Here is a 113,444-nt window from a genome sequence, read left to right on the forward strand (position 1 = left end):
AGGTATTCGAGGGCCACTTGACCCCGGTCACGTCGTCGGCGGCACGGCATCTCAGTGCTTCACCTCCTCGACGGCACCGGCGTGACCGGTCACCGTGGCCGGGAAGTCGATCAGACCGGGGAAGAGGACGGGGACGTGCAGTTCGACCTTGGCCGTCACGTATCCGATGCCGGTGCAGCTCACGTCGGCACCCTTCTTCCACGCGTCCGACAGGTTCTTCATCCCCGCCGCCGAGCAGGCCGCCGCCCGTGCGCCGCCCGGCGGCGCGGCCGTCCCCGCCCGCACCGCCTCGTCCGCGGCATTCCCGGCGAGCGTGAAGGTGTATCCCACGAGCACGGCCTGCCACATCAGCACCAGCGTCAGCACGATCAGGGGAGTCATCCCCAGGAACTCGATGCTGACCTGTCCTCGGTCCCCACCGCGTCTCACGGGCCGCTCACTCCTTCCGCCGTCGGAAGCCGGTCGCCCCGCGGCCCGTGCCGCGGTGCGCGCCCTCGCCGCCGGTCTTCACCAGCCCCAGTTCGCCCGCGAGCGCCCACAACGCCTGCTTCACGGTGCTCTTGGCGTCGAGTTCGTGCACCCGGCCCGCGTCCACCACCGCCTGGAGCTCCTTGAAGTTGGCGGGGACGGCCGTGCGCGCCAGTGCGGTGCCGGTGATGCGCTGCACGAGGGCCGGCTGGATCTCCGTGTTCCGTGTGTGCCGGTTGACGACCACGGTCGTCTCCTCCGCCTTGCGGATCTGGAGCCGGTCCCACATCCGTACCGTCCGCTTGGCGGCGCGTACGGCGACGACGTCGGGGGTGGTGACCAGCAGGGCGGTGTCGGCCATCTCGACGGCCGCCGCGCCGGCCCCGCCGAGCTGGGAGCCGCAGTCGATGACGACGATCTCGTAGCGGGAGCGCAGGGCGCTGACGATCTGCCGGGCCGCGCGGTCGGTGACCTCCTCGCCGCGTTCGCCCTCGCCGGGCGCGAGGAGCAGGGCGAGGCCGGTGTCGTGCCGGAAGACGGCGTCGGCGAGGACGCGCGGGGAGATGTCGGTGATGGTGGCGAGGTCGACCACCGAGCGGCGGAACTGGATGTCCAGGTAGGAGGCGATGTCGCCGGTCTGGAGGTCGAGGTCGACGAGTGCGGTGGCGCGGCCGGAGGCCTGGGCGGCGAGGGCCAGCTGGATGGCGGTCAGGGTGGTGCCGGTGCCGCCCTTGGCCCCGCTGACCGTGACGACCGTACCGCCGGCTCCGCCGATCACGTCGGCGCCGTGGCCGAGGTGGCGCCGTACGCCCGTCGACCACTGGGCGACGGCCTGGACGCGGCCGGCGAGTTCCTCGTACGACAGCGGGAGCGCGACCAGGCCGCGGGCGCCGGAGTCCATGGCGGCGGCGAACAGGCCGGGGCTCGCGTCGGTGGTGACGAGGACGACGCCGACGGCCGGGAAGCGCAGCGCGACCTCGCGGATCAGTTCCAGCGCCGGTACGGGGCCGATGCGCTCATGGACGACGACGACTTCCGGGAGTTCGTCGACGGACTCGGCGGCGAGCCGGGCGAGGGTGTCGACCAGATGGGTGGAGTCGGCCGCGGGCGGCTGGGGTTCGGCGTCGGGGAGCTGGCTGAGCAGGGTGGTGAGGGAGCGGACGGCGTCCGGGTCCGAACCGGCCGGGAGGATCCTGGTGGGCATGGCCGCCTCTCACTTGTCCGTCACGAGTTCGTAGGTGCGGTCCTTGTCCGGGACGCTGGTCTCGCCGCCGGGTGCCACCAGCGCGAGCCGGACGCGCTGGGCGAAGGACTCGGCGTAGGTGATGCGCTGGGCGTCGAGGGTGGACAGCGCGAAGGTGATGGGGACGGCCTCGGTGGGCTGCTGCTGGTCCTTGCTGCGGTCGGGGTCGAGGGCGGTGATGTGACCGACGTCGAGGACCCGGGCGTTGGTGACGATGATCTTCGACTGGTCGGGATCGCCCTCCTTCTTCCCCTCGAAGGTGGCGTAGACGTTGACCCGCGAGCCCGGGGTGATCTTGCCCGCGACGCCGGTGGCCGCGTCGATCATGATGGCGACCTCCTGCTGCCCGGGCTGGAGGGCGGGCTGGTCGACGATCATGTCGGTCTGAAGCAGCGAGCCCGCCTGGAGGGTGGTCACGGCGATCTTGCCCTGGATCTGGCGGAGGTCGGTGACGGCGTTGGCGGACAGCCACCTCTTCGGCATCTCGATCTTCTCGAACTGGCCGGTGCTCAGGGCGGTGTACGGCTCCACCTTGGATTTCACCCGGTAGGCGGTGACTTCGGGGCCGACCTTGGAGTTCACGTCGCGGATGACGGAGAGCACGCCGGCGAACGCGCCGAGAGCGCACAGGACCGAGAGGATCAGGAGTATCACGCCGCGGCGCTGACGGGAGTTCATGAACCGTGCAACCTCATTGGGGGAATCGGTCGAGCGGGATGTGAGTGTCGGGCCGGGCCCGCGGCCCGGGGTCGGTCCGGTCAGGCGGGCGTGCGTTGCTCCAGGGCGCGGGCGGTTCGTGGCCGGGCGGGGTGGCCGAGCAGAAGACGCAGCGGTCGCCGATGACGTCGAGGCCGCACCAGTGGCAGCTGGTCTGCCGTACGGACGTGACCAGTTGGTAGAGCACCGAGAGGTCCGCGAGGTAGCTGCAGAACTCGATCATCCGGCCGGTCCCCCACCACACGGGGGACTCGGCGGGCAGCGGCGTCTCGCGCACACCGTGCGCGTTCCACGTCGTGCCGAGGCCGGCGGCCCAGTCGCTCTGCAGCTGCCCCTTGGCGACGAGCAGCCAGGTGCTGAACTCGGGCCCCTTCAGCGTGACGTCGGGGCCGATCCGCACGAGCTGCGGTTCGGGGTGGGCGAGCACCGCGAACTGGCTCCCGGGCACCCAGGACTTGGCGTGCGCCTTCAGTCCGACGGGGACGCGGTCCAGCTTGGCGACGGAGCCGAGGACGGCGCCGGCGTGGATGTAGTGGGTGAGCAGGCGCCCGGCCGAGGCGAGCACACCCGGGCTCAGGTCGCAGGAGGCGAGCTGGCGCAGCTGCCGGGCCAGGACGGCGATGCCGAGGGGCGGCAACTCGGGCCGGAACAGGGCGATGCGGTCGCTCTCCAGCAGGGAGCGCAGGGTGTGCAGCCGTCGTACGACGGGTTTCGGGGTGGCCGGTGAGCAGACGACCACCACGTATCCGTACTGTTCGATGAGGGCGTACAGCTCGGTGAGGACGTGGTCCAGCGGACGCCGGTCGATGTCGCGCAGCACGACGGCGGGCATGGTCCGTTCGTCCTGCGCCGGCAGCGCCATGTCGGCGCTGGTCACGGCAATGGCAGTTGGCACGCGCAGCTCCCCGCTCTCACACCCGCCGCCGGCCCACCGGTGTAACTCCCAGGCGCCGGAACGACTTCATTGCGTGACTACCTGAGCACTGTATCCACGGCCGTGAGACCGGAGAACAGCGTTTGTGAAGCTCGCGTGGAACTCTCTTGACGCAAGTCCCGCCAAAACCGGACAGGTTGCGCCGGTGGAAGGAAACGGTTTTGGTCTGGACCTCTTGACACCCGGATTGGTCTGGACCAACTTGTACGCCAGCGGTGGCCACCGTTCCTCACCTCTCCCCGCCGAACTCCCCCACCGGAGGCCCCAGTGGACCGCGCACCAGGCATACCCAGACCCCGCAGCGGGCGGCTCGCGGCGTGGTCCGCCGCCACCGCCCTCGCCCTCTCGGTCGCCGGCCTCGCCGCCGCCTCCCCCGCGTCCGCGGCGGACGTCAACAACGTCAGGAACGCGGGCTACGAGTCGGGCCTGGCCGACTGGACGTGCACGGCCGGCAGCGGGGCGACGGTCTCCTCGCCGGTGCACGGGGGCACGGCCGCCCTGAAGGCGACGCCGGCCGGGCAGGACAACGCGAAGTGCACCCAGTCGGTGGCGGTCAAGCCCAACTCGACGTACACGCTGAGCGCCTGGGTCCAGGGCGGCTACTCCTACCTGGGCGTGACGGGCACGGGCACCACGGACGTCTCCACCTGGACCCCCGACTCCACGTCCTGGAAGCAGCTCACGACGACGTTCACCACCGGGGCGTCCACGAACTCCGTCACCGTGTACACCCACGGCTGGTACGGCCAGGCCGCCTACTTCGCGGACGACGTCTCGGTCTACGGCCCCGACGGCGGCGGAGGCGGCGACCCGGCCCCGACCGTCCCGGCCGCCCCGGGCGGTCTGACCGTCTCGGGCACGACCTCCTCGTCGGTCTCCCTGACCTGGTCGGCGGTGTCGGGCGCGACGGGCTACAACGTCTACCGCAACGGTACGAAGGTGACGGCGGTGACCGGCACCTCGGCCACGGTGACGGGCCTCGCGGCGTCGACGTCGTACCCCTTCCAGGTGACGGCGACCAACGCGGCGGGCGAGTCGGCGAAGTCGGCAACCGTGACGGGGACGACCTCCGCGACCGGCGGCGGGGGTGGCGGCTCGGTGCCCAAGCACGCCGTGACGGGCTACTGGCAGAACTTCAACAACGGCGCCAAGGTCCAGAAGATCTCCGACGTCCCGTCCGCCTACGACATCATCGCGGTGGCCTTCGCCGACGCGACCTCGACGCCGGGCGCGGTCTCCTTCAACCTGGACTCGGCGGGCCTCGGCGGCTACACGGTCGACCAGTTCAAGGCGGACATCAAGGCCAAGCAGGCGGCCGGCAGGAAGGTCGTCGTCTCGATCGGCGGCCAGAACGGCACGGTGTCGATCAACGACTCGGCGTCGGCGGCGAACTTCGCGAACTCGGTCTACTCGCTGATGCAGACGTACGGCTTCGACGGCGTCGACATCGACCTGGAGAACGGCCTCAACGCGACGTACATGTCCCAGGCCCTGCGCTCGCTGTCGTCGAAGGCGGGCGCGTCCCTGATCATCACGATGGCCCCGCAGACGATCGACATGCAGTCGACGTCGAACTCCTACTTCCAGACGGCCCTGAACATCAAGGACATCCTCACGGTCGTCAACATGCAGTACTACAACAGCGGTTCCATGCTGGGCTGCGACGGCAAGGTCTACAGCCAGGGCTCGGTCGACTTCCTCACCGCGCTCGCCTGCATCCAGCTGGAGGGCGGCCTCTCCCCGTCCCAGGTGGGCCTCGGCCTCCCGGCCTCCACCAGCGGCGCCGGCAGCGGCTACGTCTCCCCCACGGTGGTCAACAACGCCCTGGACTGCCTCTCCAAGGGCACGGGCTGCGGCTCCTTCAAGCCCTCCAGGACCTACCCCGACCTCCGAGGCGCGATGACCTGGTCCACCAACTGGGACGCGTCGTCGGGCAACGCCTGGTCCAACTCGGTGGGAGCGCACGTGCACGCGATGCCGTGAGCACGCCCTGCCCCTGACCCACAGCGCCCGGAGCCTTCACGGTTCCGGGCGCCGTGGTGTGCGTGGATGCGGTTCCGGCCACATCCGAGTGACCCGGCGTGTACTTCGTTGCAACCGGCAAAGAGTCGATGTGATGATCGGGCCATGACCGACCAGGGGGGCGAAGCCGGCTCGGCGACGCAAAGACACAGGTCAAAGCTGTACGACTACATGGACCTGCCTCGCGGTGACCAGCGGGGAACGAACCGCCCGCAGATACCCGAGGGCATCGCTTTGCCTGAGCACGCGGCAACCTCCCTCGATGTCCCGGACATGGCCGAGCGGGCTCGGCGCGAGTTCGTCGTGCTGCTGGGTGTATTCCGGCGCACGGCCGTACTGGTCCCGGTGGACGACGAAAGCGGCAGCCCGCTGACCGGGGACTACGGCGGCGTCCGCTGGATCTACGCATTCTCCAACGAGCGCACCCTGGCCCGCTTCGCTCTCGCGCGGGGCGAGGGGGACCGTGAATGGTCGTACCAGCGTTGGCTCGGGGCACGCCTGCTGGACGCAGCGGTTCCGGCGGCGGGAGTGCCGTGCGGAGTCGCTCTCGACGTCGGCGACGAAGGCGAGGGCGCGCTGTTCCCGCCGGTGCGCGGGGTCGTGCCGGAACGGGTGGCGGTCGATGTCGTGGCGGAGACGGGGGACCGGAATTGAGCGGCGACAAGGATCTGCAGACGGACGGGCTGGCTCTGATCGCCAAGGGCTTGACCGATGCGCTGGGAGAACTGAAGGAACTCGGCATGGTCGGCTCGGCCGGGGCCGGGCGCGGCTTCAGCGACATCGCGCTCTCCGGAATGGAGCTGGGTCACGAGGGGCTGACGGGCGAGTTCACGTCGTTCTGCGAGCGCTGGGAATGGGGCGTGCGGTCGCTGGTCAACGAGGGCAACGGGTTCGCACTCAAGACCGGACTGGCGGCGGGGACGTATTACGAGACCGACCAGTACGTCTCCGGGTCGGTGAAGGTGGTCGAGAACGCGGCCGTCGGCAACCCGTACGCCTCCGAGGAGGAGGTCGAGCGGATGGGCTACGGCGACATCGTCAAGTCAGGCCCGTTCGGCGGTGACGTGGACTACAGCAAGGAATCCTTCGAGGAGGCCTGGGCGAACAGCAAACAGAATTGGAAGGACACCGGGCGGGACCTCGTGACCTCTCAAGAACTCGGGCCGCTGAGTCCGAGTGCCGAGATGTTCGGCATGACGCACTCCCAATACGCGCAGTACCTGGACGACACCTTCGGCCCGTCCCCCGAGGCACGTGCCAAGGCCGCCGAACAGCAGGGCGGCGAGGGCTGATGGGCGTCTTCGGTGACATCGGTGACGGCCTCAACAGCGCCCTCGGCTATGGCGAGCACCTCTACGACGAAGGGAAGAAGAAGCTCGGTCAGGGCGTCGACTACACCACCGACAAGCTCGGCGACGGCCTGGACTACGTCGGCCTCCACAACTGGGCGGACACCGTCGAGGACTGGGGCGACGACTTCGCCTCCGGTCTCGGAGCCACTCCGGGCGAGCAACAGCTTGGCCAGACCGAGGAAGCCGACGAACTCGTTCACGGCAGCCCGGGCAAGATCCGTGAGAGCGCCAAGCACCTGCGGGACTTCCATGGCGCCTTCGACAAGGTCGGCCAGGGCTTGAAGAAGGTCGATTCCTCCGGTTGGAAGGGCGAGGGCGGCGACGCCTTCCGCGAGAAGTTCGGCGTTCACCCCACCAGGTGGGCACGCGCGGCAGAGGCCTGCAAGGACGCCGCCGGCGCCCTGGAGTCGTACGCCGACACCGTCAAGTGGGCGCAGGGTCAGGCCAAGGAGGCCGCCGCGCTCTACAAGAAGGGCGTGCAGGCGTCCAAGGACGCGGTCGACTCCTACAACAAGAAGGTCGACGCCTACAACGCCAAGATCAAGACCGACCAGGACCCCGGCCCCAAGCCGGGGCCGTTTCATGACCCGGGCAAGGCCGACATCAAGGCCGCAGTCCACAAACTCGCCGAAGCTCGCAAGCAGCGCAACACCGCCGCCTCAGACGCCCAGGGCAAGGTGAAGTCGGCACTCGCCCACGCACCCGCCGAACCCCCGCCCCTGGAACGCCTGGGCAACAACCTCAGCGACGGCCTGGAGGCCTCGAAGACCGAACTCACCCACTTCGGTGGGGGTGTCCTCAAAGGCTCGGCCGGCCTCATCAACTTCGTCCGCGGCCTCAACCCCGTCGACCCCTACAACATCACCCATCCCGCCGCCTACCTGCAGAACGTCAGCATGACGCTCTCCGGCTTGGCCTCCACCACCGCCCACCCCGAACGGGCCGCGCAGGGTATGTGGGACGAGTTCCAGAAGGACCCGTCCGAATTCGGCGGTCGACTCCTGCCTCAGTTGGTGGGCACCGATGGAATCGGCATGGAGGCGGGCCTGGCGCGCAACGCGGCAGAAGCCGGCCTTACCCGCCAGGCGGCGGAAGCCGCGATGCGCCGAGAAGCACGGGCAGGGGCGGAGGACGCGGGCAGAGCCTCGGCTCGGGGACGCGTGACCGAGGACCCTCACCTGTCGTCCCGGGAGAGCAATGCGGTCGAGAGCAAGGGCACCGACCCCATCGACCTCGCCACCGGCAAGATGTACCTGCCGCAGACGGATGTCGTCCTCCCCGGCGCCCTGCCGGTGCTCCTGACACGGCGGGTGGAGTCCGGGTACCACCTCGGCCGCTGGTTCGGCTCGTCGTGGTCCTCCACCCTGGACCAGCGCCTGGAGATAGACGCAGAGGGCGTCGTCTTCGTCACGGAGGACGGCCTGCTCCTCTCGTATCCTCACCCGGCGCCCGGCCTGCCCACCCTGGCGAGCCACGGTCCCCGTCTTCCGCTGGACCGGGTGGACGGCGGCTACACGATCACGGAGCCGCGCACCCACCGCACCTTGCACTTCGCCGACCGAGGCACCGACTTGGCGGTCCTGGAACAGATCGACGACCGTAACGGCAACTGGATCACCTTCGAATACGACGCAGAGGGCGCGCCCCTCGGCGTCTTCACCAGCAGTGGCGAGGGCGTCCGAATCACCACGGAAGCGGGCCGGGTCACGGCCTACCACCTGGCGACGACCGGCGAGGAGCTGAAGCGCTTCGGCTACACGAACGGCCGACTTACCGAGGTCGTCAACTCCTCCGGCCTTCCCCTCCGCTTCACCTACGACGAGGCCGGCCGCATCACGTCCTGGACAGACACGAACGACCACGGCTACGCGTACGAGTACGACGCACAGGACCGGTGCGTCGCCGAGGGCGGCACGTCCGGCCACATGGCGCTACGCCTGACGTACGGGGATCCGGACCCCACTACGGGCCTGCGGACCACGACGGCGACGACGGCCGAGGGCCACACGCGTCACTATCTGATCAACGACGCGTGGCAGGTGGTGGCCGAGGCCGACTCGCTGGGCGCAACCACCCGTTACGTCCGCGACCGCTACAACCGCCTGCTCTCCACCACGGATCCCCTCGGCCACACGACGACACTCCGCTACGACGACGAAGGCAACTTGACCTCTGTCGTCCGTCCGGACGGTCGCGAGTCGCAGGCCGAGTACAACGCACTCGGGCTGCCGGTGAAGGTGGTGAACCCGGACGGCACGGTGCTCCGCCATGCGTACGACGAGCGGGGCAACCGCACCTCGACGACCGACCCGGCGGGCCGGACTACTCACTTCACCTACACGGAGGCCGGGCACCTGGCGTCCGTGACCGACCCGCTGGGCAACTCCAAGCGCATGGTCTGCGATCGGGCGGGCCTGCCGGTGGAGGTGACGGACCCGCTCGGCGCGACGACACGCTACGAACGAAACTCGTTCGGCCGCCCGACCGCCATCACGGACCCAACCGGCGCGACGACGCTGCTGGAATGGTCGGTCGAGGGCCACCTGACCCGCCGCACCGCTCCCGACGGAACCACAACAGAGTCCTGGACGTACGACGGCGAAGGCAACTGCACCAGCCACACGGATCCTCTGGGTGGGATCTCCCTTTTCGAGTACACCCACTTCGACCTGCTGACTGCCCGCACGGGGCCCGACGGTGTCCGCTACGAGTTCGACCACGACACCGAGCTGCGCCTCACGAAGGTGACGAACCCGCAGGGTCTCGACTGGACATACGCGTACGACGCCGCAGGCCGGCTGCTGGCGGAGAAGGACTTCGACGACCGCACACTGACGTACGCGTACGACACGGCCGGCCGATTGGTCTCGCGGCGGAACGTGGTCGGCGAGGTCGTGTCCTTCGACCGCAATGAACTCGGCCAGGTAATCCGCAAGAACGCGGCGGGCCGGATCACCACATACGCCTACGACCTGACCGACCAGCTCGCTCAGGCCACAGGCCCGGACGGCACGACCCTGACCCTCCTGCGCGACCGCTACGGCCGCCTGCACTCGGAGACGGTTGACGGCCGTACGCTGACGTACACCTACGACGAGCTTGGGCGCCGCACCGGCCGCATCACGCCGACCGGCGCCGCGACGAGATGGTCGTACGACGCGGCGGGCCGCCGCACGGGCATGCTGGCGTCGGGCAGGGAAATCGACTTCACGTACGACGAGCTGGGCCGCGAACTGACGCGCCGTGTCGGCGACACGATCACGCTGGAGCATGCCTTCGACGCGGCCGGCCGACTGACGACCCAGGCGGTGACAGGAGCTGGAGGCCGGCAGGTCCAACACCGGACGTACAGCTATCGCGCCGACGGCAACGTCATCGGCATCGAAGACCGCCTGTCCGGTACCCGCCACTTCGACCTGGACGCGGCGGGCAGGGTGACAGCGGTTCACGCGGCCGGCTGGACGGAGCGGTATGCGTACGACGAGGCCGGCAACCAGACCCAGGCGTCCTGGCCGACCGACCACCCGGGCCACGAGGCAACGGGTCCCCGCACCTACACGGGCACCCGCATCACCCGAGCCGGCGACGTCCGCTTCGAACACGACGCCCTGGGCCGCATCACCCTGCGCCAGAAAGCCCGCCTGTCGAGGAAACCGGACACCTGGCGCTACGAATGGGACGCCGAGGACCGCTTGACCTCGACGGTGACCCCGGATGGCACGCTCTGGCGCTACACCTACGACCCCCTGGGCCGCCGCACAGCCAAACTCCGCATGGCGGAAGACGGCGTAGCGGTACAGGAGCGCGTCGACTTCACCTGGGACGGCACCACTCTCTGCGAGCAGACCACCACTTCCGCAGACCTCCCCAACCCGGTGACCCTCACATGGGATCACCAAGGACTGCGCCCGCTGTCCCAGAGGGAACGCATCACCGCCGCGGCGGCTTCACAGGAAGAGATCGACTCCCGCTTCTTCGCCATCGTCACAGACTTGGTCGGTACACCCACCGAGCTCGTCGACGGGAGCGGCGATATCGCCTGGCGGACCCGGAGCACGCTATGGGGAACGACGGCGTGGGCAGCAAACAGCACGACTTACACACCCCTCCGATTCCCGGGCCAGTACTACGACCCGGAAACGAAACTCCATTACAACTGTTTTCGCTATTACGATCCCGAGACGGCCCGCTACCTCAGCCCTGATCCCCTCGGATTGACACCAGCACCCAACCCGGCCGCCTATGTTCATAATCCGCACACCTGGTTTGACCACCTGGGGCTCGCACCGGATGCTTGTGAAAACGGGGGAACATGGGACCCCGAAGAGGAGCCATATCTATATCGCGGAATTGGATACGCTAACGAGAAAAGTCCACAAGGTTGGTTCAAGATGTACGAAGACGCAAAGCGTGGCATTGCTGAACCACGGGGCGGGCACTCGGATCCGCAGCTTCACGCCGGTGGGCGCACAGATAGCATCTTCACTTCATGGACGACATACTATGAAGAAATGGCACTTGAGGAAAGCTATCGGGGTAACGGCCCCGGAATCGTCCTCCGAATACCAAACAGCGATGGGGTAAACTATTCCAGAGTGCCCGGCATATCATTCCCCTATGATGAAGGAGAGGTCCTCATCAGGGGCACCGTCGGGGGAGCAGAGGTGAGTGTCAATGGTGGCCCATGGACAAGAATAGGTTCGTAAGAATAACTGAAGCCGCAGTCGAGTCGGGCGTTTGCGACGCGCAGGTCCTCGATCGCCTCACGGCGGTTATCTCGATCGACGTGGGGAGTGTCTCAAGAGAAGACTTGCTGCACACGTACCGACGTCGCCTCAAGAGAACGACTCCCGGTTCACAGCTTCAGATCGAAACAATCGCCCTCCTGTCATTCTTGGAAGAATATGAGCAGGATGCTCTCGCCATGGCTGGCGCCTCCTTGGAGGAAGGCGGGAGTGAGCTATTTCTCATGGATAGCGAGGGCCAACACATTCTGCACTGGATGCGAATGTTCTCACACTAGTTAAAAGTAGCTCCGATTCCACATCTATAGGGCGGCACGGCCGACCATCGCGCCCAGAAGTGCTTTCAAGCACGGAAGCATGCTCCTGCCGATGTGTGACCACTTCACGGGTGTTGAACCACAACTGTCCGTGAAGGTGACAGCCAAATCTTCCCTGAACCTGGATCCACCGCGTGATAGTCGGCCTGTGGGCGACGAATAGAGAAGAGGTGCCTGCTGACCTGGGATGATGGGAGTTCCTACGCCCTTACCAGTCCCACGAAGCAAGGCACCTCGTAAGTGAAAGTCTCCCACAGACCCGCGGAGCTCTTCGCCGCGTTCGACGACCCGGACCTGATCGCGCACGCCGGGCTGATCCCGACGATCCGGCTGGCCGAGCGGTGCGGGTTGCCCGCCTTGGTGGCCCAGAAGGTGAGGCTCACCGGTGCGAAGAACGGTGCCGGTACGGCCGCCGACGCGAAAGCCATGTCGATCGTGGGCGGCATGGTCGCCGGGGCGGACAGCATCGACGACCTGGACATACTGCGCCACGGCGGGCTGCCGCGCCTGTTCGGCGGGGTGCGGGCGCCGTCCACGCTGGGCAGTTTCCTGCGCACCTTCACCTGGGGGCATGTGCGCCAACTGGAGTCCGCCGCACGGGCGTTCACCTGCCGCCTGGCCGCGCACACCGGTCTGGTCCCCCGCCGGGACGAGGTGGTGTTCGTGGACATCGACTCCAAGGTCAAGCAGGTCTACGGCCCCGCCAAGCAGGGCGCCTCGTTCGGCTACACCAAGCAGCGCGGCCTGCACTTCCAGATCGTCACCGTGAAGACCTCCACCTGCGCACCCGTGATCGTGGCCACCAGGCTACGCAAGGGCTCGGCAGGCTCCGGCAAGGGCGCGGCCAGTCTGCTGCGCGAGGCCCTGGCCACGGTCCGGGCCATGGGCATCACCGCACACATCGTCGTCCGTGCGGACTCCGCGTACTTCTCCCACAAGGTCGTCGATGTGTGCCGCAAGGCCGGTGCCACCTTCTCCCTGGCCGTCGCGGTCAAGAAGACCATCCGCGAGGCCATCATGCAGATCCCCGAGGATGCCTGGACGCCGATCAAGTACGCCAGCGCCGTCTGGGACCCCGAGGAGGAACGCTGGATCTCCGACGCCGAGATCACCGAGATCGAGTTCACCGCGTTCACCAGCAAGAAGAAGGCATTCCACACCACCGCCCGACTGATCGTGCGCCGCGTGAAACGGCTGAACCCCAAGAGCGTCCCTGACGGCCAGGCCGAGCTGTTCGGCGTCTGGCGCCACCACGTGATCTTCACCGACAGCCCCTTCGTCCTCGCCCAGGCCGAGCCGATGCACCGCGAACACGCCGTCATCGAGCAGGTCTTCGCCGACCTGGAAGACTCCGCGCTCGCCCACCTGCCCTCGGGGAAGTTCACCGCGAACGCCGCCTGGCTGACCCTGGCCGCCACCGCCTACAACCTCACCCGCGCGAGCGGCCACCTCGCCTCCGCCTTCCACGCCAAGGCGAGGACCGGCACCATCCGCCGCCACCTGATCAACATCCCCGCCCGGATCGCCACCGGCGCCCGCCGCCTCACCCTCCACCTGCCCGAACGCTGGCGCTGGGCCGACGACTTCACCGACCTGTGGACAGCCACCGGCCAGCGCATGCTCACCTGAACCACACGCTCAACCTGACCGCCCACGACCTGGAAGAACCTCGGAGATCCCGCACCGGACGGCCACCCGGCCCATCGTGCTGCCCGCACCCCGAAAGATCATTCCGATCCCGCCCGATACCGAAGGCCAGAATTCACGCGGTGGATCCAGGCTGAAGCCTCGTCCGTGAGCACCACAGTTCACCAATCCGGCAAGAAGCTCGGGCCAGAGCGGACGGTGCCGTCGCCTGGGGTCTGGAGTTGCCCTTCGAGGCACCGAGACGTGGAGAGACCGAGCACGAGCGCGTCCGTGCGATCGGAGACGTGCACGAGATCGCACGCGCGCTTAAGGACCACCTCGACGAGGTGGAAGCCTGAAGCCGGGCGTCGACGACTCCGCCCTCGAAGATCCTCCTTCGCGGGGGCACGGGGCCGCCACGGAAGCAGGCGGCCCCATGACAACCGGCTCACTCCTCGACATACACCTCCGCGGCGTCCACCGCGTGCACCGCCCGTCTCATCCACAGCGTGAGCAAGTCCTGGCTGCCGCAGGCGGCCACACGTGACCGGACAACGCTGGTGACCGGGATACCGCGCCACTCCAGGATCCGGAGGAGCATCTCCCGTTCGGCCTGAATGCGCCGATATCTGTACCAGTACTGACGGACGTCGCCCCCGTCGGATGTTCGCACGACGTGATCAACGACCTAAGCCGCCCCGAGTTCGCACCAGACGTACTTGCCCCGGTCCCCGAACCGGGCCGACGGCTGCCAGCCCCAGTGGTCCGCGCAGGCCCGCACCAGGCCGAGTCCGCGCCCGTCCTCACGCTCCACGAGTTGGCCCAGTGGCCGTGGAGCGGGCGGAGGCCCGGGGTCCGTGTCCCATGCCCCGATCCACACCACCCCCCGCGCGGTACGGCGAACCCTCAGCGCCGCCGGCCCCTTCGTGTGCCGTACCGCGTTGGACACCAGCTCCGTCGCCAGCAGCTCCGCGGTGTCCACCAGGCCGATCAGACCGTGCAGGGTCAGGATCAGGCGCAGGGTGCGCCGGCAGACGGTCACGGCTCTGAGGTCGTTGGGGATGTAGAGGGTGTAGTCCCAGGTTTCAGACATGCGTCATCAACTCCGTCGGTGAGCAGGGTTTTTGCGCGCGGTGGCATTGCCGCGGATGTCATGACAGGACGGCGCGGTGCGCTTCCGCTGTGTGCTGGTTACGTCACCGACGGTAGGGACACAATTTGGGACCGTGCAAGTCGTTGTCATAATCTGCCCCCGAAAGAGGACAGTTGGCCGCAGGAGGAGAGCCATGGCGCGCAGGAAAGAGCCCACCGCACGCCAGGAGCGTCTGGCCGTCGAGTTGCGGAAACTGCGTGAAGCCGCAGGGCTCAAGGGCCGCGAAGCCGCTGCGCTGCTCGGCGTGGACTCGGCGCAGGTCAGTCAGATCGAGTTCGGCACGGCTGGTGTGAGCGGGGATCGCGTACGTCGCCTCGCCGCTCACTATGCCTGCTCGGACACCGAGCTGGTTGAGGCACTCGTGGCCATGGCCGGCGACCGGACGTCTGGCTGGTGGGAGGAGTACCGCGGTGCGCTGCCCAAGTCGTTCCTGGATCTCTCCGAACTGGAGCACCACGCGAGCCACCGGTGGGACGTGGACTTCCTGCATGTTCCCGGCCTTCTCCAGACGGAGGAGTACGCGCGCGCTCTCTTCTCCTACGTGAACCCCGATTTCCCGGAGAGCGAGCTGGAACGCCGGGTGGAACACCGCATGCAGCGGAGGGTGGTCATCGAACGCCCCGCCCCGGTCCCGTACGAGGCTGTGATCCATGAAGCGGCGTTGAGGATCAAGGTTGGCGACCGCGCCGAAGCCAGAGCCCAGCTGACCCGCATCCTGGAGCTGTCCGAGGCCGCTCACGTCACCGTGCGCGTCATTCCCTTCGAACTGGACGCCTTCGCGGGGGCCGGAAGCGCCATGGTGTACGCGGGAGGCCCAGTGCCCCAGTTGGACACCGTGGTGCGCGACGGCCCCCACGGCACGCTCTTCATCGACGCCGAGGCCCAACTGAACCGCTATCGAACACTTTTCCGTAGGGTAGAAGCGGTGTCACTTGAACCCGCGCGTTCGCGTGACTTCATCAACCGGCTGGCCGAGGAGCTGTGAGGCGCACCATGACCACACCCTGCGCATGGCGGAAGTCGTCCTACTCCGGCGGCGGGGAGGGCAACGCCTGCGTCGAGATAGCCGACCTGCACACCCACATAGCCGTCCGCGACTCCAAGGCTCCGGCCCGAGCCACCCTCACCTTCCCGAGCGCCGCCTTCGCACCCTTCCTCCACGCCCTGAAGAACGACCATGTGCATCTCGGCCGCTGAAGCCGCCTTCTCCGGGACCACCCTGTACTGCGGGCGGCAGCGGCATCCCGTGCATGGGCTCATCCATGTCCTGGGGTACCAGAACACGGCGCTCAACCTCGCCGCCGGGCCCAACGCCATGCTGCTCCACCTGCCCACCCGGCGGCTCGCGCCCGAGCAGTTCGTGTCCGTCGGGCGGGCCGACGACATCCTGCGCCGGATGGTGGACGCCGTCGGGATCAAGGACGTCCAGGACGACGGCATCGCCTGGATGGGCCTGAGCCGCTCCCCCGTGCGGGTCTTCGACCACGACGTGTACACCGTGCTGCTCGCCGACGACCCCCGCCTGATCCCCGCGGCCCTCCACCAGGTCCCCTGGAACAGGCGACCCGCGGTCAGCCCCGAGCTGCTGGACTTCTACGCCGGGCACTTCCCCGACCACGCCGTCGCCCTCTGCTGCTTCGACAACGCCGACGCGCGGCGGGCCAAGCCGCTGCTGGTCCGGTACGAGCCGCTCGACCCCGACCGGTTGAGCGTGCCGGCGCTGGACAGCCACACCGGTGGGCCGCCCGACCTCGACGCGGACGTACCCGTCGACCACTGGGTGGTGTTCTCCACCGACGAGGCCCCGGACGACTGGGGCGCACCCGTCACCTACCCCGAGCGGATGCGGCACAGCCTGCGGGCCTTCCTGCCCGACAGGGTCGTGGGACGGTACTACGGCGACGGCCGGGCCCTGCCCAACGGTGACTTCGGCATCGGCCACCAGGATCTGCTGACCGGTGACCTCGACCGCATCGAGCGGCACCGGCCGGCCGGCGTCCACTAGACGCCGGCCAAGCCCTCCTCAGCAGATCTGCGGCCACACCCGGCGGACCTCCTCCGCCCTGCGACAGTGGTCCTCGATCCACTCCTCCTCCGGCCGCATTCCCAGCGCCGTCGTCAGCCGGTCGGGGTCGTGGACCGTCACGGCCAGGGAGCGGTCCTCGATCATGTGGAGGACGAGGTTCAGACCCCGGTCGTGGCCGATTCTCGCGTCCCTGCCCGGCGCGAGTTCGAGCAGCGCGGCCTGCCAGAGGTCCAGGTCGCCCGGGAAGAGGTAGACGTCCAGACGGGCGTCGACCCAGCTCGCCGACACGAGCACGTCGGCCCGGAGGTTGTGGCTCCCGGGGCGCGAGGGGCCCGTCACCCGTACGACGCAGCGGTTGCCCCGCTCGTCCGCCAGGTGGACCAGGTCCACCGTGCCCGCCGGAGCCGGAGCCGGAGCCGAAACCGTCCCCGCGTCCACACCCGCATCCGCACCCGCACCACTCACCGCAGACACCCCGCACTCTCCTTCTCCATCGGCACACACTGCTCCAGCCCACCCATTTTCAGCCGAGCCGCTTACCACTTCTTGACCTGACCATGACATAGCCGGACCATGAGGCGCCCGCACCCAACGCACGTCGCACTGAAGCACCCCCACCTCCACCCCAAGGAGTTTTCATGCGACTTCGCACCCGTGGCTCCGGCGCGCGCGGCGGCAGACGTGCCGCCGGCCTCGGCGCCCTGCTGGCCCTCGCCCTCGCCGCTCCCGTGGCGGCGACCGCCCCGAGCGCCAGCGCCGACAGCACCCGCAAGGCCGCACCCGCCCGCCAGGACATCCGGCAGTACGAGATCCACCAGCGCTCGACTCCCGTCACCCGTACGGCCATTCAGGCCACCGGCGTCACCGTGGACGAGGCCGACGAGGAGACGGTCGTCGTCTCCGGGCGCGCCGACCAGATCCGGAAGCTGCGCCGACTCGGCTACGAGGTCAGCCCGTTGGGCGCCGCTCCGGCCCGGTCCGGGGCGCGACTGCACGACTTCCCCAGCGCCGACTCGAAGTACCACAACTACGCCGAGGCGAACGCGGAGATCGACCAGCGGCTGGCCGCCTACCCGGGCATCATGAGCAAGCGCGTGATCGGGAAGTCGTACCAGGGGCGGGACATCGTCGCCATCAAGGTCAGCGACAACGTCGGGACCGACGAGGACGAGCCCGAGGTGCTCTTCACCGCCCATCAGCACGCGCGTGAGCACCTGACCGTGGAGATGGCGCTGTACCTGCTGCGCGAGCTGGGCGCGGGGTACGGGAAGGACTCCCGGATCACGAACCTCGTCGACAGCCGGGAGATCTGGATCGTGCCGGATCTGAACCCGGACGGCGGGGAGTACGACATCGCCACCGGCTCGTACCGCTCATGGCGGAAGAACCGGCAGCCCAACTCCGGTTCCTCGGCGGTTGGTACGGACCTCAACCGGAACTGGGACTACAAGTGGGGCTGCTGCGGCGGGTCGTCGAGCAGCAAGTCGTCCGAGACGTACCGCGGTGCCTCCCCCGAGTCCGCGCCCGAGGTCAAGGTGGTCGCCGACTTCGTCCGCAGCCGGGTCGTCGGGGGCAAGCAGCAGATCAAGGCCGGGATCGACTTCCACACCTACAGCGAGCTGGTGCTCTGGCCGTTCGGGTGGACGTACAACGACACCGCGACCGGCATGACGGCCGACGACGCCGCCGCCTTCAAGGCCGTGGGGCAGAAGATGGCCGCGAGCAACGGGTACACCCCGGAGCAGTCGAGCGACCTGTACATCACGGACGGGTCGATCGACGACTACCTGTGGGGTACGCAGAAGATCTTCGACTACACCTTCGAGATGTATCCGACGTCCGCCTGGAACGGCGGGTTCTACCCGCCCGACGAGGTGATCGAGCGGGAGACCTCCCGTAACAAGGACGCCGTACTGCAACTGCTGGAGAACGCCGACTGCATGTACCGGGCGATCGGCAAGGCCGCCCAGTACTGCAGCTAGCTCCTCAGGCCTCCTCGAAGTAGGCGTCGAGCACCGCGTCCAGCTGCTCGTCCCACTCCTGGAAGCGCGCCCTGGCCGCCGCCTCGATCTCGATCGGGTACCAACGGCGGTCAGGGGTGTGCACGGTGATCGTGAACCGCTTGCCGAAGCGGGGCGACTCCGTCTCCACGGCGGCGATCTCGTCCCAGCGGAACTCGCAGGACTCCTCGTCCAGACGGAGGCGGACGCCCTTGCGGTCGGCCACTATCCGCGCGCGGCGGTCGGCGGCCTCGAAGACGGGGCCGTCGGCCACGTCCTCGTCGTCCGCCTTCTCCGCCTCGTCCGCCGGCGCTTCGTCCGACGACTGGTCCGGGCCTGCCGGCGCCTCGGACTCCGGTTCCCCGGCCGCCGCCGGGTCCGGCTCCGCGACCGCGTCCTGCGGCTCGGCCTCGTCCTCGCTCCCGGCCTGCGCCGGAACCGCGGCGGGAGCCGTGATGCCGGGGATGAAGGCCGGGTCGAAACCGGCACCCTTCACGGGCTCGCCCTCGAGGGGCTTGCTGCTCGATCCTATGCGCTGCTCCACGGCGGCAGTATGGACGACTTACCTGTGCCGGAACCAGTCAGCCCGCCCATCCCTTGGTTCACACGGGTCACCGATGGCCGACATGTACGGCTCGAACGGCTCGTACGGCCGCTAGACGAACACGCTGACCGATGCCGCCACCGCGAACCCCGCCACCGACAGCACCGACTCCAGGACCGTCCACGTCCTCAGCGTGTCGCGCTCGCTGATGCCGAAGTACTTGGCCACCATCCAGAAGCCGCCGTCGTTGACGTGCGAGGCGAAGATGGACCCCGCGGAGATGGCCATGATGACGAGGGCGACGAAGGCCTGGGAGTGGTGGCCCTCCGTCAGGAGCGGCGCCACGATGCCCGCCGTCGTGACGATCGCGACCGTCGCCGAGCCCTGGGCGACCCGCAGCACGAGCGAGATCAGGTACGCCAGCACGATCACCGGCAGGCCCACGCCGTTGAACGTGTCGGAGAGCGCCTGGGCGACCCCGCTGGCCTTCAGCACGGCGCCGAAGACCCCGCCCGCGCCGACCACCAGCAGGATGTTGCCGACCGGCTTGAGGGACGACGTCGACACCGACTCCAGGGACTTGCGGGACCAGCCGCGCCGGATGCCGAGCAGGTAGTAGGCGAGCAGCAGGGCGATGGTCAGGGCCACGAAGGGGTGGCCGAAGAACTCCAGCACCGAGCGGCCCGGGGAGGGGTCCAGCGCGATCGAGGAGAAGGTCGCGGCGAGGATCAGGATCAGGGGCGTACCGATGATGGCGAGGACCGTGCCGAGGGGTACCGGCTTCTCCCGCGGTTCCACGCCCTGCGCGCGCTGCTCGGCGAGGACGGCCCGCCTGGCCTCCTCGGCGGCCTCGACCATGTCCTGAGGTACGGCGACGAAGATGCGCCTGCCGACCCAGGCGGAGTAGGCCCAGGCGGCGAGGACGGCCGGGACGCCGCAGACGACGCCCATGAGGATGACCCAGCCGAGCTGGACGTGCAGCAGTCCGGCGGCGGCGACGGGGCCGGGGTGCGGCGGCAGGAAGGCGTGGGTCATGGAGAGGCCCGCGAGCAGCGGCAGGCAGTAGAGCAGGATCGACTTGCCGCCGCGCTTGGCGGCCGCGTACACGAGCGGCGCCAGGACGAAGATGCCGACGTCGAAGAAGACCGGGATGCCGAAGATCAGGCCGGTCAGGCCCATGGCGAGCGGGGCGCGCCGCTCACCGAAGAGACCGAGCAGGCGGGAGGCCAGCACCTCGGCGCCGCCGCTGACCTCGAGGATCGCGCCGAGCATGGTGCCGAGGCCGATGATGATCGCGACGTGGCCGAGGATGCCGCCCATGCCGGACTCGATGGTGGAGACGGCGTCGGAGCGCTGGACGGTGCCGAAGAGTTCGGTGACCGAGAGGCCGGCGAGCAGACCGACGGCTATGGAGACGGCGAGGAGGGCGACGAAGGGCTGGAGTCGCACCTTGATGATCAGGAAGAGGAGCAGGGCTATGCCGATGGCGGCGACGGTGAGCAGTCCGGTGGTGCCGTCGAGGAGGAGGAGCAGGCCGCCGGTGTGGGGTGGTGCGGCGGGGGCGGCCGCGGCGAGCGGAAGGGGCATCGAGGGGGTCCTCTGGGTAAGTGCATCGTGCTTTCGGGCAGGGCGGATCGCGGCACGGCGCCCGGAAGGGTGCCGTGCCGTGCGGGACGTACGGGGGGTGCGGTGCCGTCAGCCGAGTACGGCGAGCGCGTCGATCTCGATGAGGAGCCCGGCCGGCAGACCGACGTAGACCGTCGTGCGGGCCGCGGGCGGCTGGGTGAGGCCCTGCTCCTCGAAGTAGGCGTTGTAGATCTCGTTCATCTCGGCGAAGTGGTCCACGTCGGTGAGGTAGACGCGGATCATCATCGCGTCGTCCCAGCTCGCGCCGCCCTCTTCGAGGATCGCCTTGACGTTGGCGAGGGTCTGCAGGGTCTGCTCGCGCAGGGTGGGGCCGGCCGGGGTGGGGGCCTTGCCCTCCTCGGCGGGCAGGAAGCCCACCTGACCGGCGACCTGGAGGATGTTGCCCTTCCTCACGCCGTGGGAGAACTTCGCGGGCGGGGTGGTGTGGGTCTTCGGGGTGAGCGCGGTCTTTTCCGTCATGCGGGGTCCCTTACTGGTGTTCTGCCGGAGTACTCGCCGCTGATCGCGTCCGCCGTACGGCGCACCAGCGGGAGCAGGGTGAGGAGTTCCTCGGCGGTGACGACGACGTTCGGCGCGGACACCGACATCGCGGCGACCACCCGGCCGTCGGCGCCGCGGACGGGGGCCGCGACGCAGTTGATGGACTCCTCGTGGCCACCGAGGTCGGTGGCCCAGCCCTGTTCGCGCACCTGCTCCAACTCCCGCAGGAAAGCAGGTGCGTTGGGGGTGGAACGGGCCGTGTAGAGGGGGTAGTCGAGCGTGTCCGCGAGGGCGCGGCGCTCGGGTTCGGGCAGGTCGGCGAGGAGGAGCTTGGCGACGGCGGCGACGGTGATGGCCACCGGCTTCCCGATCCGCGAGTACATCCGCACGGGGTAGCGGCTCTCCACCTTGTCGATGTAGAGCACCTCGTTCTCCTCGTGGACGGCGAGGTGGACGGTGTGTCCGCACTGCTCGTTGAGGCGCACGAGGTGGGGATGGGCGATCTCGCGGATGTCGAGGTTCTCCATCGCCTCCTGGGCGAGGGCGAAGAGGCGGGCGCCGAGCCGGTATCGCTGGTCGGACTGGCGGTAGACCAGACCGTGCTCGTGCAGCGTGCGCAGCAGCCGTAGCGCCGTGGACTTGTGCACGCCGAGGCGGTCGGCGACCTGCCCGAGGTCGGCGGGGCCCTCGGCGAGCAGCGGCAGGATGCTCAGGGCGCGGTCGACGGTCTGACTCATGGGGTGATCGCCTCCTCATCGGCCTGTCCGGCGTGCGTCCAGCCGGGGCCGAGTCGAAGTCTCCCCCATGCCCCAGGGTCCACGGCCGCCAGGCGGTCGGCGTGCCTTCGGGAGGGGGGTGCGGCGAGGTCGCCGGGCGTGGTGAGGGCGGCGGCGGCGAAGAGGTGGCCGTACCTCAGGCGGGTGCGCAGGGGGAGCCCGCGGAGGGTGCCCGAGAGGAATCCGGCGGCGAAGGCGTCCCCGGCGCCGGTGGTCGCCACGACGTCGACGTGGAGGGCGGGCTCGAAGACGGGTTCCAGGCCGGGTGGGGCGGGCAGCGGGGGCCGGGGTCCGGCGTCGCGGTCCTCGCGCGCGAACCCGGACGGCGGCGGCCCTGGCTCCGCGCCCCCCTCCTCGCGGGCGAAAGCCGTCGCGCCGTGCGCCCCCTGTTTGACCACCAGCACGGCCGGTTCCGGCAGGGCCTCCCGGATCGCCTCCGGGCCGCCGGTGATCCCCCAGGCGTGCTCGGCCTCGTCGTCGCCGACGAAGACGAGGTCGGCGCCGCGCGCCAGTTCCAGCAGCACCCGCGGGCCGTCCGCGTCCGGCCACAGCGCCGGCCGGTGGTTGACGTCGAAGGAGACCAGCGGGCGGCCGGGCCGGCGTGCCGTCAGTTCCCGCGTCAGCTCCAGGCAGTCGTGGGAGAGGGCGGCGGTGATCCCGGACAGGTGCAGCACCCGTGCGGCCCGTACGGCGGCCGGGTCGACGTTGCCCACGGCCATGGCGGAGGCCGCCGAGCCGGCCCGGTAGTACGCCACCTCGTGCGCGTCGGTGGCCCGGTCGGCCGCCGTGCGGAAGTAGACGCCCGTGGGCCGGTGGGCGTCGCGGCGGACGGCGCCGACGTCGACGCCGTATCCGGCGATCCGCTCCACCAGGTGCTCTCCGAAGCCGTCGGCGCCCACGCGGCTCACCCAGCGGGCCGGGTGCCCGGCGGCGGCCAGCACGCAGGCCACGTTGGACTCGGCTCCGCCGATGCCCCGCTCGAAGGAGGCCACGTCGGCGAGGCGCCCCGGCCCGGACGGCAGGAAGGTGACCATGGACTCGCCGAGCGCCACGACATCCACCACATCGACGGCGTCGGGGGTGGCGCGGGAGGGTCCGTCGGCGGTCACGATGGTGGGGCTCCTTGTCCGTGTCCCGGGGCGGCGGTTTCGTTGACCCGGTGTTCGCGAGATGTTAGACAGCAGTGAGCGACATACGCAATGGATGTTGCATATAGTGCAACGCACCTGATCAGGAGGGGTTCATGGGCCGTCAGACCGGCACCGAAGCGCTCGCCGCCCTCGCAGAGGAACGCGTCGACCACCGCTTCAAGGGCCTCCCCCCGGACGCCGACGGCCTCACCGTCGCCGAGCTGGCCGCCCAGCGCCGCAACCTCTTCCGCGCGGCGGACGGCTTCACCACCCCCGTCCTCGCCCTGTCCGCGGAGCGCCTGGAGCACAACCTGGCGCTGATGGAGACGTACACCGTCCGGCACGGCCTCGCCTTCGCCCCGCACGGCAAGACCTCCATGGCGCCGCAGCTCTTGCAGCGCCAGATCGAGCACGGCGCGTGGGGCATCACGCTGGCCGTCCCCCACCAGGTGCGCGTCGCGCGGGCGTTCGGCGTACGGCGGATCTTCCTGGCCAACGAGCTGGTGGACGCCTCCGCCCTGCGCTGGATCGCCGCCGAACTGGCCACCGACCCGGAGTTCCGCTTCGTCTGCTACGTCGACTCGGTGCGCGGGGTGGAGCTGATGGACGCGGCCCTGCGGGGCTCCGGCCGCCCGGTGGACGTGGTCGTGGAGCTGGGCGCGGGCGACGGCGCCCGGACCGGCGTCCGCACGGAGGCGGAGTGCCTGGCCGTCGCCGCGGCCGTGGCCGGCGCACCGGCCCTGCGCCTGGTCGGGGTGGCGGGCTACGAGGGCGAGGTACCCGAGGCCGACCCGCAGCGGGTGGCGGCCTACCTGCGGCGGCTGACGGCGCTCGCCGCCGAACTCGACAAGGCGGGCCGGTTCGCGGACGCGGAGGAGATCGTGGTGAGCGCGGGCGGCAGCGCCTGGTTCGACACCGTGGCCGAGGTCTTCGGCGAGGTGCCCGCGCTCTCCCTGCCGGTACTGAAGCTGCTCCGCTCGGGCGCCTACGTCTCGCACGACGACGGGCACTACCGCAGACTCACCCCGTTCGCCCGGGTCCCGGAGGAGGGCGCCCTGGAGCCCGCCTTCCGGCTGTGGGCCGAGGTCGTCTCCCGGCCGGCCCCCGGGCAGGCCTTCGCCAACGCGGGCAAGCGGGACGCGGCCTACGACCTGGACCTGCCCACCGCGCAGGTGCTCCGCCGGGACGGCGCCGAGCGCCCGGCCACCGGTGTCACGGTGACCGGTCTGTCCGACCAGCACACCTGGCTGCGCACCGGCCCGGAGGCGGACGTCGAGGTCGGGGACTGGATCGGCTTCGGCCTCTCCCACCCGTGCACGTCCTTCGACAAGTGGCAGCTGATCCCGGTGGCGGAGGCGGACGGCACGGTCGTCGACTACATCCGCACGTTCTTCTAGGAGGCCCCATGGAGGACCTGGTCATCCGCGACGCGGACGTCGTCGACGGCAGCGGCGCTGACTCCTACCGCGCCGACGTGCTGATCGACGGCGGCCGGATCGTCTCGATCGTCAAGGAGGCGGCCGCGGCCGGCTGCCAACGCCCGCGCGCCGTGAGGGAGATGGACGCGGAGGGCCTGGTCCTCTCGCCGGGCTTCATCGACATGCACGCCCACTCCGACCTCGCCCTGCTGCGCGACCCCGACCACAGCGCCAAGGTCGCGCAGGGGGTCACGCTGGAGGTGCTCGGCCAGGACGGGCTGTCGTACGCGCCGGTGGACGACCGCACGCTGGCGGAGGTGCGGCGGGCGATCACCGGCTGGAACGGGTACGGCGACGACGTCGACTTCGACTGGCGCTCGGTCGGCGAGTACCTGGACCGGCTGGACCGCGGGTTCGACGGCCGCGGGATCGCCGTGAACGCGGCCTACCTGGTCCCCCAGGGCACGGTCCGGGCGCTCGTCGTCGGCTGGGAGGACCGCCCGGCCACACCCGGGGAGCTGGACCGGATGCGGCGGCTGGTCGCGGAGGGGCTGGAGCAGGGAGCGGTCGGCCTGTCCTCCGGGCTCACCTACACACCCGGGATGTATGCCGAGGACGCCGAACTGACCGAACTGTGCCGGGTGGTGGCCGGATACGGCGGCTACTACTGCCCGCACCACCGTTCCTACGGCGCAGGCGCCCTGGAGGCCTACGCCGAGATGGTGGCCCTGACCCGGGAGGCCGGCTGCCCGCTGCACCTGGCGCACGCGACGATGAACTTCGGCGTGAACGAGGGCCGGGCGCCCGAGCTGCTGGCGCTGCTCGACCGGGCCCTGGACACGGGCGCGGACATCACGCTGGACACCTACCCCTACACCCCCGGCTGCACCACGCTCGCCGCGCTGCTGCCCGGCTGGGTGAGCGAGGGCGGCCCGGAGGCGGTGCTGGCCCGGCTCACCGATCCGGCGACGGCCGAACGCATCCGGCACGAATTGGAGGTGACCGGCTCGGACGGCTGCCACGGTGTGCCCGTGGAGTGGGAGACGATCGAGATCGCCGGGGTGACCGATCCGGCGCTCGGCGACCATGTGGGCCGCACGGTCCGCGAGTCGGCCGAGCTGCGCGGCGAGAGCCCGTGGACCACGGCCCACCGGCTGCTGGTCGAAGACCGGCTCGGCACGACGATCCTCCAGCACGTCGGCCACGAGGAGAACGTCCGCACGATCATGCGGCACCGGACCCACACCGGCGGCTCCGACGGCATCCTCCAGGGCGCCAAGCCGCACCCGCGCGCCTACGGCACCTTCCCTCGCTACCTCGGCCACTACGTACGGGAGTTGGGGGTGCTCACGCTGGAGGAGTGCGTCGCCCGTCTCACCGGGCGGCCCGCGGCCCGGCTGCGCCTGCCGGACCGCGGTCTGGTGCGCGAGGGCTTCCGGGCCGACCTCGTGCTGTTCGACCCGGAGACGGTCGCGCCCGGTGCCACCTTCGCCGAGCCGCGGAGGCTGCCGGCCGGTGTCCCGCACGTCCTGATCGACGGCCGGTTCGCCGTCGAGGACGGCAAGCGGACGGACGTCCTGGCGGGGCGGGCGGTCCGCCGTACTCCGGCGTGACCGCCCGGCCCCGGCGGGCACGGTGCTACGGCATGGCTGTGGCCACGGCCATGCCTACGGCCATGGCTACGGCCGTGTCTACGGCTTGGGCAGGGTGCAGCCGGCGGCGCTCAGGTCCAGTTTGTTGCCGGTCGTGAAGCAGGCCGGGATCAGGTAGGTCTCCTCGGCGTAGTTGATGCCCTGGCGGACGGTGACGTTGCCGTTGGCGTCGACCTCGCACGGGTTGTTCTCCGTGCAGCGCTGGCCGTCCTCGTTGCCGGTGTTGTTGACGGCGACGACCTTGCCGGTGTTCGTGTCGATCACCGGCGAGCCCGAGGTGCCGCCGATGGTGTTGCAGGACGAGGTGTAGCGGAGCGAGTCCTTCCAGGTCCAGTCGCCTTCCTTGAGCCGGTAGACGAACCCGTCGACGTTGCAGCTGTAGATCCGCTTCCAGTAGCCGGACACCACCTTGATGGGCGTGCCGGCGGTCGGGTGCGTGTCCTGCACGGTGAGCGGGCTGATGCCGTACGAGCTCTTGATCTTCGCGTAGGTGGTGGTGGTCCGGTAGATCGTGACGTCCGTGTCCGTCATGGTCGAGTAGACGACCTGGTTGGCGCGGAGCGTGGCGACCCTGGTGCCGGAGGAGTTCAGCAGGCCGAAGGAACGGCTGGAGGACTGGCCGGTGATGACCTCGCCGGGCGCGGGGAAGCCGGTCTCCAGGCAGTGGCCGTTGGTCATGACCAGCGCCGGGTCGGTGTCCGCGGAGTTGGGGAAGCGGATGACGGAACCGGAGCAGTTGCTGAGGGAGACGGTGCCGGCGAAGTTGACCGTCACCGCGGCGGCCTTGGCGGTGGGCTTCGCCGCGGTGTGCGGCGCGGCGACCGCCGGGGTCGCGCCCAGCCCGGCTATCGCCAGGGAGGACAACGCGGCAAGGAGAGGCTTGTTCATGTGGGGGTCCCCTCTTACGACGGAGGCGGCCGGAGCTCTTCCGGCCGCCCTTACGTCTTTGTCATGCGCATTCTCAACGCATGGAGGGCCCTGGACAAGGATCCGCGTCAGGTCATAGGGGTTTCCCTGTGCGGGAGGGAGACCTCAACTCACGTTTCCCCGGGGCTTGGTGACGGCCGCGCCGTAGACCCGGCCGAGCCGCTCGTCCAACTCCGCGAGCTCCAGCCGCCCGTCCGCCACCGCCGCCCGCACCCGCTCGGCGACCCGCTCCCGCTCCTCGTCGGAGACGAGGACGCCGGCACCGGAGCCATCACGGTCAAAGCCCGCGGGCGAGGGCAGGCGCTTCACGAGCGGCTCGGGCTGCGTCGAGTCGGGCATGCACCCAACTCTCGCACGATATGCAGCGGATGCGTCGGCGCCAAGGCCAACTGGCAATGGCAAGACGGACTTTGAGGTGACCACACCGGCATCCGCCAGGGTGGCCGGGCCGGGTGACGTGAGGAGCCCGCGGGGCCGAGGCGACGGCCGGAGCACCACCCCCGGCGCCGCCCCGGGCCGCAGCCGTACCGACGGCCGGGCGGGATGGCGCGGGCCCCTGCCGGACAGGGCGGCGGCACCCACACCGCGGGCGCGAGCGCACCTGGCCGCGGTCGGCCGGGAGGCGGCGCCTCGGCACCGGCATCGCGTCCGGGCGGGAGCCATGGACACCCCGAGGCCCCCGGCCGCAGCCCGTGGTACCGGTCAGTGGGGGCCGCGGCCGTGGCCGTGACCTCTGCCCGGGGAGTCGGACCAGGACGTCGTCGGGGCCGGTGACGTGAGCGTGGGGGTGGCGGAGGCCGTGGTGGGCGGGGTCGAGGCCGTCGCCGCCGGGGCGCCGCTCGTCCCGGCGCCGGGACCAGCCGTCGACGTACCGGCGGCCGAGGAGGTCGCCGCGCGGAGCGGGGAGGCCGGGGTGGACGGGCCCACGGCGGTCGGAGCCCCCGTCGGCGTCGCGGACGGAGCGTCGCTGCCCGTGCGGGTGCTCTCGGTGGCGTCGTCGGCGACACGTCCGCCGCCCGCGGGACGGGACCCGTCCGGGGACCCCGAGCCGCCCGACAGGCCGGCGATCGCCGCCACGGTTCCGGCCACCCCGAGCACTCCGGCGACGACCGCGACCCGGCGCCGGCCACCCCTGCGCCGCTGCTGCTCGCGCCGGCGTCCGGCCCGCCCCTCGCCCGGTCCGCCCGGCTCGCGCTGCGCGGGCACGGCGGGCAGCTCGCGCGTGGCGTCGTAGGCGTTCTGCCAGCCATGGGCGGCGGCGGGATCGGCGTAGGCGTCGTACACGGGCGCGGGGGCCTCCTGAGGGAGGTACACGTTCGGCGGAACCTGTGGCTCGCCGACCGGTACCTGCCCGCCGGACGCCCCCGCCCCGTACTCGCGTTCGGTGGACATGACGCGGATTCTAGGGACGCAAGTGACCGCTGAGACAGCCGACGGCGATATCGGGGCAATTCTTCGTGTCTCACGTGGCGGATAACACCACCCATGAGCCGTTACCGGGCCGTAAGCTCACGGGCATGCAGGTGATCCAGTCGACCAAGCTCGCCAACGTCTGTTACGAGATCCGGGGCCCGGTTCTCGAGGAGGCCATGCGGCTCGAGGCGGCGGGTCACCGCATCCTCAAGCTCAACACCGGCAACCCCGCGGCGTTCGGCTTCGAGTGCCCGCCGGAGATCCTGGAGGACATCCTCCGCAACGTCTCCACCGCGCACGGCTACGGCGACGCCAAGGGCCTGCTGGCCGCCCGCCGCGCGGTCGTGATGCACAACCAGACGCTCGGCATCGAGACGGACGTCGAGCACGTCTTCATCGGCAACGGCGTCTCCGAGCTGATCGTGATGGCCATGCAGGGCCTGCTGGACGACGGCGACGAGGTCCTCGTACCCGCCCCGGACTATCCCCTGTGGACGGCGGCCGTCTCCCTCTCCGGCGGCACCGCGGTGCACTACCGCTGCGACGAGCAGTCCGACTGGATGCCCGACCTCGCCGACATCGAGCGCAAGGTCACCGACCGCACCAAGGCGATCGTCATCATCAACCCGAACAACCCCACGGGCGCGGTCTACGACGAGGCCGTGCTCAAGGGGCTGACGGACATCGCCCGCCGGCACAACCTCCTCGTCTGCTCCGACGAGATCTACGACAAGATCCTCTACGACGGCGCCACGCACACCCCGACCGCGAAGATCGCCCCGGATCTGCTCACCCTCACCTTCAACGGCATGTCGAAGGCGTACCGGGTGGCCGGCTACCGCGTCGGCTGGATGTCGATCTCCGGTCCGCGCGCGCACGCGGACTCCTACATCGAGGGTCTGACGATCCTGGCGAACATGCGGCTGTGCGCCAACATGCCGGGCCAGCACGGAGTGGTCGCCGCGCTCAGCGGACGCCAGTCGATCAACGACCTGGTGCTGCCGGGCGGCCGGCTGAAGGAGCAGGTGGACACCGCCTACGAGCTGCTGACGCAGATCCCGGGCGTGAGCTGCGTACGGCCGAAGGGCGCGCTGTACCTCTTCCCGCGCCTGGACCCGCAGGTCTTCAAGATCAAGGACGACCGCCGGATGGTCCTGGACCTGCTGCGCCAGGAGAAGATCATGGTCGTCCAGGGCACCGGCTTCAACTGGCCCGACCCGGACCACTTCCGCGTGGTGACCCTCCCGGCGGTCGGGGACCTGCGGGACGCAATGACCCGCATCGGCACCTTCCTGGACGGCTACAGCCAGCCGTAGCACACGGAGACCGACGGACCGCAATCCGTGACCCGGCTCAACTTTAGACGAAATCCAAGCTAAGATGGCTTCCTGTAAGCGCACAGGAGGCCATCACCCATGTACGAACCGATCCGCACCAAGTCGGTCCACAGCACGATGGCCGGCACCCCGTCCGACTTTCCCCACCGGTCGCGCGAGGAGGAGCTGGACATCCAGCTCGCCGGACACCTCGCCGCACTGCTCGCGGTCACCGACGAACTGCGTACCCTGACACCGTCCGCCGGCCTCGACACGGCCGCGGAGCGCCTGACCGGCGAGATCTCCCGGCTCCGGGGAGGACGCGCGCCGCTGCGCGCGACACCGGCCGCGGCCGGCGACCCCGCCGCCCTGCACCGGCGCGCACACGCCCTCGCCGGCCGCGCCCTCGTGGTCGCCGCCTCACGGGCGGACACGGCGGCGGCGATCCTCTCGGCCGAGCGGATGGACGCGCACGCGGCCGCCCTGGCCGACCCGAAGGAGCTCACCGCGGCCCACTGACCCCGCCCACGGGGTCCCACGAACGGCCCCGGTCCGCGCGCACCCGCAGCGACGCGCGGACCGGGCGCCATGAAACGCGGTTCTTTTCCCTACTCGTGCATTCGGGTGGATTGCGGGCCTGCGTGCCTGCCGCATTCCGGCATGAACGGCACCGGCTCGTAACCTCTGTGCCTGCCACCTGGGACTAGCGACACCCAGCCGAAGTCCACCATTCCACGAGATGTGACAAAGTGAAACGTAGGCGTTTGCTGGTAACACTCACTGGTGCGGCTGCCATTGCCACCGGAGTCACGATCTGGGCCGTTCAGTCCCATTCGGCGACGTCCTCGGAATCCAAGGCCCCTCCATCGAGCGGTCAGGACGCCCGATGGCTCCTAAACATGGGAATCGTGCAGGAGAACCACCACGATTCCCGAGCCGCCGCCCAGAGCTATTTCCGCGTACTGGAACTGCAACCGCGGAACAAGTTCGCCTGGTACAACCTGGGACACCTCGCGCAGCAGGAAGGCAAGACGCCCGGCGCCCGCGCGGCCTACGAACAGGCTCTGCAGATCGATCCGTCCTTCGCGCCGGCCCTGTTCAACGAGGCGCTCCTGCTGGAGGCCGGCGAGCCCGACCGGGCGGCGGAGCTTCTGCAACGCGCCATCGCCGTCAATCCGAAGGCGGGCACCGCGCATCTGCATCTCGGACGCGTCTGGGCGCGGAAGAACCGTGCCGGGAAGGCGGCGGACGAGTTCCGCCTCGCCGTCGCGGCCGATCCCTCGCTGCGCAACCAGGTACCGGAGGAGTTCCGCCACTCCACCGACCCCTCATCCCCATCGAGCGAAGCAGGGAGCGACAGTTGAGGTCGACCGCCACACCGAGGTTCTCCGTCTTCACCCCGAGCCACCAGCCCCGTTTCCTCGACGAGTGCCTGCGGACCCTCCAGGCGCAGACGTGCTCGGACTGGGAGTGGATCGTCCTGCTCAACAACGGCGCGCGGTGGCGGCCGGAGCACCCCGACGACCGGGTCCGCGTGGAGATCGCGGACAACCTCAAGGGCGTCGGAGCGGCGAAGCGCCGGGCCTGTGAACTGGCCCGCGGCGAGATCCTCGTCGAACTCGACCACGACGACCTGATGGCGAAGGCGTGCCTGGCCCAGCTGGCCAAGGCCTTCGACGCCCACCCGGAGGCCGTCTTCGTCTACAGCAACACCGCCCAGATCACCGAGGAGGGCAAGCGGGACGACAGCCGCTTCGACGAGACGTTCGGCTGGCAGTACGAGGAGGTGCGGGTCGACGGCCGCAAGCTCCTCCAGGTCGTCTCCCTGGCGCCGACGCCGCACAACGTCGCCTACATCTGGTACGCGCCCAACCACGTGCGTGCGTTCCGCAAGGACGCCTACGAAAAGGCCGGCGGGTACAACCCCGACCTCACGGTCCTGGACGACCAGGACCTGATGTGCCGTCTGTTCCACGTCGGCGACTTCCACCACATCAACCGCTGCCTGTACCTCCAGCGGGTGCACTCCGCGAACACCCAGCGGGACCCGGAGATCAACGCGCAGATCCAGCGCGAGACGGTCGCTCTGTACGACAAGTACATCGAGGCGAACGCCCTCGCCTGGAGCCACCGGCACGGGCTGCTGGCACTGGACCTCGGGGCGGGTCACCGCAAGCCGCCGGGGTACCTCGGCGTCGACCAGCGTCCGGGCAAGGGCGTCGACATCGTCGCGACCCTGCCCGGCAAGCTGGACCTGCCCGACGGGTCCGTCGGCCTGATGCGGGCGGTGGACTTCCTGGAGTACGTGCCCGCGAAGGTGCCGCTGATCAACGAGCTCTACCGGCTGCTGGCGCCGGGCGGGATGCTCCTCAGCATGACGCCCAGCTCCGACGGCCGGGGCGCGTACCAGGACCCGACGCACGTCGCCTACTACAACGAGAACTCGTTCTGGTACTACACGGACAACCAGTACCGCGCCTTCGTGCCGGACCTGGACGCCCGGTTCCAGTCCTCACGCCTGGTCACCTACTTCCCGAGCGAGTTCCACTCCAAGAACAACATCTCGTACGTGGTCGCCAACCTCATCGCGATGAAGGAGGGCACTCCGCGGCACGGGGGGAAGCTGCTGGTGTAGTTCCCGCGACAGGGCAGTGCCCGGCAGGCCCTCCCGGGCCGCCGGGCACTGCCGTCTCAGGCCCGCGCCAACTGCCCCGAGCGCAGGTGGCGTCGTACGAGCTCCAGGTTCTGGACCACGCGGTCGCGGTGCTCGGCGGGCAGCTTGCCGTCCTTCAGCAGCCGTTCGCCACAGCGCTCGGCCTCCTCGTGCGCCCCGACCCAGTAGGCGGACACCGCGAGTTCGTCGAGCGCGCCCCACTCGTACCACTCGGACTCGACGAACAGGTGGTCGTCGCCCGGGTACGGGAGCTGAGCCGCCTGCCGCGCGAACAGGTGGGCGAGCGGCCACCGCTCGCCGTTGACCCGGCACCAGCGTGCGAGTCCGCCGAGCGCCTCGGCGCGGGTGGGCCGGCTCTCGTGTGCGCCGAGGTAGCGTTCCACCACCTCGGCCGCCGGCCGCTCCAGTTCCTCGGCGAGCTGGGCGGCGAACAGGCGGGCGCAGAAGACCTCCTCGTCCCAGCCGCCCATCGCCGCCCTGCGGTCATAGGCTTCGAGCGCCTGCTCGAACTCGCCGGCGTTGCGCAGGCTCTGCCCGAGGTAGAACACGTAGCGCTCGTTGCCGGGTTCCGCGACCAGTCCGCGACGGAGGATCTCGGCGTCCGCCAGGTACTTGTCCCGCGCGCTCCGGTCCCTGCTGCGCCCTCCGCCCCCGACGATGACGATCGTGGCGCCCTCCAGCGTTCCCAGGGAGTACGTCGTGCCGCAGTCGAGGTACTCGTGCAGGACGCCGACGTACCGCCACGGCAGCCGGGTCGAGACCAGCGCGCGGCGGCGGTAGTTGTAGGTCCCGCCGCTGATGGTGAGCCGGTACGCGTCCAGCGTCAGCTCCGGCAGCCGGGAGCCGGGCTTCACGTCCATCACGTCGTCGGCGTCCATGAAGAGCAGGTAGTCCGCACGAGGGCGGGCGAGTTCGATCGCCTCGGTACGGCTGCCGTCGAACCCCTTCCAGGGCCGTTCGTGCAGTTCGCCCGGCAGGTCGCCGTAGACCTCGCGGATGATGTCCTGCGTGCCGTCGGTGGAGCCGGTGTCCACGATGACCCAGGTGTCGATCAGGGGCCGTACGGATTCGAGGCAGCGCCTGATCACCGGAGCCTCGTCCTTGACGATCATGTTCAGACAGACCGTTTGCGTCACGGATGCCATCCAATCCAGCCGACGCCGGCCACGCAAAGAAGCGGGGCGGAATGCCCTTGCGGAACTCGTGCATTCGAGTGTTCTGCACAGCCCCCACGCCTGCCGAACGGCGGCACGGTCCCCGTGCCCTCGTAACGTCGATGGCGACCATGTGAGACACCCGACTCCATTCGTCCACCATCCATGAAAAGTGACCAAGTGAAACGTAAGAGTCTGTGGGCGGGAATCGCAGCGACCGTGACGGTTGCCACGGGGGTGGCCGTCTGGGCACTTCAGTCCCCGTCTGCCGGGCCGTCCGAATCGAAGGCCCAGAACACCGAGTCAGCAGGTGCTCTGCTGAAATCCGCCATCGAGCATCAGGTCCACCAGGATCTCCAGGGAGCCGGCGAGGACTACCGGCGCGTTCTGGAACTGGACCCCAAGAACAAGAACGCCTGGTACGGGCTCGGGGTCATCGAGCAGCAGCAGGGCAGGACCGCGAACGCCCAGGCGAACTTCGACAGGGCCCTCGCCATCGATCCCCACTTCATGTCCGCGCTCTACAGCGAGGCGTTCATGGTGAGGGCGAGCGACCCCGACCGGGCCATCCAACTCCTCAAGCGTGGCGCCACCGCCGATCCCAAGGCGGCGGCCATCCATCTGCAGCTGGGTCAGCTTCTGTCGGAGACGAACCGCAAGGACGAGGCCGAGGACGCGTTCCGGCACGCGGTGTCGGCGGACCACAGGCTCCTCACCCAGGTGCCCGAGGAGTTCAGGGACGCCGTGAGCCGTTGATCGCGGGCGCACTCGCAGGACGCCCGGCGGACCGTGAGGTTCCGCCGGGCGTCCTGCTGTGCGAGCTCTCCTGCACGGGCCGGACAGACGGACGGTGCCCACGAGGCCGAGGCCTCGGGGGCACCTGTCGTCATTCCGGGACGTGACGCCTGGCTACGGGGTCACGTCGGCGCAGACCACGTAGACGGTGATGTTGTCCTCGTTGTTCGCGGTGTTGATGCCCTGCCACCCGGTGGGAGGCGTCGTCGTCGAACCGTCGATCGGGAAGGACGACTGGAGGTTGCCGTTCGTGAGGTTGGCACCGCCACCGGTGGCGACGTCGCCGGTGTCACAGGTGACGGTCGCGACGCGCGTACCCGTGACCTGCTTCACGTACAGCCGTCCCACGGAACCCTGAGCACCCTGGTTGCCCTGCGCACCCTGGGCGCCCTGCGGGCCCTGGGGACCCTGCGGGCCCTGGGCACCCTGCGCGCCCTGGGAGCCCTCGCCGCCGCCCTGCGGGCCCTGGGCACCCTGCGCGCCCTGGTTGCCCTGGGCGCCCTGGGCACCCTGCGCACCCTCGCCGCCGCCCTGCGGACCCCGGGGACCCTGCGGGCCCTGGGGACCCTGCGGGCCCTGGTTGCCGGGCTTGTTGTGCCCGTCGCCGTAGCTGTCGTCGTAACCGGGGTCCGGGTCTTCCGAACCGTACGAGTCCGTGGAGCCGTACGAGTCCTCCGACTCGTCCGCGTCCTTGACGCTGTGCGAGTCCTTGACGCTGTGCGAGTCCTCCGACTCGTACAGCGTGGACAGGCTGTCACGGGCAGCCCTCGCGATCGCGTGGTTGATGGCCGCGTTCAGGTCGTCTTCCGGCTGGTACCGGTCCGCGGCACGCTCGGCACCGTGACGGTGCTGCATTCCGTCGGCGGCGGCCACCGTGCTCGGGACGACGTTGAGCGCGACGGCAAGCGCGCCGGTGCCCACCATCATGGCGGACTTCAGGCGCGAGTTTCGGATCGTTCTACGGCTCAAGAGAACCTTCCTTGGACTGGGCGCACTCGGTGCGCTATTCGCATAACGCGTCTCGCGGCCTCAGCCGCGTACGACATCAATTTGCATGGTCCGCGTAACGACGAATAGAATTCGGCACGCGCCGCCCGGTGAGGATCACCCGAGCGGCGCCAATTCCTAGCCCAGAAAACCCAAAGACCGGCGTGTCGGCTTTATTCGAGGACATTTCGATATGCGACACAGTCCGCATGGGCGGGCAGGAGGCCCTTCCGTCCGGCTTCCTCCAGGGTGGGCGCGGCCGCATCCTTGGCGGAAAGCAGCGGTACGAGATCCTTCGGCCACGTGATGCCCAGCGCGGGATCGAGCGGGTCGATTCCGTATTCGCGTTCCGGCGCGTATCCCTCGGAGCACAGATAGACGACGGTGGAGTCGTCCTCCAGTGCCATGAACGCGTGGCCCAGACCTTCCGACAGATAGACGGACGTGTGCGTCCTGTCGTCGAGCCGGACCGCCTCCCAGGTCCCGAACCCCGGTGAGCCGACACGGATGTCGACCACCACGTCGAGCACCGCCCCGCTGACGCAGGTGACGTACTTGGCCTGGCCCGGCGGAACCGTCGCGTAGTGGATACCGCGGAGGGTGCCGCGCGCGGAGCGGGAGCAATTGGCCTGGGCGAGCGAGAATCCATGCCCGGCGGAATTCCGGAATTCCCCCTCCTTGAACCACTCGTGGAACCTGCCACGGTCGTCCGTGAATACCCTGGGCGTGTCCACCCACGCCCCTTCAACACCCAGCGGTCTCATCCGTTCTCCCCCTTGCGCCCGATGGCCGTCGTGTCCGTCACCGCGTCCCGCGCCTTCGGGACGTCCGCGCCCCCCTGGAGGGCGGCGAGCTGCCCGGCGTCCTCCAGCAGGCCCAGCAGGTAGTCGCCGTACCCGCTCTTGAGCAGCGGCCGGGCCAGGTCCCTGAGCCGGTCGTCGTCGATCAGGCCGGCGCGCCAGGCGGCCTCCTCGACGCAGCCGACCTTCAGGCCCTGGCGTTCCTCGATCACCCGGACGAACTCCGCCGCCTGCACCATGGAGGTGAAGGTCCCGGTGTCCAGCCAGGCGGTGCCCCGGTCGAGCCGGGTGACGTGCAGCTCACCGGCCTCCAGGTAGACGCGGTTGAGGTCGGTGATCTCCAACTCCCCCCGGGCACTGGGCGCGAGGCCGCGGGCGATGTCGACGGCCCGGCGGTCGTAGAAGTAGAGGCCGGGCACGGCGTACCGGGACCGTGGGCGGTCCGGCTTCTCCTCGATGGACAGGGCCCGGCCGGACTCGTCGAACTCCACGACCCCGTAGGCCGAGGGGTTGGCGACCTGGTAGGCGAACACCCGGCCGCCCTGGAGCTCGCTCTGCCGGGCAAGCCTGGTGCCGAGACCGCTGCCGTGGAAGATGTTGTCCCCGAGGATCAGGGCGACCGGCTCACCGGCGATGAAGTCGGCCCCGAGGAGGAATGCCTCGGCGATGCCCCGTGGCGCCTCCTGGGCCATGTAGTCGAGACGCAGGCCCAGTTGACGGCCGTCGCCGAGCAAGCGGCGGAACTGGTACTGGTCTTCGGGTGTGGTGATGATCAGAATTTCACTGACTCCGGCCATCACCAGTGTGGAAAGCGGGTAATAGACCATCGGTTTGTCGAAGACCGGCAGGAGTTGCTTGGACACCGAACGGGTCAGCGGCCACAGGCGTGAACCGGTTCCCCCGGCCAACAGGATTCCGCGCATGACAGCACCATAGGCGGACGGAGTTCCGGTGCCGCTCTTTCGTACGGGATGTGGCGTGTGCGGTGAAAGACAGGGAGCCCGACGGGACAGCCATTCGGTGGATTCTCGGCGCACCGGAGTTGATTGGATATCAAATACCCCTCTCAACTGGCATCTTGTTGGCCGCCAGTTTCGGATTCCCGGAGGGACTCTCGATGCAAGCCACGCACGCCATCGGATCAACGGTCCCGACTCAGCAACAGACTTCCGGAAAAGTGGAGGCGGCCGAATCGTCGAGTCCGGGCCGCTTCGCCGGCACATGGTGGATCTGGGCCATGGCGGGAACGCTGTTCGTGCTGTACACGCTGGTGTCCCTGCGGCTCCACCAGCGGATGTTCTCGAGCAGTTACGACCTGGGGATCTTCCAGCAGGTCGTCCGCTCCTACGCGGAGGGGCATCTGCCCGTCTCCGAGGTGAAAGGACAGGGCTTTCCCGTCCTGGGGGACCACTTCTCCCCGGTCCTGGCACTCGTGGCGCCCTTCTACCTGGTGTGGCGGGGAGCGGAAACCCTTCTCGTCGTCCAGGCCGCGCTCATCGCCGTGAGCGTCGTCCCGCTGGCTCTCTGGGCGCGCCGGACCCTCGGCACCCTCGCCGGCGCGGTGATCGGTGCCTGCTACGGGCTGTCCTGGGGAATCGCGAGTGCGGTCGGCTACGACTTCCACGAGGTGGCCTTCGCCGCTCCGCTCCTGGTGCTCTCCCTGACCGCCCTCGGGAGCGGCCGGCTGACCGCCGCGTGCTGCTGGGCCCTGCCCCTGCTGCTCGTCAAGGAGGACCTGGGGCTGACGGTCTGCGCCCTCGGCCTCGTCGTCGTCCGGCGGGGGAACCGCAGGCTCGGCGTGTGCACCGCCGTGGCCGGTCTCGTCGGCACCGCGGTGGCGTTGTTCGTGGTGCTGCCGGCCTTCAACCCGGGCGGTTCCTTCGCCTACTGGTCCCTGGTGCAGGATCCCGGCGCCGGCGGGGGGCACGGGGCTGCCGCGAGCGGCGGGGGCGGGCTGCTGGACCTGCTCCATCAGGGCACCATCGGCCTGGTGACGCCCCAGGCCAAGGTGACGACGTTCGCCCTGCTGCTGGCGCCGACCCTGTTCCTGGCGCTGCGGTCGCCGCTGCTGTGGGTCGCCCTGCCCACCCTGGTGTGGCGCTTCGCGTCGAGCAACCAACTGCACTGGGGCACGGGCTTCCACTACTCGCTCGTGCTGATGCCGGTCGTCTTCGCGGCCTACGTCGACGCCCTCGTGCGGCGCGGGACGAGCGGGCGCGGCCTGCGCCGCCATCTCGCGGGCTCCGCCGCGATCACCCTCATGATCCTGCCGAGCTTCCCGCTGTTCGAGCTGGTACAGCCCGACACCTGGCGGGACGGCCCGCGCGTCGCCGTCGCCCGCCGGCTGCTCGCCATGATCCCCGACGGGGCCACGGTCCAGGCGTCCGACCACCTGGTGCCCCAGCTCGCCGACCGTACGAGCGTCGGCCTGTACGGCTCCGCCGACGCCCGTCCCGAGCCCCAGTGGGTCATGGTGGACACCTGGGTGCCGGCCGGGCAGCGCTGGTGGCCGGGGCAGCCGCTCGGCGCCGAGGAGGAGCAGCAGCGCCTGGCCGCCGACCTGCGCAACGGGTACGCGATGGTCGACGTGCAGGAGGGCTACGTGCTGCTGCAGCGGCGGAAGTGAGCCGCGCCGCCGGTGCGCGGGAAGAAGCCCGGGGCCCGTCCCGTACGCCTTTGTACGGGACGGGCCCCGGGCCCTTGTGCGGTGCTGTCACCGCGGCCGGTCGTGACGATCGCTGGTCAGGGCACATCCAAACCGGCCGCGGAGTTCATGTGCGGGCTCAGCCCAGGCGCTCCACCAGCGCGCGGTACTGGTCCCACAGCTCCTTCGGCGTGTGGTCGCCGAAGGTGTTGAGGTGCTCGGGGACGAGGGCCGCCTCCTCGCGCCAGACCTCCTTGTCGACCGTGAGCAGGAAGTCCAGGTCGGTGTCGGCCAGTTCGAGGCCGTTCGTGTCGAGCGCGTCCCGCGTGGGCAGCACGCCGATCGGGGTCTCGACGCCCTCGGCCTTGCCGTCGAGGCGCTCCACGATCCACTTCAGGACACGGGAGTTCTCGCCGAAGCCGGGCCAGACGAACTTGCCCTCGTCGTTCTTGCGGAACCAGTTGACGTAGTAGATCTTCGGCAGCTTGGACTGGTCCTTGTCCTTGGCCACGTCGACCCAGTGGGCCATGTAGTCGCCCATGTTGTAGCCGCAGAACGGCAGCATGGCGAACGGGTCGCGGCGCAGCTCGCCGACCTTGCCCTCGGCCGCGGCGGTCTTCTCGGAGGCCACGTTGGCACCGAGGAAGACGCCGTGGTTCCAGTCGAAGGACTCGGTCACCAGCGGCACGGCGCTGGCGCGGCGGCCGCCGAAGAGGATCGCGGAGATCGGCACGCCCTTGGGGTCCTCCCACTCGGGCGCGATGATCGGGCACTGGGAGGCGGGGACCGTGAAGCGGGCGTTGGGGTGGGCGGCCGGAACGTCGGAGGCCGGCGTCCAGTCGTTGCCCTTCCAGTCGGTGAGGTGGGCCGGGGCCTCCTCGGTCATGCCCTCCCACCACACGTCGCCGTCGTCGGTGAGCGCGACGTTGGTGAAGACAGCGTTGCCCCACAGGGTCTTCATCGCGTTGGCGTTGGTGTGCTCGCCGGTGCCGGGCGCGACGCCGAAGAAGCCGGCCTCGGGGTTGATCGCGTAGAGGCGGCCGTCCTCGCCGAAGCGCATCCAGGCGATGTCGTCGCCGATGGTCTCCACGGTCCAGCCGGAGATCGTGGGCTCCAGCATGGCGAGGTTGGTCTTGCCGCAGGCGCTCGGGAACGCGGCGGCGACGTACTTGGACTCGCCCTGCGGCGGGGTGAGCTTGAGGATCAGCATGTGCTCGGCGAGCCAGCCCTCGTCACGCGCCATGACCGAGGCGATACGCAGCGCGTAGCACTTCTTGCCGAGCAGGGCGTTGCCGCCGTAGCCGGAGCCGTAGGACCAGATCTCGCGCGACTCGGGGAAGTGGGAGATGTACTTGGTCCGGTTGCAGGGCCACGGCACGTCCTCCTGGCCCGGCTCCAGCGGGGCGCCGAGGGTGTGGACGGCCTTGACGAAGAAGCCCTCGTCGCCCAGCTCGTCGAGGACGGCCTGGCCCATGCGCGTCATCGTGCGCATGGACACGGCGACGTAGGCGGAGTCGGTGATCTCCACGCCGATCGCGGACAGCGGGGAGCCGAGCGGGCCCATGCAGAACGGGACGACGTACATCGTGCGGCCCCGCATCGACCCCCGGAACAGGCCCTTCTCACCGGCGAAGATCTCCCGCATCTCGGCGGGGTCCTTCCAGTGGTTGGTGGGGCCCGCGTCCGCCTCCTTCTCGGAGCAGATGAAGGTCCGGTCCTCGACGCGCGCGACGTCGGTCGGGTCGGAGGCGGCGTAGTAGGAGTGCGGGCGCTTGACCGGGTCGAGCTTCTTGAAGGTGCCCTTCGCCACCAGCTCCTCGGCCAGTCGCTCGTACTCGGCCTCGGAGCCGTCGCACCAGACCACGCTGTCCGGCTGGGTCAGTTCGGCGATCTCGTTGACCCACGAGATCAGTTCCTGGTGGTTGGTGGGGACGACGGTGGGAGCCGCGATGTCGCGCGCCACGATTGCTCCTAAAAGAGGGATTTTTGTCTTGTTCGCCCCGTGGGGGCCGCGACCCGGACGCTTCGTAGCTGCTCATCCGGTGCCGACCGCACTCATTTGATCATCCGATTCTAGTGCCCATCTGTCCAGAGGGCATCACAGGTGAGCGACGTGAGGAATCCCACGGTTTCCGCGATTCTTTGCGTCCACGTTGGGTTCGACTGAAGGACTTTTTGCCTTGCGGCCTTCGACCGAGCGGCATTGACCGACGACTTACGGCGGCGTAGGTACCATGCGCCCATGACTGCGTCCGCCTCCGACGCGCCCATGGACTCGCCGGCCGCCGGCCGCGGTCCCGTCGCGCTCTCCTTGCCGCATCCGGTCAAGCCCCGCCTGCGCGGCTGGCTGCACCTCGGCATGTTCCCGGCCGTGCTCATCGCGGGCCTCGTACTCACCGCACTCGCCGACTCCTCCAGAGGCCGCATCGCCTGCGGCATCTACGTCCTGACGGCCTGTCTCCTCTTCGGCGTCAGCGCGCTGTACCACCGGGGCAACTGGAGCCCGCGGATGGACGGCGTGCTGCGGCGCCTGGACCACGCCAACATCTTCCTGATCATCGCGGGCACCTACACCCCGCTGACACTGCTGCTCCTGCCCGACAGCAAGGGCCAGTGGCTGCTGTGGGGGATCTGGGCCGCGGCGGCGGCCGGCATCGTGTTCCGGGTCTTCTGGGTCGGCGCCCCGCGCTGGCTCTACACGCCCTGCTACATCGCCATGGGCTGGGCGGCCGTCTTCTTCCTGCCCGACTTCCTCCGAACCGGCGGCATCGCCGTCCTGGTCCTGGTGATCGTCGGCGGCCTGCTCTACAGCGCCGGCGGCGTCGTCTACGGCATCAAGCGGCCGAACCCGTCACCGCGCTGGTTCGGCTTCCACGAGGTCTTCCACACCCTCACCCTCGCGGCATTCGTCGTCCACTACGTCGGCATCTCGCTGGTGGCCTACCAGCACGCGTGACCTCCCCCGCTCCCCTTCTCCGGCCACGGCCCACCAGCCGTGGCCGGACTGCTTCCCGCACCCCGGCCATGGCCGCCACCACGGCGGATGCCGGAAAATGGGCGCCATGACGGCCGCACACACCCCCACTCCCCGCGCCACTGCCCCCGCCGCCTCCCCCGCCGACGGTCCCCGCCCCGGCCTGCGCGAACGCAAGAAGATCAAGACCCGGGAGGCGATCCGCGCGGCGACGTACGCACTGGTCGAGGAGCAGGGCTACGACGCCACGACGATCGACCGGATCGCCGAGCGGGCCGAGGTGTCGCCGTCCACCGTGTTCCGCTACTTCCCGACCAAGGAGGACATCGTCCTCACGGACGAATGCGACGCGCGGCTGGCGGAGGAGATCCGGCGGCGGCCCGCCGGGGAACCCTGGCCCGACACCGTCCGCCACGTGCTGCGGCGGGCCGCCCGGCTCGGCGTCGGGGAGGACCCGCGCACGACCCGGCTGCGCACCCGGCTGATGGCCCAGGTCCCCGCCGTGCGCTCCCGCATGACGCAGAGCATGTCGGTCACCGGCCGCACCCTGTGCCGGGCCATCGGCGAGCGCACCGGCCACGACCCGGACGGCCTGGAGGTGCGCGTCCACGCCATGGCGCTGGTCGGCGCCCTGGTGGAGACCTCCCTGTACTGGGCCGAGCGCGGCCACCGGGACGACTTCACGGACCTGGTCGACCGCGCCCTGGACGTCCTGGAGCACGGCCTGCCCGGGGAAAACCGCTGAGGTCCGGGCGGTCCCGCGTGCCATCCTGACGAGGTGAACGGAACCGAGATCCACGTCGAAGTCGCCTCCGAACTCCACCTGTTCGTCCCGCAGGCCCGCCGTGCCGGTGCCACGCCCCTGGCCACGGACGGCGTCTCGACCCTCGGCCATGTCGTCGAGTCCCTCGGGGTTCCGCTCACCGAGGTCGGCACGCTCCTCGTCGACGGGCGCGAGGTGCCGACCTCGCACATCCCGAAGGCCGGCGAGCGGATCGCGGTCCGCCCGGTGGCACGCCCGCAACAGGTCCCCGGAGCCCCGCTCCGCTTCCTGCTCGACGTGCACCTCGGCACCCTGGCCCGCCGTCTGCGCCTGCTCGGCGTCGACACGGCCTACGAGTCCACCGACATCGGCGACCCCGCGCTCGCCGCCCGCTCGGCATCCGAGCGGCGGGTCATGCTCAGCCGCGACCGGGGCCTGCTGCGCCGCCGCGAGCTGTGGGCCGGCGCCTTCGTCTACAGCACCCGCCCCGACGACCAGCTCCAGGACGTCCTCGACCGCTTCGCACCCGACCTGCGCCCGTGGACCCGCTGCACCGCCTGCAACGGCACGCTGCGGCAGGCCACCAAGGAAGAGGTCGCCGACCAGCTCAAGGGCGGCACGCAACGCTCGTACGACGTCTTCGCCCAGTGCACCGCGTGCGGTCGCGCCTACTGGAAGGGCGCGCACCACGAGCAGCTCGAAGCCATCGTGGAACGCGCCCTGACCCGGTTCGGCGGCGGAACCTGACGCCCTCCGGCGCCTGACCCGCCCGCTAGCGCCTCACGTCTCCCTTCCCGCACGCGGTGCCGTCGCGGTCGCGGTCCAGGCCCAGCGGGTCGTCGCCGCCGTTGACCTTCAGCCGTCCGTAGTGGTTCTGCCGGAGCCAGCCGCAGCGGGCCGCGGCCGTCCTCCTCACCTGCGGCGGGAAGACGGTCGGCACGCACACGTTGACCGAGCCGTAGTGGCGGTCGCAGCCGGAGACGGCCGGGCCGACCTTCTGCGACGTCTTCTTCTTGCCGGGCCCGGTGACCTTGCCGGACAGCGAGTCGGCGAAGGAGTGGACGTGCGGGGAGGCCGCCTTGGCGCTCAGCGCCGCCGGACCCGTCAGGTGGACCCATTTGGCCACCGACGGCACCCCGTTGGCATCGACGGCGAAGAGCATGTACCAGCCGGGCGGCGCCAGGTTGGGGTTGTTCGTCACGTTCAGGTCGACGTTGTTGCCGCTCACCGAGAGCGGGAGGTCGACGAAGCGCTGGTTCGGGTCGGAGGAGTGGGTGACCGCGGCCGGCCGGATCAGCTCCGCCTTGGCGACGGGCCGGTCGACCGTGATCCGCTGGGTGTCGCCGTACTTCCACTCCTGGTTGATCACCGAGGTGATCGTCGGGCGGGTGCCCTTGTAGAGGTACGGCGGGGTGTAGATCGACACGTTGTGGTTCCAGGTGCCGTTGCCCGGGTTGTCGCCGGTGGCCATCACCCGGCCGTCGGGCAGCAGGAACGCCGAGGAGTGGTAGCCACGCGCCTGCGGGTCCGCGGCCACGGGGTCGAAGGTGTTGCCGCCCGGGTCGTAGATCGAGGACTCGTACACCGGGTCGGCCCGGTTGTGCAGGGCACCGCCGGTCTCCAGTACCTTGCCGTCGGGCAGCAGCACGGCGGAGACGTACATCTTGCCCTGCTTGCCGGTCTCCGCGATCTTGCCGTTGCCGAGGTCCACCGTGCCCTGCGGGAGCTGCGGGCCGGCCACGTACGCCGGGTTGGCCTGCTTGAGGTCGATCACGTCGGTCAGCCGGTTCGCGTCCGGGTTGGAGTCGATGTTGCCGCCGCCGAGGGTGAGGACCTTCTGGTCCTGCGCCGGGGGCAGCAGCACGCTCGCCGACTGGTCCCGCTCGTCCTTGTTCTGCAGGCCCGGGATCTGCGTGACGGTGTTGGCGCCGTAGTCGTAGACCGCCGACCCGGTGCCGGGGATGTTGTTGCCGAAGACGTGGCTGCCCGTGTAGAAGAGGCGCCCGTCCTGCATCAGGATCATCGCCGGGTACAGACCCCAGTACGACCAGGTCTGGTTCACCTTCCACAGCGGCTGCCACTGCTTGTCCTTGTCGGACCACAGCTCGGCGGTCACCGAACCGGTGGAGTCCTCGCGGAGCCCGCCGAAGGAGATGACGTCACCGTTGCCGAGCTCGGTGGCCGACGGGTACCAGTGCCCGTCGTTCAGGTCGTTCGTCCTGCTGTAGGTCTCCGTCTTCGGGTCGAAGACGTACGAGTCCTTGAACCCCTCGTAGCCGTGGCCGCCCGCGACCGGATAGGCCTTGTTGCCGCTCATGACGAGGACCCGCCCGTCCTGGAGCTGCACGTGCCCGGCGCAGAACATGTCCTTCGGCGTCGGGACGACCTTGTAGGTGCCCTTCGCCGGGTCGTACACCGCGGAGGTGAACGTGCCCGCGTTGAAGTTGGCCTCGCTGTTCCCGGAGCCGGCGATCAGCAGCACCTTGCCGTTGTTCAGGACGACGGAGTGCATGGAGCGGACCGGGTTCTGCGTCGGCAGGACCGACCAGCTGCCGTCGGCGCACTGGGTGCTCGTGCCGGTGCACTGGGCGGGCGGGACCACGTCCGGAACCTGGTCCATGGTGTAGTCGTCGGTGGTCGCCGAACCGGTGCCGTAGACGGAGACACCCCAGGTGATGCGGTCGGTGCCGGCCGGGACCTCGGGCGTGCGCACCGTGGCCTTCGTCCAGGCCGATGCCATGTCCAGGGTCTTGAGGTCGGTCCAGTACTGCCAGCCGGCGGTGGCGTCGTGCCGGAAGACGGTGATGTTGGCGTCCGGGGTGGTCGTCCTGTACCAGAGCCCCAGGTCGTACTGCTTGCCGACGCTCACCGCGGGCGCGCAGGCGGCGGACTCGGTGATCAGCGCCTTGCGGTCGCCCTCGGTACGCCGGGTCAGCGTCACCTTCATCGCCTTGGTGCCCAAGTGCGCGTCGGCGACGGTCTGGAAGGTGAAGTCGTTGTCGCCCCACCCCGACTTCTCCCAGCAGGCCGGCATGTCGTCGGTGCCGGCGGTCTCGAAGCCGGGGTTCTGGACGAGGTTGGCGGCCTCGGCGTGCTGCGGCGAGGTGAGGATCAGGCCGGCGGTCAGGGCACCTACCCCGGCCAGCGCGGTCCGTCTGCGGCGGGTGTTCACACGGCTCTCCCAGCGGTCGTACGGGCCCCGCGGCGGCGCGGGATGTACACCAGCGCTTCGGTCCCCACGAAGCGCAGAACGAAGGTCAGGACCAGCGCGAGCGCGGTGGCGGGGAGCGCGCCCAGGTGGAACCGGTGGACGAGCAGCGTGATCAGCGGGATGCGCAGCACCAGGTCGGCGTTGGCGAGCAGCGCGAACCGGCCGAGCCGGTCCCACCAGCGTCGGTGCGCACGCCGGTCGCGGAACAGCAGGTGCTCGATGAGCAGGAAGTTCCAGGCGACGCCGAGCTGGTTGGCGAGGATCTCGGCGGGCACGTAGTGCATGTGGAGGGCGGTCAGAGCCCACAGGCCGGCCAGGTTCGGCACGAAGCCGCTCGCGCCGATCAGCCCGAAGCCGACCATGCGCGCGAGGGGCGAGGCGGTGCGCAGCCCGGCCAGGTGGCGCAGGAAGCGCAGGCCCTCCTTGGCGGAGGACTTGGACTCGCCCGCGAACCGGTCCTCGAAGACGAAGGGCACCTCGGCCACCTGGCGGGGGCGGCTGCGCACGGCCAGTTCGAGGAGGATCTTGTAGCCGAGGGGTCTGAGGACGTCGGCGGTGACGGCGCTGCGCCGGATGGCGAAGAAGCCGCTCATCGGGTCGCTGATGCCGTGCAGCCGGCGTGGGAAGAGCGCCTTCGTCAGCCAGGTCGCGCCGCGCGAGACGGCCACCCGGTAGCTGCCGGCGAGTCCGGCCCGGCTGCCGCCGTCGATGTACCGGGAGGCGACGACGAGTCCGGCGTTCGCCCGTTCGCCGGTGGCGACCAGTTCCGGTACCAGGGACGGCGGGTGCTGGCAGTCGCCGTCCATGACGACGATCCACTCCGAGGTCGCCGCCTTCAGCCCCTCGACGACCGCTCCGCCGAGCCCGCCGACGGGTTCGTCGCGGTGCAGCACGGCCACCGGGAACGGGCAGTCCTGGGCGGCCTGGCGGATCACCTCGGGGGTGTCGTCGGTGGAGTCGTCCACGAAGAGCACCTCACAGGGCAGCCGGGCGGGCACCGACTCGGTGATCAGGCGGAGCAACTGCCGGACGTTCGCCGACTCGTTGTAGGTCGGTACGACGATGGTGACGGCGCCGGGCTCGGGGACCTCGGCGGCGTCGATCCCGGGGACGGGTGCGGTGTACTCGTGGCTGCTGCTCATCGTGCGCCTCCCGCGGCGGCCGTCCCGATCCGCCGGATCTCGATGCGGTCGGGTCCGGTGCCGAAGGTGGCGACCGGTGTCGAATGCCGGATGGCGGCGCGGACGTTGGGCAGGTCCTGGGCGTCCCGGCGGACCGTCGGCGAGGCGACGACGTAGTCGAGGTCCCGCCAGCCGTGCGGCATGGTCCTGGTGACCGCCGGGTCGAGGTCCGCCTTGTAGAACCAGATCGCGCCGAGCCCGGGCCGGTACCCGGCGTGGACCAGGTCCAGCCACAGGGCGTCGTCGACGAGGACCCGGGTGTCCTCGGGGTCCGCGACCCGGGTGGAGAGCCAGTGGGACGCCTGGCGGTAGGGCTTGTTGGCGTCGGCGGTGACGGCGGTGCGGTCGCCGTCGTACCAGTGGGGTACGACGTAGGCGCCGGCGGCGAGCGCGAGGGCGGCGGCGAGCGCGTACCGGCCGCCGGTGACGTGGCGCCCCTCGGCGGCGGAGCGGCGACGGCGCAGCACCGCGTGGGCGACGGAGGCGGTGCCGCCCGCGAGGACCAGAGCGAGGAAGGGCAGTGCCCCGATGACGTACATGGCGGGCAGGTAGCCGCCCGGCCGCATGGCCACGGCGGCCAGCACGACGACCGTCAGGGCCGGGCCGGCCAGGGCGCGGGCGGTGACCGACCAGCGCCAGGTGACGATCAGCAGGAGCGCGCCCGCGAGGCCGCCGATCGGCAGGACGCGGTCGTAGTACAGCCAGGAGTGCAGGACGCCGTACGAGCCGGAGTCCGGGTCGAGGATGAAGCCGGAACCGGGCCGGGACATCTGGTACTTGATGCCGTCCCACAGCGACACGTGCCCGGCGCCGGGGAACAGTTCGCCCTTGAGCAGGGCGAACAGCGGATAGGAGAGGCCGATCAGGACGCAGGCGGTGACGGCGCCGGTGAGGGCGAACTTGCGGGTGTCACGGTGGCTGTGCCGCCACATGGTGACGAACAGGGCGGGCAGGACGACGAGCATCGTCTCCTTGGTGAGCACGCCCGCCGCCGCGGCGAGACCCGCGCCGAAGTGGTGCCACAGGTGGCGGCTGGGCGAGGCGGCGAGGCAGAACGCCAGCAGCAGCCACATCACGGCGATGTTGTCGAGGAAGATCTCCCGCTGGAGCACGACCGCGAGCGGGGAGAGGCCGAAGAGGGCCATGGCGAGTCCGGCGGCCCAGCGGGGCAGGGCGAGCCGGCGGCCGAGGACGTAGACGAGGACCGCGCTGACGGCGCTGATCACGAGCATGGTGATCCGCATGGTGCCGACGTTCATCGAGCCGGGGCTGATCGCCGACGGGATCCAGCCGAGCAGGGCTATCTGGACCCAGCCGAGCGGCGGGTGGTCGTACCAGTAGGTGTAGTGGGCGAGGCCCTTGCCCTGCTGGACGGCCCAGGCTTGGGCGAGGTAGGTGCCCTCGTCGTCGCTGAGGGTCGGGTAGTCGGCGATGTTCCAGCCCTGGACGACGAGGATCGCCAGGAGCAGCACACCGCACAGGAGGAGGTCGGGGCGCGAGGAGCGGAGCCGCCGCGGTGGGCCGGTGCGGCCGGCCGGGCCCGTTTCCGGCACAGGTGGGTGCTGCGCGGGGACCTTCGAGGCGGTCACCGCGGGGAGGGTGGAGGTCACGCGGGAACGTCCTCTCGGATCGGTTCGGCCGCGGTGAGGTGCGCGCCGACGTGCGTGGTCAACTCCCAGTCGTTGCGTCCGCGTTGCTCGCGCCATACGGCGCGGATCGCGGCTCCGGCGAGGAGGACCTGGTAGAACGGGCCGCCCACGATGAGCTTCACGTAGTGGACGAGGCGGACGCGCAGGCCGTACTGCTTGCCGAAGTCGTGCAGTCCGACCACCTCGAAGACGAAGGTGACGGCGGCGGTGACCAGCGGCAGGAAGGTGAGGAAGGCGACGCCGACGGGCACGTCGAGGAAGAGCGCGACGGCCGCGTTGAGCGGGATGATCACGCCGGAGAAGGCCTGCAGGAACGGTGTCATCAGGGTGTACCGGGCGAGCAGCCGCTGCCGCAGGGCGGGCAGTTGCTTCCAGTCCTTCTTCCGGTACACCTGGAGGAAGCCCTGGTTCCAGCGGGTGCGCTGCTTCAGCAGCGACATCAGCGAGCCGGGCGTCTCCTCGCGGGTGACCATGTCGGAGTCGTAGGCGACGACGACCTTCTTGCCGACGCTGGACAGGCGCACGCCCAGGTCGCAGTCCTCGGCGAGGCAGTCGGGGTCCCAGCCGTCCGCTTCCCTGAGGACGTCGGTCCTCACGAAGACGGTGTTCCCGCCGAGCGGGATGAACCCCTTCTGCGCGTGCAGGTGCAGCCGGGAGCGGAACCAGAAGAAGTACTCCAGGCAGTTGCGCAGGCTGTACCAGCTGGAGTGGAAGTTGATGAGCTGCACGCCGCCCTGGACGACGTCCGCCCGCGTCGTGCGGAACGCGTGGTCGACGTGGGCGAGCAGTTCCGGGTGGACCTGGTCCTCGGCGTCGAAGACCCCGACGACGTCGCCGCGGCAGTGCGGCAGCGCCGTGTTCATGGCCTTCGGCTTGTTCTTCTTCTCGTGGGTGTCGACGACGACGCGGACGCGCGGGTCGCGGGCGGCGGCCCGCTCGGCGACGGCGGCGGTCTCGGGGTCGTCGTGCCCGACGATCACGATGATCTCGAAGTCGGTGTGCGTGGACTCCAGCAGCCGCTGGATGGTGTGGTCGAGCACGGCCTGCTCGTGCCGGGCCGGCAGGAGCAGGGAGAACGACAGGTGTTCGTCCCCGTCCGGTCTGCCGAACCGGGTGGACGCGAGCACTTCGGGCGTGCGCCACGCGTGCATCTGCCACCACAGGGTGAAGGCCGCCATCCAGAACAAGGCCAGCGAGACGGCAGCGATGAAGACAGACGTCAGCAAAAAGATCCCCCCAGATCCCCAAAACCCCCTGAGCGCACGGCGGTTCGCTTCACCCGCCGTGCCGCTGTGGAGAGACTAGGGGGGTTCTGTGAAATGCGGGCACTGTTCCGATAAATAGCGTGTTTCGGAACGGTGGTGCGATTAACGGGGCCTATCCGAACACCCGCTCAAATCAGGCATCCCACAGGCCCCGCTCGCTCCGCAGGTCAGTGACCCAGTGCCGTGCGCAGCCGCCCCCGGTCGGTGGTGGGGGCGTCACACGTGAAATTACGGCAGACGTACGCCGCCGGTTCACCGGACATCAGCGGACGGTCCGCGAGCAGCGGGAACTCGTCGCTGTCCGGGGTGCCGACGGCGACGACGGCACCGGGCGCGGTGCCCAGCAGGGCGGTCATGTGCAGGGCGGCCGTCCGTTCGTCGTCCAGCGCCGGGCCGACGATCGCCACCTCGCGGGGCCCGTCGAGCAGCGCCTCCGCGGCGGCCAGACCCCAGCCGATGAAGCGGGGAACGCGCGGCCCGAGGGTCTTGACGACGCCCAACGCCCTCTCGGCGGCGGTCCGGTGGGACTCGGAGCCGGTGTGCGCCGCGTAGCCCAGCAGGGCGGCGGCCGCGGCGGTCCAGCCGGAGGGGGCGGCGTTGTCGGTGGGGTCCTGGGGCCGGCGGATGAGCCGCTCGGCGTCGGAGGCCGTGTCGTAGAGGGCGCCGTCCTCGGGGTCGGTGAAGCGGGCGAGCACATGGTCGAGGAGCAGTCCGGCGAAGTCGAGCCAGACGCCCTCGCCGGTGACGGAGGCGAGCGCGAGGAAGCCCTCGGCGACGTCGGCGTAGTCCTCCAGGACACCGGCGTTGGGGCCGACGCGGCCGTCCTTGCTGGTCCGGGCGAGGCGGGCGTGTTCGTCCAGGTGGACGCGGACGAGCAGGTCGGCGGCGCCGAGGGCGGCCTCGACCAGGTCGGGCCGGTCGAAGTAGGCGCCGGTCTCGGCGAGCGCGGCGATCGCGAGGCCGTTCCAGGCGGCGACGACCTTGTCGTCCCGGCCCGGTGCCGGCCGTTCGGCCCGCACCGCCAGCAGCCGGCTCCTGACGGAGGTGACCTTCTCGGCGTCGAAGACGCCTTCGGTCTGCGGGAGTTGCAGGACGGACAGGCCGTGCTCGAAGGTGCCTTCGTCGGTCACCCCGAAGTACTGGGCGGCGAGGTCGCCGTCGGTGTCCCCGAGGGTGGCGCGCAGCTGCTCGGGCGTCCAGACGTAGTAGGCGCCCTCGACGTGCCGGCCCGTGCCGTCGTCGCTGTCGGCGTCGAGCGCGGAGGCGAAACCGCCCTCGTCCGTCCGCAGTTCGCGCACCAGGAAGTCGGCGGTCTCCACCGCGACCCGCCGGGCGAGGTCGGAGCCGGTGGCCCGCCACAGGTGCGCGTACACCCGGCACAGGAGGGCGTTGTCGTACAGCATCTTCTCGAAGTGCGGCACCACCCAGTCCCGGTCGACGGAGTAGCGGGCGAAGCCGCCGCCGAGCTGGTCGTAGAGGCCGCCGCGGGCCATGCGCTCGCAGGTGTCCGCCGCCATCTGCAGGGCTCCCTCGGCGCCGGTGCGCGCGTGGTGGCGCAGCAGGAACTCCAGGACCATGGACGGCGGGAACTTGGGCGCGCCGGCGAATCCGCCGCGCTGCGGGTCGTACTCGCGGGTGAGGCCGAGCAGCGCCTGCGCGAGTTCCTGCTCGCCGGGCGGCCGGGTGCCCTGGTGGCTGAGCTCGCGCTGGGTGAGGTCGCGCACGATCTTCCCGGCGACCTCGCTGACCTCGTCGTGCCGGGTGGTCCACGCCTGCTGGACGCCCTCCAGCACCTGCCGGAACGAGGGCATCCCGTGGCGGGGGGCGGGCGGGAAGTAGGTGCCGAAGTAGAACGGCTCGGCGTCCGGGGTGAGGAACACGGTCATCGGCCAGCCGCCCTGCCCGGTGGCCGCCTGGACGGCCTCCATGTAGACGGCGTCGACGTCGGGGCGCTCCTCGCGGTCCACCTTGACGCTGACGAAGTGCTCGTTGAGGTAGTCGGCGGTGGCCCGGTCCTCGAAGGACTCGTGCGCCATGACGTGACACCAGTGGCAGCTGCTGTAACCGACGCTCAGCAGTACGGGTTTGCCGGTCCTGCGGGCCTCGTCGAAGGCCTCGGCCGACCAGGGCCACCAGTCGACGGGGTTGTCGGCGTGCTGGAGCAGATACGGGGACGTCTCATGGGCCAGTCGGTTCACCGTTCCACTCTCCCACGGGCTCCGGCACCGCGTAGAAACGCACCAGCACCGGGCGCGCCTCCTGCGGCGCCTCCTCGCGCGGGTGGCCGTACCGGTCGAGCAGGGCGCGGTAGTCCCGCATGAAGGCGAGCAGGTCCTCCCTGGTCATCCAGGTGCCGTGGCGCTGCACCTGGGCCCAGCCCTCGGGGCCGCGGTACTCCTCGTGCGCACGGCGGTACAGGGCCGTGTCGAACTCGATCTTGAGGTGGGCGAGACGGGCGGCGGCCGCGTACTCCTCCGGGGACATCCCGGCGGGGTCGGGCGTGGTGTGGCTGAACGGCAGCGCCCGCCACCAGCGCTCGCGGCCGGCGGACTTCTCCGGGATCTCCTCGATGAGCCGCTGCTCGGCGAGTTTGCGCAGGTGGTAGCTGGTGGTGCCGGAGCTCTCGCCGAGTTCGCGGGCGAGCACGGTGGAGTTCGCCTCGCCGTGCCGGCCCAGGTATTCGAGGATGCGGCGGCGCAGCGGGTTGCCGAGCGACTTGTAGAGAGCGGTGCGCTCCAGGCTGGTCATCTCGGGCAGGCCGTCGGTCATGCGGCCACGGTAACCCTGAGGACCCTGAGTCGTCCCCGCCGTCTGCCGAGATTTCTTTGCAGAATTTTCTCTGCGGTCTAGTGTGGGAGACGCAACGTGCGAAAGCGGAGTGCGCGAAGACGGAAGACGACATGACGGGGGCCGTGGTGAAGACGTTCGAGGTGCCGCTCAAACGGTGGACACTGATCCTGCTCGCGGTGGGCGCCGCCCTGCTCGTGCCCTGGACGGTGGTGCTCGCCCTGACTCTCCCGGCGAGCACGGAGGTCCGCCACTGGTCGCTGGCCTGGATCGGGCTCGACGCCCTCATGACGGCGGGCTGCGCCACGACGGCCCTGCTCGGCCTCCGCACCGACCCCCGCGCCCGCCTCACCGCCTCGGCCACGGCGGCCGTCGCGGTGCTGGACGCCTGGTTCGACATCACGACGGCCCCGTCCGGCGGCGACCTCGCGCAGGCCCTCGCGTGCGCCGTGGCGGAGGCGAGCCTGGCGGCGGCGTGCGTGGCGCTGGCGCTGTCGGAGCCGCGAAAGCCGCCCGCCCGTGAGGGAGTTGGCACCAAACCCTCACCCTCCCCCTGATCACCGCCCCCTCGCGTTCCCGCTCCGCCCGAAGGACACTCGTACGCGAAGGAGTTGCCGCCGGAGGGGGACGGGACATGCGGGACGACCATCGGGCGGAAGCCGAACGGCTGCTGGCGCGGGCCGTGGAGGAGGAAGTACGGCGCTCGGGCGGCCGGATCGACGGTCAGCTGCTGCTGTCGCGGGCCCGCGGCGGACTCGACGCGATGGCGGGGACGGCCGGCGAGGAGTACGAGGCCTACACCCGGGCGCTGGACGAGGCGGAGGCGGGCCGGCTGACCTTCGGCCAGCGGTACGCCCGCGCGGGCGCCGGAACCGCCCTCATGGTGGCGGCCGTTGCCGCGGTCGCCGCCGCGGTGGCCGACCTGACCCTCGGCACCGGCACCGGGACGGCCGTCGGCGCCGGTGCGATCGCCGCAGTGGTGGGCGCCGCGGCCACGGTGGTGAAGGTGGCCGGCTCCCATGTACCGGCCGCCCATCACCGAGCGGGCGCGGCCGGCCAGCCCGGCGGGCCGGAGCAGCTGCGGTTGCAGTGGCTGACCGCGCTGGAGGTGCGGGGCATCCGCCCGTTCCTCGACCAGCAGCGGGTGATCAGCGCCTCCACCGGCCCGAAGAAGACGGCCGGCCCCGCGCTGCGCGGCGCGGACAAGAGCGCGGCGGCCCGCAGGCGTACGGTCCTGGAGCAGTCGTTCGGTCATCTGCCGCAGCCGGACGGCCCGTTCGCGGGACGCCGGCCGGAACTGGGCCGGATCAGGCAGTGGGCGCAGGCGGCCCGGGCGGCCACCGAGACCCGGCCGACGGTGGTCGTGCTGCACGGCGAGCCCGGTTCGGGCCGGACGACGCTCGCCGTGCGCGCGGCGCACGATCTGCGGGACCACTTCCGGGGCGCGGTGGTCGTCGACCTGCGCGGCGGCGGGCGGGAGGCGCCGCTGTCCACCCGGGACGCCCTGCTGCACCTGCTCAACCGGCTGGGCGCGCCCCGCGAGCAGTTGCTGTTCCGGGAGCGTTCCTCCCTCGACCAGCAGGTCAAGCGACTCGGCGAGCTGTACCACCAGCATCTGGCGGGCCTGCCGGTGACGATCGTGCTGGACGACGCCTCCGATCCGGAGCAGGTGCGGGCACTGGTGCCGGAGCGGTCCGACAGCCTGGTGCTCGTCACCGCGCGGACGGCCCTGGACCTCCCGGCGGACCTGCCGGCCTGGGTGCACCGGCTCGCGGTGGCGCCGCTGGACGCGGCGGGCGCCGAGGACCTGCTGAGCACCGCCGCCGAGGACGCGTCGGGCCCGTACGACGCGGAGTCCGCCGACGAGGTGCGCGCGCTGTGCGGGGGCCTGCCGCTGGCGCTGCGGATCGCCGGATCGGCGCTCGGCCCGCGCTCGCCCCGGCAACTGGCCACGGACCTGGGCGCGTACGGGCCGGTGGCGCCGGTGGAGCGTGCCCTGTGGCTGCGCTACACCGACCAGCCGGAGCCGGCGCGCCGGCTGCTGCGCCGGCTCGCTCTCGCGGGGCGGGCCTCGCTCGGCGCGGCGGCCGCCGCCTCCCTGCTCGCCACGGACGAGGCGGAGGCCACCCGGCATCTGGCGGCGCTCGCGCGGGCCGGGCTGATCGACCATGTGCGCGGCAGCCGCTACCGGCTGCACGACCTGGTACGCGCCTTCGCGCTCGCCCGGCTGGCGGACGAGGAGGACCCGGCCGAGCGCGCGGCGGCGCAGGAGCGGCTGATCGTGAACTACGCGGAGCTGGCCGACTCGGTGCTGCGTCTCGTCGACGGCAACATGTCGACGCGCTCCAACCAGTTCGGCTCGCACGGCTTCCCCTCGCTCGACGAGGCGCTGCGCTGGCTGGACGACGAGTCCAGTTTCATCACGGCGGCCCTGCGCCACGCGGAGGGCGTGAACCAGGCGGCCGTGCTGAACCTGCTCGGCGCGCTGTGCGACTACTGCCTGCTGCGCGGCGACCTGTACCGGCTGGGCGAGATCAGCGAGCTGACGCAGGCCGTGGACGAGGGGCTGCTGGTGCGGTCGGTGCAGTGGCGCACGGGCATCGCTGCCCGGCAGCTGGGCGAACTGGACAAGGCGCGCACGACGCTGGCCTCGGTCGTGGACCTGTACCGGGAGGCGCACCACGACGCGGGTGCCGCCCGCGCCCTGACGTCCCTCGGGATCACCCTGCACCACCAGGGCAACCTGACCGAGGCGGCGGCCAGGCTGCGGGAGTCGCTGGCTCTTCAGGCGGCGCCGGAGCTGGCGACGGACCGGGCGTGGACGATGCACGCGCTCGCCGCGGTCGAGCGGGACCGTGCCCGGCTGGCGGAGGCGCTGGACCTGCTCACCGGTTCCCTGGTCCTGCACCACGACGGCGGCTCGGTGCACGGCGAGGCCTGGGCGCACTTCCAGCTCGGCCAGCTGGCGCTGCGGATGGGCGACGTGCCGCGCGCGGAGACGGAGCTGCGGGCCGCCCTGGAGCGGTACGGCCGCACCCAGGACGCCCGCGGGGAGGCCTGGGCGCTCACCCAGCTGGCGCGGGCCCGGCTCGTGGACGGCGACGCCTCGCCCGCCGTGGACGACCTCCGGCAGGCCGCCGCCCGGCACCGGGAGAACGAGGACGCGCGCGGCGAGGCATGGACGCTGTACTACCTGGGGCAGGCGCTGGAGGAGACCGGGGACCTGGACCAGGCGGTGCGCGAGCTGGAGCGGTCCCGCACGATGTTCTCCCGGATGCGGGACGTCTACGGCCTGGCGTGCGCCCGGCACCACTCGGCCCGGGTCACCCGGGACCAGCGGGCGGTGCAGACCGGTTCGCTGCGCAACTCCGGCTTCGCCCGGCAGCTGCTCGTGGACGCACGGGCCGACTTCCAGCGCATCCAGGTCGCCCACGGCGAGGCCTGGACCTGCCTGGAGCTGGCGGTGGTGGACGCGGGCAACGCACGTACCCGGCAGGCGCTGGACCTGTGCGACGAGGCCCTCGCCCTGTTCGCGTCCTACGGGGACCGGCGCGGCGAGGACTGGGCCCGTTTCCTGCGCTGCACCCTGCTGCCGTACGCGGCGCCGGGCGGGGTGGAGGTGGGCACGGCGGTCGCCCAGGAGGAGCTGGCCGAGCTGGCCCGCGCCACGCATCCGCTGCGCGACGAGAAACTGGCCGAGTACGTCTCGGCGTACGCCCTGCCGCTGGAGCGGGGCGTCCAGCTGGAGGCGGGCTGGCAGGCCTGGCGCCTGGGCATGACCCCGAACCGGCACGCCCGGGAGGTGATGGGGGTCCCGGTACCGGCGCCCCGGTGACCGGGCGGCGCCGGCGCGGGCGGCTGCCCGGCTCTAGGCGAACGGCGACGTACCGGTCCGGTGGTGCCGGACCGGTCGTGTGCGACGCCTCAGTTCTGGCGCGGCTTCGCCCCGCCGACGGCCTCGGCCTCGGCGGCCTCCGCGGTCTCCTCGCCGGAGGGGTCCGCCTCCTTGAAGTCGACCTTCCGCATGTGCTTGCTCATCGACTTCATCAGGCCCCACACGGCCAGGGCCATCACCGCGAACACGATGAAACCGAGGACGCCGGGGGTGACCTTGTTCTCGTCGACCTCCTTGGCGAGGGGGACGAGGTGCGTCACTGCCAGGCTCACGCTTGCGCTCATGTCAGGCATTGTCCCGGATGCCCGCGAAGAGGTCGTCCTCGGGGAGGGAGGTGTCCACGAGGGATTTAGCCAGCTCGTACTCCTCGGTGGGCCAGACCTCCTTCTGGAGCTCCAGTGGCACCCTGAACCAGCCGCCGTCGGGGTCGATCTGCGTGGCGTGGGCGATCAGCGCCTTGTCGCGGATCTCGTAGAAGTCGGCGCACGGGACGTGCGTGGTCAGGGTCCGCTCCTTGCGCTCGAACTCGCTCCAGCGCTTGAGCCAGTCCCCGTACGGCGACTCCAGTCCGCGGTCGAGCATCGCCTGGTGGAGGGCCTCGGTGCGGGGACGGTTGAAGCCCTGGTTGTAGTAGAGCTTGAGCGGCTGGTAGGCGGGGCCGTACTCGGCCTCCGGGTACTTCTCGGTGTCCGCCGCGCCCTCGAACGCCACCATGGAGATCTTGTGGGTCATGATGTGGTCGGGGTGCGGGTAACCGCCGTTCTCGTCGTAGGTGGTGATCACCTGCGGACGGAAGGAACGGATCTTCCTGACCAGCTCGCCGGCCGCCTTGTCGACGTCCTCCAGGGCGAAGCAGCCCTCGGGCAGCGGCGGCAGCGGGTCACCCTCGGGCAGACCCGAGTCGACGAAGCCGAGCCACTCCTGCTTGACGCCGAGGATCTCCCGGGCCTCGCCCATCTCCTTCTTGCGTACCTCGTGGATGTGCTCCTCGATGTACTTGTCCCCCTGCAGCTTGGGATTGAGGATGGACCCGCGCTCTCCGCCGGTGCAGGTCACCACCAGCACGTCCACCCCCTCGTACACGTACTTCGCCATGGTGGCCGCACCCTTGCTCGACTCGTCGTCGGGGTGCGCGTGAACGGCCATCAGTCGCAACTGGTCAGTCAAGACTCAATCCTCGGTAAGTCGGCGCCCCCGCGTCCTGGGGTGCGATCGGCGGCTTCTATAGTGACCGAATCGGGGGGCGAAAAATTCCGGGGTCCGCCCTGGAGCCCCTTTCGGGACGTACGTCCCGCTCCTGCCGAGAGGACGATCATGAGCACGGCGAGCACGCGGCTGCCCGAGGGACGCTACGGCCGCTCCTCGGACGCGCGCGCCGACCGCAGGCTCAAGGTCGCGGGGACGGCGCTCGGCGCGGCCCTGCTCGCCCTGATCGGCTACTTCGCGTACCACTACGTGGCGCAGAGCGACATCAGCGCCCAGGTGATCACCTTCCAGGCCTCGGACGACGCCGTCAAGGTGCATCTGGAGGTGCACAAGGACGCGGGGAGCGCGGGCTACTGCACCCTGCGCTCACAGGGTGCCGACGGCGCCGAGGTGGGACGGGCGGACTTCCGGTTCACGGGCTCGGCCACGCGGATCGACAAGGTCGTCACGCTCCGTACGACCGCGAAGGGGATGACGGCCGAGTTGCTCGGCTGTCACGCCGGCTGAGGCCCGGACACTCCCCGCATCACCCGGAATACGAACACGCTGACCTGCGTTGTTGTGATTCTGATGGCTTATGTCCTCCCCCTTCCGGCGTTGAATTGTTAGGCTCGTGGTTTCGCCCATCCAAGAGGGAACATTCTTCTGGGTAGGGCGATGCTTTGTATTCCCTGTACCGACGAGGAGCACCCTGTGACCCAGACCAGCGAGAACGTCACCTGGCTGACCCAGGAGGCGTACAACAAGCTCAAGGACGAGCTTGCGTACCTTACTGGTCCTGCGCGCACGGAGATCGCCGCCAAGATCGCGGCCGCGCGCGAGGAGGGCGACCTGCGCGAGAACGGTGGGTACCACGCGGCCAAGGAGGAGCAGGGCAAGCAGGAGCTGCGCGTGCGCCAGCTCACCCAGCTTCTCGAGAATGCCCAGGTCGGCGAGGCCCCCGCGTCCACGGACGGTGCGGTCGCACCCGGCATGCTCGTCACGATCGCCTTCGACGGCGACGAGGACGACACCACGACGTTCCTGCTCGCCTCCCGCGAGTACGCGAGCGCCGACATCGAGACGTACTCCCCGCAGTCCCCGCTCGGCGCGGGCGTGATCGGCCACAAGGTGGGCGAGGACGCGGAGTACGAGCTGCCGAACGGCAAGAAGGCCTCGGTGCGCATCCTGAAGGCCGAGCCGTACTCCGGCTGACCAGGCCCCCTACCGACTTCGAGGCCCCCGGCGTCCGGACGACGCCGGGGGCTTCCTCATGCCCTCACGCGGTGGCGGAGCGGTACTTGCGGACCGCCAGGGTGCGGAAGGCCACGATGATCAGTATCGAGTAGAGCAGCGACGCCCAGACCGGGTGCTGCATGGGCCAGGCGCCGGAGGTGGACTGGCCCGGGTTGGCGAAGAGCACACGGCAGGCCTGCACCGTGGCACTGAACGGGTTCCACTCGGCGATGTGGCGCAGCCACGGGGTCATGTTCGAGGTGTCCACGAACGCATTGGAGATGAAGGTCACCGGGAACAGCCAGATCAGCCCGCCGGAGGTGGCCGCCTCCGGGGTGCGCACGGACAGGCCGATCAGGGCGCCGATCCAGGTGAAGGCGTATCCGAGCAGGAGCAGCAGACCGAAGGCGCCGAGGACCTTGCCCGCGTTGGTCTCGCCGTTGGATCCCACACGCCAGCCGACCAGCAGCGCCACGACCGCGAGGACGAGCAGGGTGAGCGCCGTCTGCACCAGGTCGGCGAGGGTACGGCCGGTCAGCACCGCACCGCGCGCCATGGGCAGGGAGCGGAAGCGGTCGATGAGGCCCTTGTGCATGTCGTCGGCGATGCCGGCGCCGGAGCTCGCGGTGGCGAAGGTGACGGTCTGCGCGAAGATGCCGGCCATCAGGAAGTTGGTGTAGTCGTTCGCGCTGGTGCTGGTGCCGATCTTCATGGAGCCGCCGAACACATAGGTGAACAGCACCACGAACATGATCGGCTGGATCAGCCCGAAGATGACCATCTCGGGGATGCGGGACATCCGGATCAGGTTGCGCTTGGCGACGATCAACGAGTCCCGGACGGACCGGCCGATGGGGTTGCCGGGCGCCGCCGCGGGCACGGCGTCGGTCAGGGCACTCATTTCACGGCCTCCTTGCCGTTGTCCGCGTCCCGCTCGCCGGCCTCGGCGACATGCCCCGTCAGGGACAGGAAGACGTCGTCGAGGGTCGGGCGGCGCAGCCCGATGTCGTCTATCTCGATCCCGCGGGTGTCCAGCTCCCGGATGACCTCGGCGAGCAGCTTGGCGCCGCCGGTGACGGGGACGGTGAGCCTGCGGGTGTGCTCCTCGACGGTGGTGTCGCCCTTGCCGAAGCCGCGCAGCACCTCCTCGGCGGTCGCGATGTGGTCGCGCTCGTGCACGACGACCTCGACGCGCTCGCCGCCGGTGCGCGCCTTGAGCTGGTCGGAGGTGCCGGTGGCGATGACCCGGCCGTGGTCGACCACCGCGATGTCGTGCGCGAGGTGGTCGGCCTCCTCCAGGTACTGGGTGGTCAGCAGCAGCGTCGTGCCACCGGAGACGAGCTGCTTGATGACCTCCCACAGCTGCTGGCGGTTGCGCGGGTCGAGACCGGTGGTCGGCTCGTCCATGAACATCACCGGCGGCGAGACCACCAGGGCCGCGGCGAGGTCGAGGCGGCGGCGCATGCCGCCCGAGTAGGTCTTGGCGGGGCGGTCGGCCGCGTCGGCGAGGTTGAACTGCTCCAGCAGCTCCGCCGCGCGCGCCTTCGCCGCCTTGGCCCTCATCTGGTAGAGCTGCCCGACCATCTGCAGGTTCTCCCGGCCGGTCAGGTACTCGTCGACCGCCGCGAACTGGCCGGACAGGCCGATGGACCGGCGTACGGCGTCGGGATGTCGCAGCACGTCCACACCCGCGACGACGGCCCGGCCGCTGTCGGGGCGCAGCAGGGTCGTGAGGCAGCGGACGGCGGTCGTCTTGCCGGCGCCGTTCGGCCCGAGCAGGCCGAGGACGGTTCCTTCTGGCACATCGAGGTCTACGCCGTCCAGTGCCTTTACGTCGCCGAAGGTCTTCACCAGGCCTTCGGCATAGATGGCGCCTGGCATGTCTGTCTCCACGTCGTCGGGGATCGTTCAGGAAGGCTAGATCTGCGCGCTCGGTACCGCCCGCCTTTTTCCGCTGCGGGCGGTCGGCCGGACGGTCACGCGACACACCGTAACGCGATGTATCGCGTCTCTCAAGAGTGTCCGGCCGAGTGCGACTCGGACGAGTGAAGCCCCGCGTGCCGGACCGGCCCGGCCTCAGTCGATGACCGTGTAACCCGCGTCCCGCAGGGCCTGGCCGACCTCGACGCAGTGCGCCGGGCCCTTCGTCTCGAGGTGCAGCTCCACCTCCGCCTCCGTGAGCCCGAGCCGGGGATCGGTCCGTACGTGGCTCACGTCGAGGACATTAGCGTCGACCACTGACAACGCCCCGAGAAGCGTCGCGAGAGCGCCCGGCCGGTCCGTCAGACGGAGCCGAACGGCCAGGTAGCGGCCCTGCGCGGACATGCCGTGCCGCAGCACGCGCTGCATCAGCAGCGGATCGACGTTGCCGCCGGAGAGCACCGCGACGACCGGGCCCTCGAAGCCGTCCGGCGCCGCCAGCAGCGCCGCGACGGGGGCGGCCCCGGCCGGTTCCACGACCAGCTTGGCCCGCTCCAGGCACAGCAGCAGCGCGGCCGACAGCTGGTCCTCGCTGACCGTGCGCACCTCGTCCACGAGCTCGCCGACGATCCCGAACGGCACCTCGCCGGGGCGGCCCACCTTGATGCCGTCGGCCATCGTCGCCGGGCTGTCGAGCGAGACCGGGCGGCCGGCGGCGAGCGAGGGCGGGTAGCAGGCGGCCCCCTCGGCCTGCACGCCGACGATCCGGACGTCGGGCCGCAGGGCCTTCACGGCCACCGCGATGCCGGCCGCGAGCCCGCCGCCGCCGACGCCCACGACGACCGTGCGCACCTCCGGGCACTGCTCCAGGATCTCCAGGCCGACCGTGCCCTGACCGGCGATGATGTCCGGGTGGTCGAAGGGGTGGATGAACACCGCGCCGGTCTCGGCCGCGTACTCCTCGGCGGCTGCCAGGGTCTCGTCGACCACCTGGCCGTGCAGGCGCACCTCGGCGCCGTACTCCCGGGTCGCGCTCACCTTCGGCAGTGGGGCGCCCTGCGGCATGAACACGGTGGCGTGCACGCCCAGCAGCGAGGAGGCCAGGGCCACGCCCTGCGCGTGGTTGCCGGCGCTCGCCGCCACCACTCCGGCCGCCCGCTCCTCGGGCAGCAGCCCGGCGATGCGCACGTAGGCGCCGCGCAGCTTGAACGAACCGGTCCGCTGGAGGTTCTCGCACTTGAGGTGCACCGGCGCCCCGACCAGCTGGGACAGATGCCGGCTGCCCTCCATCGCGGTCGCCCGGGCCACGCCCGAGAGCATCTTCTGGGCTCCCCGCACGTCGTCGAGGGTCACGCAGCGCAAGGATCCGGCCGTGCCGTAGCTCATGACTCCAGCATCGCAGTTCACAGTCGCGCACGACGGGTGTGACCAAGCTCCGAGACCGGTTTGCGCAGCGCCGGTACGGTCCGGCGCCGGGCCGCGTACCCTGTCCCCCATCCCAGCAGCCTTCATGAAGCGAGCCTCCGGCCATGCCCACAACACCTGAAATGTCGATGGACATGACGACCGTCGGTGACACCGGTCTTCTCGACACCCTCCAGCACGAGGTGGCGGTGTTCGCCCGCCGTGCCGAACAGACCCGGCTCGGCGGCGTCGGGCAGGTGCGCAACTCCATGGACCGCGCCGCCTACCTGCTGCTCAACCGCCTCGACAAAGAAGGCCCGATGGGCGTCAAGGCGCTCGCCGCGAGCATGGGCATCGACTCCTCCACGGTCACCCGTCAGGTGGCTCCGCTGGTCGACACCGGACTCGTCAAGCGCACCTCGCACCCGGAGGACGGGCGCGCGGTGGTGCTCCAGCTGTCCCCGCGCGGCGCGACCCGGCTGGAGGAGGTGCGCTCGTCCAGGCGTCAGCTCATGGCCGAGTTGACACACGACTGGGCGCCGGAGGAGCGCGAGCAGTTCTGCACGCTCCTCACCCGCTTCAACACCGCCCTCTCCGCGCGGATGGCGGTGCAGGGAGTCCCCTCGGCGGATCAGCCGCCGGCCTCCTGAGCCCGCGAAGGGCCCCCTCCGGTACCGGTGGGGTCCGGACCCTTGACCTCCGGCCGCCGCTGGCCTCATATGAGACCGGGTCCTGCGTCGTACGCGCTTCGCGTGTCCCGTACCGGACAGGGCCCCTGCAGGGGGAGGCGCGGTGCGTGATCGGCAGGTGTCCCGCGATGCGCGGCGGGCCCGCGAGTTCGAGGCGTTCGTCGCGGGCGCTGCGGGGCGTCTGCTGCACACCGCCACGCTGCTCACCGCGGAGGCCCCGGACACCAACCCGCGCGCGCGGCGGCTGCTGACCCTGGCCCTCGCCCACGTCTACGCCCGCTGGGACCGACTGCGCGGCGAGGATCCGTACGACTGCGCCCGCCAGTACCTGGCCACGCGCTTCGCGCGCGCAACCTGGCACCAGTACGTCGCCCCCGCCCGCGCCCGGCGGCCGGATCCGGGCAACCCGCTCGCCGCCCTCGCACCGCAGGAGCGGCTGATCCTGGTGCTGCGGCTCTACGAGGGGGTCGCCGAGGAACAGGTGGCGGCCCTGCTCGGACTGCCCATGGAACGGGTGCACACCATCTGCGACCGCGCGACGTCCGCCGTGCTGCATCCGGTCGGACGGTCCGCCGCGCGCGCGGTGGGGACGAAGGCGGCGGCGTCGTGAGGCGCGGGCGCACCGGCGGGAGAGGCCGGTGAACCGGGCCGAGCGGGAGAGCACCGCGCGTCGGATCATGGAGCGGCTGCCGGCACCGGTGCCGCCGGACGTGCACGCGGACGCGGTGCGCCGCGGCGAGCGCCTGCTGCGGCGCAGACGGCTCGCGCGCCGGGTGCTGTGGCTGCTGGCGTGCGCCGCGGTCGTGGCCTTCACCGTGTGGGCGGTGGACGCGCACCCGTGGGTGGAGCCGCCGTCCGAGACGACTCCACCGATCACCGGCTGGTGATCCGGGTTCTCGCTAGCCGAGGGCCTGCTGGAGGTCCTCCAGCAGGTCGTCGGCGTTCTCGATGCCCACGGACAGGCGCACCAGGTCGCCGGGGACCTCGAGCAGGGAGCCGGCCACGGAGGCGTGCGTCATCCGGCCGGGGTGCTCGATCAGGGACTCGACCCCGCCGAGCGACTCGCCGAGGGTGAACACCTTCGCCCGGTTGCACACCTCGACCGCGGCCTCCTCGCCGCCCTCCACGCGGAAGGACACCATGCCGCCGAAGGCCTTCATCTGCTTGGCGGCGACCTCGTGGCCGGGGTGCTCGGGCAGGCCCGGGTAGAGCACGCTGGTCACGCGCGCGTGCCGGGTCAGCATGTCGGCGATCTTCGTGGCGTTCTCGCTGTGCCGGTCCATGCGCACGGCGAGGGTCTTGGTGCCGCGCAGCACCAGCCAGGAGTCGAAGGGGCCGGCGACGGCGCCCATCGCGTTCTGGTGGTAGGCCAGTTCGTCGCCGAGCGCCTGGTCGGAGACGATCAGCGCACCGCCGACGACGTCCGAGTGGCCGCCCATGTACTTGGTCAGGGAGTGCACGACGACGTCCGCGCCGAGCGCCAGCGGCTGCTGGAGGTAGGGCGTGGCGAAGGTGTTGTCGACGACGAGCTTCGCGCCGGCGGCGTGCGCGACCTGAGCGACGGCGGCGATGTCGGTGATGCCGAGCAGCGGGTTGGAGGGGGTCTCCACCCAGACGGCCTTGGTCCGCGGGGTGAGCGCGGCCCGGACGGCGGCCGGGTCGCTGGTGTCGGCGACCGACCACTCCACGCCCCAGCGGGTGGCGACCTTGGCGAACAGGCGGAAGGTGCCGCCGTAGGCGTCGTTCGGGATGACCACGTGGTCGCCGGGGGTGAGCAGCGTGCGCAGCAGGGTGTCCTCGGCCGCGAGGCCGGACGCGAAGGCGAGGCCGCGGCGGCCGCCCTCCAGCGCGGCGAGGTTCTCTTCGAGGGCGGTGCGGGTCGGGTTGGCGCTGCGGCTGTACTCGTAGCCGCCGCGCAGCCCGCCGACGCCGTCCTGCTTGTAGGTCGAGACCTGGTAGATCGGCGGGACGACCGCGCCGGTGAGGGGATCCGCGGTGTTGCCCGCGTGGATCGCGAGGGTCTCGAAGTGCTGACTGATGTGCCTGTCGCTCATGTGCACCGAGCGTAGTGCGCTTGGCCGGATGCTGACGGACACCCGGCTCCGCCGGGCACGGTCGGAGGGTTTTCCCTGCGTGTACGGCGGTGGCGCGGGGTCGGTGCGGCCGCCACGCCCGCCGCGTCCGGCGTCCCCCGTCCCGGTCGCCCCTGCCGTCACCGGCCCCGCCGCCCCTGTCATGGCCAGAGCCGGAGTTTTCCACAGGTCGGGGGTGGGGTTGGCCATTTGCCGACGGCGTCTGGTTCGCTTGGGGCATGGCGATTCTCTGGCTGCTGATGGCGCTGCTCATGCTGGGCTTCGTCCTGCTCCCGGTCATGCGGCGCAGGCGCGGGGCGATCGGTCTGGTCCCCGCGGGGCACCCGGACGCCGCCGACCCGGCGAACTACGGCTTCGCGCGCCAGGAGGAGCTGGACGTGCGCATGCCCGGCCCGGACCAGGACCTGCTGGACGTCCTGGAGCTGGTGCAGCGCACCCGCGACTACCGGGCGGCCGCCCAGCTGCTGGCCGGCACCGAGGCCGCGGGCGAGCGGCGCTGGCAGCGGGTCCAGGCGTTCGCGGGCGCCGCCGCGCTGGAGCTGCAGCAGCGGCCCGGCGGGGTGCACGAGACGCCGGGCGGCCAGTGGCTGCGGGTGTGGCGGACCGAGCAGCCCAAGGACGCGGGCGGCGCGGCCGTCCACGCGGAGTTCCTGGTGCAGCAGGCCTGGCGCACGTCGACACCGGGTACGGACGACTTCCGGATCATCATGGAGGAGGCCCGGGACGCCTGCGCACAGGCGGCCCTGCTGGCCCCGGGCGACCCGGTGCCGTACCTCGTCGAGCTGTCCATCGCGCGCGGACTCGCCTACGCGCAGCCCGAGTTCGAGCAGCTGTGGCTGAAGATCCTGGACCGCGCGCCGCATCACATGGGCGCGCATCTCGCGGCGCTGCACTACTGGTGCGAGAAGTGGCACGGCTCGCGCGAGCAGGCGTACTCCTTCGCGGAGGCCGCGGCGGCCCGCGCCCCGCAGGGCTCGATGCTCGCCGCGCTGCCGCTGTTCGCGGTCTTCGAGCACCTCCCCGAGGTGAACCTGGTCGCGGGCTTCTACCAGAGCGAGGTCGTCACCAGGGCGGTGCACGGCGCGCTGCACGCGGTGCACGCCGCCCGGCCGGACGACCCGACGCTGGCGCACGTCCGGCACCTGCTGATCTTCTTCCTGGTCCGCGGCGAGCGCTGGGCGGAGGCCATGCACCAGCTGATACACGTCGACGGTCACGTCGGCGCGCTGCCCTGGACCCTGTCCGCCGACCCGGCCGCCGAGTTCGCCGTCTACCGTGCGCTGGCCGTCGCCGGTTACGAGGCCAACGGCGGCAGCCCGGCGACCCTGCCGGGCTGACCGACGGCCGCGCGGCCGGTGCTCGCCGTCGCGCGGGGTGTCCCGGGGGCGGTCGAAAATCAGTGGCCGCCCGAACCGGCCGGGCTCCACGCTGTACGCCATGGAACACCCCCAGCGCGAGATCCGTGCGGCCTACGCGGACTCCACGATCACCGTCTACCAGGCGTACTCCCCGGCGATCGGTCTGCCCGCCGTCCGCGAGGGCCGCTTTCCGGCCACGTGGAAGCGCGACCGGATGACGTGGATCAAGCCGTCGTTCCTGTGGATGATGTACCGCTGCGGCTGGGGTGCCAAGGAGGGGCAGGAGACCGTCCTCGCCGTCGAGATCCGCCGGGACGGTTTCGAGTGGGCGCTGCGCCACGCGTGTCTGGCCGGCTACGCAAGCGGTGTGCACCCGGACCGAGCCGCCTGGCAGCGCCAGTTGAAGCGTTCGCCCGCCCGCGTGCAGTGGGACCCCGAGCGGGACCTGCGTCTGCGCCCGCTGCCGTACCGGTCCCTGCAACTCGGCCTCTCCGGTGAGGCCGCACGGCGCTACGCGGACGAGTGGACGGTCGCCATACGCGACGTGACCCCGCTCGCCCGCGAGATCCACGCCCTCGTGGGCGCGGGCGACCCGGACTCCGCCGCGCGGCTGCTGCCCCGTGAGCGCCCCTACCCGGCCGGGGAGGAGCTTCTCGCCCACCTGCGCGAGTGACGGCCGGTCCCGCCGGCGGCCGGCTCCGGCCCGCGGGTCACGTCAGGGAGAGTCGCGGACGTGGCCCACGGGGAGGAACATCGGAGGCGGAGGCAAGGTGGTGGCTATGGGGACGCCGTCGATCCATTTCAGCGAGAGTCCCGAGGATCCGTTCGCCCTGGGGCGTGGCGCGTCGGCCGTGCTCGACGATCGGGGCACCGTGGTCGGCTGGAGCGCCCGTGCCCAGGACCTGCTCGGCTACCCGGCCAAGGAAGTGATCGGCCGGCCGTGGCGGGACCTCCTGGTCGACAGCCGTGATCTGCCGGTCGCGCGGTCCGCCGTCGTGGACGCCGTGAAGGCGGGGGGATGGTTCGGTGTCGTGCCCGTACGGCACCGTGACGGACGCCGGCTGGAGATGGGTTTCCGGGCCCGTACGGTCACCCGGGAGGGCGGCGGTCAGGAATGGCTCCTCGTCGGTGCTCCCGCCGCGGAGGTCATCGCCTGGCAGCGGGACCGCGCACTGCTGGACGGGCTGTACCGCCGGTCCCCGATCGGACTGGTCACCTACGACCCGGACAGGCGGGTCATCCGGGTCAACCGGGCGGTCGAGAAGGCGAGCGGGGTCCCGGCCGAGTTGCCGGTGGGCCACCGGCCCCGCGAGTTCATGGTCGACGAGGACGCGGGTCCGGCGGACGAACGGGTCCGGCACGTCCTGGAGACCGGCGAACCGCTGATCTTCACGGAGCAGTCCGCCCGGGCACGCCACGAGCCGGGCCGGGAACGGATCGTGTCCGTCTCGGCGTTCCGGATGGAGGACCCCTCGGGCCGGGTGCTCGGCGTCGCCGAGACCATCGAGGACGTCACCGACCGCCACCGGGCCCAGCGCAGGCTCGCCATGCTGAACGAGGCGAGCGCCCGGATCGGCACCTCCCTGGACGTGCGGCAGACCGCCCGGGAACTGGCCGACGTGGCCGTCCAGGGTCTGGCCGACTACTGCTCGGTGGACCTGCTCAAACCCGTGACGCTGGGGGACGAACCCAGTCCCGACGCGACGGGACCCCTGCTGCGGACCGCCCTCTCACCGACGGAACACCGCATCCCGTACCGGGAGGGCGACGTGGTGCCGCTGCTGCCGGAATCCGCGCAGGCACGCTGCCTGGCCGAGCGTCGCCCGATCCTCGAAAAGCTGCTGTCCCTCCGTCCCGAGTGGTACGCCATGGACCGGCGGCGGATCGAACTCGCCCTGGGGCTCGGTGTCCATTCGCTGATCGCGGTGCCCCTGATCGCGCGCGGCATCGTCCTGGGGGTGGTGAGCCTGTGGCGGTCGCGCAATTCGGAACCGTTCGAGGACGGCGACGCGGCGGTGGCCCAGGAGCTCACCTCGCGCGCTGCCGTCTGCATCGACAACGCGCGCCGCTTCACCCAGCAGCAGAACACCGCCCTGACGCTCCAGCGCAGTCTGCTGCCGAGCGCCCTGTCCGACCTGCCGGCCGTGGAGGTGGCCTGCCGCTACCTCCCGGCGAGCGGTGAACCGGGCCTGGGGGGCGACTGGTTCGACGTGATCCCGTTGTCGGGGGCCCGCGTGGCCCTGGTCGTCGGAGACGTCGTCGGTCACGGAATCCACGCCGCGGCCTCGATGGGCCGGCTGCGCGCCGCCGCGCGCACCCTGGCCAGCCTCGACCTGGAACCGGACGAGGTGGTGGCGCGGCTGGACGATCTGGTCAGTCTGCTGGCCGGCGAACTGGAGGCAAACGCCGACGACAACCCGTCGGCGATCGAGCAGGTGCTCGGGGCCACCTGCCTCTACGCCGTCTACGATCCCGTCTCCCAGCGCTGTTCCCTGGCGCGGGCCGGTCATCCGGCGCCGGTCGTGTCCACCCCGGCCGGCGAGGTGACCGTGCTGGACCTGCCCGCGGGGCCGCCGCTGGGCCTGGGCGGCCTGCCCTTCGAGACGTACGACCTGGACCTGCCCGAGGGCAGCCTGCTCACCCTCTACACCAACGGCCTCCTGGAGGCGGGCGTCGGCGACGTGGACACCGCGCTGGACCACCTGCGCACCTGTCTCGCCGCGACCACGGAATCCCTGGAGCACACCTGCCACGCCGTGGTCGAGGCGCTGCTGCCCAAGGGCCATCTCCCGACCGACGACGTCGCGTTGCTCATCGCCCGTACCCGGGTGCTGCCGCCGCAGAACGTCGCCTCGTGGGAGCTGCCGCTCGAGGCCACCTCGGCCGCCCGCGCCAGGGAGCTGACCACGGCGCAGCTCGACGAATGGGGGCTGGCCGAACTGGCCTTCACCACCGAGCTGGTCGCGAGCGAACTGGTCACCAACACCTACCGGTACGCGGCCGGCCCGGTCACCCTGCGCCTCATCCGCACGGACACCCTGATCTGCGAGGTGTCCGACACCAGCCACACGTCCCCGCACCTGCGCCGGGCCCTCAGCACGGACGAGGGCGGGCGCGGCCTCTTCCTGGTCGCCCAGCTCACGGAGCGCTGGGGCACCCGCTACACGCACGACGGCAAGACGGTCTGGACGGAGCAGCCGCTGCCGGCCGTCTGACGGCCCGTACGGTCCGCCGGCGCGGGTTCAGCGGCGCACGGGTGCCTCGATGGCGAGGAGGCGGTCGCGCAGGACGGGGAGTTCGGAGCGGATTCGGGAGACTTCCGCCATGTCGAGGTCCACGGTCACCGTCTGCTCGGCGGTGCCGGCCTCGCCCAGGACGGTCCCCCACGGGTCGATGACCATGCTGTGTCCGGCCTGCCGCATGTCGCCGTGGGTGCCCGTCGCGCAGCAGGCCAGGAGGAAGACCTGTTCCTCCAGGGCCCTGGTGCGGGTCAGGAGTTGCCAGTGGCCGAGGCGGGCGGCGGGCCAGGCGGCGGGCACCACGACCAGCTCGGCGCCCGCGTCGAGCAGCCCGCGGAAGAGTTCGGGGAAGCGGAGGTCGTAGCAGATGGCGAGGCCGGTCACGCCGAACTCGGTGGGGACGGTGACGATGTCGTCGCCGCCGCCCATCAGAGTCGCCTCGCCGGTGTCGAAGCCGTACCGGTGGATCTTGCGATAGCGGCCATGCAGTTCGCCGGCCCGGTCGAAGAGCAGCGCGGTGTTGTACAGGGTCCCCTCGCCGTCCCGTTCGACGATCGATCCGGCGTGGAGCCACACCCCGGCCCGACGCGCCGCGGCCGACATGGCCTCGGCCGTGGGGCCGTCGACCCCTTCGGCGTCGTGCTCCCAGCGGTCGTACGACCAGGCGCCGGCCGCCCACAGCTCCGGCAGGACCACGAGGTCGTCGCCCGCCCGGCCGCGCACCAGCGAAGCCGCCCTGAGCCGGCGTTCCCCGGCGGAGTCCGACGCGTCCACGGACAGCTGGATCAGCGAAGCACGCATGCCTGTCACCTCCTGGACGAACGCGCGCGACGGCGCGGTGAGCGGGGCTACCCGCCGGGCGGTGGCACCGCACGCAGCACCTCCGCCAGGACCTCCTCGCGGCCCCCGGACGCGTCGACGGTAACGCCCGGCTCGTCGGCCTGGAGTGGATCGAGGATCGCGTACTGCGAGTCGAGCAACTGCGGTGGCATGAAGTGTCCCCGGCGGCGGGCGATCCGTTCCCCGGCGACCGCCCGGTCCAGCGCGAGGTGGATGAACCACAGGTCCGCCCCCGTACGCCGGAACCGGTCCCGGTACGCGCGTCTGAGCGCGGAACACGTGGCGACACCCCCGCGCCCCCGGGCGGCCGTCGTCCGGATCCACTCGGTGAAGGCGGCCAGCCAGGGCTCACGATCGGCTTCGTCGAGCGGGTGCCCGGCCGCCATCTTGGCGCGGTTCGCCGCTGGGTGCAGGTCGTCACCGTCCACGTACGGCACGGCGAGCCGTTGCGCGAGCCACGCTCCGACCGTGGACTTGCCGGACGCCGACACGCCCATCACGATCACCACGCGTGAACCGTCGGCCCTGGTCAACGGGCCTCCCTGAAGGGACGGTGGAAGACTGGTCCATGTCCACTATCGCCCGTCGCCGCAGGACGTGCCGTATGAGCCGACCCTTCCCGGGGAGCCTCCCGGTCGCACCGGTCACTCCTGCCGGCCGGAAGTCCTGCCGGGAGCACGAACGGGAGCACGAACGGGAGCGCGGCCGGACGCGGGACCGGAAGCACCACCGATGACCTCCGCCGGAACGCCGGACCAGGCGCGGCTCCTGCTGCCGTTCACGCCCGCCGACCTGGGCGGTCTCCCCCCGGCCTGGCCCACGCTGGTGTGGGACGGCACCGGCGGGGCCCCAGGCGGCCGGGACCTGACCGCGGTCGAGTTCTTCGTCATGCCGTACACGTTCACCGGCGCCGCGCTCCCCCTGCTGCCGGCCCTGCCGCACCTGCGCGTCCTGCAGTCCCTGAGCGCGGGCGTCGACGACGTGCTGCCCCACCTGCCCGCCGGGGTCACGCTGTGCAACGCCGCGGGTGTCCACTCGGCGAGCACGGCCGAGCACGCGGTGACGCTGACGCTCGCCTCGCTGCGGGGGATCCCCGCCTTCGTCCGCTCCCAGGACGCGGGCCGCTGGACCTCCGGCTTCCGCCCCGCGCTGGCCGACCGCACGGTTCTGCTCATCGGCCACGGCTCCATCGGCTCCGCCGTCGAGGCCCGTCTGACGGCGTTCGAGTGCGACGTGCTGCGCGTGGCCGGCACCGCCCGGGAGCTGCCCCAGGGGCCGGTGCACTCCATGGACGCGCTGCCGTCCCTCCTCCCGCGGGCCGACGTGGTGGTGCTGACCGTGCCGCTCACAGACACGACCCGGGGGCTGGTCGACGCCCGGTTCCTGGCGCGCATGAAGGACGGTGCCCTCCTGGTCAACGTGGCCCGTGGCGCGGTGGTGGACACCACCGCGCTGGTCGGCGCCCTGCGCACGGGGCGGTTGAGCGCGGCACTCGATGTGACGGACCCCGAGCCGCTGCCGCCGGAGCATCCCCTGTGGACGACTCCGCACACCCTGATCAGCCCGCACGCGGCCGCCACCACCTCCGCGTACCGGCCCCGTGCGCTGGCCCTGGTCCGCGCCCAGCTCGCCCGGTACACGGCCGGAGAGCCCCTGGCCAACGTGGTGGTGGCGCAGGGGCACGGCACGGGCACCGGCCGGTGAGCGGTGTGCCCGTCAGTCGCCCGGGGCGGGAAGGACCTGGATCGTGTCGCCGACGGCGCGTTCGCCGGCCGCGTCCGAGGGGTGGTTGGCGAGGGTGCCGTCCACGGCCATCGTGGTGGAGCCGCCGCCGTCCAGGTTCAGTGCCTGCACGGCGCCGAGCGAGCGCATGAAGGCGGCGGCCTCGTACAGCGTGAAGCCCTCGCTGCCGTCGGTCTGCCGGCCGTCGACCGTGGCCAGGATCAGCCGGCCCTTCCCGTCGACGCCCGCCATGGTGCGCGGCTGGCGGACGTTGGCCCAGGCGTAGCCGAAGGACAGGTCGCGCGGGTCGACGACGCCCTCGGCGGCCGCGTCGATGTCGATGCGGCCGTCCCGCACCAGGGTGGGGGCGGCGCTGACGATCGAGTCGCCGCCGTCGAGCCGGACGCGCCGGCCGTCGGTGTCGCGGACGACCTCCTCGACGCGGACACGGGTGCCGGGCCGGGCCTCGGCTGCCAGCCAGTCGCCGGCGTCCCCGATGCCTTGCAGGACCCGCCCGCCCGCCGGTACCCGGCCGCCGCGCGCACCGGTCGACACCACCCGGCCGGACCCGTCCAGCACGGCCTGGGCACCGGGCCCGGTGGGCAGGTCGGTGCCGAACGCGGGGGTGAACCCGACCAGGTCGTCGGTCATCCGGCAGGTGACGTCCTGCCAGGGCAGATGGCTGGGTGCGGCGCCCGGACGGCCGCAGTCCCGCAGGGTTCCCGGCAGCCGGTTGACGCCCTGGACGCGGTACGAGGACTTCCCCGCCCGGGCGGTGACGGTGGTCGTCAGATCGGCCACCCGGGCCTGCCGGCCGCCGTCGCCGAGGATCAGCGCGGCACGGGAACCGGCCGCCAGCGACTCCAGCCGGCCGTCGTAGGCGCCCAGTCCGGAGATGGTGCCGGGCACGCCGTCGGCGTCCGAGATCACGAAGAAGCCGCCGTTGACCGCGACCAGCGAGTTCAGCCGGGCGGCGACCGACGACGTCGTCTCGCGCCGCGCGACCCTGCCGTCGTGGGTGCCCACGACGGTGCCCTCGAAGACACGCGGGTCGATCACCGCGACGTGGACGTTCTCCCGGTCGGCCGGTTCCTGGACGTCGTACCCGGTCCAGGTGACGGAGGTGTGGAAGCCGGCCGAGGTGACCGCCGTCGCCGCGGTCCGCGCGGCGGCCTGGGTGCCGTACGACCCGACGCGCACCCGGTAGCCCATCGTCCCGCGCGGTGTGTCCGCGTAGCGGGGCCACTGGACGTTCTCCACCCGCGGCTCGAATCCCGCCGCGCGCAGCTTCCGTGCCGTGGCGTCGGCCCAGCCGCCGGTGCCGACCTCGGCCCAGGTCGCGGCGCCCGTCAGCCGGCTGACGGCCGGGGACTGGACGGCGACCGTCCAGGTGTGCACCGCCTCGGCGTGCCGGACGGTCGCCGTGCGCACCTGCACACCGGGCGCGGCCGTCCGGGCGGACCAGTGGGTGACGGCCCGGGGTGCGGCGGACTCGCCGGCCCCGGCCTGCGCCGTGGCCGGGGCCAGGAAGGGACCGACGACGGAGAGAACGGCAGCGACGCCGAGGCCCGCACGCGCACGGGTGGTGGCTCGCGGGCGTCTGCCGAGGGCACTGTGGCTCATGGCTTCCTCACGGCTCGGAACGGTGACGGCCGGCGGGGCGGAGCCTCACGGCCGCGTACACGCCCCAGTGGAGACAACGGCCACGACGCCTGACGCTCTATCACGTGAAGAGCAGGAAAGGGAGCGGCAAACAACCCGCGTTCAATTCGGGCGACGGGATCGTCCTGATCCCGTACATTCGCCCCTCGCGTCATGCGGAAGGGGAGGACACGAGGTGAGCAGCGTTGCGTTTCTGATCGGCGGTGGCTGGGACCGCGCCGAGGTGTACGCGCCGTTCCTGCGGGCCGCCGGGGGTGACGGGCCGCCGCGGGTCGGCTGCCTGGTCCTCGACGAGGGGGACGGGGCCGCGCAGTTCGAGCGCTGGGCGACGGCGCTGCGCGAGGCGGGGCCGTGCACGCCCGTGCCGCTGCTCGTGCCACTCGGCGGGCGCTTCGAACCGGAGGCCGCCCTCGCCGGGATCGACGGGCTGCTGGTGTGCGGGGGACTCACGCCCGCTTATCAGGACGCCCTGGCGGGCTGTCTGGAGCGGCTGCCGGAACTGCTCGCCGCGCGGGGTGTGCCGTACGCCGGGTTCTCCGCGGGCGCCGCACTCGCCGCCCGGCGGGCCGTGGTCGGCGGATGGCTGGTGGACGGGGTGCCGGTGTGCCCGGAGGAGACCGGGGAGGACCTGGCGGAGGTCGAGGTGCGCGCGGGGCTCGGGCTGGTGCCGTTCGCGGTGGACGTCCACGCGGCCCAGTGGGGGACGCTCGCGCGGCTGGTCGCCGCGGTCGGGCGGGGCGAGGTGCCGTACGGCGTCGCCGTGGACGAGAACACCCTGCTCACGGTGACGGCCGGCGAGGCCCGTGTCTCGGGCACCGGCCGCGTCCACGTCGTCCGCCCCACCGCCGACGGCGACGCCCTGGTCCGGTCCCACCGCGCCGGGGACGGCTTCCCCGTCGCCTAGGCGGCACCGAAGCGCCCGGAAGGGGCGCGGGGAACTGCGCGAGAAACCCCCACGCCCCCGCGCCCCACGGAACGGATCCGCACCGTAACCTCCGCCCGACCGACGGAGTCAGATCGTCGCGGTGTCGATCACGAACCGGTACCGGACGTCGCTCGCCGCCACCCGCTCGTACGCCTCGTTGATCTCCCCGGCGCCGATCAGCTCGATCTCCGCGCCCAGGCCGTGCTCGGCGCAGAAGTCCAGCATCTCCTGGGTCTCGGCGATGCCGCCGATGCCGGAGGTGCTGATGCTGCGGCGGTGGCCGAGCAGGGACTGCAGGACGATCTGCACCGGCTCCTCCGGGAGGCCGACGTTCACCATGGTGCCGTCCGTGCGCAGCAGGGACAGGTACGCGGCGAAGTCGAGCGGGGCCGAGACGGTGTTGAGGATGATGTCGAAGGTGCCCGCCAGCTTCTCGAAGGTGTCCGGGTCGCCGGTGGCGTAGTAGTGGTCGGCGCCCAGCCGGAGGCCGTCGTCCTGCTTGCGCAGGGACTGCGAGAGCACGGTGACCTCGGCGCCCAGCGCGTGCGCGATCTTGACGCCCATGTGCCCGAGACCGCCCAGGCCGACGACGGCAACCTTCTTGCCGGGGCCGGCGTTCCAGTGCTTCAGCGGGGAGTACGTGGTGATGCCCGCGCACAGCAGCGGCGCGGCCACGTCCAGCGACAGTCCTTCGGGGATGCGGACGACGTAGTTCTCGTCGACGACGATCTTCTGCGAGTAGCCGCCGTAGGTGGGCTCGCCGTCCTTGCCGGTGTCGTTGTACGTCCAGGTGGGGCCGCCGCCCAGGCAGTACTGCTCCAGGCCGGCGCGGCAGTTGTCGCACTCGCGGCAGGAGTCGACCATGCAGCCGACGCCCACCCGGTCACCGACGGCGTACCGCGTGACACCGGGGCCGACCTCGCGGACCACACCGGCGATCTCGTGGCCGGGGACCATCGGGAAGGTGCCGGGACGCCAGCCGTCCTGGGCCTGGTGGATGTCGGAGTGGCAGATGCCGGAGAACTTGATGTCGATCAGGACGTCGTGGTCGCCGACCGCGCGCCGTTCGATGGTGGTGCGCTCCAGCGGGGCCTTCGGGGCGGGCGCGGCGTACGCAGCAACAGTGGTCATGCCGGAACTCTCCTAGCAGGGGTTTCGTACCGGGCCGGCTGCCACCGGCACCGCTCCAGCCTGCCTCAGGTCCCCGGGCCCACCCAGTCCACACCTTTGCGTACGACCGCTGTGCCTACCACTGGCGGGGTCAGGTTCCTGTGCGTACGACCGTGAATACTGGACGTATGGAACGCAGGGACGAACAGCCGCGGACGGCGGCCGCCGTCGGCCGGCCCCTGGACCGGCGGGCCGAGCTGAGCGAGTTCCTGCGCAGCAGGCGGGCCCGGCTCAAGCCGGAGGACGTGGGACTGCCCGACTTCGGACGGCACCGCCGGGTGCCGGGGCTGCGTCGCGAGGAGCTGGCGCAGCTGGCCGGGGTGTCGGTGGCGTACTACACGCGCCTGGAGCAGGGCAACGGACGGAACGTCTCGGCGGAGGTGCTGGACTCCATCGCGCGCGCCCTGCGGCTGACGGACGCCGAGCACGCCCACCTCACCCACCTGGCCAGGCCGAAGTCGCACAAGAAGAAGCCGGCAGCGCGGCAGCAGCAGGTGCGTGCGGCGCTGTGCCGGCTGCTGGACACGATGGACGGCGTACCGGCGTACATCGTGGGCCGCCGCTCGGAGATACTCGCCTGGACCCGGATGGCGGCGGCCCTGTTCGGTGACTGGGCGGAGCTCCCGGCGGCCGAGCGCAACTGGGCGCGTCTGGTGTTCCTGCGTCCCGAGTACCGGGAGCTGTTCGTCGACTGGGAGCAGAAGGCGATCGACGTCGTGTGCGGGCTGCGGATGAACGCGGGCTGCTACCCGGACGATCCGCGGCTGTCGGCGCTGGTCGGCGAGCTCTCGGTGAAGAGCGAGGAGTTCCGCCTGCTGTGGGCCACCCATGACGTCAAGGAGAAGAGCCACGGGGTCAAGCGGCTGCGCCATCCGCTGGTGGGCGAGCTCTCCCTGAACTTCGAGTCGTTCCGGCTGCCGGACGACACGGACCAGTCCCTGGTGACGTACCACGCGGAACCGGGCTCCGGCTCCGCCGAGTCCCTGCGTCTGCTGGCGAGCTGGGGTGCGGACGCGGCCCGGGCGGCGGCGGGCTGACACGCGAGGAGGGGCACACCGCGGGATCGCTCCCGGGTGTGCCCCTCGTCATGAGGCGCTACGGCCTTCCGGCCGCCGCGGCCCGCCTACTTGCCGAAGTAGGCGTCGTGGATCGTGATCAGCGACGTGTTGCCCTTCTTGTCGGTGATCTTGGCGCGGAAGGAGACGGACTTGCCCTTCGCGGGGTTCTTGACGGTGATCTTGCCGCTGCGGACGTCGGTCTTCGTCCAGTTTCTGCCGTCGTAGGAGACGTAGACGGCGAGGGACTTCAGGTTGCCGCCCGCGGCCGAACCCTCGACGGTGACCGGGAAGGTGACCTTCTTGCCCGCGGCGACCCGACTGTCCAGTCCGGTGCTCGCGCCGAAGTGCAGGGCGGAGGCGGGGAGCTGGACGAAGTCGGACGACGGCTTCTTGGAGCGGAAGGTCCAGGTCGCGTCGATCCGGGAGGACGCCTCCGAGACCTTGGCCGAGCGCTTGACCGTGGTGGTCAGCTTGTAGGCCGCGTCACCGGCGGGGACCTTGAAGGTCTTGTCGCCGAACAGCGGGTCGTCGTTGGAGCCGACCTTGGTGCCGTTGCGGTACAGGGTGGTGTTCACCGAGGTGAACGCCGAGGCGCCGGCGTGCTTGCCCGAGTCGGCGAACAGCGGCAGCGATCCGAAGATGTCGTTGCCGTCGCGGTACAGACCGAAGTTCTTCGAGACGTGCGGGCCGAAGACCGCGGTGTTGACCGTCTTCGTGTAGGTCTGACCGGCCTTGAAGGTGAACTGGCCGAGCGTGTAGGAGGAGTCGGAGAGCGGGAAGCCGTCCGGGTCGATGCCGCCGTCCTGCTCGAACTCCAGCTGCCAGGTCACGCCGCCCTTGGCGGACAGGTGCAGGGTGCGGGTGCCGGGCAGCTTCTGGGCGATGCCGACGGAGGACGCACCGGAGCTGTCGGGCAGCCAGCCGACGGCGCTGATCGAGCCGGTCTTGCCGCTCGCGGCGGCACCGAGCCGGGCCTTGACCGTGGCGAGCTCGCTCGCCTTGTAGTGCTTGGTGAAGCCGGTGGCGAGCTGCTTGACCTGTCCGCCGGAGGTGACGTCGTACTCCTCGCTCGCGCCCTTCGTCCAGTGGCCGTCCCACTGCTGGGAGAGCGAACCGGCGGGCAGCGAGCCGCCGAGGTGGGCGGTGCGGAAGTTCTTGTACGAGTCGAGGAACCAGCCGTAGCCGTAGGAGCCGTTGCCGATGGTGACGTCGTAGGCGGGCGAGGCGAACACGGACTTGGCGCCCGAGGCGGGAACGGTGATGTCCACCGGCTTGGCCTTGCGCGCGTCGATCGTGATCGTCTGCTTCTTGGAGACGGTCAGCTTGGGCTGGGCGATCCAGTCGATGCCCTTGGTTCCGTCCTGCGGATCCACATAGGTGGCGGTGTTGAGGATGTACGTGCCCTTCGGCGCGCGCACCTTCACCGTGCCGGACGGGTCGTACGGGTTCAGCCACTGGCCGTTCGCCAGACCGGCCACGCCGCTGAGGTCGGCGTCGTAGTACGGGGCGGGCTTGCCGTCACGGCCGATGAACTTCAGCGTGACGTCGTAGGACTCCACCTCGCGCTGGACCGCGGCCGCGGTGCGGACGGTCTGGCCGCCGCCGGTCGCCGTGACGTACGCGGAGTAGGCGCCGTCGACGGTACCGCCGAGCTTGGTGTTGGCCGTGAAGCCGACCGAGGCCTTGCCGTGCGCCGGGACGGTCACACTGGTGGCGGCCAGCTTGAAGAAGCCCGACGGGGCGGTGGCGCCCTTGGGGTTGGTGGCGGTGGAGGTCAGCTTGAGCGTGACGTCCTTGGCGCCGAGGTTGCGGTAGGTCAGCTTCCTGGTGACCGGCTTGTCGTCGGTGTGCGGCCACTGCTGCACACCGAAGCCGACCGAGACCGGGTCGGCGACGACCGACTGCTTGATGGCCTTGTCGACGGCGATGCGGCCCGAACCCTGCTGGAACGGCGTGTACTTGCCGCCCTTGGCGGAGCCGGTCAGAGCGCCCTTCAGCTCGGCGTAGCTCCAGTCGGGGTGCTGCTGCTTCAGGATCGCGGCGGCGCCCGCGACGTGCGGGGTGGCCATCGAGGTGCCGGAGATGGTCAGGTAGCCCTCGGGCTTCTCACCGACCTCCTCGTCGATGACGCTGCCCTTGGCCGCGGCGGCGGTGATGTCCACGCCGGGCGCGGTGACGTCCGGCTTGATGGCGCCGTCGCCGGTGCGCGGGCCGGTGGAGGAGAAGTCCGCCAGCTTGTCCTTCTTGTCGACGGCGCCGACGGTGAGCGCGGCGTCCGCGCTGCCCGGCGAACCGATCGACTGGGGGCCGTCGTTGCCCGCGGCGATCGCGAACAGGACGCCCTTCTCGGCGGAGAGCTTGTTGACCTCCGCCTCGAGCGGGTCGATCTCGGGGGTGTCGTAGCCGCCGAGGCTCAGGTTGATGACGGAGGCGCCCTGCGAGACGGCCCACTCCATGCCGGCGAGGATGCCGGAGTCGTCACCGGAGCCGGTGTCGTCCAGGACCTTGCCGTTGAGGATCTTGGCGTCGGGGGCGACACCCTTGTACTTGCCGCCCGACTTGGCGCCGGTGCCCGCCACGATGGAGGCGACGTGCGTGCCGTGCCCGAAGTGGTCGGTGGCGTCGGCGGCCGGGGTGAAGTTCTTGGACTCGATCACCTGGTCCTTGAGGTCCGGGTGACGGGTGTCCACGCCCGTGTCGAGGACGGCGACCTTCACGCCCTTGCCGGTGTAGCCGGCCTTCCAGGCGGTCGGTGCGCCGATCTGCGGCACGGACTTGTCGAGGGACGCCTTGCGGACGCCGTCGAGCCACACGTGCGCGATGCCGGAGGCGGTCCTGTTGCCGTTGGTGACCGCGTCCCAGAGGTCGGCGGTGTCCTTGACCGGGGCCTGCACGGCGTCCGCGTTGAGCGCCTTCAGGCTGCGGCGCACGTGGCCGGCGTCCCGGACGTCGGCCTTGGCGGCCGCGGCGGCGCCGCTGTAGCCGACGATGACCTTCAGGCCGTTCTTCTGGGCCTTGCGGGTGGCGGCCTTGTTCAGTTCGGTGACGTCGAACAGGCGCTGGTCCAGCTTGCCGGAGGCGACCAGACGGGCCGCGTCGGCGGGGATGACGAGGGTGTGTCCGTCGGCCCTGCGGACCTGGAAGGGTATGTGCTCGCGTCCCGCGGCCCGCTCCAGGCCGACGACACGGCCCTTGGCGTCGAGGGCGATGCGGTCACCGGTGATGAGGGTGACGTGGTGCTTGGCGGTGAGTGCGGAGGCAGCGGCCGGGACGTGTGCGGGCTTCGCCGACGCCGGGCTGGTCATTCCCGCTGCGAGGGCGACGGCTGCGGCCGTGGCCACGGTGGCAGCAGCAGCTCTTTTCACTTGTCTGCGCAAGTTCTCCCCCTGGAGAGGTGGTTCCGGGCGAATTCCCCGTTCACCCGGCCGGGGGAAGTTTCGTACGTATGCACGTCACCCCCCGGTGACCGAAGTATGCCGGGGGGTGATCACGCCGCTCAATAGATGAGAGGACGGTGAGAAAGCGCGACCGGAAACTGTTACGCGGTGGCCAGGACTCCGTTACACAACCGCGAAGTCCCGGACGGGTGCTTGGTGTTATAGAGGAACCGTGTCGTACGCCGTCACGCGCCGGCGTTCTCCTGCACCGTGATCCTTCCCTTGCGCAGGGTGACCAGGCGCGGGGCCTTCTTCGCGATCGCGGAGTCGTGGGTGACCATGACGAAGGTCAACCCGTGCTCCTTCCACAGGCGTTCGAGGACGTCCATGATCTCGTCCCGCATGCCCTCGTCGAGGTTGCCGGTCGGCTCGTCGGCGAGCAGCACCTTGGGCTTCTTGACCACGGCCCGGGCGATGGCGACCCGTTGCTGCTGGCCGCCGGACATCTCGCCGGGGAGATGGGAGAGGCGTTCGCCGAGGCCGACGGACTGCAGTGCCTCGGCGGCGAGTTCGCGGCGTTCCCTGACCTTGATGCCGAGGGGAACGAGGGCCGTCTCGACGTTCTCCTGGGCGGTCAGCGTCGGGATGAGGTTGAAGGACTGGAAGACGAAGCCGATGTTCTCGCTGCGGACCCTCGTCAGACGGGCCTCGGAGAGCCTGGACAGGTCCGTCCCGTCCAGCACGACCTCACCGGAGGTGGGGCGGTCCAGGCCGCCGAGCATCTGCAGCAGGGTGGACTTGCCGCCGCCGGTGGGGCCCTGGATGACGAGCCGGTCGCCGTCGCCGATGGTGAGGTCGATGCCGTCGAGGGCGTGGACGGTGGCCTTGCCGCGCGCGTAGCGCTTGGTCACGTTCTTGAGTTCGTACATGGTGGCTCCTGGTGAGGGTTCGGGGGTGGGGCGTCTCGCCGGTTACTCGACCCGCCGCAGCGCGTCCGCCGGACGGAGCCGGGAGGCCCGCCACCCGCCGAACGCGCCGGCGACGAGTCCGCCCGCCACCGCGAGGCCCACCGCGAGGACGATCGTCGTCAGGCTCACCGGTGCGGTGAGAGCCACCTCCAGGGTCTTCGCCGCCTGACGGCCCGGCCCGCCGAAGCCGCCGCCACCGGGGCCGCCGAGGCCGCCACCACTCCCGCCGCCCGTGCCGCCGGCCAGCTGGGCCTGGAGCGTGGGGCTGACGGCCGTGACGGCGTAGGCGCCCGCGAGGCCGAGCGCGATGCCGAGGGCGCCGCCGACCAGGCCGTTGACGACGGCCTCGCCGACCACCTGCCGGGTCACCCGGCCCGACTTCCAGCCGAGGGCCTTGAGGGTGCCGAACTCGCGCACCCGGCGGGAGACCGCCGAGGAGGTGAGCAGGCCCGCGACCAGGAACGCGGCCACGAGCACCGCGATGGACAGCCACGTGCCGACCTTGGTGGCCAGGGACGAGGCGGTGGAGAGGGAGCCCGAGACGGTCTTGGCGAGGTCGGAGGAGGTGGTGACCGTCGTGCCCGAGACGTTCTTCCGGATGGCGCCCTTGACCGTGTCGATCTGCTGCGAGTCGGCCGCCTTGACGTAGATCGTGGTGACCTTGTTCTTCTGGCCCGCGAGGGTCTGCGCCCGCTGGAGCGGTATGTAGAGGTTGGCCGCCGAGTCGCCGCTCGTCGCGGTGGCGATGCCGATCACCTTGAACTCGGTGCCCTTGACGGTGACCGTGGAACCGACCTTGTACTTCTTCTCCTTGGCGTACGCCGAGTCGGCCACGGCCACCTTGGCGTTCGTCTCGTCGGACGTGAAGGTACGGCCGCTGCTGATCTTCGAGGAGGTCAGCGGGCCGAGGGCGGTCCTGGTGACGTCCGTGCCGAAGACCGTGTACTGGTTGATGTCGAAGTCGGCCCCGCCGCCGCGCACTTCACCCTGCGGCTGGCCGCCCCCGCCCCCGGGACCGCCCTGCCGGTCACCGCCGTCGCCGTTCTGCTGGAACTGGCCGCGGGTGAACTGGCCGCTGACCTTCACGACGTTGAGGCTCAGCCCGCCCACCGCGCTCGACACGCCCTTCTGCCCGGCCACTTCGGTGACCGTCGAGGAGGCCAGCGTGGTGAAGCCCTGGACCACGACCCGGTCGCTGCTCTGCTTCGAGTCGTCGTCGCCGTCGTTCCGCGCGTCGAACTGGAACCGCGGGCGCTGCGAGCTGCCGGCCGTCGGCGTCGCCGCCTTGGTGACCGTCATGTCCGTACCCAGGCCGTACAGCGACTGGAGGACCTTGTCCTGGGCCTTCCCCATGCCGTTGGACACGGAGTTGACCACGATGACCAGGGCGATGCCCAGCGCGAGCCCGGAGGCGACGACGAGGGCCGCCTTTCTGCGGCGGCGCAGTTCGCGCCTCAGGTAGGTGAAGAACATGGCCGAAAGCTAGGGACGGCCCGTGATGACACCATAAGGCCCGCATAAAAGAAGCATGAGAAGGCGGTGCCCGCGCCCCGGCGGGGCTGTGCCCGGGCCCGGAAAACACCGATGCCGCCCCGGGGGGCGGCATCGGCGGATGTGGGGGGGGCGGTGTCAGACCGCCGAACCGGCCTTCCACTGCGCCCAGTCCATGTTCCAGCCGTTGAGGCCGTTGTCCGGGGAGACGGTCTTGTCGCCGGTGTGCCGGATGACCACCACGTCACCGATCAGGGAGTGGTCGTAGACCCACGCGGCGGGCGTGCTGGAGTCCTTCGCGCCCTTGGTGTCGGACAGGCCGACGCAGCCGTGGCTGGTGTTGACGCTGCCGAAGATGGACTTCGCGCCCCAGTAGTTGCCGTGCAGGAAGGTGCCGGAGTTGGTCAGCCGGATGGCGTGCGGCACGTCCTTGATGTCGTACTCGCCCTTGCCGTCGTCGTCGGTGAAGCCCACGGTCGCGCCGTTCATGCGCGTCTGCTTGAACTTCTCGGACATCACCATGATGCCCGCGTACGTCTTGTTCTCCGGCGAACCGGCGGAGATCGGGATGGTCTTGACGACCTTTCCGTCCTGCGTGACCTTCATCTGCTTGGTCTGCGCGTCGACGTAGGACACCTGGTTGCGGCCTATGTGGAAGGTGACCGTCTTCTGCTGCACGCCGTAGACGCCGTTCGCGCCCTGGACGCCGTCGAGGTCGAGCTTCAGCGTGACGGTGGAGTTCTCCTTCCAGTACGTCTCCGGACGGAAGTCGAGGCGGTTGGCGTTGAACCAGTGCCCCACGACCTCCTGACCGCTGCTGGAGGAGACCGTGACACCCTTCTGGACGGCGGCCTTGTTGGTGATGGCCTTGTCGAAGTTGATCGACACCGGCATGCCCACGCCGACGGTGGTCCCGTTGTCCGGCGTGAAGTTGCCTATGAAGCTGTTGGCGGGCGAGACCGTGGTGAAGGACGCGTTCTCGTGCGCGACCCGGCCCTCGGAGTCCTTGGCCTCCGCGGCCAGCTTGTAGGTGGTCGAGCGCTGCAGCTGGACGCTCGGCTTCCAGCTCTTCTTGTCGGCGGACAGCGCGCCGGAGACGGGCTTGCCGTCCTCGGTGGTCATGGACACATCGGTGAGGGTGCCCTTGGCGACCTTGACGCCGGCCGAGTTGTTGATGGAGGCGTTGTTCGAGCCGTCCTTGGGCGTGATGGTGATCTGGGCCTCGGACGACTTCTTGGCCGCCGCCTCGTCGGCCTTCGCCTGCGAGGTGTCACCGCCGTCGGACGCCTTGGCATCACCGCCGCCGGAACAGCCCGTCAGCACGAGCACACCACCGAGCAGTGCGGACGCGACCGTCAGGCCCTTGCGCCGCTTACTGTCCGTCATCACACGCTTCTCCATCGTTGCCGAAACCGCAAAAACCCCGAGCCCCCGTGAGAACCCTCAAGGCTACGGACGCTTCGTCCCGTTTCACACAGATCGCGCGTGTGTGACGTACCACGTCCGCCGCGGCGGGGTGGTGCGGAAGTCGTCCGTGCGCCCCCTGAGACGACAGAACCCCGGACGGCGGTTGCCGTCCGGGGTCACGGGTGCCCCGGGACGTTCAGCCGATGCCGTCCTCGTCGTCGTCCTCCCCATCATCCCCGTCCAGGTCCCAGTCCGACGAGTCAGGGTCGAACTCGATCCGTTCGCTGGACCACGAGGCCTGCTGGAGTTCCACTCCGGGCACTTCACTGACCAGGTCGAACGGGTCCACGAGGTAGGCGAGGGCCTCCGCGGTGTCTTCCGTCACAGCGCTCTCGGCCTGGGCCCGTTCCCCGGGCGGCAGTTCCGGATCGGCGGCCAGCCTGCGCAGTGCGGCCTTGGAGATCTCGTCCTCGTCCTGCACCTCGAGGACCAGATCCACACGAAGCCGTACAAAACGTGATGTCTCTTCAGCGCTCATGCCGCGAGCGTACGACCGAAACCTCCTGTGACTTTCCCGTGACCCGCGACTTTCACTAACATCGCCCCACCCGGCCAATTCACCAGCGTCACAAGGGGATCGATATTCCGTGTCATCCGCTCGCCGTCCGCTGCTGACCGCCACCGCCGCGGGCACCCTGCTCTGCGCGCTGTGGTTCGTCCCGTCCGCGAACGCGTCGCAGGACTCCTCGGCGAGAGGGGCGACGACGCAGTCCGTCACGGACTATGCCGCGATCCCGGTCACCCAGCAGGCCAGGGCGGTCTCCGCCGCGAGTACCGGCAGCGGGCAGGAGACCCAGGAGACGGCGGACGGCACCGAACTCGCCGACACGGGAAGCCCGGACACCACGCCGTACGTCGTCGGCGGGACCCTCTTCCTCTCCGTGGGCGCCGGATTCGTCGTCTATTCGGTGCGCCGCGAACGCCTGGGCTTTTAATCTCCCTTGACGAACCTTTGACAGTGCACACATAGTGCGCGCATGAAGAGATCATCGGGCGTGCGACTGTGCGCCACGGCGGCTGTGGGGGCACTGTCGCTCGCCCTTGTCACGGGCTGTTCCGACGAGGGGTCGAAGGATGCCGGCGGTACGGACGGCAAACCGGCCGCGAGGGCCTTGGGCACCGCGGAGTTGAAGAAGCTGATCGTCGCCGGGGGCGAGGTTCCCGGCTACAAGGTCGGGGCCGTTCCGGCCACCCGCGCGAAGCCGATCACCACGGACAGCGTCGAGTGCCGTCCGCTGGCGCGCGTGCTGTCCGGGCTCCCGCCGGCCGAGGCGGCGGCGCAGACGGACCGTCTCGCCACGCAGGACCTGAAGAAGGACCCCACGGACGACGCGACGTCCCTGGACGACATGGCCGACGGCAAGTTCGAGGACGCCATCAAGAAGTCCATGGACCTGGACGTCACCACGGTCAACCTGTCCTCGTACGACGGGGACGGCGCCGCGAAGGCCCTCGCGTCGGTCTCCGCCGCGGTGCGGGCCTGCGCGGGCGGCTTCGACGGCAAGCAGTCGGGCACCGGGATGAAGTTCACCAAGGTCGCGGAGTCCAAGGCCGCCGCCGCGGGCGACGAGTCGGTGGCGTTCGAGGCGATCAGCGAGATGGACGGGGACTCGGCGCCGGTCTACGGCGAGGTCGTCCGGCACGGGAACACCCTGGCGTCGTACTACACGGTGAACATCGGCGCGATGATGGCCAAGAAGGCGTACTCGGTGTCGCCCGAGGTCGTCAAGGCGCAGTCGGCCAAGCTGAAGTGACGCCCTGACGCGGAAGTGACGCTTTGACAGCAGAGGGGCCCCGCCGGACGGCGGGCCCCTCACGCGTTCCGCGGTCCTACTGAAGCGGTCCGGTGACCGTCTCCACGGCCGCCACGAGCCCGCCGCCGCGCACGAACGCGTCGGCCGCGGCCAGGTCGGGCGCCAGGAAGCGGTCGGGGCCGGGGCCCTCGACACCGGCGGCCCGGACGGCCGCGATGGCGGCCTGCGAGGCGGGCGCCGGGGTGAGGCCCTCGCGCAGCTCGACGGCGCGGGTGGCCGCGTACAGCTCGACGGCGATGATCCGGGCCAGGTTGCCGACGGCGGTGCGCAGCTTGCGCGCGGCCGACCAGCCCATGGACACGTGGTCCTCCTGCATGGCGGAGGACGGGATGGAGTCCGCGGAGGCCGGTACGGCGAGCCGCTTCATCTCGCTGACCAGCGCGGCCTGCGTGTACTGGGCGATCATCAGGCCGGAGTCGACGCCGGCGTCGTCCGCGAGGAACGGCGGCAGGCCGTGGCTGCGGTTCTTGTCGAGGAGCCGGTCGGTGCGGCGCTCGGCGATGGAGCCGAGGTCGGCGGCGGCGATGGCGACGAAGTCCAGGACGTAGGCCACGGGGGCGCCGTGGAAGTTGCCGTTGGACTCCACCCGTCCGTCGGGCAGCACCACGGGGTTGTCGACGGCGGAGGCGAGCTCGCGCTCGGCGACCAGCCGGGCGTACGCCAGGGTGTCCCGTCCGGCGCCGGCGACCTGCGGGGCGCAGCGCACCGAGTAGGCGTCCTGGACGCGCGGCGCGTCGTCCTGGTGGTGCCCGGTGAGGCCGGAGCCCTTGAGCACGGCCAGCATGTTGGCGGCGGAGGCGCCCTGCCCGGGGTGCGGGCGGATGGCGTGCAGCTCGGGGGCGAGCACCCTGTCCGTGCCGAGCAGCGCCTCCATGCTGAGGGCGGCGGTGACGTCGGCGGACTTGTACAGCATGTCCAGGTCGGCGAGGGCCATGATCAGCATGCCGAGCATGCCGTCGGTGCCGTTGAGGAGGGCCAGGCCCTCCTTCTCGCGCAGCTCGACGGGCTGGATGCCGTGCTCGGCGAGCAGCTCGCCGGCGGGCCGTACGACGCCGTCGGGGCCCTCGGCGTCACCCTCGCCCATGAGCGTGAGGGCGCAGTGGGACAGCGGGGCCAGGTCGCCGGAGCAGCCGAGGGAGCCGTACTCGTGGACGACCGGGGTGATCCCGGCGTTCAGCACGTCGGCCATGGTCTGCGCGACCTCGGGCCGGACGCCGGTGTGGCCGGAGCAGACCGTCTTGAGCCGGAGGAACATCAGGGCGCGTACGACCTCGCGCTCCACCCGCGGCCCCATGCCGGCGGCGTGCGAGCGGACGATGTTGCGCTGCAGCTGGGCGCGCAGTTCCTGGCTGATGTGCCGGGTCGCCAGGGCTCCGAAGCCGGTGGAGACGCCGTAGACCGGCTCCGGCTTGGCCGCCAGGGCGTCCACGATCTCCCGGGCCGCCGCGAGGGCCGCCACCGCCTCCGCCGACAGCTCGATGCGGGCACCGCCGCGCGCCACGGCGAGAACGTCGGACGCCGTGACACCGGACGTCCCCACCACCACAGTGTGCATATCCATATTCAGGAGCGTACGCATTGAATGCGGCGATGTCACTAGTGGAGTACGGGGGTGACCCTTACCGTTCGGTGTGGGCTTCGCCTCACGGCAGGCGCCCGCGGAACCGGCGCCGCTCGGCGTGCGAGGGCGGGGGTTCGTCGGCCAGTCGTACCACGGGATCGTCCGGGCCCTCGCGGCCGGCCACCACCGGCCGGTCCGCGCGCTCGGCCTTCGCCCGGTACTGCGCCGCGTCCGCGAGCCGGAACAGCCGCCGGGCGTCGTGCACCGGCCCGATCGGGTCCTCGGTCGAGGCGACACCGCACGCGACCCCCTCGCCCGGCTCCAGGTCCCCGGCCCGGCGGCACAGCTCGTCCGCCGCCTTCACCATGTCGTCGGCGGGCGGGCCGACCGCGAGCAGGCAGAACTCGTCCCCGCCGAGCCGCGCGGCCAGCGCGCCCGGCACCATCGCACCGCACAGCGAGAGGATCGAGCCGAAGCGCTCCAGCAGACGGTCGCCGACGGCGTGCCCGAGGGTGTCGTTGACCCGCTTCAGCCCGTTGAGGTCGCAGACGACGAGGCTGACGGTCACCCCCTCCGTCCGGTGCTGCTCCACGGCCTCCTCCAGGTGCACGTCCACGGCACGGCGGTTGGCGAGCCCGGTGAGGGAGTCGGTGAACGCGAGCCGGCGGGCCTCCTCGAGCCGCTCGGTCTGCGCGAGCCCGGCGGCGACGACCGCGGCCAGTACGGTCGCGAACTCGGCGTCGGCGGGCGCGAACACGGGCGCGCCGACCGGGCGGGCCACGTACAGCTCGCCCCAGGCCCTGCCGTGCAGCACGACGGGGGCGACCACGCAGCAGCCGCGGCCCCTGCGGCGCAGGGCGGCGACCCGCTGGTGGAAGTAGCCGGGGGTGCCGGCGGCCGTCCCCTCGGCCGTCTCCACCCAGGCGTTGGGGCCCCCGCCGCCGGCCCACCGCTCGTGCAGGAACTCGGTGATCTCCGGGAACTGGTGCACCGGGTAGGCCTCGACCTCCGGGAACTCCTCCTCGTCCGGGCGGCGCACCCCCACGTTGACGAGGACCCGCAGCCGTCCGAGCTGCCGCTCCCACACCGACAGTGCGGCGAAGCTGCCGTCCAGCGCCCGGCAGGCGCCGAGGGCGGCGGCCTGCCACGACTCCCTCGGGGTGTGCGCCGCCGCCATCCCCTGGGCCAGCGCCACGACGGCGGCGAGCCGCTTGTCCTCACCCATTACTCCAGGTTAGGGAGGAATGGGCCGATTCGGGATGCTGGTGCGGCGATCAGGTGGACCGACGGCCGTTTTCCCCGGGCAGCCGCATGAGGACGACCGAGCGGGGGTATCCGCAAGCGCCGACCACGACCACGTTCCTCACTCCCCCGGCCACTGGGGTGTGCGCTTCTCGTTGAAGGCCGCCACGCCCTCCGCGCGGTCGCCCGAGAACGCCACCGAGCGCCACGCCGCGTCCTCCACCTCGAGCCCGGCCCGCAGGTCCAGCCCCTGGCCCAGGCGCAGCGCCCGCTTGGCGGCCCGCAGGCCCACCGGCGAGTTCGCGGCGATCCGGGCACCCAGCGCCAGCGCCTCCTCGCGGTCCCGGCCCTCGTCCACCAACTGGTCGACCAGGCCCAGCCCGGCCGCCTCCGCCGCCTCCAGCCGCCGCGCCGAGAAGATCAGCTCGGCCGCCCGCGCCGCACCCACCCGGCGCGGCAGGAGCTGCGTACCGCCACCGCCGGGGATCACGCCCACCGACACCTCCGGCAGCCCCACGACGGCCGTACGGTCGGCCACGATCAGATCGCAGGACAGCGCGAGTTCGAAACCACCGCCCAGCGCGAAGCCGTGGACCGCCGCGATCGTCGGCATCGGCAGCTCCAGCACTCCGGTGTACGCACCGCGGGCGACCGGCCGCTGCCGGACGAGGTCGGCGTCGGTGAAGGAGTTCCGCTCCTTCAGGTCGGCGCCGACGCAGAACGCCCGCTCGTGGGAGGAGGCCAGGACGACCACGCGGGCGTCCCGGTCGGCCGCCAGCGCGGTGCACGCGGCCGCGATCGAGCGGGCCATCTCCGTCGAGACGGCGTTCATCGCCTTGGGCCGGTCCAGTACCAGCTCAGCGACGTGCCCGTGCCGCCGTACCAGCACGAACTCCCCGAACCGCTCCTCGCTCATGACACCCTCCGGTTAACGCGGGTTAACTGACTGCCTGCCCGATCATCGCAGCCACGCCCCCTCCCGTGAAGTCCAGGGGGCTACGCCCGTTCGAGTGACATGCGTGCTTTCCACCCCACACCGCCCACAGGAGCGCATAGCGTGCGTCCGCCACGGCGCGCCCCGGGGCGCGCGGCCGGGAGGGAACCCCATGACACCGATTCGTGCACTGTCCCGTGCAGCACAGGAGAGCGAGCCGGGCGCGCCCGGCACCGACGCCGAGTCCGGCGCGCACCGCGGCCGTCATCGCAAGCCCCGCCCCCGGAAGGTCCTCCTCGCCGCCGGCGGCCTGGCACTGGCCGCGGGGGTGCTGAGCCTGGTGCGGGTCGCCCCGGAGTCGGGGGTCGGCGTCCCGGGCACGGCGGAGGCCGAGCCCCGGCCCGACCACGGCGGAGGTGCCACGGAGGGTGCGGCGCGAACCGCCGCCGCCGTCGCCGCCGACCCCACCGCACTGCCCTCGGCGACCTCCGCCATGGGCGGCAGGAGCCTCACCCCCGCGGACTCCGGAACTCCCACCGCCGTCGCCTCCGCCACCGCCGCGGCACCGCACGGAGAGACCGCCGCGCCGACCACCGTCCCGACCGGGGCCCCGTCCGCCCCGGGCGGCACACCGCGGCCCTCGGCGACGACGTCCGCCCCGCGCCCCGCTCCGACGACGCCCACGCCGACCCCCACCCCGACGCCGAGCCGCAGCACGGCGGACCCCGATCCGGGCGGGCTGTGCCTCCCGGTGATCAGCCTGTGCGTGGATGTCCTCGACCGGGACCAGGGGAACGACTAGGGGACGACCAGGGAAACGAACCGGCGGAGACGGACGGAGCGGCTACGGCCGCTCGTCGCGGCGGCTGAGCAGCCACGGCTCGACCACGCCGAGGCCACGCACCGGGCGCTGCCACATCGGCTGGAGCGCGTAGCGGTACACCGGCGGCTCCTCGCCCTCCTTCTCGGCGGCGGCCGCCGCCTCGGCCGCGTCCGCCTCCGAGGCGGGCGCCTCGCCGGAACGGATCAGCTCCTCCGCGAAGGCGCTGTCCACCAGCACGGCGTCACGCGGAGCTATCGAGGTGAGCCGGGAGGCCAGGTTCACGGTCGTACCGAACACGTCGCCCATGCGCGTGGTCACCGTGCCGAACGCCATGCCGACCCGGAGCTCGGGCATCGTCTCGTCGTTCGACAGCGTCTCGACCAGGCGCAGCGCGATGTCGGCGGCGACACCGGCGTCGTCCGCCGCGTACAGCACCTCGTCGCCGAGGGTCTTGATGAGGCGGCCGCCGCGCGCGGCCACCAGGTCCGCGGCGGTCGTCTCGAAGGCCTCGACGAGTTCGCCGAGTTCCTCCTCCTCCATGCGGCGGGTCAGCCGGGTGAACCCGACGAGGTCGGCGAAGCCGACGGCGAGCCGCCGGTCGACCATCTCCTCGTCGTCGGCCGACTGCACGACCCGGCCGGCCGAGGCGGCGAGCTGGCGGCGCCAGACGTAGACGAGGAACTCCTCCAGCTCGGGCAGGAGCAGCTCGACGATCGGGTACGTCACCTCGGTGCGGGTCATGCCCGGCTCGGGCGGCTCGGTCAGGCCCTCCAGGAAGGAATCCATCTGCCACTCCGCCAACCGGGCGGTGGTCTGTCCCGTGGACCGGGCCACCTGCACCGCCATGGCCTCGCTGAGCAGTCCCGCCTCGACAAGGCCGGCGAGGCGGCGCAGGGCGAGTACGTCGGCCTCGGTGAGGGCCCTGGCCTGGCCTATGTCGGCGAAGCCCATGGCCCGCCAGAAGCGCGAGGCCAGTTCCATGGAGACGCCGGCGCTGCGGGCGGCCTGGAAGGGGGTGTAGCGGCGCTCGGCGCCCAGGATGAGCTGTTCCAGACGCAGGGCCAGCGGGTCCTCGCCGGTGTCGGCGGCGTGGGCGTCGTCCCCCCGATCGAGGGGAGGGTCCACCCGGCCGTCCGCGCCCGCGCCGGAGCCCGTGTCGTCGACGGTCACGCCTGCTGCCCTTCCGATCTGCCGCGGTCAGGTTTCGACCGGCCTCAACTCTACGGCAGGTGTGCGCCAGCTCACTCCGTCGGGTTCGGCGGGGGTAGGTGCCGGCCGTGGCCGAGCGCCGTGCGCACCTGCAGCTCCATCGTGGCCGCTCGCGCGGTTCCCCGCGCCCCTGAGGAGCCGCACCACCGCCCGGTCGGCCCCGCCGAAGCGCAGCGCCGCGGCTACGCCGGGCGCAGGTGCACGATGTCGCCCGCGCCGACCGGTTCCTGGACGCCGTTCTCCGTGGCGATGACCAGGCGCCCGTCGCCGTCCACCGCGACCGCCTCGCCGACGATCGACCGGTCCCCCGGCAGCTCCGCCCGCACCGCCCGCCCGAGCGTCGCGCAGCCCGCCGCGTACGTGTCCTGCAGCCCGCTGGCCGCCGGATCGCCGCCGGCCCGCCGCCAGCGCCCGTACCAGTCCTCCAGGGAGCGCAGCACCGCCCGCAGCAGCGGGTCCCGGTCCGTGCCCTGCGCACCGGCCAGCACCAGCGACCCCGCCTGCGGGACCGGCAGCTCGTCCGCCCGCAGGGAGACGTTGATACCCACGCCCACCACGATGCCGTCCGTGCCGGCCCGCTCCGCGAGGATGCCGCCCGCCTTGCGCTCCTCCTCACCCACCGTCACCAGCAGGTCGTTCGGCCATTTGAGTGCCGTGTCCACGCCCGCGGCCCGGGACAGCCCGGTCGCCACCGCCACCCCGGTCAGCAGCGGCAGCCAGCCCCAGCGGGCCACCGGCACCTCGGTGGGCTTCAGCAGCACCGAGAAGAAGAGGCCGGAGCGCGGCGGCGCCGTCCAGCGGCGGTCCAGCCGGCCCCGGCCGGCCGTCTGCTCCTCCGCCACCAGCACCGCGCCCTCGTCGGCGTCGCCCCCGGCGGCCCGTCCGGCGAGGTCGGAGTTGGTGGAACCGGTCCGCTGCACCACCTCGATGTCGCGGTACAGGCCGCCCTCCCTGATCAGCCCGCGCCGCAGTGCCGTGGCGTTCAGGGGCGGGCGGTCCAGATCGGACCAGCGGCTGTCGTCTGATGCATTGTGCGGCGTCATGCAAGCCACCCTAGGTGTGGCAAACGACGCACTGCTGATCGGTAGCGCCGCCACTACTCTACGAATGAGTAACCGTCCCCCCTTTTGAGCAGGCAGGGAGCCGTATCCCGATGTCCGAGCCGGAAGAGCGTCAAGAGATCCAAGGGATCGACATCCACACGACCGCGGGAAAGCTCGCGGATCTCCAGCGCCGCATCCATGAAGCGACGCACGCCGGCTCGGAACGTGCCGTCGAGAAGCAGCACGCGAAGGGCAAGCTGACGGCCCGTGAGCGGATCGAACTCCTCCTGGACGAGGGGTCCTTCGTCGAGCTGGACGAGTTCGCCCGGCACCGCTCCACCAACTTCGGGCTGGAGAGCAACCGTCCCTACGGCGACGGTGTCGTCACCGGGTACGGCACCGTCGACGGCCGGCCCGTCGCCGTGTTCTCCCAGGACTTCACGGTCTTCGGCGGCGCGCTCGGCGAGGTCTACGGCCAGAAGATCGTCAAGGTGATGGACTTCGCGCTGAAGACCGGCTGCCCGGTCGTCGGGATCAACGACTCCGGTGGCGCCCGCATCCAGGAAGGCGTCGCCTCCCTCGGGGCCTACGGCGAGATCTTCCGCCGCAACACCCATGCCTCCGGCGTGATCCCGCAGATCAGCCTGGTCGTGGGCCCCTGCGCCGGCGGCGCGGTCTACTCCCCGGCCATCACCGACTTCACGGTCATGGTCGACCAGACCTCGCACATGTTCATCACCGGCCCGGACGTCATCAAGACCGTCACCGGTGAGGACGTCGGCTTCGAGGAGCTGGGCGGCGCGCGCACGCACAACGCCACCTCCGGCGTGGCCCACCACATGGCGGGCGACGAGAAGGACGCCATCGAGTACGTCAAGCAGCTGCTGTCGTACCTGCCGTCCAACAACCTCTCCGAGGCCCCGGTCTTCCCGGAGGAGGCCGACCTCGGCGTCACCGACGAGGACCGCGAGCTGGACACTCTCGTCCCGGACAGCGCGAACCAGCCGTACGACATCCGCACGGTGGTCGAACACGTCCTGGACGACGCCGAGTTCTTCGAGACGCAGGCACTGTTCGCGCCGAACATCGTCACCGGCTTCGGGCGGGTCGAGGGCCACCCGGTCGGCGTGGTCGCCAACCAGCCGATGCAGTTCGCCGGCTGCCTCGACATCGAGGCGTCCGAGAAGGCGGCCCGCTTCGTGCGCACCTGCGACGCCTTCAACGTGCCGGTGCTGACCTTCGTGGACGTCCCCGGCTTCCTCCCGGGCGTCGACCAGGAGCACGACGGCATCATCCGGCGCGGCGCCAAGCTGATCTACGCCTACGCCGAGGCCACCGTCCCGCTGATCACCGTCATCACCCGCAAGGCCTTCGGCGGCGCCTACGACGTCATGGGCTCCAAGCACCTGGGTGCCGACATCAACCTGGCCTGGCCCACCGCGCAGATCGCGGTCATGGGCGCCCAGGGCGCGGTCAACATCCTGCACCGCCGCACCATCGCCGAGGCGGAGGCGAACGGCGAGGACGTCGAGGCGGTGCGGGCCCGGCTGATCCAGGAGTACGAGGACCACCTGCTCAACCCGTACATCGCGGCCGAGCGCGGCTACGTCGACGCGGTGATCATGCCGTCCGACACGCGGGCCCACATCGTCCGCGGTCTGCGTCAGCTGCGTACGAAGCGGGAATCCCTGCCTCCGAAGAAGCACGGCAACATCCCGCTGTAGCCCGGTCCGACCGAGAGGAAGCCGTCATGACGATCAAGGTCGTACGAGGCAATCCGACCCCGGAGGAGCTGGCCGCCGCTCTGGCGGTGGTCCGCGCCCGCGCCGCGGCGGCAGCGGTCCAGCCGTCCGGCGCGGAGGGCCCGAGGGACGCGTGGTCCGACCCGTCGCGGATCGCGGTCCGGCGCGTCCCGAACCCGGGCCCGGCGTCCTGGACCCGCACGTACTGGCCGGGCTAGGCAGACCGCCCGGCCGATCTGAGTAGCCGTACTCAGGCGCCGCGGCCCGCCCGGGCCGCACGCTGGGAGCATGCTGTGGTCAGACCCCGAGGACGAGCCGCCGAAAGAACTGCGCGACATGCAGGAGATGCTGCGGCGGCTCGGCCTCTTCATGGCGCTGGCCATGATCCTGGCCATGATCGTCATCGGTCTGAGGTGAGCCGGGCGGCTCACCCTGACTAATCTGACGGCATGACTGCAAAGCGCCGCAGGCGACTCGTGCTCGCCTCCCAGTCCCCCGCCCGGCTCGGCCTGCTCCGGCAGGCCGGCCTCGCGCCCGAGGTGATCGTGAGCGGGGTCGACGAGGACGCCGTCACCGCTCCCACCCCGGCCGAGCTGGCGCTCGCGCTGTCCGAGGCGAAGGCCTCGGTCGTGGCGGCGAAGCCGGAGGTGCAGGGCGCCCTGGTGATCGGCTGCGACTCGGTGCTGGAGCTGGACGGGCGGGCGCTCGGCAAGCCCGCCGACGCCGAGGAGGCCACCGCCCGCTGGAAGGCGATGCGCGGACGCACCGGAGTACTCCAGACGGGTCATTGTGTGTGGGACACGGAGGCGAAGCGGTACGTCTCCGCGACCGCCTCCACCGTTGTGCACTTCGGCGAACCGACCGACGCGGAGATCGCCGCGTACGTGGCCTCCGGCGAGCCGCTCTACGTCGCCGGCGCGTTCACCCTGGACGGCCGTTCGGCCCCGTTCATCGAGGGCATCGACGGCGACCACGGCAACGTGATCGGCATCAGCCTGCCCCTGGTGCGCAAGCTCCTCGCCGAACTGGGTGTCGGGATCACGGAGTTGTGGGAGCCGGCGGGATGACCTCGGTGGGGACGGAGTCCCGCGGCTCCTCGTCCCCGTCCCGCGGTGCGCCGCGCTGCTCCGGGACCTGCTGCGGCGCGCCGGCCGGGGGTGCCGGCTCGGCCCGGGCCTGCGGGTCGCCGTCGGCGCCTGCACCGTCGCCGGGGGCCGCCTGTTCCGGGCCTTCGGCGCGGTCGTATGTCATCAGGAGCAGGACGATGAGTCCGAGCACCACGACCATCGTCAGGAAGGCCGTCCAGCCCACCAGCCCCCAGGCGAACGCGCCCAGCAGGGCGTGCACCACGGCCGCGCTGATCAGCAGGACACGCCCGAGCCCGGCCGGGGCGCGGTTGCGGATCGCGACCAGCAGCGCCACCAGGGCGCACAGGGCGAAGTAGAGGCCGAAGACGATGCCGCCGACCTTCGAGGACGTGGCCATCGTCGACGGGTCGAGGCCGGCCAGGGACATGTCCTGCCGGTCGACGACCACCCCGAGGAACCAGTTCAGCGCGGCGACGAGGAAACCCTCCGCCAGCAGGACCAACGCCACGACCCATGCCACCGGTCTGCGCACCACCGGTCCCCACCCACTTCCCAGCCAGCCATCTGTTACTGCAGGTACGTTCGAGCCATCGCGAACGCTACTAACGGGTAAACCGTGGGACAAGGGTCCGTGCGGCAGCAAAGAATCATTGGGCCATTCGTAGGGACTCGACAAAGAATCGGAGTGGGCCGCAGCACCCCACCACAGAGACCTTGACCACATGACAGGGCTAGGGTTTTCCGGAGGAGTCCTGCGTACCGAGGTGCGACAAGGACTTTCGCGGGTCGGGCGAGCCTCGCATCACGCTCCGTGTGGGCAAGCTCACCATTGGGGACGGGTCGTAGTGCCGTGTCGGCAGTCCCTAAACTCGGCTTGTTTCAAGGAGGGAGCCTCAATCGTGCGCAAGGTGCTCATCGCCAACCGTGGCGAAATCGCTGTCCGCGTGGCCCGGGCCTGTCGGGACTCCGGGATCGCGAGCGTGGCCGTCTACGCGGAGCCGGACCGGGACGCTCTGCATGTCCGCGCCGCGGATGAGGCGTTCGCCCTGGGCGGTGACACTCCGGCGACCAGCTATCTGGACATCCAGAAGGTGCTGAACGCGGCCCGCGAATCCGGTGCGGACGCGATCCACCCCGGCTACGGCTTTCTGTCGGAGAACGCCGAGTTCGCCCAGGCCGTGCTGGACGCGGGTCTGATCTGGATCGGTCCGCCGCCGCAGGCCATCCGGGACCTCGGTGACAAGGTCGCCGCGCGGCACATCGCGCAGCGGGCCGGCGCCCCGCTGGTCGCCGGTACTCCCGACCCGGTCTCCGGGGCGGACGAGGTCGTGGCGTTCGCCGAGGAGCACGGCCTGCCGATCGCGATCAAGGCCGCGTTCGGTGGCGGTGGCCGTGGTCTGAAGGTCGCCCGGACCCTCGAGGAGGTGCCGGAGCTGTACGACTCCGCGGTCCGTGAGGCGGTCGCCGCGTTCGGCCGGGGCGAGTGCTTCGTCGAGCGCTACCTGGACCGTCCCCGGCACGTGGAGACGCAGTGCCTGGCCGACAAGCACGGCAACGTGGTCGTGGTCTCCACCCGTGACTGCTCGCTGCAGCGCCGCCACCAGAAGCTGGTCGAGGAGGCCCCGGCGCCGTTCCTGTCCGAGGAGCAGGTCGCCGAGCTGTACCGCGCCTCGAAGGCCATCCTGAAGGAGGCCCACTACGAGGGCGCGGGCACGTGCGAGTTCCTGGTCGGGCAGGACGGCACGATCTCCTTCCTGGAGGTCAACACCCGGCTGCAGGTCGAGCACCCGGTGACCGAGGAGGTCGCCGGCATCGACCTGGTCCGCGAGATGTTCCGCATCGCCGACGGCGAGGAACTCGGCTACGACGACCCCGCCCTGCGCGGACACTCCTTCGAGTTCCGCATCAACGGCGAGGACCCGGGCCGCAACTTCCTGCCCGCTCCGGGCACCGTCACCGCCTTCGACGCGCCCTCCGGTCCCGGTGTCCGGCTGGACGCGGGCGTGGAGGCGGGCAGTGTGATCGGCCCGGCCTGGGACTCCCTGCTGGCCAAGCTGATCGTCACCGGCCGCACCCGCGCCGAGGCCCTCCAGCGCGCCGCCCGCGCCCTGGAGGAGTTCCGGGTCGAGGGCATGGCCACCGCCATCCCCTTCCACCGCGCGGTCGTCACCGACCCCGCCTTCGCCCCCGAGCTGACCGGCTCCACCGATCCGTTCACGGTCCACACCCGCTGGATCGAGACCGAGTTCGTCAACGAGATCAAGCCCTTCGCGGCCCCCGCCGACACCGAGACGGACGAGGACACCGGCCGCGAGACGGTCGTCGTCGAGGTCGGCGGCAAGCGCCTGGAGGTCTCGCTGCCCTCCTCGCTCGGCATGAGCCTGGCCCGCACCGGCCTGGCCGCCGGGGCCAAGCCCAAGCGCCGCGCCGCCAAGAAGTCCGGCCCGGTCGCCTCGGGTGACACCCTCGCCTCGCCGATGCAGGGCACGATCGTGAAGATCGCGGTCGAGGAGGGCCAGGAGGTCAAGGAGGGCGACCTGATCGTCGTCCTGGAGGCCATGAAGATGGAGCAGCCCCTCAACGCCCACCGGGCGGGCACCATCAAGGGCCTGACCGCCGAGGTCGGCGCCTCGGTCACCTCCGGCGCCCCCATCTGCGAGATCAAGGACTGACCCACCCCACACCCCGAGAAGCCCGGAGCCCCTACCCAGGAGCCTCCGGGCTTCTCGCATTGCTGCGTGTACCGGCGCGATCTCGGACAGGCCGTAAGGCGGCCGCCGGGGCGCCAGGAGGCTCGCAGGGCCGGCCGACGGCGGTCGCGGCCCCGCCGCGGAGGCGGATCCGCGATACCCGTGTCGCTGCCGACCCCCGGAGGGGTCAGCGGCGGCGGAGGTCTGCGACTCGGGCTCGGTCGGTGGTGGCCGGGTCCGCGAGGCCCGCGGTGGAGCGGAGGGGGACGTGGCCCCGGCGGGGGCCGGGCAGGGCCCGCTGCTGGCGTGCGGCAGGCCCTTGCTCACCCCCCGGGGCTCCGGTCGCCCCGGCCACGGCGATCTGCACCCCCTGGTCGGCCAGGGCCTGCAACTCGGTGGCGCCGCGGTCGTCGTGGGCCGGCGGCTCGTCGGTGACCAGGCGGGTGATGAGGTCCGTCGGCACGGTCTGGAACATCGTGTCCGTACCGAGCTTGGTGTGGTCGGCGAGGACCACGACCTCCGCCGCGGCCTGGACGAGGGCCCGGTCCACCGACGCCGAGAGCATGTTGGACGTGGACAGACCACGCTCGGCCGTCAGGCCGCTCCCGGACAGGAATGCCTTGGACACGCGCAGCCCCTGCAGGGACTGCTCGGCTCCGGAGCCCACGAGGGCGTAGTTGGAGCCGCGCAGGGTGCCCCCGGTCATCACGACCTCCACCCGGTTGGCATGGGCCAACGCCTGGGCCACCAGGAGGGAGTTGGTGACGACCGTCAGACCCGGCACGCGCGCCAGGCGGCGGGCCAGCTCCTGCGTGGTCGTCCCGGCTCCGACGACGATGGCCTCGCCCTCTTCGACGAGGCCCGCGGCGAGATCGGCGATGGCCGTCTTCTCGGCGGTCGCGAGATGGGACTTCTGCGGAAAGCCGGACTCCCGCGTGAACCCGCCCGGCAGTACCGCACCGCCGTGCCGGCGGTCGAGGAGTCCTTCGGCCTCCAGTGCGCGCACGTCCCGCCGTACGGTCACTTCGGAGGTCTGGACGACGCGGGCGAGTTCACGGAGCGACACGGCACCGTTCGCTCGCACCATTTCGAGGATCAATTGGCGACGTTCAGCAGCGAACACGAAACTGACAGTAACCCCAGCGACCGTCTGGTTTCAGCAGTTTGCGCCGAATAACAGAAGTTGTTCGCATGGTGGGGCGGGAAGTGGTATAGCACCTAGCCGCCCCGACTATGCCGTACGCACACGCCGCAACTCCCCGTGACCAGCGGGAAGTTGCGTGACGGTCAGGCCTCCGCGCTCGCCTTGCGCGTGTGCAGCTGCCGGGCGACCTCCGCGATCGACCCCGAAAGGGAGGGGTACACCGTGAACGCGTTCGCGATCTGTTCGACCGTCAGATTGTTGTCGACGGCGATCGAGATCGGGTGGATGAGTTCCGACGCGCGGGGCGCCACGACCACACCGCCGACGACGATGCCCGTGCCCGGCCGGCAGAAGATCTTCACGAAGCCGTCCCGGATGCCCTGCATCTTGGCCCGCGGGTTGCGCAGCAGGGGCAGTTTGACGACCCGCGCGTCGATCTTGCCCGCGTCCACGTCCGCCTGCGTGTAGCCGACCGTGGCGATCTCGGGGTCGGTGAAGACGTTGGAGGAGACCGTCTTCAGGTTCAGCGGTGCCACCGCGTCGCCGAGGAAGTGGTACATGGCGATACGTCCCTGCATCGCGGCGACGGACGCGAGGGCGAAGACACCGGTCACGTCACCGGCCGCGTACACGCCGGGAGCGGTCGTCCTGGACACCTTGTCGGTCCAGATGTGACCGGACTCGCGCAGCTTGACGCCGGCCTCCTCCAGACCGAGCCCCGCGCTGTTGGGGATGGCACCGACGGCCATGAGGCAGTGGGAGCCGCTGATGACCCGGCCGTCGGCCAGCGTCACCTCGACCCGGTCGCCGACGCGCTTGGCGGACTGCGCTCGGGAGCGGGCCATGACGTTCATGCCGCGGCGGCGGAAGACGTCCTCCAGGACGGCGGCGGCGTCCGGGTCCTCACCCGGCAGCACCCGGTCCCGGGAGGAGACGAGCGTGACCTTCGAACCGAGGGCCTGGTAGGCGCCGGCGAACTCGGCACCGGTCACGCCGGAGCCGACCACGATCAGCTCTTCCGGCAGCTCGTCGAGGTCGTAGACCTGGGTCCAGTTGAGGATGCGCTCGCCGTCGGGCTGCGCGTCGGGCAGCTCGCGCGGATGACCGCCGGTGGCGATGAGGACGGCGTCGGCGGTGAGGGTCTCCTCGTTGCCGTCGGCGGCGGTGACGACGACCTTGCGCGAGCCGTCGAGACCCTGCATGCCGTCCAGCCGGCCGCGGCCGCGCATGACCCGGGCGCCGGCGCGGGTGACGGAGGCGGTGATGTCGTGCGACTGCGCGAGGGCCAGCCGCTTCACCCGGCGGTTGACCTTCCCGAGGTCCACGCCGACCACCCGGGCCGCCTGCTCCAGCGGCGGGGTGTCGTCGGCGACGATGATGCCCAGCTCTTCGTACGAGGAGTCGAAGGTGGTCATCACCTCGGCCGTAGCGATAAGGGTCTTCGACGGTACGCAGTCGGTCAGCACCGACGCTCCGCCCAGACCGTCGCAGTCGACGACGGTCACCTCCGCGCCGAGCTGGGCGGCCACCAGGGCCGCCTCGTATCCGCCGGGTCCGCCACCGATGATCACGATCCGAGTCACGTACTCCATTGTCCCGCACGCTTCAAGGTGCTACTGCCCGGGGGCGTCCCCGGGGTTCCCGAGGGACACGAGTGGCCCGCGTTTCCCCTGACGTACGCTCTCCCCATGTCGCTCTATGCCGCGTACGCCGGCAACCTCGACGCCCGGCTGATGTCCCGCCGCGCCCCGCACTCGCCGCTGCGCGCCACCGGCTGGCTGAGCGAGTGGCGGCTGACCTTCGGCGGCGAGCAGCTGGGCTGGGAGGGCGCGCTGGCGACGATCGTGGAGGACCCGCTGGCCCAGGTCTTCGTCGGCCTCTACGACCTCGCGCCCATGGACGAGGAGTCGCTGGACCGGTGGGAGGGCGTGGGCCTCGGCATCTACCGGCGCACCCGCGTGCGCGTGCACACCCTGGACGGCGAGGAGTCGGCCTGGACGTACGTGCTCAACGGCTACGAGGGCGGTCTGCCCTCGGCGCGGTACCTCGGTGAGGTCGCCGACGCCGCGGAGTCCGCCGGGGCACCGCACGACTATGTGATGGAGCTCCGCAAGCGTCCCTGCTGAACGGCCAAAGCGCGGTTTTGCTGCACTTTTGCCCGCCCCTTGTGGAAAACGACAAGACAACGATCTCCAATACGTGGGCCTTGTCATCTACGCGCGTAGGCGCAGACCGGCTACCCTCGTCGGCGTGAACGCATCTCTTCTTCCGGACGACATCCAGGGCGACCCCCACGCCGCCGCCGACGCCGCCGCCGCGCGCCTGCGCGAACTGACCGGCGCCGAGACCCACGACGTCGCCCTCGTGATGGGCTCCGGCTGGGCCCCGGCCGTCGACGCACTGGGCGCCCCCGACGCCGAGTTCCAGGTCACCGAGCTGCCCGGCTTCCCGCCGCCGGCCGTCGAGGGGCACGGCGGCAAGATCCGCTCGTACTCCTTCGGTGACAAGCGCGCGCTGGTCTTCCTGGGCCGCACGCACTACTACGAGGGCCGTGGCGTCGCCGCCGTCTCCCACGGTGTGCGCACCGCCGTGGCGGCCGGCTGCAAGACCGTGGTCCTCACCAACGGCTGCGGCGGCCTGCGCGAGGGCATGCGCCCCGGCCAGCCGGTGCTGATCAGCGACCACATCAACCTGACGGCGACGTCGCCGATCGTCGGCGCGAACTTCGTCGACCTGACGGACCTGTACTCGCCGCGCCTGCGCGCCCTGTGCAAGGAGATCGACCCCTCCCTGGAGGAGGGCGTCTACGCGCAGTTCCCCGGCCCGCACTACGAGACCCCGGCCGAGATCCGCATGGCCCGTGTCATCGGCGCGGACCTGGTGGGCATGTCGACGGTCCTGGAGGCCATCGCCGCCCGCGAGGCCGGCGCCGAGGTCCTGGGCATCTCGCTGGTCACCAACCTGGCCGCGGGCATGACGGGCGAGCCCCTCAACCACGAGGAGGTCCTCCAGGCGGGCCGCGACTCGGCGGCGCGCATGGGCCAGCTGCTGACCCAGGTGCTCGGCAGGATCTAGGCGGCACACGCTCGCGGCACGCACGGCGCGCCGGACCGGGCGCGGGACGGGCACGGTGGCGAACGGGACGCGGTACGCGCGTCCCGACGAGCCGGGTGCGGTGCCGCGGTCGGTTCGGGGGCGTGGTGCCGCCGCCCGCCGGCAGGGTCCGGTGCGGTGCCGGTACCCGTGCGGAACGGGCCCGGACCGCGGTCGGCGTTCACCGGATGTCCCGGACCGCGGTGCCCGGCCGGACGCGCGAGCCTCCGCCGGCCGGACGCGCGAGCCTCCGCGGGCCGGACGCGGCGGCGCGGAACGTGCCGGGGCGGGCACACGTAACGCCATCGGCGTTGGACGGGGGTTCGGGGGCCGAGTCCCCGGCCGGACCAGGCAGACACAGGAGAGGTTGATCCCAAGGTGCACGACGATCTGATCGCCCGGGCCAGGACATGGCTCGCCGAGGACCCCGACACGGAGACCCGTGACGAGCTCGCCAAGCTGATCGACGCCGGGGACGTGACCGAACTGTCGGCCCGCTTCTCCGGCACGCTCCAGTTCGGCACCGCCGGCCTGCGCGGGGAGCTCGGCGCCGGCCCGATGCGCATGAACCGCGGCGTCGTCATCCGCGCCGCCGCCGGCCTCGCCGCGTACCTGAAGAAGAACGGGACCCCGCACGGGGACGGCACCGCCGGCCTCGTCGTCATCGGCTACGACGCCCGCCACAAGTCCGCCGACTTCGCCCGCGACACCGCCGCCGTGATGACCGGCGCCGGGCTGCGTGCGGCCGTACTCCCGCGGCCCCTCCCGACGCCGGTGCTGGCGTTCGCGATCAGGCACCTGGGCGCGGTGGCCGGCGTGGAGGTCACCGCCAGCCACAACCCGCCCCGGGACAACGGCTACAAGGTGTACCTCGGCGACGGCTCCCAGATCGTGCCGCCCGCCGACGCGGGGATCGCCGCCGAGATCGACGCGATCGTCTCCCTGAACGACGTACCGCGCCCGGAGGCCGGCTGGGAGATCCTGGACGACTCGGTCCTGGACGCCTATCTGGCCCGTACGGACGCCGTCCTGGCGGCGGGCTCCCCGCGTACCGCCCGCACGGTCTACACGGCGATGCACGGCGTCGGCAGGGACGTCCTGCTGGCCGCCTTCGCCCGCGCCGGTTTCCCCGAGCCGGTGCTGGTGGCCGAGCAGGCCGACCCGGACCCCGACTTCCCGACGGTGGCCTTCCCCAACCCGGAGGAGCCGGGCGCGATGGACCTCGCGTTCGCGCGGGCCCGTGCCACCGACCCGGACCTGATCATCGCCAACGACCCCGACGCGGACCGCTGCGCGGTGGCCGTGAAGGACGGCGGCGACTGGCGGATGCTGCGCGGCGACGAGGTCGGCGCGCTGCTCGCCGCGCACCTGGTCCGCCGTGGGGTGAGCGGCACCTTCGCGGAGTCGATCGTCTCCTCCTCGCTGCTCGGCCGGATCGCCGGGAAGGCGGGGCTGCCGTACGAGGAGACCCTGACCGGCTTCAAGTGGATCGCCCGCGTGGACGGTCTGCGCTACGGCTACGAGGAGGCCCTCGGCTACTGCGTGGACCCGGAGGGCGTGCGCGACAAGGACGGCATCACCGCCGCGCTGCTGATCACGGAGCTGGCGTCCGGGCTGAAGGAGGAGGGCCGCACCCTCCTCGACCTGCTCGACGACCTCGCCGTGGAGCACGGTCTGCACGCCACCGACCAGCTGTCGGTCCGCGTCCAGGACCTCTCGGTCATCGCCGACGCGATGAGCCGTCTGCGGGAGCAGCCGCCGACCGGGCTGGCCGGCCTTGCCGTCACCCGTGCCGAGGACCTGACCCGGGGCACGGAGACGCTGCCGCCGACGGACGGACTGCGCTACACGCTCGACGGCGCCCGGGTCATCGTCCGGCCGAGCGGCACCGAGCCGAAGCTGAAGTGCTACCTGGAGGTCGTCGTGCCGGTCGCGGCCCGTGCCGACCTCCCGGCCGCCCGCGCCCGCGCCACCGAGCTGCTGGCCGCCGTCAAGCGCGACCTGTCGGCCGCGGCCGGCATCTGACACCCACCGGGGTGCCCTGTCCCGCACGGGGCACCCTGAGGGCACGTCCACGGGACGGCCGAGAGCGAGTCACCCACGGACCCAGGGGCGAGACCGGCACATCACCGCCGCCGACGAGCCCGGCACCCCGAGGACACGCCCACGGGACAGCCGAGAGCGAGTCACCCACGGACCCAGCGGCGGAACCGGTACATCACTGCCGCCGGCGAGCCCGACACCCCTAAGGCACGTCCACGGGACGTCCGCGCGCGAGTCACCCGCGGGCCCAGGGGCGGGATCGGTACATCACTGCCGCGGCGAGCCTGGCACCCCTAAGGCGCGCGGTGCAGGACGGGGAGACGGGCGGCCCGTGTGCCCGCCTTCCGGAGTCGGCTCGGCCGCCGGACGCACCTGGCGCGGCCGCCCCGGCCCGCCCCGGCCCATGCTCACGCGCCGGAGCCCGAGCGGCTCACACGGCCGTGGACGCCGCTTTTGGGCAGCCGCCCAGCCCCCGTCGGCTCCCCCGGACACCCGCGCCCGGCTCACCGCCCGGGCATCCCGTCGCCCGACCCGGGCCCACGACCTCGCCGGTCCGGCGCCGGCCGCCGTGTCAGCCCGTCGTCAGCCCGTCGTCAGCAGGATGATCAGCAGGATGGCGCCGGCCAGCGCCGGGGCGAGCACCTCGTACGCCCAGCGGACCGTCGTCTCGCCCTGGGCCGTCTCCTCCTGCGCGCGGCGTTCGAGCGTCTCGCGCAGGTCGTCCATGACCTGGTCGGTCTCGGACCGGGTCGGGCCGGTCTCCGCGCCGCGCAGGCCGAAGCCGCCGAAGCCGAGACCGCTCGGCGAGAGGCCGCCGCCGACCCGGCCCGGCGTCGTACCCCGGGCCGCGTCCGCCGCCGCCCGCTGCTGACGGCGCGCCGCCTTCTTGCGGGCCCGCAGCGAGACGGGGATCGCCCACAACTGGTACTTCGCGCCGGACTCGGTGACGACCTCGTTGGAGAAGCCGGAGCGCAGGCCGGAGACCTGGCCCCAGGGCAGGGAGATCACCCGCAGCGGGTTGCGGATGCGCAGCCGGTCGTCGTTCACGAAGACGGCGGGGCGCAGCGTGAAGGCCGCGACCAGCGGCACGACGAGGATCAGGCCGGCGAGCGCCAGCCACGGGACGCGGCCGTGGCCCTTGAACAGCGCGTCGAAGCCCAGCCAGCAGACGACGACGAGCAGCAGCACCCCGCCCACGAGCGCCATGGGCGAGCGGTAGATCCGGTCCTTGGCGGCGGGGGCCGGAGGCTGTGACGCGGGTGACGGGTGGTCCGGGGTCATGGCCCCGATTCTGCACGACACCGCCGCGGCTGCTCCCACACGGCCCGGGACCGGCGCTCATCCGTGATCTTCGGGCGCGTGATGAGCACCGGGACTGTACAGCTGCTACGCGCGTAGATATGCTCGTCTGGTGACCATGCCCACTACCGCACCCACAGCTCACGCTCTCGCCGACGTCACCGCGTCCGACAGCACGCTGCGCCGCTTCCTGCACGGGCTGCCCGGCGTCGACGCGGTCGGCCTGGAGGCGCGCGCCGCGTCCCTCGGCACCCGTTCCATCAAGACCACCGCGAAGGCGTACGCCATCGACCTCGCCATCTCGATGGTCGACCTGACGACGCTGGAAGGCGCGGACACCCCGGGCAAGGTCCGGGCGCTCGGCGCCAAGGCCGTCCATCCCGACCCCACGGACCGTACGGCCCCGGCCACGGCCGCGGTCTGCGTCTACCCCGACATGGTGGCCACCGCCAAGGAGGCCGTCGCCGGTTCCGGCGTGAAGGTCGCCTCGGTGGCCACCGCGTTCCCGGCCGGCCGCGCCGCCCTCGACGTGAAGCTGGCCGACGTCCGTGACGCGGTCGCCGCCGGCGCCGACGAGATCGACATGGTCATCGACCGGGGCGCTTTCCTCGCCGGCAAGTACCTGAAGGTGTACGACGAGATCGTCGCCGTGAAGGAGGCCTGCGGCAGCAGCGCCCGCCTGAAGGTCATCTTCGAGACCGGCGAGCTGTCGACGTACGACAACATCCGCCGCGCGTCCTGGCTGGGCATGCTGGCCGGCGCGGACTTCATCAAGACCTCCACCGGCAAGGTCGCCGTCAACGCGACCCCGGCGAACACGCTGCTGATGCTGGAGGCGGTGCGCGACTTCCGCGCCCAGACCGGCGTCCAGATCGGCGTGAAGCCCGCCGGCGGCATCCGCACCAGCAAGGACGCCATCAAGTTCCTGGTCCTGGTCAACGAGACCGCGGGCGCGGACTGGCTGGACAACCACTGGTTCCGCTTCGGCGCCTCCTCGCTCCTGAACGACCTGCTGATGCAGCGCCAGAAGCTGGCCACCGGCCGCTACTCCGGCCCCGACTACGTGACGGTGGACTGATCACGATGGCTTCCGTATTCGACTACGCACCGGCGCCCGAGTCCCGTTCGGTCGTCGACATCGCCCCTTCCTACGGCCTGTTCATCGACGGCGAGTTCGCCGAGGCGGCCGACGGCAAGGTCTTCAAGACGGTCAGCCCGTCGACCGAGGAGGTCCTCTCCGAGGTCGCGCAGGCCGGTCCCGAGGACGTCGACCGGGCGGTCAGGGCCGCCCGCAAGGCGTTCGAGAAGTGGTCGGCGCTGCCCGGTTCCGAGCGGGCCAAGTACCTCTTCCGCATCGCCCGGATCATCCAGGAGCGCAGCCGCGAGCTGGCCGTCCTGGAGACCCTGGACAACGGCAAGCCGATCAAGGAGACCCGCGACGCGGACCTCCCGCTGGTCGCCGCGCACTTCTTCTACTACGCGGGCTGGGCCGACAAGCTCGACCACGCCGGTTTCGGCGCGGCCCCGAGGCCGCTGGGCGTGGCCGGCCAGGTCATCCCGTGGAACTTCCCGCTGCTGATGCTGGCGTGGAAGATCGCCCCGGCCCTCGCGACCGGCAACACGGTCGTGCTGAAGCCGGCGGAGACCACCCCCCTGTCCGCGCTCTTCTTCGCGGGCATCTGCCGCCAGGCGGGCCTGCCCAAGGGCGTCGTCAACATCCTCCCGGGCTACGGCGACGCGGGTGCCGCGCTCGTCGCGCACCCGGACGTGAACAAGGTCGCCTTCACCGGCTCCACGGCCGTCGGCAAGGAGATCGCCCGCACGGTCGCGGGCACGAGGAAGAAGCTCACCCTGGAGCTGGGCGGCAAGGGCGCCAACATCGTCTTCGACGACGCCCCGATCGACCAGGCCGTCGAGGGCATCGTGACCGGCATCTTCTTCAACCAGGGCCAGGTCTGCTGCGCGGGCTCCCGCCTCCTGGTCCAGGAGTCGATCCAGGACGAGCTGCTGGACTCCCTCAAGCGCCGGCTGTCCACCCTGCGCCTCGGCGACCCGCTGGACAAGAACACCGACATCGGCGCGATCAACTCCGCCGAGCAGCTGGCCCGTATCACCGCGCTCACCGAACAGGGCGAGGCGGAGGGCGCCGAGCGCTGGTCCCCGGCCTGCGAACTGCCGTCGGCGGGTTACTGGTTCGCGCCGACGCTGTTCACGAACGTCACCCAGGCCCACACCATCGCCCGTGACGAGATCTTCGGCCCGGTGCTGTCGGTGCTCACCTTCCGCACGCCCGACGAGGCGGTCGCCAAGGCGAACAACACGCAGTACGGCCTGTCGGCGGGCATCTGGACCGAGAAGGGCTCCCGGATCCTGGCCGTCGCGAACAAGCTGCGCGCCGGTGTCGTCTGGTCCAACACGTTCAACAAGTTCGACCCGACGTCGCCGTTCGGCGGCTACAAGGAGTCGGGCTTCGGCCGCGAGGGCGGCCGCCACGGCCTGGAGGCGTACCTCGATGTCTGATCGGCTCACTGTCTTCAAGACCTACAAGCTGTACGTCGGCGGGAAGTTCCCGCGTTCCGAGAGCGGCCGGGTGTACGAGGTGACCGACCCCAAGGGCAAGTGGCTGGCCAACGCTCCCCAGTCCTCCCGCAAGGACGCACGTGACGCGGTGGTCGCCGCGCGCAAGGCGTTCGGCGGCTGGGCCGGCGCGACCGCCTACAACCGCGGCCAGGTCCTCTACCGCGTCGCGGAGATGCTGGAGGGCCGCCGCGAGCAGTTCGTGCGCGAAGTGGCCGACGCGGAGGGGCTGTCCAAGTCGAAGGCGGCCGGGGTCGTGGACGCCGCGATCGACCGCTGGGTCTGGTACGCGGGCTGGACCGACAAGATCGCCCAGGTGATCGGCGGGGCCAACCCGGTCGCCGGCCCGTACTTCAACCTGTCCTCTCCCGAGCCGACCGGCGTGGTCGCCGTTCTCGCGCCGCAGGAGTCGTCCTTCCTGGGCCTGGTCTCGGTGGTGGCCCCGGTGATCGCCACCGGCAACACGGCGGTCGTCGTGGCGTCCGAGAAGGCGCCGCTGCCCGCCCTGTCCCTGGGCGAGGTGCTGGCCACCTCCGACGTCCCGGGCGGTGTCGTCAACGTCCTGTCCGGCCGTACGGCGGAGATCGCGGCGCCGCTGGCCGCGCACCAGGACGTCAACGCGATCGACCTCGCGGGCGCCGACGAGGTACTGGCGAAGGAGCTGGAGATCGCGGCCGCGGACAACCTGAAGCGCGTCCTGCGTCCACAGCCTGTGGATCACTTCGCGACGCCGGGCACCGACCGGATGACGGCGTTCCTGGAGACCAAGACGGTCTGGCACCCGACGGGGTCGCTGGGCGCCTCGGGGTCCGCCTACTGACGCGGACCACGCGACACGGGGATCCACGGGATCCGTGCGGGGAACCGCGGGTCCGGCCGGGTGCGGGTCGCCTCCGGCCGGTCACGCGGTTCCCCGTCTCGTTTTCCCGGGCGGTTCAGCGGCCCAGTGAGCCCAGGACCTGCCCGACCACCGGCACACTGCCGAGCGACTCCGCCTGGGCCAGCGGGCGCGTCACCATCTGGGACGAGAGCGGCTGGAAGTCCGCCAGCTGGGTGCCCACCCCGTTGTCCAGCGGGTCCACGCCCGTGCCCGCGAGCGGGTTGGGCTTGAGGCCGGCCACCGGTCCGGTGACGTAGCCGACGATGCCGGTCGCGGCGCCCACGCCCGCCTGGGGGTCGACGTTGCCGAGCCCGAGCGGCCGGTAGTTGAGACCGGCGACCGGAACCGAGTCCGCCGACGCCGAGGCCGCCCCGGCTCCGAGTGCCGCTCCGGCCGCCGCCAGGACGATCAGGGCGCGCCGCGCGGTGGAGTGCTGGGAAGAGGTGTGTCGGGCCATCGCTGGTGCCACCTTCTGGTGCGCAGGGTAATACTGTCGCCACGTAGGGTAGTTGAGGTGCGTCTCACGCTCAAAAGCCGACCCGCGGGGTCGGCAGGCGGGCCGCCGTACGTCAAACTGGTGTTCCGTGAGCCTTCATCCTCCGTCTCCCGCCCGTGTCGTGCTGCTGTGCGGCCCCTCGGGCTCGGGCAAGTCCCTCGTCGCCGCCCGTTCCGGGCTGCCCGTCCTGCGCCTGGACGACTTCTACAAGGAAGCCGGCGACCCGACGCTGCCCCTGGTGGAGGGGAGTTCGGACATCGACTGGGACCACCCGGAGTCGTGGGACGCCGAGGTCGCGGTCGAGGCCATCGTCCGGCTGTGCGCCACGGGGTCGACGCCGGTGCCGGTGTACGACCTCTCGCTGAGCGCCCGGACCGGCGAGGAGACGCTGAGCATCGGCCGGACCCCGCTGTTCATCGCGGAGGGCATCTTCGCGGCGGAGATAGTCGAGCGCTGCCGGGAACGGGGCGTCCTCGCGGACGCGCTATGCCTGAACCGCGGTCCGTTCACCACCTTCCGACGGCGGTTCCTGCGGGACCTCAAGGAGGGCCGCAAGTCGGTGCCGTTCCTGGTGCGCCGCGGCTGGCGGCTGATGCGCACGGAACGCTCGATCGTCGCCCGCCAGGTGGCCCTGGGCGCGCATCCGTGCGACCGCGACGAGGCACTGGGCCGGCTGGCGTCGGCGGCGGTGGGGCGGCAGACGCGGCAGCGGACGGTGGCCTGACCGTCCCGGTGGCCCGCCGGCCGTCGCCCGCGCGGGCCGTTCGCCCACGCGGGCCGTCGTCACAAAAACGCGAAACGGGACTGGTTGGACCCCCCGGCCCACCAGTCCCGCTCCTCTGTGCTCCCCCGTGGGTCCCACCCCCCAGTGGTCCCCCGTTTTCCCCCGTGTTCCTCCCCCGTGACCTCAGGCGACCAGTTCGCCGAAGGCGTTCTCCTCGTCACGGCCGAAGCTGAGGACCTCGTCCTCGCGCAGCCGGCGGAGCGACCGCCAGATGCTCGACTTCACCGTGCCGACACTGATGCCGAGGATGCCCGCGATCTCCGGGTCCGTGCGGCCCTCGTAGTAGCGCAGGACCAGCATGGTGCGCTGGAGTTCGGGCAGCCGGGCGAGCGCCTGCCACAGGACCGCGCGCAGCTCCGTGCCGCGCATCGCGTCCGTCTCGCCGGGCGTCTCCGGCAGTTCCTCGGTCGGGTACTCGTTGAGCTTGCGGCGCCGCCAGGCGCTGATGTGCAGGTTCGTCATCGTGCGGCGGAGGTATCCGCCGACGGCCGCCTTGTCGCTGATCCGGTCCCACGCCTTGTACGTCGAGAACAGCGCGCTCTGCAGCAGGTCCTCGGCCTCGAAGCGGTCACCGGTCAGGTGGTAGGCGGTGGCGTACAGGGAGGCGCGGCGCTCCTGGACGTAGGCGGTGAACTCCGCCTCCGTCAGCGAACGGCGCTCCCCCGAGTCCTCCCTGTACGCGGTTCCCCCGTGCGTTTCCCCCGTGTGCGCGTCAACCACCGTCATGTACGCGGTGTGCTGACGCCCGGTACCGCGAGCGCACCCCCGCCCGCTCACGGCACCGGACTTCTCGGAACCCCGGTGCACGTCGTGCAGACGCGTGACCACTGCGCTGGTGCTGATGCTGTGCAGCGTGTTCATCTCGCGCTCCCCGTCGTGGACTTCCGGTGACTCGGCCCTGCTCCGGGCTGGTGCCGGCTCCCCGCCGTGCCCGTGACCAAAAGACTGCCGGGGTGACTTCATCGCCGTGTCCGTCGACTGTCACAGACCTGTCACAGGGGTCCTTCCCGGCTCCGTCACAGCACGTGCACATACGGTGGCGGTAGGGAAGGGCCGGTGTCGGCAGGTCGTCCGCGACCCCCTCCATGGGCCAGAATGAGCCCCGTGCCTTCCCTGTTGCTGATCGAGGACGACGACGCCATCCGCACGGCCCTGGAGCTCTCCCTGACGCGCCAGGGCCACCGGGTGGCCACCGCTGCCAGCGGCGAGGACGGTCTGAAGCTGTTGCGTGAGCAGCGGCCGGACCTGATCGTGCTGGACGTGATGCTGCCCGGCATCGACGGGTTCGAGGTGTGCCGGCGCATCCGGCGCACCGACCAGCTTCCGATCATCCTGCTGACCGCGCGCAGCGACGACATCGACGTGGTAGTCGGACTGGAGTCCGGCGCCGACGACTATGTGGTCAAGCCGGTGCAGGGCCGGGTGCTGGACGCCCGGATCCGGGCCGTGCTGCGGCGCGGGGAGCGGGAGTCCAGCGACTCGGCGACGTTCGGCAGTCTCGTCATCGACCGCTCGGCGATGACCGTGACGAAGAACGGCGTGGATCTCCAGCTGACCCCGACCGAGCTGAGGCTGCTGCTGGAGCTGAGCCGGCGGCCCGGCCAGGCGCTGTCCCGGCAGCAGTTGCTGCGGCTGGTGTGGGAGCACGACTACCTGGGCGACTCCCGCCTCGTGGACGCGTGTGTGCAGCGGCTGCGCGCCAAGGTGGAGGACGTGCCCTCGTCCCCGACGCTGATCCGCACCGTCCGTGGTGTCGGCTACCGCCTGGACACGCCTCAGTGACCGATACGCAAGGGGGGCTCCGCGGCTGGACCGCGGGGCGCAGGGGAAGTCTGTCGCGGCTGCGCTTCACCAGCCTGAGGCTGCGACTGGTGGTGGTCTTCGCGCTGGTCGCGCTCACCGCCGCGGTGTCGGCGTCGGGCATCGCCTACTGGCTCAACCGGGAGGCCGTGCTCACCCGCGCCCAGGACGCGGTGCTGCGCGACTTCCGGCAGGAGATGCAGAACCGCGCCGGGGCACTGCCGGAACACCCCACGCAGGACGAGCTGCAGCGCGCCGCCGGCCAGATGGCCGCCGGGAGCCAGCACTTCAGCGTGCTGCTGGTCGGCCAGGACGCGAGCGGCAAGACGGTGTACGGCAACTCGGACGGCATCAACGGCTTCTCGCTGGAGGACGTGCCCGAGTCGCTGCGCACGGCCGTGAACAAGCGGCAGAAGGTGACCGACTCCAACAAGGAGCCGTACCACCTGTACTGGCAGCGGGTCACGGAGCACGGCACGCCCTACCTGGTGGCCGGTACGCGGGTGATCGGCGGCGGTCCGACGGGCTACATGGCGAAGTCGCTGGAGCCCGAGGCCAAGGACCTCAACTCGCTGGCCTGGTCGCTGGGCATCGCCACCGGGCTCGCGCTGATCGGTGCCGCGCTGCTCGCGCAGGCCGCCGCGACGACCGTGCTGAAGCCGGTGCACCGGCTGGGCGTGGCCGCGAGGCGGC

At 71.2% G+C, this 113,444-nt stretch carries 103 protein-coding genes (2 of these 103 running past the window's edge); 50 read left to right on the forward strand and 53 right to left on the reverse strand.

What is annotated here, in order from left to right; translation table 11 throughout:
• The 5 genes in view from ACF08B_RS11055 to ACF08B_RS11075 are tightly spaced (at most 55 nt apart) and all read right to left on the reverse strand, a layout consistent with a single transcriptional unit that may run on beyond the window.
• A protein-coding gene (locus ACF08B_RS11055) for a TadE/TadG family type IV pilus assembly protein (RefSeq protein ID WP_392317057.1) crosses the window boundary here: on the reverse strand, positions 1-50 show its 5' portion. 301 nt of this gene lie to the left of the window's left edge; the window shows 50 of its 351 coding nt (coding positions 1-50); the start codon lies at positions 48-50; the stop codon falls past the left edge of the window.
• A 1-nt stretch (position 51) separates the two neighbouring features.
• A complete protein-coding gene (locus tag ACF08B_RS11060) occupies positions 52-381 on the reverse strand; it encodes a pilus assembly protein (RefSeq protein WP_392317290.1) in 330 nt (109 codons plus the stop codon).
• Between the two features lie 55 nt (positions 382-436).
• Positions 437-1,672 (reverse strand): CpaE family protein, encoded by a 1,236-nt coding sequence (locus tag ACF08B_RS11065; RefSeq protein WP_392317058.1) that lies wholly within the window; start codon positions 1,670-1,672, stop codon positions 437-439.
• A gap of 9 nt (positions 1,673-1,681) precedes the next feature.
• Entirely contained in the window at positions 1,682-2,389 is a 708-nt protein-coding gene (cpaB, locus tag ACF08B_RS11070) for a Flp pilus assembly protein CpaB (RefSeq protein ID WP_392317059.1), read from the reverse strand.
• A gap of 13 nt (positions 2,390-2,402) precedes the next feature.
• On the reverse strand, positions 2,403-3,290 hold the full coding sequence (locus tag ACF08B_RS11075) for a hypothetical protein (protein WP_392317291.1): 888 nt from the start codon (positions 3,288-3,290) through the stop codon (positions 2,403-2,405).
• A 339-nt stretch (positions 3,291-3,629) separates the two neighbouring features.
• On the opposite strand from ACF08B_RS11075, the gene ACF08B_RS11080 reads away from it, so the two are divergent.
• From ACF08B_RS11080 to ACF08B_RS11100, 5 genes are all read left to right on the forward strand, one after another.
• Positions 3,630-5,345, forward strand: a complete 1,716-nt coding sequence (locus tag ACF08B_RS11080; RefSeq protein WP_392317060.1) for a chitinase — start codon at positions 3,630-3,632, stop codon at positions 5,343-5,345.
• A 144-nt stretch (positions 5,346-5,489) separates the two neighbouring features.
• Positions 5,490-6,038, forward strand: a complete 549-nt coding sequence (locus ACF08B_RS11085) for a hypothetical protein (RefSeq protein WP_392317061.1) — start codon at positions 5,490-5,492, stop codon at positions 6,036-6,038.
• Positions 6,035-6,676, forward strand: coding sequence for a hypothetical protein (locus ACF08B_RS11090; protein WP_392317062.1), 642 nt, complete (start codon positions 6,035-6,037; stop codon positions 6,674-6,676). The genes ACF08B_RS11085 and ACF08B_RS11090 overlap by 4 nt, the downstream gene beginning before the upstream one ends.
• Positions 6,676-11,442 (forward strand): putative T7SS-secreted protein, encoded by a 4,767-nt coding sequence (locus ACF08B_RS11095; protein WP_392317063.1) that lies wholly within the window; start codon positions 6,676-6,678, stop codon positions 11,440-11,442. The genes ACF08B_RS11090 and ACF08B_RS11095 overlap by 1 nt, the downstream gene beginning before the upstream one ends.
• 596 nt (positions 11,443-12,038) lie before the next feature.
• Positions 12,039-13,427 (forward strand): IS1380 family transposase, encoded by a 1,389-nt coding sequence (locus ACF08B_RS11100; protein WP_392317064.1) that lies wholly within the window; start codon positions 12,039-12,041, stop codon positions 13,425-13,427.
• Between the two features lie 445 nt (positions 13,428-13,872).
• Here ACF08B_RS11100 and ACF08B_RS11105 read toward each other — a convergent pair whose 3' ends face one another.
• A complete protein-coding gene (locus tag ACF08B_RS11105) occupies positions 13,873-14,097 on the reverse strand; it encodes a hypothetical protein (RefSeq protein WP_392317065.1) in 225 nt (74 codons plus the stop codon).
• Positions 14,098-14,112: 15 nt separating this feature from the next.
• Positions 14,113-14,517, reverse strand: coding sequence for an ATP-binding protein (locus ACF08B_RS11110; RefSeq protein ID WP_392317066.1), 405 nt, complete (start codon positions 14,515-14,517; stop codon positions 14,113-14,115).
• Between the two features lie 193 nt (positions 14,518-14,710).
• Here ACF08B_RS11110 and ACF08B_RS11115 point away from each other — a divergent pair, with 193 nt between their 5' ends.
• From ACF08B_RS11115 to ACF08B_RS11125, 3 genes are read left to right on the forward strand one after another with little or no spacing between them, the layout of a single operon-like run.
• A complete protein-coding gene (locus tag ACF08B_RS11115) occupies positions 14,711-15,562 on the forward strand; it encodes a helix-turn-helix transcriptional regulator (RefSeq protein WP_392317067.1) in 852 nt (283 codons plus the stop codon).
• Positions 15,563-15,570: 8 nt separating this feature from the next.
• Entirely contained in the window at positions 15,571-15,774 is a 204-nt protein-coding gene (locus ACF08B_RS11120; protein WP_392317068.1) for a DUF397 domain-containing protein, read from the forward strand.
• Positions 15,755-16,582, forward strand: a complete 828-nt coding sequence (locus tag ACF08B_RS11125; protein WP_392317069.1) for a hypothetical protein — start codon at positions 15,755-15,757, stop codon at positions 16,580-16,582. Before ACF08B_RS11120 ends, ACF08B_RS11125 begins: the two co-directional genes overlap by 20 nt.
• A gap of 18 nt (positions 16,583-16,600) precedes the next feature.
• On the opposite strand, the gene ACF08B_RS11130 is transcribed toward ACF08B_RS11125, so the two are convergent.
• Entirely contained in the window at positions 16,601-17,077 is a 477-nt protein-coding gene (locus ACF08B_RS11130) for a DUF5959 family protein (RefSeq protein WP_392317070.1), read from the reverse strand.
• Positions 17,078-17,241: 164 nt separating this feature from the next.
• Between ACF08B_RS11130 and ACF08B_RS11135 the strand changes: the two genes are divergently transcribed.
• Positions 17,242-18,585, forward strand: a complete 1,344-nt coding sequence (locus tag ACF08B_RS11135) for a M14 family metallopeptidase (protein WP_392317071.1) — start codon at positions 17,242-17,244, stop codon at positions 18,583-18,585.
• Between the two features lie 4 nt (positions 18,586-18,589).
• Here the strand turns inward: ACF08B_RS11135 and ACF08B_RS11140 are convergent, their stop codons facing one another.
• The 5 genes from ACF08B_RS11140 to ACF08B_RS11160 all read right to left on the reverse strand — a co-directional run bounded on the left by ACF08B_RS11140 (position 18,590) and on the right by ACF08B_RS11160 (position 23,159).
• The gene (locus ACF08B_RS11140; RefSeq protein ID WP_392317072.1) at positions 18,590-19,147 is read right to left on the reverse strand and encodes a hypothetical protein; all 558 of its coding nucleotides are present in this window, start codon (positions 19,145-19,147) and stop codon (positions 18,590-18,592) included.
• Positions 19,148-19,258: 111 nt separating this feature from the next.
• The gene (locus ACF08B_RS11145) at positions 19,259-20,734 is read right to left on the reverse strand and encodes a GntP family permease (RefSeq protein WP_392317073.1); all 1,476 of its coding nucleotides are present in this window, start codon (positions 20,732-20,734) and stop codon (positions 19,259-19,261) included.
• Between the two features lie 108 nt (positions 20,735-20,842).
• Complete coding sequence (locus tag ACF08B_RS11150; RefSeq protein WP_392317074.1) at positions 20,843-21,253, reverse strand: RidA family protein; 411 nt, start codon at positions 21,251-21,253, stop codon at positions 20,843-20,845.
• Positions 21,250-22,011, reverse strand: a complete 762-nt coding sequence (locus ACF08B_RS11155) for an IclR family transcriptional regulator (RefSeq protein WP_073889097.1) — start codon at positions 22,009-22,011, stop codon at positions 21,250-21,252. The genes ACF08B_RS11150 and ACF08B_RS11155 overlap by 4 nt, the downstream gene beginning before the upstream one ends.
• The gene (locus tag ACF08B_RS11160) at positions 22,008-23,159 is read right to left on the reverse strand and encodes a sugar kinase (protein ID WP_392317075.1); all 1,152 of its coding nucleotides are present in this window, start codon (positions 23,157-23,159) and stop codon (positions 22,008-22,010) included. Before ACF08B_RS11160 ends, ACF08B_RS11155 begins: the two co-directional genes overlap by 4 nt.
• Positions 23,160-23,293: 134 nt before the next feature.
• Here ACF08B_RS11160 and ACF08B_RS11165 point away from each other — a divergent pair, with 134 nt between their 5' ends.
• Both ACF08B_RS11165 and ACF08B_RS11170 read left to right on the forward strand, forming a co-directional pair.
• On the forward strand, positions 23,294-24,577 hold the full coding sequence (locus ACF08B_RS11165) for an amino acid deaminase (RefSeq protein ID WP_392317076.1): 1,284 nt from the start codon (positions 23,294-23,296) through the stop codon (positions 24,575-24,577).
• Between the two features lie 8 nt (positions 24,578-24,585).
• Entirely contained in the window at positions 24,586-26,211 is a 1,626-nt protein-coding gene (locus tag ACF08B_RS11170) for an amidohydrolase family protein (protein WP_392317077.1), read from the forward strand.
• A 78-nt stretch (positions 26,212-26,289) separates the two neighbouring features.
• On the opposite strand, the gene ACF08B_RS11175 is transcribed toward ACF08B_RS11170, so the two are convergent.
• The 3 genes from ACF08B_RS11175 to ACF08B_RS11185 form a co-directional block, all read right to left on the reverse strand.
• A complete protein-coding gene (locus ACF08B_RS11175) occupies positions 26,290-27,138 on the reverse strand; it encodes a serine protease (protein WP_093475115.1) in 849 nt (282 codons plus the stop codon).
• A gap of 144 nt (positions 27,139-27,282) precedes the next feature.
• Positions 27,283-27,516, reverse strand: coding sequence for a DUF1707 domain-containing protein (locus tag ACF08B_RS11180; protein ID WP_392317078.1), 234 nt, complete (start codon positions 27,514-27,516; stop codon positions 27,283-27,285).
• Between the two features lie 363 nt (positions 27,517-27,879).
• Entirely contained in the window at positions 27,880-28,569 is a 690-nt protein-coding gene (locus ACF08B_RS11185; protein ID WP_392317079.1) for a hypothetical protein, read from the reverse strand.
• Positions 28,570-28,694: 125 nt separating this feature from the next.
• On the opposite strand from ACF08B_RS11185, the gene ACF08B_RS11190 reads away from it, so the two are divergent.
• The 4 genes from ACF08B_RS11190 to ACF08B_RS11205 all read left to right on the forward strand — a co-directional run bounded on the left by ACF08B_RS11190 (position 28,695) and on the right by ACF08B_RS11205 (position 32,541).
• Positions 28,695-29,906: a pyridoxal phosphate-dependent aminotransferase gene (locus tag ACF08B_RS11190; RefSeq protein WP_093475118.1), complete on the forward strand. Its 1,212-nt coding sequence runs from the start codon at positions 28,695-28,697 to the stop codon at positions 29,904-29,906.
• 99 nt (positions 29,907-30,005) lie between these two features.
• A complete protein-coding gene (locus ACF08B_RS11195) occupies positions 30,006-30,425 on the forward strand; it encodes a hypothetical protein (RefSeq protein WP_392317080.1) in 420 nt (139 codons plus the stop codon).
• A 389-nt stretch (positions 30,426-30,814) separates the two neighbouring features.
• Positions 30,815-31,270 carry a tetratricopeptide repeat protein gene (locus ACF08B_RS11200; RefSeq protein WP_392317081.1) on the forward strand — a complete coding sequence of 152 codons (456 nt, stop codon included), beginning with the start codon at positions 30,815-30,817 and terminating at the stop codon, positions 31,268-31,270.
• Positions 31,267-32,541 (forward strand): glycosyltransferase, encoded by a 1,275-nt coding sequence (locus ACF08B_RS11205; RefSeq protein ID WP_392317082.1) that lies wholly within the window; start codon positions 31,267-31,269, stop codon positions 32,539-32,541. Before ACF08B_RS11200 ends, ACF08B_RS11205 begins: the two co-directional genes overlap by 4 nt.
• Before the next feature lie 56 nt (positions 32,542-32,597).
• On the opposite strand, the gene ACF08B_RS11210 is transcribed toward ACF08B_RS11205, so the two are convergent.
• A complete protein-coding gene (locus tag ACF08B_RS11210; protein WP_392317083.1) occupies positions 32,598-33,716 on the reverse strand; it encodes a glycosyltransferase in 1,119 nt (372 codons plus the stop codon).
• Between the two features lie 237 nt (positions 33,717-33,953).
• Here ACF08B_RS11210 and ACF08B_RS11215 point away from each other — a divergent pair, with 237 nt between their 5' ends.
• Positions 33,954-34,490, forward strand: coding sequence for a tetratricopeptide repeat protein (locus tag ACF08B_RS11215; protein WP_392317084.1), 537 nt, complete (start codon positions 33,954-33,956; stop codon positions 34,488-34,490).
• A gap of 153 nt (positions 34,491-34,643) precedes the next feature.
• Here ACF08B_RS11215 and ACF08B_RS11220 read toward each other — a convergent pair whose 3' ends face one another.
• From ACF08B_RS11220 to rfbA, 3 genes are all read right to left on the reverse strand, one after another.
• On the reverse strand, positions 34,644-35,498 hold the full coding sequence (locus ACF08B_RS11220) for a hypothetical protein (RefSeq protein WP_392317085.1): 855 nt from the start codon (positions 35,496-35,498) through the stop codon (positions 34,644-34,646).
• A 191-nt stretch (positions 35,499-35,689) separates the two neighbouring features.
• Positions 35,690-36,280: a dTDP-4-dehydrorhamnose 3,5-epimerase gene (gene rfbC, locus ACF08B_RS11225; RefSeq protein ID WP_392317086.1), complete on the reverse strand. Its 591-nt coding sequence runs from the start codon at positions 36,278-36,280 to the stop codon at positions 35,690-35,692.
• Positions 36,277-37,239: a glucose-1-phosphate thymidylyltransferase RfbA gene (gene rfbA / locus ACF08B_RS11230; RefSeq protein ID WP_392317087.1), complete on the reverse strand. Its 963-nt coding sequence runs from the start codon at positions 37,237-37,239 to the stop codon at positions 36,277-36,279. The genes rfbC and rfbA overlap by 4 nt, the downstream gene beginning before the upstream one ends.
• A 314-nt stretch (positions 37,240-37,553) precedes the next feature.
• Between rfbA and ACF08B_RS11235 the strand changes: the two genes are divergently transcribed.
• Positions 37,554-38,942: a DUF2079 domain-containing protein gene (locus ACF08B_RS11235; protein WP_392317088.1), complete on the forward strand. Its 1,389-nt coding sequence runs from the start codon at positions 37,554-37,556 to the stop codon at positions 38,940-38,942.
• A 157-nt stretch (positions 38,943-39,099) separates the two neighbouring features.
• Here ACF08B_RS11235 and ACF08B_RS11240 read toward each other — a convergent pair whose 3' ends face one another.
• Complete coding sequence (locus tag ACF08B_RS11240; RefSeq protein WP_392317089.1) at positions 39,100-40,923, reverse strand: phosphoenolpyruvate carboxykinase (GTP); 1,824 nt, start codon at positions 40,921-40,923, stop codon at positions 39,100-39,102.
• A gap of 279 nt (positions 40,924-41,202) precedes the next feature.
• Between ACF08B_RS11240 and ACF08B_RS11245 the strand changes: the two genes are divergently transcribed.
• From ACF08B_RS11245 to ACF08B_RS11255, 3 genes are all read left to right on the forward strand, one after another.
• Positions 41,203-41,916, forward strand: a complete 714-nt coding sequence (locus ACF08B_RS11245) for a hemolysin III family protein (protein ID WP_392317090.1) — start codon at positions 41,203-41,205, stop codon at positions 41,914-41,916.
• Between the two features lie 106 nt (positions 41,917-42,022).
• Positions 42,023-42,679: a TetR/AcrR family transcriptional regulator gene (locus tag ACF08B_RS11250; protein ID WP_392317091.1), complete on the forward strand. Its 657-nt coding sequence runs from the start codon at positions 42,023-42,025 to the stop codon at positions 42,677-42,679.
• A 33-nt stretch (positions 42,680-42,712) separates the two neighbouring features.
• Complete coding sequence (locus tag ACF08B_RS11255) at positions 42,713-43,444, forward strand: Mut7-C RNAse domain-containing protein (protein ID WP_392317092.1); 732 nt, start codon at positions 42,713-42,715, stop codon at positions 43,442-43,444.
• Between the two features lie 25 nt (positions 43,445-43,469).
• Here the strand turns inward: ACF08B_RS11255 and ACF08B_RS11260 are convergent, their stop codons facing one another.
• From ACF08B_RS11260 to ACF08B_RS11285, 6 genes are all read right to left on the reverse strand, one after another.
• The gene (locus ACF08B_RS11260; RefSeq protein ID WP_392317093.1) at positions 43,470-45,869 is read right to left on the reverse strand and encodes a galactose oxidase-like domain-containing protein; all 2,400 of its coding nucleotides are present in this window, start codon (positions 45,867-45,869) and stop codon (positions 43,470-43,472) included.
• Positions 45,866-47,050 carry a glycosyltransferase gene (locus ACF08B_RS11265; protein WP_392317094.1) on the reverse strand — a complete coding sequence of 395 codons (1,185 nt, stop codon included), beginning with the start codon at positions 47,048-47,050 and terminating at the stop codon, positions 45,866-45,868. The genes ACF08B_RS11260 and ACF08B_RS11265 overlap by 4 nt, the downstream gene beginning before the upstream one ends.
• Complete coding sequence (locus tag ACF08B_RS11270; protein ID WP_392317095.1) at positions 47,047-48,699, reverse strand: ArnT family glycosyltransferase; 1,653 nt, start codon at positions 48,697-48,699, stop codon at positions 47,047-47,049. The genes ACF08B_RS11265 and ACF08B_RS11270 overlap by 4 nt, the downstream gene beginning before the upstream one ends.
• Entirely contained in the window at positions 48,696-49,964 is a 1,269-nt protein-coding gene (locus ACF08B_RS11275) for a glycosyltransferase (protein ID WP_392317096.1), read from the reverse strand. Before ACF08B_RS11275 ends, ACF08B_RS11270 begins: the two co-directional genes overlap by 4 nt.
• Positions 49,965-50,170: 206 nt before the next feature.
• Positions 50,171-52,201: a thioredoxin domain-containing protein gene (locus ACF08B_RS11280; RefSeq protein WP_392317097.1), complete on the reverse strand. Its 2,031-nt coding sequence runs from the start codon at positions 52,199-52,201 to the stop codon at positions 50,171-50,173.
• A complete protein-coding gene (locus ACF08B_RS11285; protein ID WP_176985596.1) occupies positions 52,182-52,772 on the reverse strand; it encodes a helix-turn-helix domain-containing protein in 591 nt (196 codons plus the stop codon). The genes ACF08B_RS11280 and ACF08B_RS11285 overlap by 20 nt, the downstream gene beginning before the upstream one ends.
• Positions 52,773-52,903: 131 nt before the next feature.
• Between ACF08B_RS11285 and ACF08B_RS11290 the strand changes: the two genes are divergently transcribed.
• Together ACF08B_RS11290 and ACF08B_RS11295 are read left to right on the forward strand one after the other, a co-directional pair.
• Entirely contained in the window at positions 52,904-53,347 is a 444-nt protein-coding gene (locus ACF08B_RS11290; protein ID WP_392317098.1) for a hypothetical protein, read from the forward strand.
• A 77-nt stretch (positions 53,348-53,424) separates the two neighbouring features.
• Complete coding sequence (locus ACF08B_RS11295) at positions 53,425-56,625, forward strand: tetratricopeptide repeat protein (protein ID WP_392317099.1); 3,201 nt, start codon at positions 53,425-53,427, stop codon at positions 56,623-56,625.
• An 89-nt stretch (positions 56,626-56,714) separates the two neighbouring features.
• On the opposite strand, the gene ACF08B_RS11300 is transcribed toward ACF08B_RS11295, so the two are convergent.
• Together ACF08B_RS11300 and mca are read right to left on the reverse strand one after the other, a co-directional pair.
• Complete coding sequence (locus tag ACF08B_RS11300) at positions 56,715-56,978, reverse strand: hypothetical protein (RefSeq protein WP_392317100.1); 264 nt, start codon at positions 56,976-56,978, stop codon at positions 56,715-56,717.
• The gene (gene mca, locus ACF08B_RS11305; RefSeq protein ID WP_392317101.1) at positions 56,971-57,852 is read right to left on the reverse strand and encodes a mycothiol conjugate amidase Mca; all 882 of its coding nucleotides are present in this window, start codon (positions 57,850-57,852) and stop codon (positions 56,971-56,973) included. The genes ACF08B_RS11300 and mca overlap by 8 nt, the downstream gene beginning before the upstream one ends.
• A gap of 147 nt (positions 57,853-57,999) precedes the next feature.
• Between mca and ACF08B_RS11310 the strand changes: the two genes are divergently transcribed.
• Together ACF08B_RS11310 and greA are read left to right on the forward strand one after the other, a co-directional pair.
• On the forward strand, positions 58,000-58,398 hold the full coding sequence (locus ACF08B_RS11310) for a DUF4307 domain-containing protein (RefSeq protein WP_392317102.1): 399 nt from the start codon (positions 58,000-58,002) through the stop codon (positions 58,396-58,398).
• A gap of 186 nt (positions 58,399-58,584) precedes the next feature.
• Positions 58,585-59,085 carry a transcription elongation factor GreA gene (greA, locus tag ACF08B_RS11315; RefSeq protein WP_093475149.1) on the forward strand — a complete coding sequence of 167 codons (501 nt, stop codon included), beginning with the start codon at positions 58,585-58,587 and terminating at the stop codon, positions 59,083-59,085.
• A 64-nt stretch (positions 59,086-59,149) separates the two neighbouring features.
• Here the strand turns inward: greA and ACF08B_RS11320 are convergent, their stop codons facing one another.
• The 3 genes from ACF08B_RS11320 to ilvA all read right to left on the reverse strand — a co-directional run bounded on the left by ACF08B_RS11320 (position 59,150) and on the right by ilvA (position 62,412).
• Positions 59,150-60,007: an ABC transporter permease gene (locus tag ACF08B_RS11320; protein ID WP_093475150.1), complete on the reverse strand. Its 858-nt coding sequence runs from the start codon at positions 60,005-60,007 to the stop codon at positions 59,150-59,152.
• Positions 60,004-60,987, reverse strand: a complete 984-nt coding sequence (locus ACF08B_RS11325; protein ID WP_392317103.1) for an ATP-binding cassette domain-containing protein — start codon at positions 60,985-60,987, stop codon at positions 60,004-60,006. The genes ACF08B_RS11320 and ACF08B_RS11325 overlap by 4 nt, the downstream gene beginning before the upstream one ends.
• A gap of 195 nt (positions 60,988-61,182) precedes the next feature.
• The gene (gene ilvA, locus ACF08B_RS11330) at positions 61,183-62,412 is read right to left on the reverse strand and encodes a threonine ammonia-lyase (protein WP_392317104.1); all 1,230 of its coding nucleotides are present in this window, start codon (positions 62,410-62,412) and stop codon (positions 61,183-61,185) included.
• Between the two features lie 161 nt (positions 62,413-62,573).
• On the opposite strand from ilvA, the gene ACF08B_RS11335 reads away from it, so the two are divergent.
• The 3 genes from ACF08B_RS11335 to ACF08B_RS11345 all read left to right on the forward strand — a co-directional run bounded on the left by ACF08B_RS11335 (position 62,574) and on the right by ACF08B_RS11345 (position 64,006).
• The gene (locus tag ACF08B_RS11335; protein WP_176985933.1) at positions 62,574-63,080 is read left to right on the forward strand and encodes a MarR family winged helix-turn-helix transcriptional regulator; all 507 of its coding nucleotides are present in this window, start codon (positions 62,574-62,576) and stop codon (positions 63,078-63,080) included.
• 142 nt (positions 63,081-63,222) lie between these two features.
• A complete protein-coding gene (locus ACF08B_RS11340) occupies positions 63,223-63,729 on the forward strand; it encodes a sigma factor-like helix-turn-helix DNA-binding protein (RefSeq protein ID WP_392317105.1) in 507 nt (168 codons plus the stop codon).
• Between the two features lie 28 nt (positions 63,730-63,757).
• Positions 63,758-64,006, forward strand: coding sequence for a hypothetical protein (locus ACF08B_RS11345; RefSeq protein ID WP_093475156.1), 249 nt, complete (start codon positions 63,758-63,760; stop codon positions 64,004-64,006).
• 12 nt (positions 64,007-64,018) lie between these two features.
• Here ACF08B_RS11345 and ACF08B_RS11350 read toward each other — a convergent pair whose 3' ends face one another.
• Positions 64,019-65,173 (reverse strand): cystathionine gamma-synthase, encoded by a 1,155-nt coding sequence (locus ACF08B_RS11350; protein WP_093475158.1) that lies wholly within the window; start codon positions 65,171-65,173, stop codon positions 64,019-64,021.
• A gap of 257 nt (positions 65,174-65,430) precedes the next feature.
• On the opposite strand from ACF08B_RS11350, the gene ACF08B_RS11355 reads away from it, so the two are divergent.
• From ACF08B_RS11355 to ACF08B_RS11365, 3 genes are all read left to right on the forward strand, one after another.
• Positions 65,431-66,549 (forward strand): hypothetical protein, encoded by a 1,119-nt coding sequence (locus ACF08B_RS11355; protein ID WP_392317106.1) that lies wholly within the window; start codon positions 65,431-65,433, stop codon positions 66,547-66,549.
• 100 nt (positions 66,550-66,649) lie between these two features.
• Positions 66,650-67,243, forward strand: a complete 594-nt coding sequence (locus ACF08B_RS11360) for a DUF4291 domain-containing protein (RefSeq protein WP_392317107.1) — start codon at positions 66,650-66,652, stop codon at positions 67,241-67,243.
• A 106-nt stretch (positions 67,244-67,349) separates the two neighbouring features.
• Positions 67,350-69,785 (forward strand): SpoIIE family protein phosphatase, encoded by a 2,436-nt coding sequence (locus ACF08B_RS11365; RefSeq protein WP_392317108.1) that lies wholly within the window; start codon positions 67,350-67,352, stop codon positions 69,783-69,785.
• A gap of 27 nt (positions 69,786-69,812) precedes the next feature.
• Here ACF08B_RS11365 and ACF08B_RS11370 read toward each other — a convergent pair whose 3' ends face one another.
• Positions 69,813-70,610: a carbon-nitrogen family hydrolase gene (locus tag ACF08B_RS11370; RefSeq protein ID WP_392317109.1), complete on the reverse strand. Its 798-nt coding sequence runs from the start codon at positions 70,608-70,610 to the stop codon at positions 69,813-69,815.
• A gap of 47 nt (positions 70,611-70,657) precedes the next feature.
• A complete protein-coding gene (locus ACF08B_RS11375) occupies positions 70,658-71,182 on the reverse strand; it encodes a gluconokinase (RefSeq protein ID WP_392317110.1) in 525 nt (174 codons plus the stop codon).
• A 199-nt stretch (positions 71,183-71,381) separates the two neighbouring features.
• Here ACF08B_RS11375 and ACF08B_RS11380 point away from each other — a divergent pair, with 199 nt between their 5' ends.
• Positions 71,382-72,353, forward strand: coding sequence for a 2-hydroxyacid dehydrogenase (locus ACF08B_RS11380; RefSeq protein ID WP_392317111.1), 972 nt, complete (start codon positions 71,382-71,384; stop codon positions 72,351-72,353).
• Between the two features lie 12 nt (positions 72,354-72,365).
• Here the strand turns inward: ACF08B_RS11380 and ACF08B_RS11385 are convergent, their stop codons facing one another.
• On the reverse strand, positions 72,366-73,994 hold the full coding sequence (locus ACF08B_RS11385; RefSeq protein ID WP_392317112.1) for a phosphodiester glycosidase family protein: 1,629 nt from the start codon (positions 73,992-73,994) through the stop codon (positions 72,366-72,368).
• A gap of 214 nt (positions 73,995-74,208) precedes the next feature.
• On the opposite strand from ACF08B_RS11385, the gene ACF08B_RS11390 reads away from it, so the two are divergent.
• Positions 74,209-74,937: a hypothetical protein gene (locus ACF08B_RS11390; RefSeq protein ID WP_392317113.1), complete on the forward strand. Its 729-nt coding sequence runs from the start codon at positions 74,209-74,211 to the stop codon at positions 74,935-74,937.
• Positions 74,938-75,045: 108 nt separating this feature from the next.
• On the opposite strand, the gene ACF08B_RS11395 is transcribed toward ACF08B_RS11390, so the two are convergent.
• Positions 75,046-76,089, reverse strand: a complete 1,044-nt coding sequence (locus ACF08B_RS11395) for an NAD(P)-dependent alcohol dehydrogenase (protein ID WP_392317114.1) — start codon at positions 76,087-76,089, stop codon at positions 75,046-75,048.
• 167 nt (positions 76,090-76,256) lie between these two features.
• Between ACF08B_RS11395 and ACF08B_RS11400 the strand changes: the two genes are divergently transcribed.
• Positions 76,257-77,165: a helix-turn-helix domain-containing protein gene (locus ACF08B_RS11400; RefSeq protein ID WP_392317115.1), complete on the forward strand. Its 909-nt coding sequence runs from the start codon at positions 76,257-76,259 to the stop codon at positions 77,163-77,165.
• An 86-nt stretch (positions 77,166-77,251) separates the two neighbouring features.
• On the opposite strand, the gene ACF08B_RS11405 is transcribed toward ACF08B_RS11400, so the two are convergent.
• From ACF08B_RS11405 to ACF08B_RS11425, 5 genes are all read right to left on the reverse strand, one after another.
• Positions 77,252-80,491, reverse strand: a complete 3,240-nt coding sequence (locus ACF08B_RS11405; protein ID WP_392317292.1) for a S8 family serine peptidase — start codon at positions 80,489-80,491, stop codon at positions 77,252-77,254.
• Positions 80,492-80,808: 317 nt separating this feature from the next.
• Positions 80,809-81,492, reverse strand: a complete 684-nt coding sequence (locus tag ACF08B_RS11410; RefSeq protein WP_392317116.1) for an ABC transporter ATP-binding protein — start codon at positions 81,490-81,492, stop codon at positions 80,809-80,811.
• Positions 81,493-81,534: 42 nt separating this feature from the next.
• Positions 81,535-83,004 (reverse strand): ABC transporter permease, encoded by a 1,470-nt coding sequence (locus tag ACF08B_RS11415; RefSeq protein WP_392317117.1) that lies wholly within the window; start codon positions 83,002-83,004, stop codon positions 81,535-81,537.
• Between the two features lie 156 nt (positions 83,005-83,160).
• Positions 83,161-84,408 (reverse strand): Ig-like domain-containing protein, encoded by a 1,248-nt coding sequence (locus tag ACF08B_RS11420; protein WP_256340179.1) that lies wholly within the window; start codon positions 84,406-84,408, stop codon positions 83,161-83,163.
• Positions 84,409-84,625: 217 nt separating this feature from the next.
• Positions 84,626-84,967 (reverse strand): hypothetical protein, encoded by a 342-nt coding sequence (locus tag ACF08B_RS11425; protein WP_392317118.1) that lies wholly within the window; start codon positions 84,965-84,967, stop codon positions 84,626-84,628.
• A 109-nt stretch (positions 84,968-85,076) separates the two neighbouring features.
• Here ACF08B_RS11425 and ACF08B_RS11430 point away from each other — a divergent pair, with 109 nt between their 5' ends.
• Positions 85,077-85,424, forward strand: coding sequence for a hypothetical protein (locus ACF08B_RS11430; RefSeq protein ID WP_093475191.1), 348 nt, complete (start codon positions 85,077-85,079; stop codon positions 85,422-85,424).
• A 42-nt stretch (positions 85,425-85,466) separates the two neighbouring features.
• Positions 85,467-86,243, forward strand: a complete 777-nt coding sequence (locus ACF08B_RS11435) for a hypothetical protein (RefSeq protein WP_392317119.1) — start codon at positions 85,467-85,469, stop codon at positions 86,241-86,243.
• 76 nt (positions 86,244-86,319) lie between these two features.
• Here ACF08B_RS11435 and hutH read toward each other — a convergent pair whose 3' ends face one another.
• The 3 genes from hutH to ACF08B_RS11450 all read right to left on the reverse strand — a co-directional run bounded on the left by hutH (position 86,320) and on the right by ACF08B_RS11450 (position 90,022).
• Positions 86,320-87,858, reverse strand: coding sequence for a histidine ammonia-lyase (gene hutH / locus ACF08B_RS11440; RefSeq protein WP_392317293.1), 1,539 nt, complete (start codon positions 87,856-87,858; stop codon positions 86,320-86,322).
• Positions 87,859-87,946: 88 nt separating this feature from the next.
• Positions 87,947-89,089 (reverse strand): diguanylate cyclase domain-containing protein, encoded by a 1,143-nt coding sequence (locus tag ACF08B_RS11445; protein WP_392317120.1) that lies wholly within the window; start codon positions 89,087-89,089, stop codon positions 87,947-87,949.
• Between the two features lie 138 nt (positions 89,090-89,227).
• Positions 89,228-90,022 carry an enoyl-CoA hydratase/isomerase family protein gene (locus ACF08B_RS11450; RefSeq protein WP_392317121.1) on the reverse strand — a complete coding sequence of 265 codons (795 nt, stop codon included), beginning with the start codon at positions 90,020-90,022 and terminating at the stop codon, positions 89,228-89,230.
• 190 nt (positions 90,023-90,212) lie between these two features.
• Between ACF08B_RS11450 and ACF08B_RS11455 the strand changes: the two genes are divergently transcribed.
• Positions 90,213-90,842 carry a hypothetical protein gene (locus ACF08B_RS11455; protein WP_392317122.1) on the forward strand — a complete coding sequence of 210 codons (630 nt, stop codon included), beginning with the start codon at positions 90,213-90,215 and terminating at the stop codon, positions 90,840-90,842.
• Between the two features lie 42 nt (positions 90,843-90,884).
• On the opposite strand, the gene ACF08B_RS11460 is transcribed toward ACF08B_RS11455, so the two are convergent.
• Positions 90,885-92,033 carry an adenylate/guanylate cyclase domain-containing protein gene (locus ACF08B_RS11460; protein WP_392317123.1) on the reverse strand — a complete coding sequence of 383 codons (1,149 nt, stop codon included), beginning with the start codon at positions 92,031-92,033 and terminating at the stop codon, positions 90,885-90,887.
• Positions 92,034-92,254: 221 nt separating this feature from the next.
• Complete coding sequence (locus ACF08B_RS11465; RefSeq protein ID WP_392317124.1) at positions 92,255-93,115, reverse strand: biotin--[acetyl-CoA-carboxylase] ligase; 861 nt, start codon at positions 93,113-93,115, stop codon at positions 92,255-92,257.
• Between the two features lie 110 nt (positions 93,116-93,225).
• Between ACF08B_RS11465 and ACF08B_RS11470 the strand changes: the two genes are divergently transcribed.
• The 4 genes from ACF08B_RS11470 (at position 93,226) to ACF08B_RS11485 (ending at position 95,924) form a co-directional block, all read left to right on the forward strand.
• Complete coding sequence (locus ACF08B_RS11470; protein WP_392317125.1) at positions 93,226-94,839, forward strand: acyl-CoA carboxylase subunit beta; 1,614 nt, start codon at positions 93,226-93,228, stop codon at positions 94,837-94,839.
• A gap of 26 nt (positions 94,840-94,865) precedes the next feature.
• Positions 94,866-95,075 carry an acyl-CoA carboxylase epsilon subunit gene (locus ACF08B_RS11475; RefSeq protein ID WP_392165248.1) on the forward strand — a complete coding sequence of 70 codons (210 nt, stop codon included), beginning with the start codon at positions 94,866-94,868 and terminating at the stop codon, positions 95,073-95,075.
• A gap of 70 nt (positions 95,076-95,145) precedes the next feature.
• The gene (gene mmpB, locus ACF08B_RS11480; protein ID WP_260148084.1) at positions 95,146-95,274 is read left to right on the forward strand and encodes a morphogenic membrane protein MmpB; all 129 of its coding nucleotides are present in this window, start codon (positions 95,146-95,148) and stop codon (positions 95,272-95,274) included.
• Between the two features lie 32 nt (positions 95,275-95,306).
• Complete coding sequence (locus ACF08B_RS11485) at positions 95,307-95,924, forward strand: nucleoside triphosphate pyrophosphatase (protein ID WP_073889005.1); 618 nt, start codon at positions 95,307-95,309, stop codon at positions 95,922-95,924.
• On the opposite strand, the gene ACF08B_RS11490 is transcribed toward ACF08B_RS11485, so the two are convergent.
• Positions 95,896-96,465: a hypothetical protein gene (locus ACF08B_RS11490; protein ID WP_392317126.1), complete on the reverse strand. Its 570-nt coding sequence runs from the start codon at positions 96,463-96,465 to the stop codon at positions 95,896-95,898. The two genes, ACF08B_RS11485 and ACF08B_RS11490, sit on opposite strands and share 29 nt — an antisense overlap.
• 379 nt (positions 96,466-96,844) lie before the next feature.
• Here ACF08B_RS11490 and ACF08B_RS11495 point away from each other — a divergent pair, with 379 nt between their 5' ends.
• A complete protein-coding gene (locus ACF08B_RS11495; RefSeq protein ID WP_392317127.1) occupies positions 96,845-98,617 on the forward strand; it encodes an acetyl/propionyl/methylcrotonyl-CoA carboxylase subunit alpha in 1,773 nt (590 codons plus the stop codon).
• Between the two features lie 205 nt (positions 98,618-98,822).
• Here ACF08B_RS11495 and ACF08B_RS11500 read toward each other — a convergent pair whose 3' ends face one another.
• Together ACF08B_RS11500 and ACF08B_RS11505 are read right to left on the reverse strand one after the other, a co-directional pair.
• Positions 98,823-99,734, reverse strand: coding sequence for a DeoR/GlpR family DNA-binding transcription regulator (locus tag ACF08B_RS11500; protein WP_392317294.1), 912 nt, complete (start codon positions 99,732-99,734; stop codon positions 98,823-98,825).
• Between the two features lie 188 nt (positions 99,735-99,922).
• Positions 99,923-101,371, reverse strand: coding sequence for an NAD(P)H-quinone dehydrogenase (locus tag ACF08B_RS11505; protein ID WP_093475212.1), 1,449 nt, complete (start codon positions 101,369-101,371; stop codon positions 99,923-99,925).
• A 96-nt stretch (positions 101,372-101,467) separates the two neighbouring features.
• On the opposite strand from ACF08B_RS11505, the gene ACF08B_RS11510 reads away from it, so the two are divergent.
• The 3 genes from ACF08B_RS11510 (at position 101,468) to ACF08B_RS11520 (ending at position 104,897) form a co-directional block, all read left to right on the forward strand.
• Positions 101,468-101,905, forward strand: a complete 438-nt coding sequence (locus ACF08B_RS11510) for a gamma-glutamylcyclotransferase (protein WP_073888999.1) — start codon at positions 101,468-101,470, stop codon at positions 101,903-101,905.
• 124 nt (positions 101,906-102,029) lie between these two features.
• Positions 102,030-102,854: a purine-nucleoside phosphorylase gene (locus ACF08B_RS11515; RefSeq protein WP_392317128.1), complete on the forward strand. Its 825-nt coding sequence runs from the start codon at positions 102,030-102,032 to the stop codon at positions 102,852-102,854.
• 396 nt (positions 102,855-103,250) lie between these two features.
• Positions 103,251-104,897, forward strand: a complete 1,647-nt coding sequence (locus ACF08B_RS11520; RefSeq protein ID WP_392317129.1) for a phospho-sugar mutase — start codon at positions 103,251-103,253, stop codon at positions 104,895-104,897.
• 600 nt (positions 104,898-105,497) lie between these two features.
• On the opposite strand, the gene ACF08B_RS11525 is transcribed toward ACF08B_RS11520, so the two are convergent.
• Positions 105,498-106,196, reverse strand: coding sequence for a PH domain-containing protein (locus ACF08B_RS11525; protein WP_392317130.1), 699 nt, complete (start codon positions 106,194-106,196; stop codon positions 105,498-105,500).
• Positions 106,197-106,332: 136 nt separating this feature from the next.
• On the opposite strand from ACF08B_RS11525, the gene deoC reads away from it, so the two are divergent.
• Genes deoC through ACF08B_RS11540 form a run of 3 tightly spaced genes read left to right on the forward strand, consistent with a single transcriptional unit; the run spans position 106,333 to position 109,611 of the window.
• A complete protein-coding gene (gene deoC, locus ACF08B_RS11530) occupies positions 106,333-107,292 on the forward strand; it encodes a deoxyribose-phosphate aldolase (RefSeq protein ID WP_093475218.1) in 960 nt (319 codons plus the stop codon).
• Positions 107,293-107,297: 5 nt separating this feature from the next.
• Positions 107,298-108,734 (forward strand): aldehyde dehydrogenase family protein, encoded by a 1,437-nt coding sequence (locus tag ACF08B_RS11535; protein WP_392317131.1) that lies wholly within the window; start codon positions 107,298-107,300, stop codon positions 108,732-108,734.
• Positions 108,727-109,611 (forward strand): aldehyde dehydrogenase, encoded by an 885-nt coding sequence (locus tag ACF08B_RS11540; protein WP_093475221.1) that lies wholly within the window; start codon positions 108,727-108,729, stop codon positions 109,609-109,611. Before ACF08B_RS11535 ends, ACF08B_RS11540 begins: the two co-directional genes overlap by 8 nt.
• A gap of 115 nt (positions 109,612-109,726) precedes the next feature.
• Here the strand turns inward: ACF08B_RS11540 and ACF08B_RS11545 are convergent, their stop codons facing one another.
• Positions 109,727-110,128 carry a hypothetical protein gene (locus tag ACF08B_RS11545; RefSeq protein WP_392317132.1) on the reverse strand — a complete coding sequence of 134 codons (402 nt, stop codon included), beginning with the start codon at positions 110,126-110,128 and terminating at the stop codon, positions 109,727-109,729.
• A gap of 160 nt (positions 110,129-110,288) precedes the next feature.
• On the opposite strand from ACF08B_RS11545, the gene ACF08B_RS11550 reads away from it, so the two are divergent.
• Entirely contained in the window at positions 110,289-110,891 is a 603-nt protein-coding gene (locus ACF08B_RS11550; RefSeq protein ID WP_093475224.1) for a uridine kinase, read from the forward strand.
• Between the two features lie 183 nt (positions 110,892-111,074).
• Here the strand turns inward: ACF08B_RS11550 and ACF08B_RS11555 are convergent, their stop codons facing one another.
• Complete coding sequence (locus ACF08B_RS11555; protein ID WP_392317133.1) at positions 111,075-111,812, reverse strand: SigE family RNA polymerase sigma factor; 738 nt, start codon at positions 111,810-111,812, stop codon at positions 111,075-111,077.
• A gap of 243 nt (positions 111,813-112,055) precedes the next feature.
• On the opposite strand from ACF08B_RS11555, the gene afsQ1 reads away from it, so the two are divergent.
• Entirely contained in the window at positions 112,056-112,733 is a 678-nt protein-coding gene (gene afsQ1 / locus ACF08B_RS11560) for a two-component system response regulator AfsQ1 (RefSeq protein WP_176985599.1), read from the forward strand.
• Positions 112,730-113,444 carry the start of an ATP-binding protein gene (locus tag ACF08B_RS11565; protein ID WP_392317134.1) on the forward strand. 899 nt of this gene lie beyond the right edge of the window, so 715 of the gene's 1,614 nt are visible here — the first part of the coding sequence; it begins with the start codon at positions 112,730-112,732; its stop codon lies off the right edge, out of view. Before afsQ1 ends, ACF08B_RS11565 begins: the two co-directional genes overlap by 4 nt.

The sequence above is a fragment of the Streptomyces sp. NPDC015139 genome (genome assembly GCF_043079785.1).
Classification (GTDB): Bacteria; Actinomycetota; Actinomycetes; order Streptomycetales; family Streptomycetaceae; genus Streptomyces; species Streptomyces albidocamelliae.

Bases quoted from the DNA above. Each gene is read 5' to 3' on its own strand.
- ACF08B_RS11060 (WP_392317290.1), bottom strand. From the start codon at position 381: ATGACTCCCCTGATCGTGCTGACGCTGGTGCTGATGTGGCAGGCCGTG.
- ACF08B_RS11065 (WP_392317058.1), bottom strand. From the start codon at position 1,672: ATGCCCACCAGGATCCTCCCGGCCGGTTCGGACCCGGACGCCGTCCGC.
- cpaB (WP_392317059.1), bottom strand. From the start codon at position 2,389: ATGAACTCCCGTCAGCGCCGCGGCGTGATACTCCTGATCCTCTCGGTC.
- ACF08B_RS11075 (WP_392317291.1), bottom strand. From the start codon at position 3,290: ATGGCGCTGCCGGCGCAGGACGAACGGACCATGCCCGCCGTCGTGCTG.
- ACF08B_RS11085 (WP_392317061.1), top strand. From the start codon at position 5,490: ATGACCGACCAGGGGGGCGAAGCCGGCTCGGCGACGCAAAGACACAGG.
- ACF08B_RS11095 (WP_392317063.1), top strand. From the start codon at position 6,676: ATGGGCGTCTTCGGTGACATCGGTGACGGCCTCAACAGCGCCCTCGGC.
- ACF08B_RS11110 (WP_392317066.1), bottom strand. From the start codon at position 14,517: ATGTCTGAAACCTGGGACTACACCCTCTACATCCCCAACGACCTCAGA.
- ACF08B_RS11115 (WP_392317067.1), top strand. From the start codon at position 14,711: ATGGCGCGCAGGAAAGAGCCCACCGCACGCCAGGAGCGTCTGGCCGTC.
- ACF08B_RS11120 (WP_392317068.1), top strand. From the start codon at position 15,571: ATGACCACACCCTGCGCATGGCGGAAGTCGTCCTACTCCGGCGGCGGG.
- ACF08B_RS11125 (WP_392317069.1), top strand. From the start codon at position 15,755: ATGTGCATCTCGGCCGCTGAAGCCGCCTTCTCCGGGACCACCCTGTAC.
- ACF08B_RS11135 (WP_392317071.1), top strand. From the start codon at position 17,242: ATGCGACTTCGCACCCGTGGCTCCGGCGCGCGCGGCGGCAGACGTGCC.
- ACF08B_RS11145 (WP_392317073.1), bottom strand. From the start codon at position 20,734: ATGCCCCTTCCGCTCGCCGCGGCCGCCCCCGCCGCACCACCCCACACC.
- ACF08B_RS11150 (WP_392317074.1), bottom strand. From the start codon at position 21,253: ATGACGGAAAAGACCGCGCTCACCCCGAAGACCCACACCACCCCGCCC.
- ACF08B_RS11155 (WP_073889097.1), bottom strand. From the start codon at position 22,011: ATGAGTCAGACCGTCGACCGCGCCCTGAGCATCCTGCCGCTGCTCGCC.
- ACF08B_RS11165 (WP_392317076.1), top strand. From the start codon at position 23,294: ATGGGCCGTCAGACCGGCACCGAAGCGCTCGCCGCCCTCGCAGAGGAA.
- ACF08B_RS11170 (WP_392317077.1), top strand. From the start codon at position 24,586: ATGGAGGACCTGGTCATCCGCGACGCGGACGTCGTCGACGGCAGCGGC.
- ACF08B_RS11175 (WP_093475115.1), bottom strand. From the start codon at position 27,138: ATGAACAAGCCTCTCCTTGCCGCGTTGTCCTCCCTGGCGATAGCCGGG.
- ACF08B_RS11180 (WP_392317078.1), bottom strand. From the start codon at position 27,516: ATGCCCGACTCGACGCAGCCCGAGCCGCTCGTGAAGCGCCTGCCCTCG.
- ACF08B_RS11185 (WP_392317079.1), bottom strand. From the start codon at position 28,569: ATGTCCACCGAACGCGAGTACGGGGCGGGGGCGTCCGGCGGGCAGGTA.
- ACF08B_RS11190 (WP_093475118.1), top strand. From the start codon at position 28,695: ATGCAGGTGATCCAGTCGACCAAGCTCGCCAACGTCTGTTACGAGATC.
- ACF08B_RS11195 (WP_392317080.1), top strand. From the start codon at position 30,006: ATGTACGAACCGATCCGCACCAAGTCGGTCCACAGCACGATGGCCGGC.
- rfbC (WP_392317086.1), bottom strand. From the start codon at position 36,280: ATGAGACCGCTGGGTGTTGAAGGGGCGTGGGTGGACACGCCCAGGGTA.
- rfbA (WP_392317087.1), bottom strand. From the start codon at position 37,239: ATGCGCGGAATCCTGTTGGCCGGGGGAACCGGTTCACGCCTGTGGCCG.
- ACF08B_RS11235 (WP_392317088.1), top strand. From the start codon at position 37,554: ATGGCGGGAACGCTGTTCGTGCTGTACACGCTGGTGTCCCTGCGGCTC.
- ACF08B_RS11245 (WP_392317090.1), top strand. From the start codon at position 41,203: ATGACTGCGTCCGCCTCCGACGCGCCCATGGACTCGCCGGCCGCCGGC.
- ACF08B_RS11250 (WP_392317091.1), top strand. From the start codon at position 42,023: ATGACGGCCGCACACACCCCCACTCCCCGCGCCACTGCCCCCGCCGCC.
- ACF08B_RS11265 (WP_392317094.1), bottom strand. From the start codon at position 47,050: ATGAGCAGCAGCCACGAGTACACCGCACCCGTCCCCGGGATCGACGCC.
- ACF08B_RS11285 (WP_176985596.1), bottom strand. From the start codon at position 52,772: ATGACCGACGGCCTGCCCGAGATGACCAGCCTGGAGCGCACCGCTCTC.
- ACF08B_RS11290 (WP_392317098.1), top strand. From the start codon at position 52,904: ATGACGGGGGCCGTGGTGAAGACGTTCGAGGTGCCGCTCAAACGGTGG.
- ACF08B_RS11295 (WP_392317099.1), top strand. From the start codon at position 53,425: ATGCGGGACGACCATCGGGCGGAAGCCGAACGGCTGCTGGCGCGGGCC.
- ACF08B_RS11300 (WP_392317100.1), bottom strand. From the start codon at position 56,978: ATGCCTGACATGAGCGCAAGCGTGAGCCTGGCAGTGACGCACCTCGTC.
- ACF08B_RS11310 (WP_392317102.1), top strand. From the start codon at position 58,000: ATGAGCACGGCGAGCACGCGGCTGCCCGAGGGACGCTACGGCCGCTCC.
- ACF08B_RS11320 (WP_093475150.1), bottom strand. From the start codon at position 60,007: ATGAGTGCCCTGACCGACGCCGTGCCCGCGGCGGCGCCCGGCAACCCC.
- ACF08B_RS11325 (WP_392317103.1), bottom strand. From the start codon at position 60,987: ATGCCAGGCGCCATCTATGCCGAAGGCCTGGTGAAGACCTTCGGCGAC.
- ilvA (WP_392317104.1), bottom strand. From the start codon at position 62,412: ATGAGCTACGGCACGGCCGGATCCTTGCGCTGCGTGACCCTCGACGAC.
- ACF08B_RS11335 (WP_176985933.1), top strand. From the start codon at position 62,574: ATGTCGATGGACATGACGACCGTCGGTGACACCGGTCTTCTCGACACC.
- ACF08B_RS11350 (WP_093475158.1), bottom strand. From the start codon at position 65,173: ATGAGCGACAGGCACATCAGTCAGCACTTCGAGACCCTCGCGATCCAC.
- ACF08B_RS11355 (WP_392317106.1), top strand. From the start codon at position 65,431: ATGGCGATTCTCTGGCTGCTGATGGCGCTGCTCATGCTGGGCTTCGTC.
- ACF08B_RS11360 (WP_392317107.1), top strand. From the start codon at position 66,650: ATGGAACACCCCCAGCGCGAGATCCGTGCGGCCTACGCGGACTCCACG.
- ACF08B_RS11365 (WP_392317108.1), top strand. From the start codon at position 67,350: ATGGGGACGCCGTCGATCCATTTCAGCGAGAGTCCCGAGGATCCGTTC.
- ACF08B_RS11370 (WP_392317109.1), bottom strand. From the start codon at position 70,610: ATGCGTGCTTCGCTGATCCAGCTGTCCGTGGACGCGTCGGACTCCGCC.
- ACF08B_RS11380 (WP_392317111.1), top strand. From the start codon at position 71,382: ATGACCTCCGCCGGAACGCCGGACCAGGCGCGGCTCCTGCTGCCGTTC.
- ACF08B_RS11385 (WP_392317112.1), bottom strand. From the start codon at position 73,994: ATGAGCCACAGTGCCCTCGGCAGACGCCCGCGAGCCACCACCCGTGCG.
- ACF08B_RS11395 (WP_392317114.1), bottom strand. From the start codon at position 76,089: ATGACCACTGTTGCTGCGTACGCCGCGCCCGCCCCGAAGGCCCCGCTG.
- ACF08B_RS11400 (WP_392317115.1), top strand. From the start codon at position 76,257: ATGGAACGCAGGGACGAACAGCCGCGGACGGCGGCCGCCGTCGGCCGG.
- ACF08B_RS11405 (WP_392317292.1), bottom strand. From the start codon at position 80,491: ATGACCAGCCCGGCGTCGGCGAAGCCCGCACACGTCCCGGCCGCTGCC.
- ACF08B_RS11410 (WP_392317116.1), bottom strand. From the start codon at position 81,492: ATGTACGAACTCAAGAACGTGACCAAGCGCTACGCGCGCGGCAAGGCC.
- ACF08B_RS11415 (WP_392317117.1), bottom strand. From the start codon at position 83,004: ATGTTCTTCACCTACCTGAGGCGCGAACTGCGCCGCCGCAGAAAGGCG.
- ACF08B_RS11420 (WP_256340179.1), bottom strand. From the start codon at position 84,408: ATGACGGACAGTAAGCGGCGCAAGGGCCTGACGGTCGCGTCCGCACTG.
- ACF08B_RS11425 (WP_392317118.1), bottom strand. From the start codon at position 84,967: ATGAGCGCTGAAGAGACATCACGTTTTGTACGGCTTCGTGTGGATCTG.
- ACF08B_RS11435 (WP_392317119.1), top strand. From the start codon at position 85,467: ATGAAGAGATCATCGGGCGTGCGACTGTGCGCCACGGCGGCTGTGGGG.
- hutH (WP_392317293.1), bottom strand. From the start codon at position 87,858: ATGCACACTGTGGTGGTGGGGACGTCCGGTGTCACGGCGTCCGACGTT.
- ACF08B_RS11445 (WP_392317120.1), bottom strand. From the start codon at position 89,089: ATGGGTGAGGACAAGCGGCTCGCCGCCGTCGTGGCGCTGGCCCAGGGG.
- ACF08B_RS11450 (WP_392317121.1), bottom strand. From the start codon at position 90,022: ATGAGCGAGGAGCGGTTCGGGGAGTTCGTGCTGGTACGGCGGCACGGG.
- ACF08B_RS11455 (WP_392317122.1), top strand. From the start codon at position 90,213: ATGACACCGATTCGTGCACTGTCCCGTGCAGCACAGGAGAGCGAGCCG.
- ACF08B_RS11465 (WP_392317124.1), bottom strand. From the start codon at position 93,115: ATGACGCCGCACAATGCATCAGACGACAGCCGCTGGTCCGATCTGGAC.
- ACF08B_RS11470 (WP_392317125.1), top strand. From the start codon at position 93,226: ATGTCCGAGCCGGAAGAGCGTCAAGAGATCCAAGGGATCGACATCCAC.
- ACF08B_RS11475 (WP_392165248.1), top strand. From the start codon at position 94,866: ATGACGATCAAGGTCGTACGAGGCAATCCGACCCCGGAGGAGCTGGCC.
- mmpB (WP_260148084.1), top strand. From the start codon at position 95,146: ATGCTGTGGTCAGACCCCGAGGACGAGCCGCCGAAAGAACTGCGCGAC.
- ACF08B_RS11485 (WP_073889005.1), top strand. From the start codon at position 95,307: ATGACTGCAAAGCGCCGCAGGCGACTCGTGCTCGCCTCCCAGTCCCCC.
- ACF08B_RS11505 (WP_093475212.1), bottom strand. From the start codon at position 101,371: ATGGAGTACGTGACTCGGATCGTGATCATCGGTGGCGGACCCGGCGGA.
- ACF08B_RS11510 (WP_073888999.1), top strand. From the start codon at position 101,468: ATGTCGCTCTATGCCGCGTACGCCGGCAACCTCGACGCCCGGCTGATG.
- ACF08B_RS11525 (WP_392317130.1), bottom strand. From the start codon at position 106,196: ATGACCCCGGACCACCCGTCACCCGCGTCACAGCCTCCGGCCCCCGCC.
- deoC (WP_093475218.1), top strand. From the start codon at position 106,333: ATGCCCACTACCGCACCCACAGCTCACGCTCTCGCCGACGTCACCGCG.
- ACF08B_RS11535 (WP_392317131.1), top strand. From the start codon at position 107,298: ATGGCTTCCGTATTCGACTACGCACCGGCGCCCGAGTCCCGTTCGGTC.
- ACF08B_RS11540 (WP_093475221.1), top strand. From the start codon at position 108,727: ATGTCTGATCGGCTCACTGTCTTCAAGACCTACAAGCTGTACGTCGGC.
- ACF08B_RS11545 (WP_392317132.1), bottom strand. From the start codon at position 110,128: ATGGCCCGACACACCTCTTCCCAGCACTCCACCGCGCGGCGCGCCCTG.
- ACF08B_RS11555 (WP_392317133.1), bottom strand. From the start codon at position 111,812: ATGAACACGCTGCACAGCATCAGCACCAGCGCAGTGGTCACGCGTCTG.